Annotated in this window: 111 protein-coding genes, 1 pseudogene and 1 riboswitch (1 of these 113 only partly in view); of the genes and pseudogenes, 18 read left to right on the top strand and 94 right to left on the bottom strand. The window is 30.3% G+C overall.

Features of this window, described 5'->3' with window-relative positions:
- Positions 1-29: 29 nt before the first annotated feature.
- From H2684_RS01465 to H2684_RS01510, 10 genes are all read right to left on the bottom strand, one after another.
- Entirely contained in the window at positions 30-527 is a 498-nt protein-coding gene (locus H2684_RS01465; protein WP_182087575.1) for a pilus assembly PilX N-terminal domain-containing protein, read from the bottom strand.
- Positions 528-539: 12 nt separating this feature from the next.
- The gene (locus H2684_RS01470) at positions 540-941 is read right to left on the bottom strand and encodes a prepilin-type N-terminal cleavage/methylation domain-containing protein (RefSeq protein ID WP_182087576.1); all 402 of its coding nucleotides are present in this window, start codon (positions 939-941) and stop codon (positions 540-542) included.
- Between the two features lie 21 nt (positions 942-962).
- The gene (locus tag H2684_RS01475; protein WP_182087577.1) at positions 963-1310 is read right to left on the bottom strand and encodes a prepilin-type N-terminal cleavage/methylation domain-containing protein; all 348 of its coding nucleotides are present in this window, start codon (positions 1308-1310) and stop codon (positions 963-965) included.
- Between the two features lie 27 nt (positions 1311-1337).
- Complete coding sequence (locus tag H2684_RS01480; RefSeq protein WP_182087578.1) at positions 1338-3188, bottom strand: prepilin-type N-terminal cleavage/methylation domain-containing protein; 1851 nt, start codon at positions 3186-3188, stop codon at positions 1338-1340.
- A gap of 23 nt (positions 3189-3211) precedes the next feature.
- Complete coding sequence (locus H2684_RS01485; RefSeq protein WP_182087579.1) at positions 3212-3943, bottom strand: hypothetical protein; 732 nt, start codon at positions 3941-3943, stop codon at positions 3212-3214.
- Complete coding sequence (locus H2684_RS01490) at positions 3930-5384, bottom strand: hypothetical protein (protein ID WP_182087580.1); 1455 nt, start codon at positions 5382-5384, stop codon at positions 3930-3932. The genes H2684_RS01485 and H2684_RS01490 overlap by 14 nt, the downstream gene beginning before the upstream one ends.
- 25 nt (positions 5385-5409) lie before the next feature.
- Positions 5410-6597, bottom strand: coding sequence for a type II secretion system F family protein (locus H2684_RS01495; protein WP_182087581.1), 1188 nt, complete (start codon positions 6595-6597; stop codon positions 5410-5412).
- Positions 6598-6607: 10 nt separating this feature from the next.
- Positions 6608-8290: a GspE/PulE family protein gene (locus H2684_RS01500; protein ID WP_182087582.1), complete on the bottom strand. Its 1683-nt coding sequence runs from the start codon at positions 8288-8290 to the stop codon at positions 6608-6610.
- A 75-nt stretch (positions 8291-8365) separates the two neighbouring features.
- Positions 8366-8878: a prepilin-type N-terminal cleavage/methylation domain-containing protein gene (locus H2684_RS01505; RefSeq protein ID WP_182087583.1), complete on the bottom strand. Its 513-nt coding sequence runs from the start codon at positions 8876-8878 to the stop codon at positions 8366-8368.
- Between the two features lie 52 nt (positions 8879-8930).
- The gene (locus H2684_RS01510; RefSeq protein ID WP_182087584.1) at positions 8931-9680 is read right to left on the bottom strand and encodes an A24 family peptidase; all 750 of its coding nucleotides are present in this window, start codon (positions 9678-9680) and stop codon (positions 8931-8933) included.
- A 59-nt stretch (positions 9681-9739) separates the two neighbouring features.
- A riboswitch (cyclic di-GMP riboswitch) is annotated at positions 9740-9823 on the bottom strand.
- Between the two features lie 133 nt (positions 9824-9956).
- On the opposite strand from H2684_RS01510, the gene H2684_RS01515 reads away from it, so the two are divergent.
- Positions 9957-10916: a hypothetical protein gene (locus H2684_RS01515; RefSeq protein ID WP_182087585.1), complete on the top strand. Its 960-nt coding sequence runs from the start codon at positions 9957-9959 to the stop codon at positions 10914-10916.
- Between the two features lie 41 nt (positions 10917-10957).
- On the opposite strand, the gene H2684_RS01520 is transcribed toward H2684_RS01515, so the two are convergent.
- Together H2684_RS01520 and H2684_RS01525 are read right to left on the bottom strand one after the other, a co-directional pair.
- Positions 10958-12235 (bottom strand): FAD-dependent oxidoreductase, encoded by a 1278-nt coding sequence (locus H2684_RS01520; protein WP_182087586.1) that lies wholly within the window; start codon positions 12233-12235, stop codon positions 10958-10960.
- Between the two features lie 16 nt (positions 12236-12251).
- Complete coding sequence (locus H2684_RS01525; protein ID WP_182087587.1) at positions 12252-13217, bottom strand: sulfide/dihydroorotate dehydrogenase-like FAD/NAD-binding protein; 966 nt, start codon at positions 13215-13217, stop codon at positions 12252-12254.
- Between the two features lie 257 nt (positions 13218-13474).
- Between H2684_RS01525 and dapD the strand changes: the two genes are divergently transcribed.
- A complete protein-coding gene (gene dapD, locus H2684_RS01530; RefSeq protein WP_182087588.1) occupies positions 13475-14191 on the top strand; it encodes a 2,3,4,5-tetrahydropyridine-2,6-dicarboxylate N-acetyltransferase in 717 nt (238 codons plus the stop codon).
- A gap of 41 nt (positions 14192-14232) precedes the next feature.
- Here dapD and H2684_RS01535 read toward each other — a convergent pair whose 3' ends face one another.
- On the bottom strand, positions 14233-15066 hold the full coding sequence (locus H2684_RS01535; protein WP_182087722.1) for an arginine deiminase family protein: 834 nt from the start codon (positions 15064-15066) through the stop codon (positions 14233-14235).
- Positions 15067-15228: 162 nt separating this feature from the next.
- Here H2684_RS01535 and H2684_RS01540 point away from each other — a divergent pair, with 162 nt between their 5' ends.
- Positions 15229-15645: a DUF1523 family protein gene (locus H2684_RS01540; protein WP_182087589.1), complete on the top strand. Its 417-nt coding sequence runs from the start codon at positions 15229-15231 to the stop codon at positions 15643-15645.
- A 334-nt stretch (positions 15646-15979) separates the two neighbouring features.
- A complete protein-coding gene (locus H2684_RS01545) occupies positions 15980-17260 on the top strand; it encodes an ammonium transporter (protein WP_182087590.1) in 1281 nt (426 codons plus the stop codon).
- 84 nt (positions 17261-17344) lie between these two features.
- Here the strand turns inward: H2684_RS01545 and H2684_RS01550 are convergent, their stop codons facing one another.
- From H2684_RS01550 to pduA, 19 genes are all read right to left on the bottom strand, one after another.
- On the bottom strand, positions 17345-19087 hold the full coding sequence (locus H2684_RS01550; protein ID WP_243159244.1) for an ABC transporter ATP-binding protein: 1743 nt from the start codon (positions 19085-19087) through the stop codon (positions 17345-17347).
- Between the two features lie 123 nt (positions 19088-19210).
- A complete protein-coding gene (locus H2684_RS01555; protein ID WP_182087592.1) occupies positions 19211-19681 on the bottom strand; it encodes a Fur family transcriptional regulator in 471 nt (156 codons plus the stop codon).
- Between the two features lie 27 nt (positions 19682-19708).
- Positions 19709-20254 carry a MarR family winged helix-turn-helix transcriptional regulator gene (locus H2684_RS01560; RefSeq protein ID WP_182087593.1) on the bottom strand — a complete coding sequence of 182 codons (546 nt, stop codon included), beginning with the start codon at positions 20252-20254 and terminating at the stop codon, positions 19709-19711.
- A gap of 210 nt (positions 20255-20464) precedes the next feature.
- The gene (locus H2684_RS01565) at positions 20465-21097 is read right to left on the bottom strand and encodes a BMC domain-containing protein (RefSeq protein WP_182087594.1); all 633 of its coding nucleotides are present in this window, start codon (positions 21095-21097) and stop codon (positions 20465-20467) included.
- Between the two features lie 43 nt (positions 21098-21140).
- Positions 21141-21689: a BMC domain-containing protein gene (locus tag H2684_RS01570; protein ID WP_182087595.1), complete on the bottom strand. Its 549-nt coding sequence runs from the start codon at positions 21687-21689 to the stop codon at positions 21141-21143.
- Position 21690: 1 nt separating this feature from the next.
- Positions 21691-23019 (bottom strand): 4Fe-4S dicluster domain-containing protein, encoded by a 1329-nt coding sequence (locus H2684_RS01575; protein ID WP_182087596.1) that lies wholly within the window; start codon positions 23017-23019, stop codon positions 21691-21693.
- A gap of 26 nt (positions 23020-23045) precedes the next feature.
- Positions 23046-24452 (bottom strand): aldehyde dehydrogenase family protein, encoded by a 1407-nt coding sequence (locus tag H2684_RS01580; protein WP_182087597.1) that lies wholly within the window; start codon positions 24450-24452, stop codon positions 23046-23048.
- Positions 24436-25437: a cob(I)yrinic acid a,c-diamide adenosyltransferase gene (locus H2684_RS01585; protein ID WP_182087598.1), complete on the bottom strand. Its 1002-nt coding sequence runs from the start codon at positions 25435-25437 to the stop codon at positions 24436-24438. Before H2684_RS01585 ends, H2684_RS01580 begins: the two co-directional genes overlap by 17 nt.
- A gap of 14 nt (positions 25438-25451) precedes the next feature.
- Positions 25452-25727 carry a EutN/CcmL family microcompartment protein gene (locus H2684_RS01590; RefSeq protein ID WP_182087599.1) on the bottom strand — a complete coding sequence of 92 codons (276 nt, stop codon included), beginning with the start codon at positions 25725-25727 and terminating at the stop codon, positions 25452-25454.
- A gap of 18 nt (positions 25728-25745) precedes the next feature.
- Entirely contained in the window at positions 25746-26474 is a 729-nt protein-coding gene (locus H2684_RS01595; RefSeq protein ID WP_182087600.1) for a flavoprotein, read from the bottom strand.
- A 13-nt stretch (positions 26475-26487) separates the two neighbouring features.
- Positions 26488-27342 carry an ethanolamine utilization protein EutJ gene (gene eutJ / locus H2684_RS01600; protein ID WP_243159245.1) on the bottom strand — a complete coding sequence of 285 codons (855 nt, stop codon included), beginning with the start codon at positions 27340-27342 and terminating at the stop codon, positions 26488-26490.
- Positions 27343-27347: 5 nt separating this feature from the next.
- Positions 27348-28001 carry a phosphate propanoyltransferase gene (locus H2684_RS01605; RefSeq protein WP_182087601.1) on the bottom strand — a complete coding sequence of 218 codons (654 nt, stop codon included), beginning with the start codon at positions 27999-28001 and terminating at the stop codon, positions 27348-27350.
- A 37-nt stretch (positions 28002-28038) separates the two neighbouring features.
- Positions 28039-28389, bottom strand: a complete 351-nt coding sequence (locus H2684_RS01610; protein WP_243159246.1) for a glycerol dehydratase reactivase beta/small subunit family protein — start codon at positions 28387-28389, stop codon at positions 28039-28041.
- On the bottom strand, positions 28389-30215 hold the full coding sequence (locus H2684_RS01615; RefSeq protein WP_182087602.1) for a diol dehydratase reactivase subunit alpha: 1827 nt from the start codon (positions 30213-30215) through the stop codon (positions 28389-28391). The genes H2684_RS01610 and H2684_RS01615 overlap by 1 nt, the downstream gene beginning before the upstream one ends.
- A 13-nt stretch (positions 30216-30228) precedes the next feature.
- A complete protein-coding gene (locus H2684_RS01620) occupies positions 30229-30762 on the bottom strand; it encodes a diol dehydratase small subunit (protein WP_182087603.1) in 534 nt (177 codons plus the stop codon).
- An 11-nt stretch (positions 30763-30773) separates the two neighbouring features.
- The gene (locus H2684_RS01625) at positions 30774-31448 is read right to left on the bottom strand and encodes a propanediol/glycerol family dehydratase medium subunit (RefSeq protein WP_182087604.1); all 675 of its coding nucleotides are present in this window, start codon (positions 31446-31448) and stop codon (positions 30774-30776) included.
- A gap of 16 nt (positions 31449-31464) precedes the next feature.
- A complete protein-coding gene (locus H2684_RS01630; protein ID WP_182087605.1) occupies positions 31465-33129 on the bottom strand; it encodes a propanediol/glycerol family dehydratase large subunit in 1665 nt (554 codons plus the stop codon).
- 18 nt (positions 33130-33147) lie between these two features.
- Positions 33148-34065: a propanediol utilization microcompartment protein PduB gene (gene pduB, locus H2684_RS01635; protein ID WP_182087606.1), complete on the bottom strand. Its 918-nt coding sequence runs from the start codon at positions 34063-34065 to the stop codon at positions 33148-33150.
- A gap of 22 nt (positions 34066-34087) precedes the next feature.
- On the bottom strand, positions 34088-34375 hold the full coding sequence (gene pduA, locus H2684_RS01640) for a propanediol utilization microcompartment protein PduA (RefSeq protein ID WP_182087607.1): 288 nt from the start codon (positions 34373-34375) through the stop codon (positions 34088-34090).
- A 300-nt stretch (positions 34376-34675) separates the two neighbouring features.
- Between pduA and H2684_RS01645 the strand changes: the two genes are divergently transcribed.
- From H2684_RS01645 to H2684_RS01650, 3 genes are read left to right on the top strand one after another with little or no spacing between them, the layout of a single operon-like run.
- Positions 34676-35656, top strand: a complete 981-nt coding sequence (locus H2684_RS01645) for a PocR ligand-binding domain-containing protein (protein ID WP_243159247.1) — start codon at positions 34676-34678, stop codon at positions 35654-35656.
- Positions 35646-35882, top strand: a complete 237-nt coding sequence (locus tag H2684_RS12300) for an ATP-binding protein (protein WP_243159248.1) — start codon at positions 35646-35648, stop codon at positions 35880-35882. The genes H2684_RS01645 and H2684_RS12300 overlap by 11 nt, the downstream gene beginning before the upstream one ends.
- A gap of 22 nt (positions 35883-35904) precedes the next feature.
- Positions 35905-36669 carry a response regulator gene (locus tag H2684_RS01650; RefSeq protein WP_182087608.1) on the top strand — a complete coding sequence of 255 codons (765 nt, stop codon included), beginning with the start codon at positions 35905-35907 and terminating at the stop codon, positions 36667-36669.
- A 151-nt stretch (positions 36670-36820) separates the two neighbouring features.
- On the opposite strand, the gene H2684_RS01655 is transcribed toward H2684_RS01650, so the two are convergent.
- The 24 genes and pseudogenes from H2684_RS01655 to H2684_RS01770 all read right to left on the bottom strand — a co-directional run bounded on the left by H2684_RS01655 (position 36821) and on the right by H2684_RS01770 (position 61233).
- Positions 36821-37870, bottom strand: coding sequence for an SDR family NAD(P)-dependent oxidoreductase (locus H2684_RS01655; RefSeq protein WP_182087609.1), 1050 nt, complete (start codon positions 37868-37870; stop codon positions 36821-36823).
- Positions 37871-37983: 113 nt separating this feature from the next.
- Complete coding sequence (locus tag H2684_RS01660; protein WP_182087610.1) at positions 37984-39150, bottom strand: Coenzyme F420 hydrogenase/dehydrogenase, beta subunit C-terminal domain; 1167 nt, start codon at positions 39148-39150, stop codon at positions 37984-37986.
- Between the two features lie 15 nt (positions 39151-39165).
- Positions 39166-40686, bottom strand: coding sequence for an oligosaccharide flippase family protein (locus H2684_RS01665; protein WP_182087611.1), 1521 nt, complete (start codon positions 40684-40686; stop codon positions 39166-39168).
- 67 nt (positions 40687-40753) lie between these two features.
- Positions 40754-41905: a polysaccharide pyruvyl transferase family protein gene (locus H2684_RS01670; RefSeq protein WP_182087612.1), complete on the bottom strand. Its 1152-nt coding sequence runs from the start codon at positions 41903-41905 to the stop codon at positions 40754-40756.
- A gap of 172 nt (positions 41906-42077) precedes the next feature.
- Positions 42078-43073, bottom strand: coding sequence for a glycosyltransferase (locus H2684_RS01675; protein WP_182087613.1), 996 nt, complete (start codon positions 43071-43073; stop codon positions 42078-42080).
- Positions 43074-43262: 189 nt separating this feature from the next.
- Positions 43263-44222 carry a Stealth CR1 domain-containing protein gene (locus tag H2684_RS01680; RefSeq protein ID WP_182087614.1) on the bottom strand — a complete coding sequence of 320 codons (960 nt, stop codon included), beginning with the start codon at positions 44220-44222 and terminating at the stop codon, positions 43263-43265.
- Between the two features lie 83 nt (positions 44223-44305).
- A complete protein-coding gene (locus H2684_RS01685) occupies positions 44306-45040 on the bottom strand; it encodes a glycosyltransferase (RefSeq protein ID WP_243159249.1) in 735 nt (244 codons plus the stop codon).
- A 448-nt stretch (positions 45041-45488) separates the two neighbouring features.
- On the bottom strand, positions 45489-46553 hold the full coding sequence (locus H2684_RS01690; protein ID WP_182087616.1) for a hypothetical protein: 1065 nt from the start codon (positions 46551-46553) through the stop codon (positions 45489-45491).
- Between the two features lie 1485 nt (positions 46554-48038).
- Complete coding sequence (locus tag H2684_RS01695) at positions 48039-48533, bottom strand: glycosyltransferase (RefSeq protein ID WP_182087617.1); 495 nt, start codon at positions 48531-48533, stop codon at positions 48039-48041.
- A gap of 11 nt (positions 48534-48544) precedes the next feature.
- Positions 48545-49012 (bottom strand): PssD/Cps14F family polysaccharide biosynthesis glycosyltransferase, encoded by a 468-nt coding sequence (gene pssD / locus H2684_RS01700; RefSeq protein ID WP_182087618.1) that lies wholly within the window; start codon positions 49010-49012, stop codon positions 48545-48547.
- Positions 49013-49256: 244 nt separating this feature from the next.
- Positions 49257-49328, bottom strand: a pseudogene (locus H2684_RS01705) (sugar phosphate nucleotidyltransferase); the annotation flags it as partial.
- A 77-nt stretch (positions 49329-49405) separates the two neighbouring features.
- Entirely contained in the window at positions 49406-50089 is a 684-nt protein-coding gene (locus H2684_RS01710; RefSeq protein WP_347707504.1) for a sugar transferase, read from the bottom strand.
- 128 nt (positions 50090-50217) lie between these two features.
- Positions 50218-50931 (bottom strand): CpsD/CapB family tyrosine-protein kinase, encoded by a 714-nt coding sequence (locus H2684_RS01715; protein WP_182087619.1) that lies wholly within the window; start codon positions 50929-50931, stop codon positions 50218-50220.
- A gap of 30 nt (positions 50932-50961) precedes the next feature.
- Entirely contained in the window at positions 50962-51729 is a 768-nt protein-coding gene (locus tag H2684_RS01720) for a CpsB/CapC family capsule biosynthesis tyrosine phosphatase (protein WP_182087620.1), read from the bottom strand.
- 26 nt (positions 51730-51755) lie between these two features.
- A complete protein-coding gene (locus tag H2684_RS01725) occupies positions 51756-52436 on the bottom strand; it encodes a Wzz/FepE/Etk N-terminal domain-containing protein (RefSeq protein WP_182087621.1) in 681 nt (226 codons plus the stop codon).
- Between the two features lie 42 nt (positions 52437-52478).
- Complete coding sequence (locus H2684_RS01730) at positions 52479-53474, bottom strand: hypothetical protein (RefSeq protein ID WP_182087622.1); 996 nt, start codon at positions 53472-53474, stop codon at positions 52479-52481.
- Positions 53475-53608: 134 nt separating this feature from the next.
- Positions 53609-54961, bottom strand: a complete 1353-nt coding sequence (locus H2684_RS01735; protein ID WP_182087623.1) for a cell wall-binding repeat-containing protein — start codon at positions 54959-54961, stop codon at positions 53609-53611.
- Positions 54962-55872: 911 nt separating this feature from the next.
- Positions 55873-56223 (bottom strand): four helix bundle protein, encoded by a 351-nt coding sequence (locus H2684_RS01740; RefSeq protein ID WP_182087624.1) that lies wholly within the window; start codon positions 56221-56223, stop codon positions 55873-55875.
- Between the two features lie 160 nt (positions 56224-56383).
- Positions 56384-56536, bottom strand: a complete 153-nt coding sequence (locus H2684_RS01745) for a hypothetical protein (protein ID WP_182087625.1) — start codon at positions 56534-56536, stop codon at positions 56384-56386.
- Positions 56537-57174: 638 nt separating this feature from the next.
- A complete protein-coding gene (locus tag H2684_RS01750) occupies positions 57175-59052 on the bottom strand; it encodes a cell wall-binding repeat-containing protein (RefSeq protein ID WP_182087626.1) in 1878 nt (625 codons plus the stop codon).
- A gap of 339 nt (positions 59053-59391) precedes the next feature.
- On the bottom strand, positions 59392-59979 hold the full coding sequence (locus tag H2684_RS01755; protein ID WP_182087627.1) for a sigma-70 family RNA polymerase sigma factor: 588 nt from the start codon (positions 59977-59979) through the stop codon (positions 59392-59394).
- Positions 59980-59998: 19 nt separating this feature from the next.
- Positions 59999-60592: a sigma-70 family RNA polymerase sigma factor gene (locus H2684_RS01760; RefSeq protein WP_182087628.1), complete on the bottom strand. Its 594-nt coding sequence runs from the start codon at positions 60590-60592 to the stop codon at positions 59999-60001.
- 180 nt (positions 60593-60772) lie between these two features.
- A complete protein-coding gene (locus H2684_RS01765) occupies positions 60773-60991 on the bottom strand; it encodes a DUF2922 domain-containing protein (protein ID WP_182087629.1) in 219 nt (72 codons plus the stop codon).
- A gap of 20 nt (positions 60992-61011) precedes the next feature.
- The gene (locus H2684_RS01770) at positions 61012-61233 is read right to left on the bottom strand and encodes a DUF1659 domain-containing protein (RefSeq protein WP_182087630.1); all 222 of its coding nucleotides are present in this window, start codon (positions 61231-61233) and stop codon (positions 61012-61014) included.
- A gap of 149 nt (positions 61234-61382) precedes the next feature.
- Between H2684_RS01770 and H2684_RS01775 the strand changes: the two genes are divergently transcribed.
- Positions 61383-62087: a GDSL-type esterase/lipase family protein gene (locus H2684_RS01775; RefSeq protein WP_182087631.1), complete on the top strand. Its 705-nt coding sequence runs from the start codon at positions 61383-61385 to the stop codon at positions 62085-62087.
- A 70-nt stretch (positions 62088-62157) separates the two neighbouring features.
- On the opposite strand, the gene H2684_RS01780 is transcribed toward H2684_RS01775, so the two are convergent.
- Positions 62158-63057, bottom strand: a complete 900-nt coding sequence (locus tag H2684_RS01780) for a fumarylacetoacetate hydrolase family protein (RefSeq protein ID WP_182087632.1) — start codon at positions 63055-63057, stop codon at positions 62158-62160.
- Positions 63058-63235: 178 nt separating this feature from the next.
- Between H2684_RS01780 and H2684_RS01785 the strand changes: the two genes are divergently transcribed.
- Positions 63236-65389 (top strand): YhgE/Pip domain-containing protein, encoded by a 2154-nt coding sequence (locus H2684_RS01785; protein WP_182087633.1) that lies wholly within the window; start codon positions 63236-63238, stop codon positions 65387-65389.
- Positions 65390-65403: 14 nt separating this feature from the next.
- Here the strand turns inward: H2684_RS01785 and H2684_RS01790 are convergent, their stop codons facing one another.
- Both H2684_RS01790 and H2684_RS01795 read right to left on the bottom strand, forming a co-directional pair.
- Positions 65404-65802, bottom strand: coding sequence for a spore germination protein GerW family protein (locus H2684_RS01790; protein ID WP_182087634.1), 399 nt, complete (start codon positions 65800-65802; stop codon positions 65404-65406).
- Complete coding sequence (locus tag H2684_RS01795; protein WP_182087635.1) at positions 65799-66365, bottom strand: DUF2953 domain-containing protein; 567 nt, start codon at positions 66363-66365, stop codon at positions 65799-65801. Before H2684_RS01795 ends, H2684_RS01790 begins: the two co-directional genes overlap by 4 nt.
- 144 nt (positions 66366-66509) lie before the next feature.
- Here H2684_RS01795 and H2684_RS01800 point away from each other — a divergent pair, with 144 nt between their 5' ends.
- Together H2684_RS01800 and H2684_RS01805 are read left to right on the top strand one after the other, a co-directional pair.
- On the top strand, positions 66510-67097 hold the full coding sequence (locus H2684_RS01800; RefSeq protein ID WP_182087636.1) for a hypothetical protein: 588 nt from the start codon (positions 66510-66512) through the stop codon (positions 67095-67097).
- 55 nt (positions 67098-67152) lie between these two features.
- A complete protein-coding gene (locus H2684_RS01805) occupies positions 67153-67428 on the top strand; it encodes a DUF4491 family protein (RefSeq protein WP_182087725.1) in 276 nt (91 codons plus the stop codon).
- A 93-nt stretch (positions 67429-67521) separates the two neighbouring features.
- Here the strand turns inward: H2684_RS01805 and H2684_RS01810 are convergent, their stop codons facing one another.
- Positions 67522-68019, bottom strand: a complete 498-nt coding sequence (locus tag H2684_RS01810; protein WP_182087637.1) for a spore coat protein — start codon at positions 68017-68019, stop codon at positions 67522-67524.
- 389 nt (positions 68020-68408) lie between these two features.
- Here H2684_RS01810 and H2684_RS01815 point away from each other — a divergent pair, with 389 nt between their 5' ends.
- Genes H2684_RS01815 through H2684_RS01825 form a run of 3 tightly spaced genes read left to right on the top strand, consistent with a single transcriptional unit; the run spans position 68409 to position 69615 of the window.
- On the top strand, positions 68409-68645 hold the full coding sequence (locus H2684_RS01815) for a spore coat associated protein CotJA (protein WP_243159250.1): 237 nt from the start codon (positions 68409-68411) through the stop codon (positions 68643-68645).
- Positions 68646-68659: 14 nt separating this feature from the next.
- On the top strand, positions 68660-68974 hold the full coding sequence (locus H2684_RS01820) for a spore coat protein CotJB (protein WP_347707497.1): 315 nt from the start codon (positions 68660-68662) through the stop codon (positions 68972-68974).
- Between the two features lie 11 nt (positions 68975-68985).
- A complete protein-coding gene (locus H2684_RS01825) occupies positions 68986-69615 on the top strand; it encodes a manganese catalase family protein (protein WP_182087638.1) in 630 nt (209 codons plus the stop codon).
- A 40-nt stretch (positions 69616-69655) separates the two neighbouring features.
- On the opposite strand, the gene surE is transcribed toward H2684_RS01825, so the two are convergent.
- The 18 genes from surE to H2684_RS01915 form a co-directional block, all read right to left on the bottom strand.
- Complete coding sequence (gene surE / locus H2684_RS01830; RefSeq protein ID WP_182087639.1) at positions 69656-70408, bottom strand: 5'/3'-nucleotidase SurE; 753 nt, start codon at positions 70406-70408, stop codon at positions 69656-69658.
- 43 nt (positions 70409-70451) lie between these two features.
- Positions 70452-71114, bottom strand: coding sequence for an MgtC/SapB family protein (locus H2684_RS01835; RefSeq protein WP_207719350.1), 663 nt, complete (start codon positions 71112-71114; stop codon positions 70452-70454).
- 29 nt (positions 71115-71143) lie between these two features.
- Positions 71144-74596 (bottom strand): helicase-exonuclease AddAB subunit AddB, encoded by a 3453-nt coding sequence (gene addB, locus H2684_RS01840; RefSeq protein ID WP_182087640.1) that lies wholly within the window; start codon positions 74594-74596, stop codon positions 71144-71146.
- A gap of 110 nt (positions 74597-74706) precedes the next feature.
- Complete coding sequence (locus H2684_RS01845; protein WP_182087641.1) at positions 74707-75660, bottom strand: 2-hydroxyacid dehydrogenase; 954 nt, start codon at positions 75658-75660, stop codon at positions 74707-74709.
- 34 nt (positions 75661-75694) lie between these two features.
- Complete coding sequence (locus H2684_RS01850) at positions 75695-76582, bottom strand: polysaccharide deacetylase family protein (RefSeq protein WP_182087642.1); 888 nt, start codon at positions 76580-76582, stop codon at positions 75695-75697.
- Positions 76583-76735: 153 nt separating this feature from the next.
- The gene (locus tag H2684_RS01855; protein ID WP_182087643.1) at positions 76736-77098 is read right to left on the bottom strand and encodes a P-II family nitrogen regulator; all 363 of its coding nucleotides are present in this window, start codon (positions 77096-77098) and stop codon (positions 76736-76738) included.
- Between the two features lie 99 nt (positions 77099-77197).
- Complete coding sequence (locus tag H2684_RS01860; RefSeq protein WP_182087644.1) at positions 77198-78424, bottom strand: ammonium transporter; 1227 nt, start codon at positions 78422-78424, stop codon at positions 77198-77200.
- Between the two features lie 285 nt (positions 78425-78709).
- A complete protein-coding gene (locus H2684_RS01865; protein WP_182087645.1) occupies positions 78710-80137 on the bottom strand; it encodes a hypothetical protein in 1428 nt (475 codons plus the stop codon).
- Between the two features lie 32 nt (positions 80138-80169).
- The gene (locus tag H2684_RS01870) at positions 80170-81564 is read right to left on the bottom strand and encodes a HAMP domain-containing sensor histidine kinase (protein WP_243159251.1); all 1395 of its coding nucleotides are present in this window, start codon (positions 81562-81564) and stop codon (positions 80170-80172) included.
- Between the two features lies 1 nt (position 81565).
- A complete protein-coding gene (locus H2684_RS01875) occupies positions 81566-82255 on the bottom strand; it encodes a response regulator transcription factor (protein WP_182087646.1) in 690 nt (229 codons plus the stop codon).
- 123 nt (positions 82256-82378) lie between these two features.
- Positions 82379-84175 carry an ABC transporter ATP-binding protein gene (locus H2684_RS01880; protein ID WP_243159260.1) on the bottom strand — a complete coding sequence of 599 codons (1797 nt, stop codon included), beginning with the start codon at positions 84173-84175 and terminating at the stop codon, positions 82379-82381.
- 35 nt (positions 84176-84210) lie between these two features.
- Entirely contained in the window at positions 84211-86361 is a 2151-nt protein-coding gene (locus H2684_RS01885; protein ID WP_182087648.1) for an ABC transporter ATP-binding protein, read from the bottom strand.
- 7 nt (positions 86362-86368) lie between these two features.
- Positions 86369-86818, bottom strand: coding sequence for a MarR family transcriptional regulator (locus H2684_RS01890; protein ID WP_182087649.1), 450 nt, complete (start codon positions 86816-86818; stop codon positions 86369-86371).
- 218 nt (positions 86819-87036) lie between these two features.
- Positions 87037-87999, bottom strand: a complete 963-nt coding sequence (locus H2684_RS01895) for an SPFH domain-containing protein (protein ID WP_182087650.1) — start codon at positions 87997-87999, stop codon at positions 87037-87039.
- Positions 87996-88466 (bottom strand): NfeD family protein, encoded by a 471-nt coding sequence (locus H2684_RS01900; protein WP_243159252.1) that lies wholly within the window; start codon positions 88464-88466, stop codon positions 87996-87998. Before H2684_RS01900 ends, H2684_RS01895 begins: the two co-directional genes overlap by 4 nt.
- Positions 88445-90370, bottom strand: coding sequence for an NAD(+) synthase (locus H2684_RS01905; protein WP_182087651.1), 1926 nt, complete (start codon positions 90368-90370; stop codon positions 88445-88447). Before H2684_RS01905 ends, H2684_RS01900 begins: the two co-directional genes overlap by 22 nt.
- An 89-nt stretch (positions 90371-90459) precedes the next feature.
- On the bottom strand, positions 90460-92052 hold the full coding sequence (locus H2684_RS01910; protein ID WP_182087652.1) for a ClC family H(+)/Cl(-) exchange transporter: 1593 nt from the start codon (positions 92050-92052) through the stop codon (positions 90460-90462).
- Between the two features lie 141 nt (positions 92053-92193).
- Positions 92194-93291, bottom strand: coding sequence for an endospore germination permease (locus H2684_RS01915; protein ID WP_182087653.1), 1098 nt, complete (start codon positions 93289-93291; stop codon positions 92194-92196).
- A 105-nt stretch (positions 93292-93396) separates the two neighbouring features.
- Between H2684_RS01915 and H2684_RS01920 the strand changes: the two genes are divergently transcribed.
- From H2684_RS01920 to H2684_RS01930, 3 genes are all read left to right on the top strand, one after another.
- Positions 93397-94803, top strand: coding sequence for a spore germination protein (locus H2684_RS01920; RefSeq protein ID WP_182087654.1), 1407 nt, complete (start codon positions 93397-93399; stop codon positions 94801-94803).
- A complete protein-coding gene (locus H2684_RS01925) occupies positions 94800-95912 on the top strand; it encodes a Ger(x)C family spore germination protein (protein ID WP_182087655.1) in 1113 nt (370 codons plus the stop codon). Before H2684_RS01920 ends, H2684_RS01925 begins: the two co-directional genes overlap by 4 nt.
- Before the next feature lie 73 nt (positions 95913-95985).
- Positions 95986-96867 (top strand): S1-like domain-containing RNA-binding protein, encoded by an 882-nt coding sequence (locus H2684_RS01930; protein WP_182087656.1) that lies wholly within the window; start codon positions 95986-95988, stop codon positions 96865-96867.
- 50 nt (positions 96868-96917) lie between these two features.
- Here the strand turns inward: H2684_RS01930 and H2684_RS01935 are convergent, their stop codons facing one another.
- On the bottom strand, positions 96918-99536 hold the full coding sequence (locus H2684_RS01935; RefSeq protein WP_182087657.1) for a calcium-transporting P-type ATPase, PMR1-type: 2619 nt from the start codon (positions 99534-99536) through the stop codon (positions 96918-96920).
- Between the two features lie 206 nt (positions 99537-99742).
- Between H2684_RS01935 and H2684_RS01940 the strand changes: the two genes are divergently transcribed.
- Positions 99743-100165 (top strand): YaaR family protein, encoded by a 423-nt coding sequence (locus tag H2684_RS01940; RefSeq protein ID WP_182087658.1) that lies wholly within the window; start codon positions 99743-99745, stop codon positions 100163-100165.
- Positions 100166-100242: 77 nt separating this feature from the next.
- Here the strand turns inward: H2684_RS01940 and H2684_RS01945 are convergent, their stop codons facing one another.
- From H2684_RS01945 to H2684_RS02015, 15 genes are all read right to left on the bottom strand, one after another.
- Entirely contained in the window at positions 100243-101514 is a 1272-nt protein-coding gene (locus H2684_RS01945; protein WP_182087731.1) for a M14 family metallopeptidase, read from the bottom strand.
- Positions 101515-101601: 87 nt separating this feature from the next.
- Positions 101602-102120 (bottom strand): gamma carbonic anhydrase family protein, encoded by a 519-nt coding sequence (locus H2684_RS01950; RefSeq protein ID WP_182087659.1) that lies wholly within the window; start codon positions 102118-102120, stop codon positions 101602-101604.
- A gap of 69 nt (positions 102121-102189) precedes the next feature.
- Positions 102190-102954 (bottom strand): MurR/RpiR family transcriptional regulator, encoded by a 765-nt coding sequence (locus H2684_RS01955; RefSeq protein WP_182087660.1) that lies wholly within the window; start codon positions 102952-102954, stop codon positions 102190-102192.
- 4 nt (positions 102955-102958) lie between these two features.
- Positions 102959-103723 (bottom strand): MurR/RpiR family transcriptional regulator, encoded by a 765-nt coding sequence (locus tag H2684_RS01960; protein WP_182087661.1) that lies wholly within the window; start codon positions 103721-103723, stop codon positions 102959-102961.
- Between the two features lie 165 nt (positions 103724-103888).
- Complete coding sequence (locus tag H2684_RS01965) at positions 103889-104374, bottom strand: PTS glucose transporter subunit IIA (protein WP_182087662.1); 486 nt, start codon at positions 104372-104374, stop codon at positions 103889-103891.
- A 23-nt stretch (positions 104375-104397) separates the two neighbouring features.
- A complete protein-coding gene (locus tag H2684_RS01970; protein ID WP_182087663.1) occupies positions 104398-105732 on the bottom strand; it encodes a 6-phospho-alpha-glucosidase in 1335 nt (444 codons plus the stop codon).
- 159 nt (positions 105733-105891) lie between these two features.
- Positions 105892-107475 carry an alpha-glucoside-specific PTS transporter subunit IIBC gene (locus tag H2684_RS01975; RefSeq protein WP_347707498.1) on the bottom strand — a complete coding sequence of 528 codons (1584 nt, stop codon included), beginning with the start codon at positions 107473-107475 and terminating at the stop codon, positions 105892-105894.
- 220 nt (positions 107476-107695) lie between these two features.
- The gene (gene manZ / locus H2684_RS01980; protein ID WP_182087665.1) at positions 107696-108562 is read right to left on the bottom strand and encodes a PTS mannose transporter subunit IID; all 867 of its coding nucleotides are present in this window, start codon (positions 108560-108562) and stop codon (positions 107696-107698) included.
- Positions 108555-109358 (bottom strand): PTS mannose/fructose/sorbose transporter subunit IIC, encoded by an 804-nt coding sequence (locus H2684_RS01985; RefSeq protein ID WP_347707505.1) that lies wholly within the window; start codon positions 109356-109358, stop codon positions 108555-108557. Before H2684_RS01985 ends, manZ begins: the two co-directional genes overlap by 8 nt.
- Positions 109359-109435: 77 nt before the next feature.
- Positions 109436-109909 carry a mannose/fructose/sorbose PTS transporter subunit IIB gene (locus H2684_RS01990; protein WP_279286860.1) on the bottom strand — a complete coding sequence of 158 codons (474 nt, stop codon included), beginning with the start codon at positions 109907-109909 and terminating at the stop codon, positions 109436-109438.
- A 46-nt stretch (positions 109910-109955) separates the two neighbouring features.
- The gene (locus tag H2684_RS01995) at positions 109956-112742 is read right to left on the bottom strand and encodes a sigma-54-dependent transcriptional regulator (protein ID WP_182087668.1); all 2787 of its coding nucleotides are present in this window, start codon (positions 112740-112742) and stop codon (positions 109956-109958) included.
- Between the two features lie 179 nt (positions 112743-112921).
- A complete protein-coding gene (locus H2684_RS02000; protein ID WP_182087669.1) occupies positions 112922-113296 on the bottom strand; it encodes a DUF956 family protein in 375 nt (124 codons plus the stop codon).
- Positions 113297-113437: 141 nt separating this feature from the next.
- Positions 113438-114349 (bottom strand): PTS system mannose/fructose/sorbose family transporter subunit IID, encoded by a 912-nt coding sequence (locus tag H2684_RS02005; RefSeq protein ID WP_182087670.1) that lies wholly within the window; start codon positions 114347-114349, stop codon positions 113438-113440.
- A gap of 17 nt (positions 114350-114366) precedes the next feature.
- Positions 114367-115173, bottom strand: coding sequence for a PTS mannose/fructose/sorbose transporter subunit IIC (locus H2684_RS02010; RefSeq protein ID WP_182087671.1), 807 nt, complete (start codon positions 115171-115173; stop codon positions 114367-114369).
- Positions 115174-115210: 37 nt separating this feature from the next.
- Positions 115211-115343, bottom strand: partial view of a mannose/fructose/sorbose PTS transporter subunit IIA gene (locus tag H2684_RS02015; RefSeq protein WP_182087672.1) — the final stretch only. 842 nt of this gene lie beyond the right edge of the window; only the last 133 of its 975 coding nucleotides appear in the window; its start codon lies off the right edge, out of view — the gene reads right to left on this strand; the stop codon is at positions 115211-115213.

Consider the following 115343-nt stretch of genomic DNA (forward strand, 5'->3'; position numbering starts at 1 on the left):
TAAAATTTTATCAGATACTTTTTCCTCTATTACTCATATTCCCCTTTATATATTATTTTATAATCAGAATAATCATATTCATTCTTACTTAAATCATAGGTGTATTTAATTTCCACTTTTGAAACTATATAAGAGCTTTGAGATGCATAATTTCCTGTAGAATTCATTACAAGTGTAAATAAAATATAGTCCTCTTTATGAATATCACGAGTTATACTACTTACATATGTTTTATGAACTTCCATTTCATTTTCATACATGCTTGAGTCTGCATCATCTACAGAAAGCTTTTCTATACTGTCAATATTTCCATCTTCATCTACTTTTAATTTGCTGTAATTTTTCTTGTACTTATTTATCAATTCATATATTCCTGACTCTGCACTGTAATAGGCATGTATCTTATCCAATGCATTAGAAGACAAGCTACGATTTTTTATGCTTGTATCTATCATAAATACAGCCATTGAAAACACAACCATCATAACAATAATAACAATTAAAAGAGCTACACCTTTCTTTTTCATAAAATCCCCACTTTACTTATCCACATTTATAGCAGTGTCACTTGTAAAACCATAAGAAGAAACAGTAACTTGTAAGACTCCAGCTTCATTTAAATCATTCTTTATAGTAACTTCATCTATACCGGTAGATTTTCTTCCGTATTTATCTGATAAAGTCTTAGTATTCTTATTATATATAAGTCCTAATGAATCCAAGCTCTCATAATCAAAACTATCTTTATAACTATTTTCCCGCAAACTTGCTGTAATCATAGTCATAGCTTTATTCAAATTATATTGAGTATTTATATTGTCTTTAAAATTAAAGGACTCCTTAACTTGGACAGAAAACATGTTGTATAAAAATATTGAAAACACAGAAAAAATAGATATAGCTATCATGAGCTCAATTAACGTAAATCCTTTCTCTTTCATAGAATCACCTAATTCCCAACTTTAAGATTGATCTAAAAAGTGTGTTACAAGTTTCACTTCATTTTCATCATCATTCTCTTTTATGCGTACATTAACCGTGAATTTAAATAACTTCCCACCCTCATCTTTTGCAACTTCACTTATATAATATCCATCTTTTTTCTTATAGCTACTACTAGTGTATTTCTCAGGATCATTTTTCATTTCCTCTACACACTTTTGAGCTTCCATCATCATGTCTTGCTTTTTAAGCTGCATATTTATATTACCGTTTGCTGCAATATTAAGCTTTATTACAATAACTGAAAATATAGCAAATATGGCTGTTGCCATCATAACTTCTATATAAGTAAAACCTCTTTTTTTCATTTTACTCTCCTAATTTAATTAGTACATTTAATTTTCAACGTACTTATAAAATGCTTTATTTATTTTATCCTTAACTTCATCTGTGTATTGATTACTATCTAGTGAAGTCATAGTTAAAGTAGATTTTAACTTAGTATTAATATCTTTTGCAATAATTGATGAATTGTTCAATGTTACATTATTAAAATTAGAACTGGTAGGAAAATCCATTTTTCCTGTACAATAAATTATGAATTTATCTAATATCAAATTATCATTATCACTAATATCCCCATTAATAGTACAATCTCCATTTATAATCACAAATTTATATTTATCTGGATCAATAGAATTATTAAGAACTTGTTTCAATGCACTAGTATCTGATCCTTTTATTACAGATACATCAATATCCGAGTCACTTTTATCATATGGATTGTCTGAAGTATTGTAGGTAATTCCTGTTTTCAAATTTTTAATACTCTTTAATTTATTTATATTTGATATTAAATTAGGTCTTACCGCTGGAGATGTAGGCTCATCTACTAGATTAGATGTAGTTATTGTTCTATATTTTTTAACTCCCTTCTTAGCTGACAGATATACATTTGCATCTATATTAACTTGTTTTCCATTGTTGTTGAAAATAATACTCCCATAATTTGAAATCATGCTTATAGGTGCATTAGTATTTATTTTATAGTCAAAAATTATATCTTCTCCTGCTTCAATATATGCTGAACTTTCATCATCAACACTCAATTCTTTATCAACATTATCAAATGTAATCTTTCCACCTGCTATAGCTGAGAATCTAGTGTTTTGTGCTACTATATTATTTTGAAACTTAATGTCCCCTCTACTTTCTATCTGTGCAGTTCCTCCGTCAAATTTAGTATTTATACTGGATTTTGCAAAAGTTATATCACCTGTTCCATTAATATAGAAATCATTTGTACTTGAATTTTCATTTATATATACATTATTACCTTGTATATTGCAAGTACCTGAAACATTCAAGTTGTCATTTTTTCCATTTCCAAGATTTATATTGCTGCTAGAATTGACTCCAACTATATTTAAGTCCTGTGAGATATCTGTACTATTTTGCATTATACTGACACTATTTCCTTGTAAATATACAGAACCAGCTATATCCATAGATCCACTTCCGCTATTTCCTAAACTAATATTACTACTTCCATCTCCAAATATACTCAAGCAGTTTTCATCAAAAATATCTGCAATATCGCTATCACTATCATCATTACCCTGTTCATCATCATTTCCCTGTTCATCATCATTACCCTGATTGTCATCACTTAATTCCATATCAGCAAGAGATGGAGGAAATTTAATTATATAAGGACTTATTATATTTCCATAATTGTCAACACCATATAGTGCATATCCACCTTTATTTCCATACACTACTACAACTGTACTTCCTTTAATATCTTCACCCTTTGGGAATGAATTGCTTTTGGTTATGCTATTGCTTGTAGGAAGATCCCCTGTAGAATAATATATTAAAACAGATGCGTTTTTAGATGGTGCATTTTCTTTAATTTCCCCTTGAGATAAAATCTTTTCACTGCCATTAAAGGGATTTTTAAGAGCATTACTTTCGGAAAAATTTGAATTCATATCACTTAAAATATCTTCTGCTATACTTGAAAGCGTAGTTGCATCATTTTTATCTCCAATTTTTATACTATCTTTTCCTGATCTATTATCAAGATAAGTTCTAACTAAAAGCACATTTGTAGACACTTTATTATTCTTAGATTCAACTCTTACTGCTCCTACTTTAGGTACTAAAATTATTGACAGAAGGCTTATAATAGATATCACTATCATAATCTCTATTAATGTAAATCCCTTTTTCCTATAAATCACCTTAATCACCTCCTATTTAATATTTATTTGAACATGTCAGAAATGCTGCCAAAACCTTCCTTTTCACTGTTATAAAACACATAATTTTTTGGATATATAGTTTTGTAATCTCCTTTTATGTACTCATTAAAAATAATTTCTGCTCCAAGTAAATCGCTATCTTCAAAATAACTGTCTTCTAAATCACTATCTTCAAATAAATCTGTACTCTCGGAATCATCAACTTCTGAAGATCCATTTTCTCCTTTAGAAGTACCTTCATAACTTGGTAAATACATCTTTATTTCTTTTACATTTAACCTTCTACTTGTGATACTATTTAAATTTTCAATAAATTTTTCTACATCTTGTTTATTAGCCTCTATTTTTAAATCAACCTCAAGTCTATGAAAATTACTATTTCCCACTTCAGTTGAATCCAATAGTTCAAAGTTAATTCTGCTATCTGTAATATTATATAGACTACACTGATTATAAAAGTCATATATAAGCTGAGGTGTGTCAACAATTTTAGGGACCATAACATCATAACTTACTACTTGTTTTTTTAAATCTTCTATTTCTTTCTTTTTAATATCAATAGATTTCTTTTCATTTTCTAAATCATTTAATTTTTTCTGCTTTAAAGCATAATTTTGCTTAGTTTCATTAACATAATCAAGCTGACTTTTTATAAAATATGTGTATATTATGTAATTTACTCCTATAAATATTATAGCTATAAGAATCATTAAATCCCTTTTATTTTTCTCCACTTATATCCACACCCTTGTAGGAATCTAGTATTTTTAAATTTAAGTCTATCTCTCCAACCTTGTCATTTAAATTTACATTTGGAAGTTCAACAAATTCAAATATCTTCATCTTATTTATTGCTGCAATTATACTTGCTGTATCAACAGTTTGTCCATTTGAACCTAACACTACATATACATCATTTTTATCAAAATCAATATATTTTATATGCGCATAGTCTGGAAGTCCCATTCTAAATGTATTTAATATCCCTAAATAGTCAAATTCATCATCTTTCATCTTTTTTATATTTGTAATCATATTTTCATATTGCTTTTTCTCACTTTCAAGCTTATCTGAAGTTTCCTCTACATAGCTTAAGGAGTTTATCTTTTCTTCAATATCTCCTGTATCATACTTATTTGTAACTATATTTCTATATACAACAGTCCATGCAACAACTATACATGTTATAATAAAAAGCACTGCAACTTCAATTTTAATAATTCTATTGTCATCTTTTTTATTATCTTTTTTTATTTTCAATATATCTACAAAGTCTATATTCTTATTATATATACTCTTTACAGATGTATAACTTCCAAATATATCTATATATAAATTTGGATTAATAAAATTTTTCCCAATAGATCTCTTAAATCTTTTTTTATAAAATCCAGTTACTATTTTAATGTCATTGTGACTTTCTATTAGATTATACAAATTTTTATTGTTATAAAATTCTCCAACAAGGTACATACTATCAATTCTATCTCCAAAATGTCTACTAGAATAGAAATTAAGAAAATAGTCTATATTTTCAATTACTTCATCAAATTTTTCTTCATTTTCATCGTAATTTTCATTTGAAATGCCAGAATAAAGAAATATCTTATCTCCATCCAATATTGTAATTGTACTTTTCCCACTATTTACATCAACAATAATTTTGCTAGTATCTAATTTATCTAAGAATAGATTTGATATACAATCAGGATATATTGCTATAGAATATGGGGAAAATCCACAGTAGGTTACAAATTCAACTGCCTGCTTTAGCTTTCCTCTTGGAACAACAGCTATCATTATTGACATTTTTTTGTCTTTTCCTCTTTTATCAATAGAGATAACTTCATAATCATAATAATAGTCTTCCATATTTACAGCAAAATACTCATTTATATTGTTTTTTACAAAACTTTTCAAGTTTCTCTTGCTCATTATAGGAATATCTATAATTCGAGTTATAATATTTTCAAAATTAAGTATAATCTCAGTTTTTTTACTTTTAATCTTATATTTTTCTCTAATATTTTTAACTTGATTTAAACCGTATTCACTAGCATAAGGCTGTCCTTCTATTTTAACTGCATCTTTTATCTTTACCTTATTAAATAACTTAGATACAACAGCAGCATCTACATAATTGTCTTTAAAACTAAATACCATTTGGAAAGACATAACACTAAACCTCCAACCAATATAATTATTTCATACTCTGAGTCAACTGCATCATAGGAAGTGCCATGCCTAGTATAACAGCGCCTACTACAATACCAATAATCAATGTTAACATTGGCTCCACAAGTGCCATAAGTCTTCCTATACTAGCATCTACTCTTTCATCATATATATCAGCTAACTTAGTCATAATCTCATCCATAGTTCCTGTTTCCTCTCCTATCCTTATCATTTCAGTTACAATAGGACCAAAAATATGTTGTTGTTCAATAGACTCTGCAAACTTTTCTCCTTTAATCAACTGATCTCTTGCTTTTTCTATTTTCTTAGATATGAATTCATTATCAACAATAAATTTTATATTTTCCATTACAGTTACAATTGGAACTGCAGCTTTTAAAAATATACCCATACTTCGAGTAAATCTTGCAGTTATAACATCAATTTTTACCTGTCCAAGTACCGGAATTTTAAGTATCAATTTATCAAATAAAAAGGCTATTTTAGGAAATGACCTTATATTCTTTATAAAAATTACAATTCCAATTATAAATACAATCAGGTAGACATAGTAATTATTGAAGAAATTCATAAGTGAAATTACAATAATTGTTACAAGAGATAGTTTCATTCCTACAAACAAAGTCTTTATTTCAGGAAATATAACAAAATTAAAAAATAACATCATTAAAAAAGCCACAACTAAAATAATCATAGGATACATAGATGCATTTTTAACCTTATTTTTTATATTAAGCTCTTTTTTATAAAAATCCTCCATGCTGTATAGTATTGTGTCCACATTTCCGCTTATCTCTCCTGTTGTGACCATATCTGTAAGCAATTTTGGAAACTGTCCAGAAGACCTCATGGATTCTGCAAGACTATCTCCCTTTCTTATACCTTCAGATATATTTAAAAGTATCTTTTTCATATTCTTATTTTTAGTCTGCTTTCCCATTATTTCAAGTCCCTTTATAAGGCTTACACCAGAACTTAAGATTAGTGCAGTTTGACCACAAAAGTTGGCTAGCTCCTTATTACTCAGTTTTTTTCTAAAATTCTTTAAAAAGTCATATTTTTCCTTTATATATATGATTTTAAGGCCTCTACCCTTTAACCTGCTCATTGCAATATCAATATTATTTTCTTCAATTTCAGATTTTATCACTTGAAATTTATCATTCCAGGCTTTATATACAAATTTTTTCATAATTAATTCCTCATACTATATCTCCATAAGTTACTCTCAGCATTTCATCAATTGTGGTTGTACCATTTAATACCTTTTCTACACAGGATTCTCTCAAATTAGTCATTCCCTTTTCCTCAGCTACCTTTTTAAGATCCGATTCATTATAGCCAGAGTCTATCATATTTTTCATTTCAGCATCTATTTCAAGAACTTCAAATATGCCTACTCTTCCTTTATATCCAGTTCCATTGCACATACTACATCCTCTGCCTCTTCTAAGTTTTACTGGATGTTGAAGCCCCAAAATTCTAGTTTCTCTTTGAGAGCTTTCATATTCCTCAGCACAATTTGGACATATCTTTCTAACAAGTCTTTGAGCTATTATTCCATCTACAGTAGATGATATTAAAAATGGCTTTATGCCCATATCAATTAGTCTTCCAATAGTTGATACCGCATTGTTTGTGTGTATAGTAGATAGTACAAGATGTCCTGTAAGTGCAGCTCTTATTGATATTTCAGCAGTTTCACTATCTCTTATTTCACCTACAAGAATTATATCAGGATCCTGTCTTAATATACTCCTCAGTCCATTTGCAAATCCAAATCCTATTTTATTATTCACCTGCATTTGGTTAATGCCACTTAAATTATATTCTACCGGATCTTCAATAGTTAGTATATTTTTTGAAACATCATTTAATTCATTTAATATAGAGTAAAGTGTAGTTGTCTTTCCACTTCCTGTAGGTCCTGATACTAATATTATACCGTAGGGTCTTGACATCATATTCTTCAATTTTGATAGTTGATCGCTTTTAAGTCCTGCATTTTCAAGTCCAATTAAAAGATTCTTCTTGTCAAGAAGCCTCATAACAATTTTTTCTCCAAGCACAGTAGGAACTATGGAAATCCTAATATCTATAGATCTGTCCTTTAATTTAAAATCTATTTTCCCATCTTGAGGAATTCTATTTTCAGCTATATTTAAATCAGCCATTATTTTTATTCTACTTATTACAGGAGCAAGCATATCTATATCAGTTCTCATAATTTCCCTTAGAGCTCCATCTACCCTAAACCTTACCCTCATATCTGACTCACCAGGTTCTATGTGAATATCAGATGCATTGTATAAAACTGCATTTTCAATTATTGTATTTAAAAACTTTACAATAGGTGCAGACGCTTCATCTACATTTTGCTCCTCATTTATTTCTATATTGGTTCTTCTTACATTATTTCTCCTATAAACCATAGCTGCTTCTTGAGCTTTGCTCTTTCCATAGTATTTTTCTATATTTTGAAGAATTTTATCTCTAAGTGATATGGCAGTTTTTACATTATACCCTGTTGATATTTTTATATCTTCTATGGCAAAATAATTCAAAGGGTCACTCATAGTTACAAGAAGTGAACCATTTATTATATCTATTGGAATTGACTCGCATTTTTTTGCAATATTTGCAGGCATTATATCTATAATATTCTGAGCTACATTTATGTTGTCTAAATCTATAAATGGTATGTCCATTTGTTTTCTAACAGCAGCTACTATTTGCTCATTTGTAGTAAATCCTTTACTTATAAGAATTTCTCCAAACCTTTGTCCTGTGATTTGTTGAATTTTAAGTACCTTATCTACTACATCTTCGGATATAATTCCTGCATCTATTAAAATCTCTCCAAGACGTTTTTTTACCTTTGCCATAAAATCACCTCTCACTTAATATTTTATTAGATATCATAAAGAACATGGATAATCCCCATGTTCTTTAATTTAAAACTATTTTACAGTAAAGCTTGTCATTTTATTTCCGCCATCATCTACTCCGTAAACTGTATAACCATTAGTTGAGCTTATAAAAATAACTACAGAACCTGGTACTAAATTTTTTGTACTTAGATTTTTATTAGTTATTACTACTGAATAAGCACTATTGTCAATAGGATTCATTATAGTTTCATCAGCTTTAGCACTAGTATCTCCTTTTAAATTCCATATTGATGAGTTTCCACTAGATTTTAATTTAAAAGAATTTACAAAAGCATCTTTTAAGTCACTAGTACTCAAATACTCAATGTTTCCATTTTCATTAGTAACTTTTGTCTGCAGATATGCTCTTACAGCATTTACATTTGTAGTTACTCCTGAATCCTTAGCTTGATTTTTAAATATTGATGCTTTAGGTACCAATATTATTGCAAGTATTGCTATAATTGCAAGTACTATCATAAGTTCTATAAGAGTAAATCCCTTTTTCTTTCTTGTAGCTTTTAAATTTTCTGTAAGTTCCATAACATCATCCCTCCCATTTAATTTATAATATATAAATTGAACCATAGCTTGTTTATAAGTAAAGGTTCAAAATATTTTGCCCACAAAGCATTGTAAAAATAGCAGCTATTGCAACAAAAGGTCCAAAAGGTATATAGTCCTTTGCAGATTTCTTTTTTGATAGAATGAGAAGTACTCCTATAAGTGCTCCTATTATAAATGAAAAAAACAACATTACAAAAGTAAGCTTAAATCCTAAAAACAATCCACATATAAGGCAAATTTCCATGTCACCCCAGCCCATGCCACCTTTTGTAACAACTATGATAAAGGCTAAAAGTCCCCCACCAAGTGCTCCTCCATATATATAATTAATTATAGAAAGTCCATTATAATGATATACAGCTAAAAATATTACGGCTAAAAATACTCCTATAACACTAATCTTGAAATATACATCAGTTGTATCCAAATCTATCATTCCTATAACAATCATAATACTTGTAAATACTATATACTTTGCAAATTCAATTCCAAATCCAAACTTTATATAAATCATTACATATAATAGTCCTGTAACAAGTTCCACAATTGGATACCTAATTGGTATATGTTTATTGCAGTATCTACATTTTCCTCTAAGAAAAATGTAACTTATTATAGGAATAAGATCATACCATTTAATACTATTATTACAGTTTGTACAATGTGACGGTGGATAAACTATTGACTCTCCTCTAGGAACCCTATATATACATACATTCAAAAAACTTCCAATAATAGTACCAAATATAAAAGTAACAATTCCAAAATAAACAGACATAGTATTCCCCACATTTATTATAAAATAAAACCTTATATTCATGACATTATAAAATATCATAAATATAAGGTCGGTTGCATCATTAACTCCATACACGAAAGATGCCCAAATAAAACGTGCACTTCAAAGTTCCCTTTATATTATAATTTAATTTTATCATCATCTTTATTTAAATTCAATAGATTTTACATATAAATACAACTTTTTTGTTAGTGACATTTAGTGATATAATACATACTATATTATGGGTTATTATAAATATAATGGAGGTTAATAATGAACAAAAAAATTATATTTGCAATTATAGCAGTTTCATTTCTTACTGCAGGTTGCGGAAAAATTAATTCAACAAATAATGTACAGCAAAATGTAAATTCTGACACTACACAATCTACAAGTAAAAGCGAAACTACAAAGTCAACTACTACATCGGATAGTACATCAGATAGTACTAGTACAATTGACTATACCCAGTATATAAAGAAAAACTGGGTTAGAAATGGAGATATTAATTCCAGCAGTAATGGTAACTTATCAATATTAATTTCAAAAATTGAAAATGGAAAAATCTATGGAAACATTACTGCAGTTGGTAGTAGTCCTGCCTACAATATGGACAGCTCTAAATTTGAGGGAAATATAAATAATGATACTGCAAAGTGCACACTTTTAGATGATTCAAGAGGAAACGAAGGAAACATAGAACTTCTATTTAAATCCAAAAATTCTCTCCAGGCAAAAATTACAATAACAAAAAAATCTAATGACAATATTATGCGTATTCCTGAAGGAACATTTGAATTCACTCCATATAATCTTAAAGATATAAACGGTCTTAAAATTATTGAAAATCAAACTTTCACCGTTAATTTAAATTCATGGGGAAATGTAAAATTCGTATCAGGAAAATTAACATCAGGAAGCCATATACCTTTAGTATTTTATTTAACTGATGAAGATGGAAACATTCTTTATACTTTTGATGTAAACCTTCCATACAGCATAGATATTGAGGCTGTTTCATTTAAAGATTTGAACAAGGATGGTTTAAAAGACATAATTATTATTGCATCAGACACTTATGATGGAGCTCCTAAGACAGAAATAGCTACTGTTTATTTTCAAAATACTGATGGATCATTTAAAAATGACTCCAACCTTGATAAAGAGATCAATAGTTCTGGAAATAATAAAACTGTTACTGATGTAACAAACTATGTTTCAAATAAGTTCTAAAGAGGGTATCTTTTCAATTTGATACCCCTTTTTCTGTTATACTAACCAATTTTCTTATTAAATATATTTAAAAGGCCAAGTCTTTTCACTCTTGTCCTTATCTCTTCTCTATCTATAGAATAAAGTCCTCTTTCCTTCATCCTGTTAAAGTACTCTGCGCCTGCAAATGTATATCTGTTTTTCCTTCCTTCTTCTGTGGCTATTCTAGTATTGGCATAATTTATAATATCACCTATAACTGTTTCTGTTGGAAGTATTACTGTAGGCTTCTTTAGAGCATATCTTGCAGCATTGTGTCCTGCAAGTGAACCTGTACATATTGCCTCTGTATGTCCAACAAATAGTCCGCTTTTCTCACCTCCACAGAATAGATTGTAAACTCCCTTTACCCTCAAATCATTATAAACAGGAGCAACAGATAAATATCTTACTGAATTTCCCTTACCACCAGAATAAGGATCTACAAATTTAACATTTTCAAGTCCTGGTATTTTTCTCAACTTTTCAAGTGGATAGTAAGGTGTCATAAGTTTAACGTGGCCAGTATCTAGGAGCACCACATTTTCCGCAAATTCTTTAAGTGCGTACTGTTGGCAAACCTTCGCCTTTAATTTATCCATATTTATATCTTCCTTTGGAACTTTAAGAACTACTACTCCCTTATCTTCAATCTCATCTAAAATATCCTTACTAATAGTTTCCTTTGCAAGCTTACAAGATCCACTAAATGCACCGTAATTTCCATCTTCTCTTTCACCATGAAGATCTGGAATTCCTGCACATCTACTTATGCTTATTCTAGGACCAAAAGATGGACATCTAAGTACACACATTGAGCATCCATTCCCATACTTTATGCAATTTCCCATAGGTCCTGTGGAACCAGTGGCCTCAACAAAAGCATCTGCCTCTTCATAATCTCCATCTGAGGTGTATATTCCCTTTATTTTATTTTCCTCCATTTTAACGTCAACAACTCTTGATATTAAATTTAACTTTATCCCTTTATCTATTAGGTATTTTCTAACTACAGGTTCTATTTTATTAACATCATAGAGCCATGCGTGTTTATGCCCTGGAAAATCAATATTCTTATGCCTTGTAAGACTATCTGTAATCTTTATTAAATCCCCTGCTCCAAGAGCAGTTATCTCTTCTGCTCCAGTGTATCTTCCATTGTTTCTCATTATGCCTCCTACATTTCCAAGTCCGAGAACCATATCTGTCTTTTCATATACTACAACATCAGCACCTGCTTTTTTTGCAGTAAGAGCAGCTGCACATCCAGACCAACCAGAACCTATTACTATTATTTTCATAAGATAAAACTCCTCCTTAAAATAATCTTCTATCTTTAAATAAATCTCTTGGATCTATTTGAACTTTGCACAACCTTTTAACTACATCATTTTCATAGTGCTTAGTACAGCTGGCACATATTCCTTCCCCACAACTCATTTTGGTATTATTGCAGCAGGAAATCTTTATTGACTCATCTAAAAAATCAATAATTCTATAAGTTAATATATCAGCACCTCCAACATGAACTATATTTACGTCATTGTCTTTTAATATCTTTTTTAAAGTTAACTTTAACTTTTCTGTAATATATCCATTTTCAATGGTGTTTAAATTTATTATTTTAGAACTATACTTTTTAAAGTACTCTTCTCCAAAATTAGTTTTAAACTGAGGATCTACAATAGATATAATTTTATTGTTATTCTCATGTAACTTTCTCATGACATGAACAGAAGGTGCTATTCCTATTCCCCTTGCTATGATTACTGCAGTACCATCTTTTACCCTGTCCACATTTTTTAATCCCATTATTCCATTTGAAAAAGGTCCCCGCACAAGTATTTCTTCTCCTTTATTTAGTTTTAACAAGCTCTTTGTCTTAGTTCCAACTGCCTTAATTACAACCTTCACTGTATTTTTTTTCCTATTTTCATCCATTATGGATATTGGTGTGTCATAGTATATTGGATCTGAGGGACTTCTCAAAAACACAAAACTCCCTGGATATACAAGCTCCCGTACAAGTTCATTAGGAAGCTTTAGAATAAAGCTATACAGATCTTTTTCAAAAATATCCTTTTTTTCTATAGTACAGTTGTAAGTTTTTCTTAAATTCTGAAATTTTTTCCCATTTGATATATACTTTTCATATATGCAAACTCCACACCAATTTTGACATTGACAAAAATCATCACCATAGAGCTGAGAACACAATATGCAGTCATTTGTTTCTGCAAGATGGCATGGACAATATCTACTTCCAGCATCAATACAATACATGTAAACAACCTCCGCTTATTTTTATAATTGCTATCTTTGTAACACTATACATTATTAGAATATTTTTTAATGATAAATTTGTTACTTAAAAGCAATACTAATAAAATAAACACACTGAAAGTGGATAGATTTTTAATATTTTATATGTTATAATTTGTTTCAACAAGTACTATATGAATTTATTTTGTATGATATAGTCAATATTTAATTAAGATTTCATAATATATTTATAAATGAATTAAGAAAGGATGTTTGAGATGAAAGAAAATTATGACTTAACTAATCCTTATGAAATTGCAAGGTACATAAAAGAATCTAAAAAATCTACTCCTGTAAAAGTATATGTAAAAGGCGACTTATCTCAATGTGAATTTGGAAATATAGAAGACTATGGCTCATCAGATTTTCACATTCTATTTGGTGAAAGCTCAGAGGTTACAGATTTTCTAAAGGAAAATAGTTCCAAAATAAAACAATTTAAAATTGAGTACGACAGACGTAACTCAGCTATTCCACTTATAGACTTAAGAAATATAGACGCAAGAATTGAACCTGGTGCAATAATAAGAGATAAAGTAAAAATAGAAAAAGGTGCCGTAATTATGATGGGTGCTGTAGTAAACATAGGAGCTGAAATTGGTGAAGGTACTATGGTAGATATGAATGCCGTTGTAGGTGCAAGGGGAAAATTAGGTAAAAATGTTCACCTTGGTGCAGGTTCTGTAATTGCAGGTGTCCTTGAACCACCAAGTAAATCACCATGCATAATAGGGGACAATGTACTTATAGGTGCTAATTCAGTTATACTTGAAGGTGTAAAAATTGGAAATGGTTCTGTTATTGCTGCAGGTTCTGTTGTAGTTAAAGATGTTCCAGAAAATGTAGTTGTAGCTGGATCACCTGCAAAAGTTGTAAAAGTTGTTGATGACAAGACAAAAGACAAAACTCAACTTCTTGCAGACTTAAGAGAGTAAATAAAAATGTTCCCGAATTTATATTTTGGGAACATTTTTATTTACTCTCTTTTTAATGGGAAAGTCATGCAGTGTATTCCTCCATTGTGCTTAAAAATCTCATTTAAATCAATTTCTATAACTTCAATCCCATAAGATCTCAGCTTTTTATTTACAACACTGTTATTTTTAAAGGACATAACTCTATGCCTTCCAAGTGATTGAATGTTGCAAAAGCAACTCATAATATCCTTTCTATCTACATCTATAATATTAAATCCTCTATCATTTAATACATCTAAAAAACTCTGAGGAAGTACTTCCCGGCAGGCAACAGCAAGCTTTTCATCTACAATATTAAAACACATGTCAAGATGTATACACTTTTCCATACTTGAAACTCCTATTACTTCATATCCGTACTGTTTAAGGCCATTAGTTATTTCCCTAACTCCAGCTTCATCTGTCCTCTCAAGCATTCCTATAGCTAGAGTATTCTCGTCTAACATAAAGAAATCTCCACCTTCAAAAAATCCCTTAGTGCACTTTAAAATACATGGAACTTTAAGCTCTTTCATCTTCTCTTCATATAGTTTAGTTTCCCCTACTCTATCCTTATTTTTAAAATTTCCAAGTATGTATCCTTCTTTTACACATGCGCCAAAATCTCTTGAAAAAACTTCATCAAAAAATCTAGTATCAGGATCCATAAAAGAAACTTCAACTCCATTTTCCCTATAAGCATTTACAAGCTCATTGTGCTCCTTTATACAAGTTTCAGTATTCACTTTAATTTTCTCTCCATTTACAATTTTTTCAGAAAGAGCAAAAGTTGGAGGACACATTAATACTTTTTTTAACACTCCAATAGAATTTTTAACAAAATAATCTTTAATTTCTCTCATCTCCAATCACCATATTCTAAAATCATATATATATATATTTTATCTAGTTAAACAGTAAATATTCTAAATTACTTCTTCTTAATTTTTATACTAATATAAATAAAAAAAGAATAATAATAACTAGAACAATATTTATAAAATCGAGGGGATCATGTGAAACATAATATTTTTTATAGGTCAATCAAAAAGTTAAAATCCAGTTTAAAATTCATATTACCCTTTATAATTTTGGCAGCCATAATAATTACTCTATTTCCACACTTCTTCAGAAATACCTACACTGTAACTATATCAAATAGACAGATAAAAACTCACGGCAACAAAAAAACATATATAATATACGCTCAACTTGAAGATGGAAGCATAAAGGCATTTAAAGATAAAAACAGTCTAGTTGAATTCAAATTCAATTCAGAAGATATATATAGGGGACTTCAGATATATAGAAAGTATGAAATAAAAACCTATGGATTTAGGATTACCTTCCTATCTTGCTACGAAAATATTGTAAATGTTAAAAAATTAAAAGATAACTTCATATACCCATACATCGATCCAAATTCTCACTAAAATTTTTTGCAAAAAGAAACAGGCTCTGTGTCTGTTTCTTTTTATTATATTATATTAATTTATCATTTTTTAATTAATATTTTAACATTTTATTATAAATATAGTATAAAATATGATAAATCGTTATATTTTGAGTATTTAATAATTATAATAAGATATTACCCTGTTTATTCGATTACAAAGGATTGCTTGGCCATATATCACATTAGCTTTTTTATTTTGATTTTATTATAATATTGTCATCATATAAATTGATTTTTTATTATTTTATCAATTTATCACTCTTAAATTTATTATTATATTATTTTATTATTTAAAATAGGGAGGTATTATTATGGATAGTAAAGAACTTGTTATTGCGATAGACACTGTTTGGACACTTATCGCTGCGGTTTTAGTCTTTTTCATGCAAACTGGTTTTGCCATGGTTGAAACTGGTTTTACCAGGGCAAAAAATGCAGGAAATATAATGATGAAAAACTTAATGGACTTTGTAATAGGTACTTTAATTTTCTGGATAGTTGGTTTTAGTATAATGTTTGGTGTTGATAAAGGCGGACTAATTGGAGCATCTGGATTATTTACATCTGGAAGCTATGATCATCTAGGTCTTGGTATACCAAAAGAAGCATTTTTAATGTTTCAAACTGTATTTTGTGCTACTGCTGCTACAATTGTTTCTGGTGCAATGGCTGAAAGGACTAAATTTAAATCATATTTAATTTATAGCTTTTTTATAAGTGCTATTATATATCCTATATCAGGTCACTGGATATGGGGTGGTGGATGGCTTTCAAATCTAGGTTTCCACGATTTTGCAGGATCTACTGCAGTTCACTCAGTAGGTGGTTGGGCAGCACTAATGGGTGCTCTGATACTTGGGCCTAGAATTGGAAAGTACACAAAGGATGGTAAATCTAACACTATACCTGGCCATAGTTTAACTTTAGCAACTCTTGGAATGTTTATTTTATGGGTTGGTTGGTTTGGATTTAACCCTGGTTCAACTTTATCTGGGACAGACTATAACTCAATATCTCACATATTTATAACAACTAACCTAGCAACAGCAGCTGGTGCATTAGCTGCAATGACAGTTGTATGGATAAAGAATAAAAAACCAGATGTAGGAATGACTTTAAACGGAGTTTTAGCTGGTCTTGTAGGTATTACTGCTGGAACAGATGCAGTTAGTGCAGGTGGTGCAGTTATTATAGGCGCTGTATGTGGAGTAGTTGTAGTATATGGATCTGAATTTATAGATAAAGTATTAAAGGTAGATGATCCTGTAGGTGCAGTTGCAGCTCATGGATTATGTGGTGCTGCTGGAACTATATTAGTTGGTGTATTCTCTCTTGAAGAGGGTTTATTTTACGGAAAAGGTGCTCATCTTTTAGGAGTTCAGGTACTTGGAGTAATAGCTGTTGCAGCTTGGACATTACTTACAACTTTCATACTGTTTAAAGCAATAAAAGCTACTGTTGGATTGAGAGTATCTCGCGATGAAGAATTAGCTGGTCTTGATATGCAGGAACATGGAATAAGTTGTTATCCAGACTTTAAGTTAGTTTCAGAAGATAAATCAGAAGATGAAAATGATACAATTGCAAGTTAATTTCAATTTCCTTTATTCCATAAAAACATCTATCACAAATATCACAAAAAATCTGCTGTAAAATAAATTTTACAGCAGATTTTTTTAATCTTCCAATCCTTCAAACTGCATATTGTAGTAGTAAGAATAAAGTCCACCTTTTTTAAGGAGTTCTCTGTGATTTCCTCTCTCCTTTATCCTTCCACCTTCTATAACTATTATTTCATCAGCATTTTTTATAGTGCTCAATCTATGTGCAATAACTATAGTAGTTCTATTTTTTGCAAGCTTATCAAGGGAATTTTGGATAAATCTCTCGCTTTCATTGTCAAGTGCCGAAGTGGCCTCATCTAGTATAAGTATAGGAGGATTTTCAAGGAATACCCTGGCAATTGAAATTCTCTGCTTCTGACCACCAGATAGTTTTACTCCCCTTTCTCCTACATAGGTATCATATCCATTTTCCAGTGACATTATAAAGTCATGGATATTTGCCTCTTTGGCTGCTTTTATAACTTCTTCATCTGAAGCTGTAGGTTTTCCATATCTTATATTCTCTTTTAAAGTTCCAGAGAATAAATACACATCTTGCTGCACTATTCCAATAGAATTTCTAAGTGATTCAAGGGTTACATCTCTAATATCTTTTCCGTCTATCATTATAGAACCTGAAGAAACATCATAAAACCTTGGAAGAAGTGAACAAAGAGTTGTCTTTCCTCCTCCTGAAGGCCCTACAAAGGCAATTTTCTTTCCTGATTCTATAGTTAAATTTATATTGTTTATAATCTGTTTCTTTTCGTTATATCTAAATGATACATTTCTATACTCTATATTTCCCTTTACATCTTTAATATCCACTGCATCTTTTTTATTTACTATTTCAGGTTCTGCCTCTACAATATTTAAAAATCTCTTAAATCCTGCAAATCCCTTTTGGAACTGTTCTGCAAAATTTATAAGTATATCTATTGGATTTATAAATATATTAATGTAGAGAGCATAAACTGCAAGGTCTGATACTTTAAGAGATCCTTCTGCTATAAAAAATGCTCCTGTAGCAAGTATAACAACGTACAAAAGTCCTTCAAAAAAAGCATTACCAGCAATGAATTTTCCCATTTGTTTATAACTTGTTTCCCTTGAAATACGATATGCATTGTTATTTTCATCAAACTTTTTCTTTTCTATATGCTCATTTGCAAATGACTTTACAACTCTTACACCTAAAAGACTGTCTTGAACAGATGAGTTTATATTACCCATTTTCTTTCTATTGTCGAAAAATATTCTCTGCATTTTTTTATTTTGATAAAATGAAAATACAACCATTACCAAAGTAACTGCAAGGAGTATTAAAGTCATTTTTACATTTATAAGCATAAGTATTACAAAAGATCCTATGATCTTTATACCAGAAATGAACACATTCTCAGGTCCGTGATGTGCAAGTTCAGATATATCAAACAAATCAGATACCATTATGGACATCATCTGGCCCGTATTGTTTTCATCATAATATGAAAAAGACATCTTTTGAAGATGATAAAACAGATCCTTTCTCATATTATTTTCCATTCTCGTACCCATAATATGTCCCCAAGAAGAAATAAAATACTGACAAAAGTACTTTACTATATACATAATAATCATGAGTACAACAATATAGCTTATTGAATTGAGTATAACTTGTCTATCCTTTATAAATATATTATTTGAAAGATACCCTAAAATCAAAGGAAATGATAGATCTATAAGTGACACCACAAGAGCACAAAATATATCTGCATAAAAAAGAAACAAGTAAGGTCTATAATACTGTAAAAATCTTTTTAATATTTTTTTCAAATTTTCTGTCATTCCTTTCCATACTTTATATAGTTAATAAAAAATTACTAACTAAAAATAATTATCATTATAACATCCACTACAATCTGTGTAAAGTATTGGATTTATAGACCTATAAATATCCTATTTCTGCTCATTCATACATTCTTTACATATACCATAAAAATCAATTTTTATATCTTCTACTTTAAAATTATATTTTTTAGAAATCTCATTTATAAGATCCTTTATTAGAGCTTCCTCATAAATTCCTACAATTTTACCACATTTTCTACAAATCAGATGAGGTCGTTTATAAAATTCATTATCTGTGTTTATTTCATACAGCTCACATTTATTAGCTCCATCATCTTTCATAACACTTGTAACTGCATTAAATTTTTCCATAATCATAAGCGTTCTATAAATAGTTGCAATTCCCATAGAATATCCCTTTTCTTTGGATATGTCATATATATCTTTCATACTCAAATATTTTCCAATGTTTTCATACAGTATGGAAATTATGAGTCTTCGCTGTTTTGTAAACTTATGGCCATTTTTCTCAAAAACTTCTTTAAATCTTGCAATGGAGTCATCTTTTACATTAATCATATAATCAATCACTTCTAATTCATATTATTAAATAAAGTATTCTGAATTATTTCCATGACCACGACGCATGCCATGACAACATCTATGAGAATGATAAAATTTTTCATTTGCTCCACTACAAACTTGTACATTAGATTTATCTAGCTTTTCAAGATTTTTACATAATTTTTCTGTAATTGTAAACATCTGCTCTCTTTCAGTTTCCGTAAGTACTCCAAAAATAGAATCCATAAAGGAATTGATATCTTTATCTATATTACAAGCATAATTTTTACCTTCTTCAGTAAGATATACACGCATTACTCTCTGATCATTTTCATCTTGTCTTCTAGTTACCAATCCTTCACTTTCCATTTTAACAATCATTTCCGTTACAGATGATGGACGCATATCTAATCTCTGTGCTAAATCTCTTTGACTTATTCCATCATTTTCAAGAATTAAAGCTAATAAATTAGTTCTTCCATGCTTAAATCCACCTTTACTGTGTATTCCCCTATGAGCAGTACGATGCATTTGACGATTTAATCTATTTAGCAATCTGTATAAATCTTTTAAATTTACATTTGACATACTCAATCCCTCCAAACAAATTTAATTAGGTACCTAACTTATTTTTAGTATACTATTACGCTTATCAATTGTCAATTCACAATTCACAATGCACAGTTCAGTTCACAATTCACAATGCACAAAAAAATTACCATGGCAAATTAATCCATAGCAATTTTTTCAACTATTTTTCTCCATATATTCATCATTTATATAAACGTCTACAATTAATTATTTATATCCATAATATTTCTTGAATTCTTTAATCAACAACTTCTTATCTGCATTAGAAATAAGTCTTCCTTTAATGCCAAAGTCTTTATATTTACGAGCAAGATTTCTAAGTTCTACAACCTTAACCTTACTCAAAATTTCAATAGACTTTTCTAAACCATAATTAGTTACCATCTTATCCACAAAATTCTTATTTAATTTAGTGGAATCAATTTTCAAAGGTTCAGTATTTTTCTTTTCAATTACTTCAAGTTTTGTTCCAACTTTTGTTTCAACTTTTGTTTCAACTTTTGTTTTATTTTCTATCTTATCTCTCTTTGGAGCTACAATTGGAATATTTTTATGTTTTAATAATATTTTTGATTCAATCATATTATTTAATTCTTCATGTGGGCGAGGAATTACATGTTGTGAAAGCAGGGCTGTATCATCTATATTTTTAACTGCTGCTACACCAGCATCTACAGCTGCCTGAACTGCGGCAACATCACCAGTTATAGCAACGGAAACAAGTCCTCCTCCTATACATGTCTTTCCCAAAAGACTCACATTTGCCACTTTTAGCATGGCATCTGCGCTCTCAATAGCTACAACAAGTCCAATTGTCTCAATTAACCCAAGTGCCTCCATTGTTTAACCCTCCTAAACTTTAACAAGGTAAAGTTCTTATATATCATAATAATGATGACAATAACCTGTCTGATGGCGAAGGTATAACCTCTGAATTTACTAATAAGCCCTTTTCTTTTGCAATAGTGTTTCCTACTTCAACTCCAGTTTCAACTGCGCCCACATTACCAGTAAAAGTAAAGAATGACTTGCCCCCCAATCCACTTCCCAAACGAAGCTCAATAGGCTCTAATTCCGCAGATTTCAAAATCGCATCAGCTGCAATAACCATTGTTGACAGGGAAAAAGACTCAATTATTCCCAAAGCCTTGATTTTATCTGGCATAGTTGCACCTGTAATTGCAGGAAATACTGCTGGATCAACATTTGGTATAACAATAGAATCCACCAAAAAACCTTCTGCACATCTTTCACCAGTACTTACTGAATCTTGAACTGCTGAAACATCACCATTAACAATGGCAATATACTTACCAGGACAAGTAGATCCTGCCGTAACTATTTCAACATTAGACACCTTTACCATCTGATCTGCTGCATATATACCACGGGCAATGCTTGTAAATTCAACCATTCCTATTGCTTGGGACATATTATCCCCTCCTTATTACAATAAAATCTTTTCCACTTTCTTCAACTGTTCCCGAAATACTTGCATGAATAGTGGCACCTAAACTACCTTCAGGAATCTTTCCAATTAGTTGTCCAAGTTCTACATGATCACCAACATTAACTATTGGAATTGCAGGTGCTCCTACATGCTGTCTTGTTGCAATAGAAACAACTTCAGGTTCTATATGAACTTTACTCATAGGAGCTTTCCTATCAAAATCATTCAAACCTAGTCTAGCAATAATACGATTACTTGGAACTAATCTATAGTCCCGATTTTTACGAACAGTAAATTCAGATTTTACTGGTTTATATTTTATATTTTGTTCTGCCAATTTTCCTTTAAAATAGAGATTTGCAGATCTTGGATAAAGTCCCGCTTGACATGAAAACAATTCACATAAATTACACTGACAACAAAGCTGTGCAATTTCTTGCTGTCTAATATCTTTAAATGAATAATTTAAAGTTCTCATTATCTTGTGAGGCTGCATATTATGCCCTAGAAGATAACGTGGACACATATCTGTGCACATACGACATTGCTCACAAGAAGATCTATTTATCCTTTTTGCCTGTTCTATACTAACAGACTTTTTACGAATTAAAGGATGATCTTTTTTTAATATTATAAATCCCTTATTTTTCTTTGTAACATATCCACTTACATCGTCCTTTACAGATCCCATCATAGGACCACCATCAATAACTCTATAATCATCAAAGTTTTCTATACCACTAAGTTTCAACACATCTATAATAGGTGTACCTACTTTTACCTTTACAGTCATTGGTTTAGGTATATCTCCTGCAATTGTAATGTACTTTTCTGTAACAGGCATTTCCTTAGATGCATTATATATATTTAATGCAGTTTCTACATTAACTACTACACATCCAACATTAATTGGAATACCCATTTCAGGAACAACTCTTCCAGTGAGTTCATAAACCAAAACTTGTTCATCACCTGCAGGATAAATATCTGGAATCTCCTTAACTTCAATAAAATGTCCTAAATGCAATGCAGCAATTCTCTTATTAAGCACCGAAATTGCTTCTTTATGCTTTCCTTTAATCCCTATAATTGCTTTTTTTGCACCTACTATTTCTCCCGCTGCCTTAAATCCTTTAATTATCTCATCTGGAAACAACACCATCAATTGTTGATCTACACGCAACAGCGGTTCACATTCAGCTCCATTAAGAAGTATATATTCCGCTTTTGATGCTAGCTTTACATGAGTAGGAAAACCTGCCCCTCCTGCACCAATAACTCCCGCTTCACGCACCATATCAAGAATACTCATTCTTTTACCTCCCGAATTTTAACCGCTTACACTATTCTAAGAGAGTCAACCATAGTACATCTTCTCTGTCTTGTAAATGTAGCTGCATTTGTAAGACCTTCTCCAGTTGGTCCTGCTATTGTAAATGTAGTATAGCCCTCTCCTCCAAATCCAATTCCGGCATAAGAAGGTGCATTTTTTACAAATATTGTAGTATCTATATTTCTTGCCATTTTAGTTAAGTTGTCTATATTTTTTGAGTGCATTATAGCTGTATGTCTATTGCCATGCTCATCTTCAATTGCAAGATCTAATGCTTCATCAAAGTCCTTAACTTTTACTATACCTAAAATTGGCATCATAAGTTCTACCTGTACAAAAGGATGAGAATTTTTCGCTCTATATATAAGGCACTCTACACCATCTACATTCTTACCTATCTGCTGCAAAATATATTTTGCATCTTTTCCTACAAATTTTTTATTAGGAGAATATTTTTTAGTTTTCTCATCGTAGTTTAAAACAAGATTTACAATTTTGCTTGCCTCTTCATCTGTAAGCTCATATACTGCCCTATTACTTTTCATTTTTTCTATTAATTTTTCATATATGCAGTCAACTGCTAATACTTCCTTTTCTGCTATACATGGAAGATTATTGTCAAAACTGCATCCTGCAATTATATCTCTTGCAGCTTTATCTATATCCGCAGTTTCATCAACTACAACAGGTGGATTTCCAGCTCCTGCACCTATTGCCTTCTTTCCTGATGAAAGAACTAATTTAACAATACCAGGTCCTCCAGTTGCAACAAGCATTCTTATTTTAGGATGTTTAAGCATTACATTAGTACTTTCTATTGAAGGATTCTTTACAGATGTAATAAGATTATTAGGACCACCTGCTCCTTTTATTGCCTTGTTTAACTCCCTAATCATAGCTAGTGATGAATTACAAGCTCCAGGATGAGGTGAAAATACAACAGTATTTCCAGCTGCAAGCATTCCTATACTATTGCAAGCAACGGTAGCTGCTGGATTTGTAGATGGAGTAATTGCGCCTATTACACCAAAAGCTCCCTGCTCTACAAGAGTAAGCCCCTTGTCACCTGTGCATGCAGTACTTTTTAAAACTTCAGTGCCTGGAGTTTTCTCAGCTGTAAGTTTAAGCTTTAAATATTTGTGATCAACTCTACCCATTTTAGATTCATTAACGCACAAAGTTGCTATATTCATTGCACTATCGAGTATGGCCTTTCTCATTGCTGCAATTAGCTTTTCCCTCTCTTCAAGAGAATAGTTAGAAAACTCCTTTTGTGCCTTATAGGCAGCATCTATAGCTTCTTCCATAGTATCAAATACTCCATCACTTACTTCTTCTTTTAAAACTTCATTGTTCATAGTTTTTAAAACTTTTTCTATTATACTTGACAATTCATTAGTTCCAAGTTCCATTTAAAACTACCTCCTCAAAATATTCTACTCCAAATTTCGAAACTTCCATATCCTGCTTTGAAGTACCACCGCTTACTCCTATTGCACCAACTAGCTTGCCATTATATTCAAGTGGAAATCCTCCACCAAAAGTAATTATCCTATTTAAGTTGCTAATTCCATAAAGATCTCCTTTTGGCAAAGCTAATTTATTGAGTTCATGAGTTGGAGTCCTAAGTACTGCAGCTGTATATGCTTTATTTTGTGCTATTTCTATACTTGCTAAAAGTGAATTATCCATTCTCTCAAGTAATATAACATTGCCAGAAAAATCAGTTACACAAATAACCATAGGTATTTTCATTTCTTCTGATTTATTGATACAGGCTTTAACTATACACTCTGCTATTTTTCTATTAATAGTTCCTAAACTATTTGAATTTTCAACTTTCAAAGCTTCATTATTATTATTTACTTTATTCTCTATTTGCCTCATTATATCTTTATAATCAAAATATCTTGCCAAAGCATAAAGTCCATCAGACAATCTATTTACATATTTAATAAGATTACTATCTATATTATAGGAACTTTGAAGACTTGATATATATCTTTCTGCTCTTCTTGCATCTGTTCTTGCAAGGTCAAGATAAGCAGACTCCTTCGTGCCTCCTGGAACCATAAATCCAGTTTCTACAGGCTTAAATCCTTCAAGTTCATCTATCATATTTTCAATAAATTCTATATCAGAATCCTTTATTCTAGGCTTGTACTTATCTGTTCCTAAGGATGCAAGTTCTGCTCCAACTTCAAATAAAACTTTCTGTATTTTTAAAAGCTTTTCACATATATCTGTATCAGAAATATATGCTCTTGCAATTCCAATAGATGAATTTGTTTCATCTATACTTCCATAGGCCCAAACCCTTAAATCACACTTTTTTACTCTACTTCCTCCAACAAGGCTGGTACTTCCGCTGTCACCAGTTTTAGTATATATCTTCATTTAATCACCACCTGTTAATTCTCATTCCATTCAACAGAATCAACAATTCCTATAATAGAAGCATCTGATGGTATTATATTTTCACCACTATCTACATATCTTGCACCACTTCCTGTAACTACAATTACAGTTTCATTAGCTCCAGCTCCTACTGTGTCTATTGCAACTATAGAATCACCTGTTGTATTTCCATTTTGATCTATAGGCTTAACTATAAGCAGCTTGGTGCCAACAAATTTTGGATCCTTCTGAGTTGAAACTACATTTCCAACTACTTTTGCCAAAAACATATACATCCTCCTCTATTTTCAACAATACCTGACATCTATACCTTCATTGAGTATATACTCTTCTGCTAAAGGAGTTATTATAGCATTTTTTCTTATAAAAACCTGGCCATTTTCACATGACTTTATAATATCTTTCTTTGTCAATACCCCTGTAAGTATATTGTCACTTGATAAATTATCCTCTAGAAAATTTTGAAAAGATCTATTTTTACCTATAACATTTCCAATCTCATCTGAATTTATAAACTTCATTCCCATGTTTACAAGGGTTTTTTCATATTTTAATATCATATCATTATACACTGAGTTTTTAGTTAGCCCTAGTGACATATTTATAGGGTTTTTAGGATCAAAACTGTCCTTTATTGCCACTACATTTTTATTCATCATAAGAGCCTGAGCAATTGCTGTAGTTACTAAGTTGTCTTCAATACCAAGTGCACATTTTACTAAGGTATTTCTTGTCATAATAGGAATAAATATTAAATCGTCCTCTTTTATTGCTTTAAACAACTTTTTTCCAGAATCTAATACATTACAGTTCATATCCAAAATATACTTCTCTGGCACGGCTTTCTTTCCAGCTTCAGTACATGCTATATCATATTTAATTAACTTTTCAGAAGATAAAGCTCCAAATATTTGACTTACATTTACAGCCCCACCTGATACAAGCAGTAGTATTTTGAGATTCATCATATCTAAAACCTTTTTAACTACAATTTTTACTAGAGCCTCATTATTCATATGCACACCTCTCTTACCTAATACTGCTCATTGCTATTCCTATAGGAGTTACAAGCATTGGATTGTATGGCTTTACAGTTTTAATTCCGGTGTACCTTTGAATTATATTCTCTATCCCTTGAATTGAACTTGTTCCTCCTACAATATAAATCTCCTGTACATCATATTCTTTAATATTGTGTGCAATTATATTGCCAATCTTTTCGATTACAGGTTCTATAAGCGGCACAACTGTTTTCACATTCTTAGGATCTATTTTAAACTTCTCAGCCTCTTCATATTCCATATCCAAGCTTCCAGATATAACAAGACTTAAATGGTATCCTCCTGTAGCTTCATCTGCCGAATAAATAACTTCTCCATCTTTCAATATAGATATTCCAGTAGTTCCACCACCTATATCAACTACTGCACCATCTTTTACTTTCAAAACCCTTGCAGCAGCAGTTGGTTCATCAACTATGGCAGTTACATTGAAATCAGAGGCTTCAAGAACGTTTTCAATTATTCTAACACTTCCTTGAATTACTCCAGGAGGTATTGCAGCTGCTGCATAATCAAGATTTCTATTTAACTTTTTTTCAAGTTTCTCTTTCAACTCCCTAACTATTTTAACTGCTTTAAGATAATCAACTACAATTCCATCTCTAACAACGTTTGCCCTTTTAATTTCACCTGCTACTGGATTATTATCCTTATCAAGCACTGTTAGAACTATATTACAAGTTCCTAAGTCTACACCTACTTTAAGTTCTCCATCTTTATAATCTTTTACAGGATTATAAATGGCATTTTCCATTCTTTTAATAAATTCATTTGCTTCATGGAACATATTTTCAGATTGTACTGTAAAGCCTTTACCATCCATAAATATCACCTACTTTTACCAATTATCCGAACAAATTCATTGTTTTTAAGCTCTGCTGCATTTGCCTCATCTGTATCAAGATGAATTTCAAGAGCTGACTTAATACTTACTCTAATTAATACATTCTTTAATATAATCCCCTTTTCTCCTGAAGTTTCCACATCTACAAGATCCCCATCTTTTACTCCATATGCCTTTGCTTGACTTGGAATCATATGAATATGTCTTTTTGCACAAATAACCTTGTTTTTTAAAAGAATCATTCCCTTAGGTCCTATAACAGCAAGACTTTCAGAATTATCCAATTCTCCCGAAGTTCTAACTGGAGGCTTTATTCCAAGCTTAAATGAATCACTTCTAGATATTTCAATTTGACTTGACTTCCTTACAGGGCCTAGAATTCTTACATTTTCAAAAGAACCTTTGGGACCTGCAATAGTTACCGTTTCATTAGCAGCAAATTGTCCCGGCTGTTTTACAGCATTTTTTACAGTAAGTTTGTATCCTTCACCAAATAGCTTTTCCAAATCCTCTTGAGTAACATGAATATGCTTGTTTGATATACCAATAGGTATAGAAAATTCCCTGTTTTTTATTTGAGATTTTGTTACAATGTCAGCTACTATATCCTTTATAAGGACTTCATTTACATCTATCATCTATATCACCTTTCAAGATATTTAAGACTTAATTAGTTCAATTTTTAAATGGCATTACCTTATAGAGTCTGGCAGCATTGCATCCAATTTTCCTTGCCTTTTCTTTATCGTAGGAATTAATTGTTTCAAATATAAATGGTTCTTCCTCTGGAAGCTTACCATAGTGGATCACTAATCTATTATCCATAACTCCAACAGCTATATTCATTCTTGAATTTTGAGACTCTGTATATATTTTATGGAGAAAAGTATCTTCACTTAACTCAACTTCTTTAATATCGTAGGGAATTCCCTCTTCTTCTATTCCTGCAAGAACTTCTCTTAAAATATATTTATCTGGACTGTCCACGCAAACAAAAATACTTGGCCTTTGAAGATTTGATGCCATTATAGCTCACTACCTTTCAAACTATTGTAGTAAGAAATTACAAGTCCTGTAGCTACAGCATTTCTAGGGCCTTTCTCCCCTCTTATGTTTCCACTTCCACAAACTACTCCATAGTGTGAAAGTTCATCGGATATCATTTCAGGAATTTCAAAATCCAGTGCCGATCCACCTACTAAAACTACAAAATCAATATTTCTCAAATCATGGTTAGGAGCAATATCTCTTAAAGCTCTTACAGCATTTACAACAAATACTTTCCGTTTTGCCTCTCTTCTTACAAGCCTTATCTTTTCAACACTGTTTTTACCAGGAATAGGAACCATCTCATCTTCCTTCACTATTATGTTCCTTGCAAACAAGCTTGAGTCAAGTGAATTTTCAAAGAATCGTGTACTTCCATCTTCATATCTCAGATTAAAAAGGCTCTCAACTTTAGCAAGTGGATACTTTTTTATATCTTCTGCCAAATTATAATCATCAAGTCCAAGTTCCGATTTTATAAGCATAGTAACCATTTCACCTGCACCTGCATGATGAATTGATTTAGTCTTACCTGATTTATCTATATATGCAGAATCCGTTGATCCACCTCCCATGTCAAGTATTACAAGAGGTCTATCTGTTCCAGGTGTTGTAAGAGCTCCAAGTACGGCCATATCCGCTTCAACTCCACCTATAATTACATTAACTCCAGTTTCCTTTTGAAGACTTGAAGCTATACTTTCCATAGGAAGTTTACTTGTCTTTACCATAGCTGCAAGAGCTACGGAATTTTCAAGAGCAAATTCTTCTGCAAGGCCTCCTTGAACCTTTTGAGGTACAAATGTATCAACAGCCAAAATATCCTGTATTTTTATATTATTTATCTCCTGAGATGTAAGATTTGCCATAACTTGCCTTACACGTTCAATCATTCCACCTACATTTGTCCCTGCATCTCCTGTAACATCTTTAAGCGGCCAAACTTTGCTAAGTTCACTCATTATTTTTTCAGCACCTTCTTCAATTCCAACCTTTTTTTGGCCAGAACCAATAAGTGTAAGTTTTCCTGCAGGTATTACCTTCTCTTTTACATCCCCTTCAGGAGTTCTTATTACAACAGCTGACCTATTTCCTATAAGGGCTCTTGATATTGGAATAATGTGCTTTGTTTCTTCAGGAGATAAATTAAACACTGTGGCAATTCCATAGGGATTTGACAGTACTTTTATTGTTTTCCCAAAATCTGCAACTTCTACAGCTGCAAGCATGCCCATAGGAACTTTTTCAATGTACTTTACCTCATCTACAATAGGTATTTTTTTAATCAATCTATTTGATATTATTACCCCATCATCTGCCTGCACTATAGCTCCTGTAATTTTAACATCCCTTTTAAATGCATAATTTATCTTTTCTGCAGCAGTCATAAAGTCCACAGACTTTGGTATAACACAAATAACATTTTCATTGCTATGAATATTTTCAAGCTCATCTAAAAATACAGTCCTACCTGTACCTATTCCAATTCCTCCAGGAGTGTCAGGATTATGACCTATCATAGTTGACTCTGTAATTACAGTTTCAGTTATAGTTTCCATTGCAACATCTCCAATAACTGGAGTTGCCTCATTTAAACATATAACATTTAGGTCTTTAACTGAAACATTTATCTTACTACAAGCATCTTTTAGTGCTTTTAATATTCCTGCTATATTGTCATAAGTACCTTTAATGCCTGTAGTTTTAACCATACTACTTGAAACAAAATTTAAACCAGCATCAAAATCGGCAATGGCAACTTCTGTAGTGGAATTTCCTATATCTACTCCTGCTGTAAGTTTCATATATACCACCTACCTAAGCTTTTAATCTGCCTCTCTTTTCATATACCTCACATGCCTCTCTTACAAGAGAAGCATTTATTTTTGCATTGTACTTCTCTTCTAATTCCTTAGCTATATCCAAAAGCTGCTGTTTTGTAGATCTATATGGTCTAAGGGCATTATATATTTCCATTACCCTGTCATCTGGAACTCTAGTTAGCTCAGCTGCCCTTTTTAAGTTCTGTGCAAATTGATTTCTTCCAACAGATTCAGCTACTTGAGCCTGATATAGTAAAACCTCTGGAGTTATTTTTATATCATCTGGCACAACTTTCCCATTAATAACATTTTCCATATTTATATCATCTAAATTTTTACCAGTTTTAGTCTTTATAAGATCACTTCTCTTTTTTGCAAGAGGATAGTCCTTTGAAGTAATTTTTACTTTACTAACCTGTTCAGTATTATTTTTTTCTTGTGCATCTTTACTATTTTGTGTATCTTTAGAATCTCCCATTGATTTCATAACTTCGCTAACTATTTTATTTATTAAATCCATATTTTCCATAAAATTCACCCCTATTCAAAAACTACTTTTAGTTCTATAGGATCTGCACCTTTAACTACATGTTCCGTTTCTTTTATATGGAGCACTGCAGCTTTTGCCTGATATTTAGGTCTTGCCATCTGATCATTTTTAACAGGTACAGGATTTGGTGATTCACCTTTAGCATATTTTGCAGCATTTTTACCTATAGCCCTATAAGTTTCTCTATCTATTAGTGGAGCCTGTGGAAATAATTCTAGATTATTTAAAGGTTGCAAATCCTTTTGATGTATTAAACTAGTTCCTTTAGACTGTACCCCTATTCCTATTCCAGAACCGCTTAACTCAGCAGCATCATGACCCATAAATGCTACATCTGAACTTCTGATAACTCTTATAACTCTTGGAGTAATTCCCTCTTCTTCAATACCTGCCATAATTTCTTTTAAAACTTCATCATGTGGAATTCCAACTATTGTTTTAGTCTGATAAATTCCAAATGCAGGTCCTAGAGCTATAACTACCTCATCACTTTTTTTACCTGCTTTTGCTTTTCCAACTTCTATAAGCTTCATTCTCCCTGACTTTGACTGATTGTTCTCAGGCTTTTTAGAATCTAAATTATCTTCAGATTTTGACTTCAATTCCTTTATAACCTGTTTAGTTATAAGTTCAACTAATTCTTGATTTGAAACTGAATTTACCATAAAGCTGCCTCCTTTTTTAAATCTTATTAGGATCTAACGCATAGGATATATCTTTTATCTTGTTCCATTTTTCTCCATCAAGTCTATATCCTGTGCCTGGTCCCATATAGTCATTACAATCATTTACACCACTTATAACATTGAAATTTTCATCAAATATTGCAGAAGCATGTAGATAATCACCTGCTACTCTCTGTTTAAGCATATTTAAAATTCTCTGAGCAATATCTTTATATCCACCTTTGTAAATTGCCTTTACAACATCAATTCCAGTAACACCTTGCTCTACCAATTCTTGAGCTGCCTTTAAATCCTCCACTACATTTCTCTCAGGCATGTCCTTACTTCCATGAGCATAAGTTGCAGCTTCTACTTCCTCATCTGTAATAGCTGGAAGTCCTAGTTCTCTAAACATAACTTGCATTACTTTTGCAGCTTTATTCCTTATAGCAACTACATCTTCTTCATTTACAGGGACAAGTCCGCCATCTACTTTTAAATCCCTTTCTAGTACTACCCAATCATCATAATCCTCTGCATCCCAATTTGAACCTGCAAACATATTGTCGTAATTTGGAGTAGAACTATATCCTGAGCATATGAAATCAGTACCTGGCAAAAATTGCATCATAGTTCTTGCAGTTCTTCTTATATCAGAATGTGTAAATGTCTGGTCATTACTTGATGCACATTCTAGATCAAGCATTGTAGCTACAAGATTTTCTGCAAGTACTTCTCTTATACCTTCTGGAATTGCTGCTGGAACACCTATACAACTAACAGAACCATTTTGAAGTCCTTGAGCTCCAGCTCCTTTTGTTATCATTATGCATCTTGTTTCAAGATAGAGCATTGACTTTCCTTCTGCATATCCCATTTGTACTTCCGATCCACTACCTGATGTAAATCTCATTTTAAGTCCTCTAGATGCGTAGGCAGATGCTAGAAAAGCTTTTGACCATGGAGTGTCATCACCATCTACGAATACGTCTTCAGTTCCATATACAGATATTGTTTCTGCATAGGAAGTATAGCCTAACATTCCAAGTTTAAGCTCTGTAGCTTCTTCAAGAGAACACTGAGTTAAAACTCCACCTCTACCTGTTTGTGATCCAATTAAAATACTTAAAGCATTAAAAGGTGCATACCTTACTATTCCAACTGTAGTTTCCATTTCATCAAAGCCTCTAAGTGCTGCCTCTGCAGCATCTGCTGCTATTTGAACTGGGTTATCTCGTACATTTGTAACATGACATTGATTTGAAGGAGTCCTTCTTACTCTCATCTTTTGAAGAGCCATCATCATTTCAACTACATTTAATTTATTAACTACTTCAGCAAGTTTTGCAGGAGTAAGTGCTGTTGTTATTTTTATAATCTCATCTCTTCCCACATTTATATCAACAAGCATTCTTGCTATTTTAATTGAATCAATTTTCATTGCCTCTTCAGTATTTTCTATATTTATAGCATGATTTGCAATAAACATGTCAATAAAGTCAAAATCCTCTCTCTTTTTACCATCCATTTCAACTATTTTGCCATCTTTAACTTTTACACTTGGCTTTGGATCATTTGGACTTTCAACAGCTATGAGTCCTACTTCAGGCCATTCTTTTACAAATCCATCATTATGAACAGGTCTTTTTCCCAATATCTCAAATCTTTTAGACTTTTTCAAAATAACACCTTCCTTCTACTAAATATAAGGTTTTGTATCAGTCTTAGGATCTTGTCCCATAGACCTTAAAATAGATAAACCAATTTCCCTTGCAGCTATAACAGATTGTCTAACAGCTCCTGAATCACCAGTTATTGTAATTATAACCTCGTTTGAATGAGCAGTTCCCCCATTTCCTGGGCTTGCATAACTTACTAATTCAACATTTGCAGTTTTCATAGCCTTATCTGCCATTACAACTCCAATTCCAGCTGGAGCTCCAACTATAACTCCAAAAGCTTTTCCAATTGGTGCACCAAAAGCTTTCTCAAGTGCAAAACTTGCTCTTGCAGTATATTGAAGTTCAATATGACCTGCATCACAGCCATATACATCACCAAAAGTTCTATCAAGTTGACCTAGTGCAACTTCAACAGCACGTCTAGTATCAGATACATCTTCGGCAGCAAGTAAAACCAGTGAACCATGCCCTGCTCCTCCCTTTGTATCTCTTGCAAGTTCAACTGTTACAACTTCAGTATTTGTTGCCTTTACAGCTTCATCTGCAGCCATAATCTGAGGACCGGCACCTGTTCTAGAACTAATTATTCCTATAGATCTGTATTTTTTATCAATTTTTAATTTTTCATGTAGAAAATAATCAACATTTGCAATTACAAGGCCTACGGTGTCGCCTCTTGCTGATCCTACAAATTCTGTAACTGCTGATTTTCCCATACTAGTTACCTCCTTCTTTTTATATTCTTTATCAATATCTTCTTTAGAAATATCCTGAGAAGTATCCTGCTTTTCTTTTGAATCATTATCCTGTTCAGATACCTGGAATTCTTCTAAAATAGATTCAACAATGCTTGTTATAGTGTCTTCATCTAAATTTTTTACATCAACTCTTTTATTTAGTTCAGACATTACATTTTGAATCAAATCACCATTCATAATAAATTACCTCACATTCGATTTATTGCTGAACATCTAGCTTTGGCAATATCTTTTCAACATCTGTATGTGGTCTTGGAATTACATGAATAGAAACAACCTCACCTACCCTTTTTGCAGAAGCGGCACCTGCATCAGTGGCTGCCTTTACAGCTCCAACATCTCCTCTAACCATAACAGTTACAAGTCCCGATCCAATTTTTTCATATCCTATAAGTGAAACGTTTGCAGCTTTTACCATTGAATCCGCAGCTTCAATTGCAGGAATTAAACCTCTAGTTTCTACCATTCCCAATGCTTCTTGTCCCATAACTATACCTCCAAAATAAGTTTTTTATTTCTCACTTATTATTTTACATTAAGTATGTTGATTACGTTTACAATATTTTGTCTTATTTAAAGATTATATAGATAAATTTTAATTGTATTTTTTAGACTTATTTTTGCACTTTTTAGACATATTTTTAATAAGCTTAATTTGAAAGGTATTTTAGTTGATTTTGTGACTACTGACTAGTATACTGATAATATAGGTATTATTTATATTAGAGTTAATTTTTTACATACACATCCTCTTTAACTCTTAAAACAATATGCTATGGGGGATTTTATGGATAACTTAGGAAATTATAAATTGAATGAAATCATAGAACTATCCTCTCTTCAAACTATACAAGATAAATTTGCCAAAATCACTAATCTTTCAGTAATATCAGTTGATAGGTCAGGAAAACCTATAACAAAACCAAGTAATTTTTCAAAATTCTGTAGTCTTATAAGAAGTTCTAAAGTAGGCAGAATGAAATGCAACGGCTGTGATGCAAAAGGAAGCCTAAACTCAATGATTGCAAAAAAATCAGTAATTTACACATGTCATGCAGGTTTAACAGATATGTCTGCACCAATTATTGTAGGAAATACATATCTTGGAGGAATGTTATGCGGTCAAGTAAATATAAAAGGTAGAAAATGTCATGTTAATTGTGAAAAACTTTCTAAAGAACTTGATATCCCTGCTGAAAAAATTAAATCAGCACTATCTAAAGTTAAAACTGTGAAATATGATAGAATAGTGGATTCTGCAGACTTTCTCTATTTGTTTACCAATTTTATTGCAAAAATGGGTATTTCAAATATAACACATAAAAAACTATTAGCTGAAACAAATGAAAAAATGAAATTTGAACACATGGCAAGGGAAAGCCAAATAAAATCAATTCAATCTAAAGTAAACCCACACTTTTTATTTAACACTTTAAATACAATTGCAGGTATGGCATTTATAGAAGAAGCAGAAAAAACCGCTAAATTAATTTACTCTCTATCCGACATACTGAGATACAGCATTAAAAATTCACAGGATACAGTTAAAATAAAAACTGAAATAGAAAATATAAAAAAGTATATGTACATTCAAAAAATACGATACAGTGATAGGCTAAATTATAATATAAATATTTCAAAAGATATACTGGATCATAAAATTCCAGTAATGACTTTACAGCCTATTATAGAAAACGGTATCCATTCACGGATTAGAACCACAAGCCAACATAGTAGAAATAGATATAGACGGAAAAATGCTAGATGATAAATCTGCCTTAATTAAAATAAGTGATACTGGAATTGGAATGACACCTGAAAAGCTAAATAAGGTAATTTATAATATGAATTATTCAAATAATAGCAATGTAAGCGGATTAAAAATTGTAAAGGAAAGATTAAACTATCACTTTGGAGAAAAATCTGATATCAAAATAGAAAGCAGAAAAAATATAGGTACAGTGGTATATATAAAGATACCATTTACATATTAATATTAAGATAGGGAGGTATTTTATGTACAAAATAATGATTGCCGATGACGAATCTTTTGAACGTAGCTCTATACGATTTATGCTAAACAAATTTTTCAACAACATAGAAATAATAGAAGACGCCAAAACCGGAAATGAAGCTATATTATTGTCTAAAAAATATAAGCCAAATATAATCATTATGGATATAAAAATGCCTGAAAAAAATGGTTTAGAAGCTCATGAATCTATTATGAAATTTCTTCCTAATATAAAGACAATTATTCTAACAGCCTATGATGATTTTAAATTTGCACAAACTGCTATTAAACTAAATATAGTTGACTACATTCTAAAACCTACAAAACCCTATGAATTAAAAGATTCCATAGAGAAAATAATTTCATCTCTTGACAGTGAAAGTAATAAAATGATTCATAATAATCAAATTAATCCCTATAATGAACCTCCTTTAAAGAAAGCTATAGAGTATATAAATAAAAATTTCAACAAGAGCATTAATTTAAATTTAGTAGCAAAACACATACATTTTAATCCACAGTATTTTAGCAAGTATTTTAAAAACAATACAGGTATTAATTTCATAGAATACCTATCCAAAGTTAGGATAAACAATGCAAAAAAGTTATTGGAATACACAGATAAAAGTATACATATGATATCAATGGATGTAGGCTATACAGATCCATCGTATTTTACAAAGGTGTTTATGAAATATGAGGGAATTTCCCCTCGCAATTACAGACAGAGGGTCAATTCAGAGTTCACAATTCACAATGCACGATGAGCAATGCACAGATAACAATGAACAATTCACAGTTCACAATGCACGATGAACAATGCACGATGAGCAAGGCACGATGAACAATGAGCAATGCACAGTTCTCAATGCACAGTTCACAATTTGTAGTGGGCTGTGCAGGATTTTGTATATGGATTTATTCTACTCCATAATACTCTACATACCATTTTGCAAATCTTTCAAGTCCTTCCTCAATAGACGTTGATGGTTTAAAGTCTACAGCCTCCTGAAGTTTATCTGTTGATGCATAAGTTTTAGGTACATCTCCTGGCTTTAATGGTTCGAATATCTTTTTAAATTCTACTTTTCTATCTAATGCTTTACTTAAAGCTTTTTCTAAAGCTCCTATAAATGTCATAAGCTTTTCTGGGCTGTTATTTCCTATGTTAAATACTCTATGAGGAGCAGTCTTTTGTCCAGATTCTTCTACATCTATAGCTGGTGGATTGTTAAGAAGTCTTTGAATTCCTTCTACTATATCATCTATATATGTAAAGTCTCTATATAAGTCATGTTCAAAGTCACCATTGTTAAATATCTTAATAGGTTCTCCTTTAAAATATTTATCTGTAAAGCCAAAGTATGCCATGTCTGGTCTTCCCATAGGTCCATATACTGTGAAAAATCTAAGACCTGTAGCTGGTATCTTATACAAATGACTATAAGTATGTGCCATTAATTCATTTGATTTTTTAGTAGCTGCATATAAAGATACTGGGTTATCTACAAAGTCTGATTCTTCAAAAGGTACTTTTTTGTTAGAACCGTATACTGAACTTGAGGATGCATATACAAGATGGTCTACTGGATTATATCTGCAAGCTTCAAGTATATTAAAAAAGCCTATTATATTACTTTGTATATATACATCTGGGTTTTCTATGGAATATCTTACGCCTGCTTGAGCAGCTAAGTTTACTACAACATTGGGCTTGTACTTTTTAAATGTATCCATAACCATAGATTTATCTGATATATCACCTTTAATAAATATAAATTTATCAAAAAGTTTAAGTTTTTCTAGTCTTGCATATTTAAGATTCACATCATAATAATTATTTATATTATCTATACCTATTATCCTGCAGCCTTCTTCTAAAAGTTTTTTGGATAAATAAAATCCAATAAAACCTGCTGCTCCTGTAATTAAATATATTTTAGTTGTGTCTAATATTTTATAACTCATTTTTATTTCTCTTTAAAATATATAGATATCATTCCAACATTATGGATTTTACCTTCCCTTTATTATTTGATTTACATTAAATATTTTAGAATCTATATTTTTGACATTTATATTTAATTAATTATTTTTCTTTTCATCTTTGATAATACATTTCTTGTTTTTCTATATACTTTTTTACTAAAACTTATTTTTGTATAACTATTTATCAGTTTACTAATATCATCAGAATACGAATCTAACTTGTTGAAAAACATATAACGTTTAGGATTAATAGGCACAGATTTTATTGCAGATGGGTTATATTTAATAGCTTCATCACAATCTACTTGCTTAACTATCATTTTATCCTGTAATTGATCAAATATCTTTTTACCTTTATTAGAATTAATTAAAACCAATGATGTTCCTCTATCATCATCTAATTCAGGTACAATATTCTCAATACCCCAAAAGTCTGCAATAGTTATATCGCTTAATCTATTTAATGTTTTAGATTTACAATCATAACAGGAAGGGCGAAGATATAAATTCTGTAAAAAGCCTCGCATAAATATATCTTCTCTAAGATTCTTTCTATACTCCGTATTGTTATCAAATGATAGCAATACGGAGTATAGCTTCCAGCCGTAATCCTTACGCCTGAAAGCTATTCTCCGTGTAGTAGATCCATACTTTTTTTCAAGTTCAGCTCTATACATTTTAAATACCTTAGGCGATGGTACTCCATGACATATTATATCTACACATATTAAATTATCATAATCTCTTCCTAAGTAAGATATAAGTCCATCTATTTGACATGGTGTTCCTGAAAATAATACCTTAGTACCTTTTTTTAGAAATTCCTTAGTTTGCTTATATGTATCACCAATTTTGCTCTGCAAATATTTTGAACCTCTAAATTTTGATAAATCTTCAATAGTATCCACATAACTATGAACTAAATCTAATTTGTCATTAAAGCAAGCTCCAAATACTACTCCCCCATCATTTATTATATTTTCAGCTAAAAGTGTAAATATACCTCCAGATGAACTTTCATTTCTTATATTTTCATTCTTATTTATAGAAGCATAGGCTATTGTATTATTTACTCTTTGTTTCTTATTAATTATAGGACATACCTTTTCACATAAACCACAATTTATGCATTTAGTATCATCAACATTTGGATATAAAAAACCTTCTTTGTCATCTATCATTGTAATACAATTAACAGGACAAGCATTGTAGCATGCATGACATCCAGAACAATCTTGTTTTTTAGTTATTTTTATCATATTTTAAATCTCTCCTTAAGCTATTCTTTCTTTTATCTTCTTTATAGGAGAAATAAATAAACTTTTTTCATATTTATTCATTCCTATAAACCACATTAATGGAATATAAATTATAGTAAATAACACACCTTTAATTAATATACAACGATATCCACTTCCAATAATAAAACCATTTATAAAGAAACTACATATAAAAGCGATTATAACCGGAATAGTCATTAAAGATATATTTTTCCAAAACCTAGGGATGTTTATATGTATTTGTTTATAATAATAAATATTCATTATAATAATGTTACCTAATGTTAAACCAAGTGAAGTACCTATAGCACATCCAATGCCTCCATACATTTTCCCAAGAGGTATACTTATTGCAATATTAAACATCGATATTATAGTATAAAGAATAGAGCGAAATCTTTGTCTATTTTGTGCTTGTAATATAGTTATCCCTAAATTTTGTATTAACGGTATTGTTACGGGTATTATCAATATTGCAGCTATGTAAAATGCACTATTATAATTTCTTCCTGCCCAAGTATTAACAAAGTCTTGTCCAACTAATAAGAAACCACATAATATATATGCCATAATGATATACTGAATTCTACCAATCTTAATAAACATATCTGATATTTCTTTATCAGATGCTTTTTTTGTGACCATTGCAGTTAACTTTGGTAAAAATACTCCTGAAATTGCAGTTGAAAATGATAAATAATATTTATTAATTTGAGCTGCAACTGAATAAATTGCAACGGCAACTGTACCCGATACAGCTCCTAAAATAAATTGATCAGCACTCCAATTTACTTTATCAACAATCATATTTAGAAATATATAAAATGAATAACCCGTTATTTCCTTCAATAAGCTAAAATCAAATTTTTTAAGATATATTTTAATTTTTAATTTGTATAAACAAAAGAACATATTTATTAATAAACATGTAATGTTTAAAATAGTTGTAACCACTACCATTGCAATTGCTTTATATCCTGACATTAGTAATGGTATCATAATACATGGATTAATAATAATCCTAATTATATTAACAATTTTAGAAAAAACAAATTCTTCATAAGCAGTAACTATAGAACTGAAAATACCAAGAGGAAATGATATTGATAAATTGAATATAAGCAAACCCATTAAAACTTTTGCTTTATCAACTTCCGCTATTGTCATCTTAGCCGAAAAAATATTTCCAATATTTAAATATAAAGAAAAACCTAAAAACAATGTAACTATTCCAATTAAAATATAAATAATTAAAAACATACCATACAAATTATATTCTTTTTCTTTTTTATTCAATGCTCTATATTTTGCAGTATATCTTACAACAGCATTTCCAAATCCAAAATCAAGTATAGTTAAATATCCAACTACAGAAGCTGTTAAAGAATATAATCCATATTCTGATTGTCCCATTTTTCGAAGCATAAATGGTGTATAACCTAAACTTATAGTTGTACTTAAAATAAGAGATATGTATGATAATATTGCTCCTACTTTACGCTGATTTTTTTTCAAGATGAGTTTCCCTACTTTCAATATTTTTTTGTATAATGATATTTCTTTAATCTTTTCATGTTTTTAATTAATCATTTTTTATATTTAGTGCTTCTTTTAAATAATCTAAAGACTTTTTACGTTCCACTTCTAAAATTGAAGTAATATGATCATAATTTGCCTCAAATATTTGTTCATCGCTTAAAATATTGTTTGATTTGCGGTTTTGTAGTTTAAAAGTTTTTAGTAAAGTATCTATTCTTGAGTTCATATTTGATAATTTTCCTTCTCTCTCAAACACAACAAATGCTGTACCTAAGAGTATAGAAAATACACACCCATGAAATGAATCTGTAAATAAAACACTAGCTGAATTAATATAATCTATAAACTCACTAGGTCCTGCTTGATATCTCTTTAAATCTCTTATTGAAGCTAAATTTACAATCAAAAGATTATTTCTTTTTGCTATTTTTTTTATTTTTTTCTTTATTTCTTGGCTTACATCTCCAAGAAAATATGTAAGTAAATATTTATATTTAGGCTTAAATTTATCTTTTTTTGATATTGATAACCATTTTTCTTTTGACAACATCAAAGTTGGATCTATTAATACTTGTGCTTCTCTATTTGTTAAATCTTTTATTATTCTTGCACCACTTTCTTCTCTTACAGATAATCTGTGCATTTGTGATAACCATTTTGCATAATCATTTATATATTTAGATGGTATTTTATCTATTCCAAAACTAGGAGCATAAGCTATCCTTTTACATGGCGGTGCAAATGTAAGAAAATCTATAGAAGAACCATATCTAAATGTTGGATTCCAAACTTGGTCGCTTCCTACTACAAAATAATCAAATTCATCTTTTAACGTTTTAGGTATATTTGATTGTGAAATATAGTATTTTGTTTCACATATATTATCGTTAGTAAATTTTTTAAATCTTTCTAATCGCTTTTGTTTTGATACTTGTATATTGTTCTTATATATAATATTGAATGCTTTATTTTTTATTTTTTCATATACCAGTTTAGGTGGCATATTTTTCAATTTATACATTTTATGTAAAATATCACTCTTATTGTAGTCATTCTTTTTTTCGCATTCAACATTAGTTACAATTGTTTTAACTGATAATTCTAAATCCTTTAAGACTTCTTGAGTTGCATAGTTTTGCAATCTATTTCCATAATTATTGTAGTCATTTATTGTTAAAATTGCAACTCTGTTCATAATTTCACTCCTCATCATTTTTTTAACACACTATTTAATGTTTCTTATTAATTATATTATTTGTTATTATGTAATTATCCAAATATTCTAATTATTTAACAATTATTTCATAATACAATCTTATAATTTATTTGAAAAATACTACATAACTATTGTTAAAAAGGTTAAATACTTATTTTAATCTAAACTTATCTTCAAAATAATATATAACCTCATTTTTGATTTTTAGCTTTTTTAGAAACAAAATAAAATAAATCTTCATAAATGCCAATAAATCTCTCTTCTTTTTATATGGAAATTGTTTCATAACTATATATAATTTCTTTTCCATATTTCTTGAAATATTTAAATTTTTACAATTATCTGCAGTAAACATTATTTCTCTTATCGTCGAAAAATATCTTCTCAACGCAATATAATATAAATCAACAGATAAATTTTTATACATTTTTGTTATTTGAGCCAAAGCATCTATCTCTGTAAGCGATTTTGGTGTTAATTTTCTTCTTCCACCCCCAGTGGCACTATCACTTCTTCGATACCAATAATAAAAACTTTCTTTAACACATATAATTTTATTGCAATTTTGTAAAACTTTTGCCAACCACAAAAAGTCCTCTCCTACATGTATTTTTTCTGGAAAAGTAATAAAATTTTTTTTATCATCTAACAAAACAGCTTTTTTAAAAATTTTATTCCAAACAGCAGACATATAAGATTGATTAAATATAGACTTAAATATTGCATCTCCTAATAAAATTGAGTTTTCTGGAGCTCTTTCCATTATCTTATCATTAAATATATTTTTATATCCACACCAAACAGCATCAATATCATCATCCTTAAATTCATTCATCATAGTTTTAAACATCTCTGGATCAATTTCATCATCTGGATCAATAAAAATCACATATCCTCCTGTTATATGCAAAAATCCTTGATTTCTCGCAGCTGAAACTCCTGAATTGTTTTGATGAATAACTCGAATTCTCTTATCAACTTTCATCCATTCATCGCAGATCAAACCACTTCTATCTGTAGATCCATCGTCCACTAATATTACTTCAAAATTTAAATATGTTTGTTTTTTTATACTTGATAAACACCTATCTATATATTTTTCCACATTATACACTGGTATAATTACAGATAATTTTTTTTCTATCATATCCTAATTATCCTTTCTATCCAGATTACTTCTGAGCCTTATTTTAAAAAATATTATTTTAAATTTTAAAATTTAATAAAGTGCTTTAAAATTCTATTGTTGAACTTTTATTCTAAAATTTCTTTTTTGAGCAATAGCATTTAGTAATCTTATAAAAGAAACATTGTCCCAATTTTAATTTATCTAATACTATAACTCAAATTTAGATTTTGTTGGATAAATTTTTTCAAAACACTCTATCAATTTTTTTTGAATTTCATTAAAATGATTAGTTTTTTCACTATCATTTAAACAAATTAGTTTATGTTTATGGTTCTTAATTTCATCCACTATATTTTTAATATTTTTCAATTCTATTTCATAATATTTAGTAATTGAGTGATCTCTTTCAATATAATTATTTGACATAATTTGCCAAAATTGAAAAATCCACTGACTTACATCATTTGATGTTCTAAATCTATGACTAGATACTTTATCCAATAAATTATACTCCTTTTCCCAAACTATAGAATATGTAGACTTTAAATAAGAAGTTGGAACATGATCTGGTATTAATGCTACAATTGGCTTTTCATGTGGATATAAAAATTTTTTTATACTATTCTTTAATTTATTATATTTAACTTCATATTTATTATAATTGAGTTTAAAGTATTTTTGCACAATTTTTGCACAATTATAATTAATTTTCGTGGATTCCTTTCCTATCTTCCAAATTAATCCCAGATTTTTATTATCACAAGGTAAATCATTAATAAAAAAATCACTTTCTAAAGTTTCTGCATTAACGAACATATCATCATTAAAATATATAAATTTTTCTGATAAACCAGAAATCCTATGTAAATTCATTTCTATTGCACAGGAATTAAAAGTTGGCAGATACTCTTGTTTTATAATCTGATTATGATTAACAACCTCTAATTTTTCATATTTTGTATTTAACCATGTCGGTATATGTCCATATGTAACAAAATAAACTTTATGAAACCATGGTGCATTTCTTTCAATACATCTAAACCAATATTTCAATAAATTCCAATCCCTATACCGACATTCATTAATTGTATTTAATTCGTATTTTTTTCTATCTGCAAGCCATTTTTTATCACTTCCATCTACCCATGTAATAACCAAATCAACCATAATATTTTACACTCTCCTAAATCATTTGACTTTTTTCTCCATCATAACTAATAAATTACCACATACATATATCAATCTTTTTATTATTTTCTAATATTACAAATTAATCGCTTTATTTTTTGTCTGTTCCTTTCTCCAATAATTCTAGTTATCAAAGCCTCAATTTGATTCTTAATTTTACTTCTTGAAGTTTTCCAAGTTCCCGCATAGTAATGAATAGAATAAGTATTAGGAGATATTTTTATTTTCATTGTATAACAATTAATAGGAGAAAAAAACTCCGTTGGATATATAACATAATCTTTTGCTGTAAATATTTTAGTATCAAATTGGTAGTTGTCTTCTTTAATTAACATATTATATATCAATTGTGAATTTGGTGTTTCATCTATTCTTCCATTTTGATGAACAAAATGTTTTCCTTTATATAAATCCAAAATTCTACCAATGAGTTTAGAATTTTTTGTAGCACCAATTGTTGCAGTACATATAGAAAATTGACTTTCAGCACACATAAATGCTTTATTTGTTAATAATGGATTAAATGATTTAATTACCATAACATCCGTATCCAAATATATTCCACCATATTTATATAGGACAAACAAACGAACATAATCAGTAACAAAAGCCCACTTTTTTCTTTGATATGCCTCTTTCACATAGTCACAACTTGTACTAATATCAAAATTTTCTTCATTCCATTCTTTTATTTCATAATCCGGTAATATCTTTTGCCATGAGCTAATACATTTGCGAACATCTTTATTCTTTTCAGCCCCACCAAACCAGCAATAGTGTATTATTTTTGGAATCATTGCCAACTCTCCTTATCAAAAATTTCAATAGTCGCTTGCTGAATTTCACAAACTTTCATTTGTTTAATTTCTTATGTTATACTTTTATATAAATAATCAATTAATATGATTACAAAATGTTAGAAATTAAAATTTCAAATATTCTAGAATCAATATAATCATCTCCACTACAGATCATATGTATTTATAAGTAACCTTTTCATCTTTTATTATATGTAATAGATATACTATAATTGGAATCATCATCTCAGCCTTATTCAACTATCTTTTTCAGCTTTTTAAGCCTATTTATTGATTATTTTTAAACCATTGTCTTAAAAAATATCACTTATTAATAGGATTTCGATATTTTCATATGTTTGTTTACATATATAACTAATACATCTATCAAATATTTCTGAATTATAAATTAATACAATTATTGTAATTTTATTATTATTTATCATTTTTATATACTACCTTGATCTATTTTTAAATCTAAACAAAGTGTTAAAATCATTACTGTTAATAATTCAAAACGAAAAAATGATGTTTCCATTAATCCCATTATGCAATAAGCGCTAATAACTAACACATTCCTATAAGTCATATTAGTTTTGCTAATTATTAAATAAAAAAACAGTATAGCAAATAAACATGAATAAATTATACCTTTTGACAATAATATTTGAAGATATGCATTATCAAACATCATGTTCTCAATTAATGAATTACCAAATAATGAAATTTTATATTGCGTAATCGCATTATGGAAAATTAATAACCGACCAGACAATAATCTATTTAAAGAACTATTATAAAATTTTTCAGTTATTAATAACGATAATATTGTGAATACTACAGGAAATATTGATAATATAATTTGTATGATAAAAGGTACTCTTTTATCTATTTTTTTTTGCAATATTAATACTGCAAAACATAAGGCTATGATTAATATTGTAGATGTACGTGAGTATGTCAAACTATAAATAATATATGTAAATACTAATATAGCTAAAACTTTTCTAAATATTTTTTGGGGCTTAATTATTAATATTATCCCCATAATAATGGCCAACCACTTAGTCGCAGCAATATTAGGATGTAAATAACCTAAAGAATGTCTATAATATGCAATTCCATTCCTCCATATTACTGTATCATAATTAATATTGAATTTTAAAGCAAAATACAGTATTATGACAAACAAATAAAATATTACCATTAAATTAATAAATAATTTTATAGTATCTTTACTTATATAATCTTTAAATGAATAATATATAAAAATAATTAATATAATATTTATAAAATTAAATCTTAATGTAATAATTATTAAAATCATAGTTGCTACACTTATCCAAGTTAAATATATATTCCCTTTAAATTTTTGTTTAATAATGCTTATAGTAAGTATGCTATAAGTTAAAATATAATTAGAATACTTTTCTCCAACTATACATGTTAAAAAAAACACACATAAAACTACTATAAATACAATTAAATCAGAATATCTAATTTTAATTCGCATAATATAATTCACCCTATACTTAAATTTATATATTTTTTAATTATTATTTTTATTTACTAATAAAAACCTATCACATATTTTAATAAATATTTGAAACATTTGAGTTAATGATATATTTATAATCTATTTTTCATGAAATTTATTTGTAAAAAGTTAATATGCTAAATTTAAGGCTAATCTTAAATTTATTTTCAATTATACAAGTTATCAACAAAATATATACTTTTGATACTTCTTAACTTATTTATTGATCATATTTCTGTAAATAAAATTTTTTCATATTTTTAACTTGTTCTTTAATACCAAATACAGATTTAATAATATATTTTTTTACATATTTATTTTTAATAACTTGAACAGCTTACTCTTTTGGTACTTTTTTAGTGGTTACTTCTCTATTAAAGTACTTATCTCTGCCAAAATAGACACTTTATCAGGACATACGGTTGAAACTCCCGTTCAAAAAATTACACTATCATTTAATAGCAACTGATTTATTTTATTTCGGATATCATTTTCTAAATCTCATGAGCTTACTAATAGTAAACCTGTATCTTATCTAATTTTTTACTCCATAAAAAATATCAATTAAAAAATCATGGCTTTTTTGTTTGTGAAATCATATAACATGTCCAAGAACAAACTTACCTTGTATTCCCAATTTATCTCTAATAGTTTTTGTCTTATTAATATCAGCTACAAATTTATATAAATCTATTGCATTATTAACTACCTTAAGATTCTTATTTTTTTAACAGATATTTTCAATTTTCTCGAAGTAAGCGAATATATAAGTATAATTTAGAAAATATAATTTCTACATTATTATGATAATATATAAAATTTTCACTTTTACATTATACTATTGGCTATTTTTAGATAAAACCAGCCAATAGTTATGCATAAACATGGACAAATTGGTATCCTGCATGTGAATCTCGTTTAAGATTCAATATTTAGATTTTTCTTAAAATTATAATATTTAGATAGTTCAACAAACTTTAGTTTGCCTAACTTTTTAAACATTAAGATTTTTATTATCATCCATTGTAGCATAATAGAATTATAAACAAACAAAACAACAAACTACAGTGTGATTTCAACATGTTTTACCTTAAAAAATCAAAACAACTCAATATTTTTGAACAATTATCTGATTCAAATATTTTATATACCAACCATTGTGTTATTAACACTTTTTTCTTTTCTAAAAAATTAAGAGAACTCTACGTTTTCTATTCACTATACTTTATAAATCATTTTCAATAGATTTAAAACTATGTTTGAAATTAATATTACTGATTTGTTTAATGCTATACTTCCTAAAGAAAATAATTCCAAAACTCTTGTAAGTTGTATTTCACTAAAAATACTCTATATGAGAAATACTAGTGATGATTTCAACATCATTTAAACAGAGATAATACCAATATTGTTTCACATTCCAAATATCTATAGAATTTTGTATATTATAATTATTGATATCTATAATATTTTCATTACAATGTCTTCTAGTTTCTCATTAAATTCTTCATTATTACTCCAAATATTTTCTGAAATGTGTGAAACAATCCTATTATAATTCTGAATAATATTTTTTAATTCAGAAACATCATTTGCTACAATGATATTTTTATATTTTTCAGCTACAACCTTGGCAAATTCAACTTGATGATCATTCACATGTTCACCAAATTTATGCTGTCTAGGAATAACGATTGGAATTTTACCTATTTGCAATGGCATAATGAAACTAGCAGGTCCACCATGAGTAATAATAATTCTAGCTTTTTTTATATTATCCCACATCTCATCATATGGAATTAATTTTTTCCATGAGCAAAACTTAGGACAATATGTGCTATAACCAATTTGCATAATTATGTCATCTTTAATAATATTTTTTTCTTTCATCTTATCAACATACTCCAACAACCTATTAAATGGTTGTTCATGTGTTCCTACTGTGACGAATATCATTTTCTTCTCTCCTAAAATATACTTCCAAGATTAATTGCTTTTTTATATACTTTTTTCATTTCTTCCCATTGAACTATAAATTTATCTGTTATTGGATAAACTATCTTTCCAGTCATGGTTGGTTTATCTATTCGATCAAATACTTCTATGTATATCAACTTTGAACCAAATAATTTTCCAAGATAAAAAAAAGGAACTGCAACTGCTGCACCTGATGAAATAATCAAATCTGGCTTTTCTTTTCTTAATACTTTCCATGCTATTCTTGTATTTTTTATTAAAGCTTTAATACTTCGATTTGTTGGATAATAGCACGGATACATTCTTTCATATTTTAAAAGGCTCTTAGCATCCTCTTTATCAAAAGTTACCCAAAATCGATCTTTTGTACTCCAAAATGGTTTTAACATATATAAATGTGCTAAATGTCCTCCTGAAGATCCAACCAAACAAACTTTTATTTTTTTTCCTTTTGCCATAACTAATGAACACTCCTATTTGCCACAATTATTCTACTTATATAAAGAACCTTAAAGCCAAAGATTTGCATTTATCTTAACTTAAGTAAAGAAAAATGCACATTACAATAAATTTTCACTCTCTTAGATTATATATAATATCCTAATTATCTTATATATAATTTATGTCTTCCTTATAATTCCTACTCAAATACTTACTTCCACTATTTATTACAAAATTTTAACTATCTATTTATAAAAAATTTGGTTTTTCATCTGTAGAAAGTGGCCAAAACCTCTCTCCTTTGCCTCCTGCCATTATAAGTCCGCATAACATACAAAACACCCCTCAAACTAACTCTCAACTCTAAATTGTCAACTATTAACTATTAATTATTAACTCATAATTAACTCCTACATGGCCCCCTCATCTCCGAAAAATACTGAGAAAGTTTTAAATATCAACTTTAAATCAAGTAAAGTATTTCTCTCTTTTATGTACTTTATATCAAGTTTTATCCAATCATCAAAGTCAATATTGTTTCTCCCCATCACTTGCCAATAGCAAGTAAGTCCAGGCTTTACAATAAGTTTTGTCCTCTGATATTCATTAAATTTCAAAACTTCTCTTGGAAGATTAGGCCTTGGACCAACAAGTGACATTTCACCTTTTAACACATTAAAAAGCTGAGGCAGTTCATCAAGGCTTGTTTTTCGTATGAATTTTCCGACCCTTGTGATTCTTGGATCATCTTTCATTTTAAACATTGGACCTGTCATTTCATTTTTATCTTTTAGCTTGTCCAGAAGTTTTTCTGCATCAGTTACCATTGACCTAAACTTATACATTTTAAACACTTTTCCATTAAGGCCAACTCTTTCTTGTGAAAAAATTACTTTTCCCTTTGAATCCAATTTTATGGCAATAGCAATTAAAATCATAATTGGTAATAAAATAACAATCCCCAAAAAAGAGCAGACTATATCTATAGTTCTTTTTATAAATGAATAGAAGAAACTTTTTCTATATTCATCTTTAATTGACACATATGTATATTTCTGTGTATATTCCTGGATTTCAATATCTTTTGAGCTTATATCATACAGACCTAGACTATTCTCTTGGATTTGATTACCTTTGAATTCAGTCAAAATAATTCCCCCTATTTTAACTTTCTTTTACCATTATAATACCAATTATAACAATAATCAACCATAAATATATTTTATCTTCTTTTCTTCCTTTTTCTGTGTTTAGTTCCATCTTCATCGTAATAGGAGTAGTAATATCCGTAATATCCTTTTTCCTTAACTTCAAGCTTGTTTAAAACCGTTCCTAAAATATTTGCATTTACCTTTTCAAGAAGCCCCTTTGCCTTAATAGCTGCCTCCCTCTCTACTTGAGAAGATGCAATTACAAGCAAACATCCATCTGCATATCTTGATAGAAGCTGAGCATCTGTAACTGCAATTACAGGAGGTGTATCTATTATTATGTACTCATATCTATTTTTAAGTTCATCTATAAATTTCTTCATCTTTCTAGAAGCCATAAGCTCTGAGGGATTTGGAGGTCTTGTACCAGAAGTAAGTAGAGTAAGATTTTCTACTCCCACATCTTTTATTGCATCTTCAAATACAACTTTTCCTGCCAGTATATCTGAAAGGCCTGTCTGATTTGAAGTTAAGAATATTTTGTGCAATCTTGGTTTTCTCTGGTCACAATCTATAAGGATAGTACTTGATCCAGACTCTGCCATAACTACTGCAAGATTTGATGCTGTAGTTGACTTGCCTTCTCCAGGACCTGAACTTGTAATCATTATTGTCTGTATTTTTTTATCAAAAGATGAAAACTGTATATTTGTCCTAAGAGTCCTAAAAGCTTCTGAAATAGGTGACTTAGGATTTTTTATAGTAACAAGATCTGCTTTCTGCATAAAATTCACTCCATTTTTATACTATTATTTTTATTTTTTAAAAAAGCTGAAAAATCCTCTTTTTTTCTTTACTCTAGCTTGGCTAACTTCAATATTCTCATTTTCAAATAGACTGTAACTATTTTTCAAAACTAAATCTGCCGTAGTCTTATCAATTTTCTGTAAAACACTTAATGCATCCCTAAGCCCTGGTCGTCTTCTAACACTTGAATGGGCATCAGAGCCTAAAAAGCTGCATACCCCACTCTTTATAAGAGTTTCTGCAGTTTTTTTCACTTCGCTTCCAAATCTTCCTCTTATACTTCCTGAATTTATCTGAATAAGGCATCCTTCATCTAAAAATTTGTTTATGTTTTCCGGTTTCTCAATTATGTATCTATATCTTTCAGGATGAGCTAAAATTGGCTTCACTCCTTTTATATTAAATTCATACACAATATCAAGTCCATTTTTAGACATTCTATTCATTGGAAACTCCACAAGCATGTAGTCAGTATTTGCAAGATTTCCTATAATACCTGCATCATATTCATAAAGACTATTGTTATCTAAAAAGACTTCTTGGCCAGGGTATACTGATACATTTATCCCTTTCTCTTTTGAAAAATTATTTACCTTTTCTGTAAGATTATTTACCTCGTCACGTTTCTTTTCATAGTACCCTCTGTAAAAATGAGGAGTAACTATTACCTTATTGATTCCATCTTCTTCAATCATTCTAAGCATTTTTTCCGTTTCTTCCATAGATTTTGAACCATCATCTATTCCGGGAAGCAGATGAATATGCATATCAATCATATAATTCACCTCCTATTTTAGAAAACCTAGTTCTTATCCATTTTAGGTATTATGCCTATAACAGGAAGTTCAAGGTATCTTGATACATCATCTTCTGTCTTTATTGTATTGTCTGAATACTCAAGTAAAAAAGCAAGACCTACAGATACTAAAATTCCAAGGAAAAATGCAATTGCAATATTTAAAAGTTTCTTTGGCTTAACAGGATCTTTTGGAAACTGTGCTCTATCCATGATTTGTATATCTCCTCCTGTTGGAAATACCCTTTTGCTTTCCTCTATAAAAGAAGCAGCTGCAGCATTTACAACTTTTACTGCTTGAGAAGGATCCTTACTGTCAACCTTTATTTTAAGTATTTGAGTTCCCTGTTCAGATTCAACTGAAACCATATCTTTAAACTCATCAAGTGTAATGCTTCCATTTAGTTTTTTAAGAGTTTTATTTGCCACTGAATTTGACTCTGCAATTTGAGTATAGGTCTTTACAAGATTCTGATACATCATTACATCACTGTTATCTGTCTTTTCATTTGCCTTAGGTTTACCAACTATTATAGTTGAACTTGCCTCATAAGTTGGCTTTATTACAAAAAAACTTAAAATTCCAGCTATAGCTGCAAATCCTATTGTTATACAAAGTATCATTTTCAATCTCTTTTTAAGTATGTAAAAAAAATCTCTTAAATCTAAAGTAATCTCATCATCCATTGTTTTCCTCCTAGCTTTTTATCTTACTTTTTACTTTATCTTTTATTTTCCCAACTTTTCCTTTATTTTTGCTATAGTAGCTGGGCTAAGTTGCGATTTTACAGACGATTGGACACGGGCTTTACCTTCAGGAGATAGATTATTGTACTCTGACTGAGCTGAAATAAGTGCAGCTTTGTCTTTATTATTTATTGCAGACACAATTTTAGAAGCTACAGCCTGTTCTTGTGCTGTGCTATTTGAGCTGCTATTACTTACACTATTTTCTGCAACTGAATTTTCTGAGTTATCACTTGTGCTTTCACTTTCATTACTTTCTTCTGAGCTTTTTTCTTTACTCTGTTCAGTTGTAGAATCTGAAACAGCTCCATTTATATATTCCTCTATCTTTTTTAAATTTTCAGGTGACTTAATTATATTTTCAATCCACTTAAGTTTATCTGTACTGCTCATTCCATTTTTGCTCACATTTATCACAAGTTTGCTATTTTTTACATAAATGCTATCCATATTTGCTGGAATTATATCTTCAGATATTCTAAAAGTATTTCCCTGAATTTTTATATCATCATTATTTAGTTTACTTGACAATTTATCCATTACATAACTTTTAGGAAAAGATATTTTTCCAATTTTAAAGTAGTTAACATCATATACCACTTGTTTATCTTTAAGATATACACTTCCTTCAGTTGTAGCAAGCAAATTGAAATTCTTGTACTTTAAAGGAATATAAAATTTTATTGTACTGTCCTTTATCTCTGCATTTATCCCCTTTACAGTAATATTTCCAGAGGTTCTCGTGCCTCCTATAATAGGATATATAACTCCATTTAATTCATCTTGATTTATATAAACTACGCTGCCAGCTTTTTGCATCTCTATTATTTTATCGAAGATAGTTTGGGAAAATTTATACTCTTTCACACTATATGAAGAATTAGAGAATAAAAGTGAAAAAAATGCCGCAATAGCAGCTACAATTAATATAATAATTAAAACTATTACCTTCTTTACATTAAATTTAATATTTGCCATATCTTCTCTCCTAACATATATTTTATTTATTTATTATAACATTTTTATAAGTATAGTTAAATTTACAATTTAAAAAACTTCTGTAAATATAAAAAAGCCACCTGTCAAAAGACAGATGGAGCTTTTTAAACAATCTATAATCCAAATTGATTTTTTAACGTAAGCAAATCAGAAATACCTATACCAGAATCTACAATAGCAGTTTGAAGAGTGTCCTGTTCAGCATCTGAAAGTGACTCATACTTTGACTTTATAGATGATACATCTTCACTGTAATCATAACTTGTATCTGAAGTGTAATTATCTATTGCTGTAATTGCACTTGAAATTATTGCCTTCTGGTTTGTGTCAAGTTTTGATGTATCTATAGATTTAAGTTTAGTAGATATTGATTTTAATTTAGAAACATCACTGGAACTTGAAGAAGAACTTCCACCTCCGCCACCGCCTGCAGATGGCTGAGTAGTACTTGTATCTGTAGCTTCTTCAACTATACTTTTAATAGTGAAAATAAGTGAATCTGGTACCGATGCTGTACCTCCTACTGCAATTATATCTGTATCTTTTTCTATATTTGATTTTATAAAGTTCTCTGTAGTTTCTGACAATGTGTTATAGGTTAGTATAACTGGTGAAGAAGTTTTGGCAGCCAGTGACGATACTGAAAGTGCATCTGCAAACTCATTTCCCTTTGGTCCATTTCCTCTAACTACATATAGCTTGTCAAATTTCATACTTGATTTAAAATGATTAATTACACTTACATTTGTAGCATATCTATCATTTCCCATTAATCTAATTGGAGAAGGAAGTCCTGAAACTGAGCTATCTGATATAACTCCATCTCCACCTATCACATAGGAATTTTTTATTAAAGACTTGTTACTTGATATATAGTCTTTTACAGACTCAGGAATAGAATTTTTAGAAGTTAAAAGTATTGGATATCCTTGACTTGCAGCTATTGGAGCAATAGATAGTGCATCTGCATAGCCTTCTCCTGAAGCTAGAACTATATCATTAAAACTTCCAAGTTCCTTTGCTGCCAAAACAGAAGTTTCATATCTGTCCTTACCGCCTATTCTAGTTACATTAAGTGACATATCAGTCTTTAGTTCATTTTCTATAGCAGTTGAAATTACACCTGTGCCACCCATTTCTATTACATTTGATGCATTTAGCCTCTCAATTTCAGACTTCACACTGTCGCTTAGCTTGTCTTTAGATGTCAAAAGTATAGGTGCACCATACTTTTTTGCAATAGGTGCCGCACATAGAGCATCTGCATAACTTTGTCCATTTGCAAGTACTACATAATCAGAGCTTGTCCACCCTTCTTTAGACACAGCAGTAGAAGTTTCATACCTATCAGCTCCTCCAAGACGCAGCTCTGACGCAATAGCCTTTTGTGGAAGTGAAACTACCGCAGAAGACACGATAAACATACCTGCAATAAGCTTAGAAATTATTTTCCTCTTCTTTTTCATTAAAACACCCCTCTTTTTTAGTTCACAATTCACAGTGCACAATGCACAGTCTTAGTCAGTTCACAATTCACAATTCTCAGTTCACAATGATTGTTGGTTTTTTCAGTTTCACTTCAAAAACCTAAATTTTAGATTTTTCCTAAGAAAAATCATCCTCCATTGTGCATTGTGAATTCTTAATTGTGAATTGTCTTATCCAGTTCACAATTCTCAATTCACGATTCACAGTGATGGTTGGTTTTCTTCAGCATTGCTTCAGAAAAACCTATAATTTAGATTTTTCCCAAGAAAAATCATCCTCCTTATTCAGTTCACAATTCACAATTCTCAGTTCACAGTGGTGGTTGTTTTCTTCGTTTTACTTCAGAAAACTATATTTTAGATTTTTCCCAAGAAAAATCATCATTCATTGTGCATTGTGAATTCTTAATTGTGCATTGTGAGTTGTAAATTGTGAATTGACCTATTCAGTTCACAGTGCACAGTGCATAATTCACAATGATGGTAGTTTTCCTCCACTTTGTTTTGAAAAACTATATTTTAGATTTTTCCCAAGAAAAATCATCATTCATTGTGCATTGTGAATTCTTAATTGTGCATTGTCTTATCCAGTTCACAGTGCACAGTGCATAATTCACAATGATGGTAGTTTTTCTCCACTTTGTTTTGAAAAACTATATTTTAGATTTTTCCCTAAGAAAAATCATCATTCATTGTGCATTGTGAGTTGTGAATTCTTAATTGTCATAGTGCATTGTAAATTGTGAATTGACCTATTCAGTTCACAGTGCACGATTCTCAATTCACAGTGGTGGTTGTTTTCTTCGTTTTACTTCAGAAAACTATATTTTAGATTTTTCCCAAGAAAAATCATCATTCATTGTGCATTGTGAGTTGTGAATTCTTAATTGCTATAAGTTCTGCTTTGTTGTTTTAACTATAGCATTAAGTATTTTACATAGTTCTTTACATCTACACAATATATTATTGCCATCTTTACCAATATACCCTGTTTTCATTAAAAGTTCAATCCAATATTCTGTTTCATTTGCTTCTTTTAATGCTATATTCATCTTAGAAAGAAAATCCTTTTTAGATTGACCTCTTACCCCTTCTTTAACATTTGCACCAACACTCGTACCTGAACGAAGAAGTTGTTTTGACATAATATACTCACAATTATTTTCACTCAATCTTTTATACATATCAACTATATCAACCGCAAAATCAAATGACTTCTTCTCTACTAAATTTAAACCCATATAGAACTCCTTAATTGAATATTTATCTTAAATATTACCAATTCTGAAATAAATATTCAAATCAATTCACAGTGCACAGTGCATAATTCACAATGTCGGTTGTTTTCTTCAGCTCTGCTTCAGAAAACCTATATTTTAGATTTTTCTCTAAGAAAAATCATCATTCATTGTGCATTGTGAGTTGTGAATTCTTAATTGTCATAGTGCATTGTAAATTGTGCATTGCTCTAAGTTGTGCATTGTGAATTCTTAATTGTGAATTGAAACAAAGTCCAGGATTTCTCCCAGACCTTGAGTATTTTTTATTCTTCATTAATATATATTCATATAATAGCCTGTATTCTCATAGTCATTAATTTAGTTTATAATTAAAAATTAATAGTTAATACTTGATGTTGCTTTTTTCAGTTTCGCTTCAGAAAAACCTATAATTTTAGATTTTTCCCAAAGAAAAATCATCCTCCTTATTCAGTTCACAGTGAACAGTGCATAATTCACAATGATGGTAGTTTTTCTCCACTTTGTTTTGAAAAACTATATTTTAGATTTTTCCCAAAGAAAAATCATCATTCATTGTGATTTGTGCATTGTAAATTGTGAATTTCTCTAAGTTGTGATTTGTGCATTGTAAATTGTGAATTGTCTTATCCAGTTCACAGTTCTCAATTCTCAATTCTCAATGGATGTTGGTTTTTTCAGTTTCACTTCAAAAAACCTAAATTTTAGATTTTTCCCAAAGAAAAATCATCATTCATTGTGCATCGTGAATTGTAAATTGTGAATTGTCTTATCCAGTTCACAGTGATTGTTGCTTTTTTCAGCTTCACTTCAAAAACCTAAATTTTAGATTTTTCCTATGAAAAATCATCATTCATTGTGAACTGTGCATTCTTAATTGTGAATTAAAAAAAAGTCCAGGATTTCTCCCAGACTTTGTTTCTTAGGGTTATGTTAATTTGCTTTATTAACATTTATATACACATAATCTCCGTTGCTTAAAGTTACTTTATATCTTCCTGTGAAGTTAGTGGTGCTATTATCTGAATTATCAGGGAAAATAAAGTCATATATATCATTTACTGCATTCTCAACTTTTTCGCCAGATTTTATATTAAGAGATTCTCCAGTAACGCTAGCTATTTCTAATGTAAGTTTAGATTCATCATTATCTCCATAATAAATAGTATAAGTCAACTTTGCTGGATCATCTGCTATATCTTTTCCTTCAGTATTATGTTCAAAATAAGCATCTATCTGACCTTTTAATTCAGTTTTAAATGTATTATATCCATCTGCAATATCTTTATCTTCTATTAAAGTTTTAATAGCCTCTGGGTTTAAGTTTCCTTTTAAAGTCCCACTTTGATAAAAATATTGTGATCCTAAACTTCCCAAAAATGTTTTTACTGACATTCCGTTAATCTTAAGATTTTTAAAGCTATTATCCAACTTATTATTAATTCTCTTAACATCAGATTTTAATTTAGCTTCACCTTTATCAGATAAGGTTTCCTTATCAGTTGATCCACTATTAGTTAATCCATATCTACTTTTAGCATTACTAAATATTCCTGCTATGGTAGTTACTTTACTTCCTTGATCTTTAAGATCTATATTTATAGCATTAGAATCATCATTATATTTTCCACCTAAGTCTATTCCAAAGAAACTATTATACAAATCTCCACTAGTATCATTTACTCTAGTTAAATAATCCTCATATATACTATTTAGTAATCCACCTGCTCTAAACTCATTCATCAAATTCTCACCGCTTGTGCTTGAACTGCTTGAGCTGCTTGAGCTACTTCCACCGCCGCCGCTTGTGCTTGATTTTGTTATTGCACTTTCAAGGTCGGATATGATTGAGTCTGGAAGAACTGCGGATCCTCCAAGGGCTTCTATTGTAACTCCACTGTCTACAAGGTCTTCAAATAATTCTTTAGTGTATGGGCTTACGCTGCCTGATGTTGCTGTTATTACAAGTGCACTTTTTTCTTTAGCTGCAAGTGCTGCACCTGTGAGGGAATCGGAGAATTCATCTCCACGTGCTACAAATACTTTATTGAAGTTTAAGCTGCTCTCAAATGCTTCAACTATAGCTTCGTTTGTTTCATATCTATCAGCTCCGCCAAGTCTTTCTGGATTTGGCAATTTATTTAGAATTGAATCACTTATTACTCCACTTCCACCAACTACATAACTCTTTGTTATGTTTGAATTTGATTCTATGTAATCAGCTGAAACTTGTGGCAATTCTGTAGATCTTGTTAATATTATAGGATCTCCTTCAATTGCTGCAATTGGTGCTGCAGAAAGTGCATCTGGGAAGTTTAATCCATTTGCAACAAATACTTCGCTTGGAGAGCCCAGTGCTTTTGCAATTTTAACTGAAGTTTCAAATCTGTCAGCTCCGCCGTATCTTTCAACGTCAGATGTAACTTGTGATTTTATAGCGTTTTGCACACCTTCTGTAACTACTCCATCTCCACCAACAATAATAACGTGTTTTGCATTTAATCTTTTCATTTCAGCAAGTGTTTCTGAATTTAATGAATTAGTTTCTGTTAAAAGTATAGGTGCATCTTTAGCCTTTGCAAGTGGTACTGCACAAAGTGCATCTGCATAGCTTTCTCCATTTGCAAGTACTACATAATCAGAGCTTGTCCATCCTTCCTCTGAAACTTCTACTGCTGTTTCATATCTGTCAGATCCAGCTAGTCTTTCTGTACTTGCTGCTTTTACGCCAGTTGTTGGAACAACAGCAGTTGAAACAACTAGAGTTGCAATACCACAAGCTGACAAAAACTTTTTATTATTTTTTTGCATATTCATACCTCCAATTATTTTATAAATCCAATATACATTTTATTATATATGATGACATATGGTACATGTCATTGTATATGTCATCATATATATAAATATCTTTATTTAAACACATTCCAAAGTACTAATTGTTAAAATATTTTTCAATATACATTTCTCCATATATTATATAGTTTGTATTATTATCGTTGTCTATTAAAATATCTTTATATATAGTTTATTAGATTGTTTTAATCATAGTTAATTTTAGAATTAATTTTAGATAGATATTATGGTAACAGTATTACTATATTCTACAAAACTATAAAATATCCTCCTAAAATATATAATAAAAACATTTTATTTATAAAATTTGTTAAAAAATTCTTTAAGCTTTTTAAGTGCTTTTCTCTTTATATACACTGCATTTCTATAACTCATATCATTTTCAATAGCGTATTTCTTAAGTGATATGCCTTCAAAAAAGTATTTTTCTATTAAATCCCTCTCTTTTTCAGAAAGCATTCCAATTGCCTTTTTCAAAAATTTAATTTTCTCCTTATGCAAAAAGTTTTTTTCACCTTCGTAATCTTCATTTTCAGATACAAATGTATTTACTAGTTCATCTCCATTTTCATTTTTACTGTATATACTGCAATAACTTGGTTTATTTAGACTTTGTCTTATTCTGTAAAATAATTCTCGCTTCATAGCAGTTTTTACATAAGCTGGAAAGCTTGTACCACATTTTTTATACAATTGAACACTTCTCATAAGAGCCATATTTGTCACCTGCATAAGGTCATCTAAATCCCAACCCTTTATATATGTCCTATTACAGAGTTTTAGTGCCAACCACTTAAATCTTTTCAATATTTCCTCCATAGCTTCTCTATCTCCGGATTTTGCCATATCAACTAAATCCTCAAGTAAATAATCATTATACATATCTATTCTCCTTTAAATATCAAATTGCATCAAAATACTCATAGTAGCTAATATCACTTTTTTTCTTTACTTTCTTCTTTATTCTGTAGAACATCTGTTTTGCAGCATTGTAGTTTTCTCCCTTTATTTTACAGTAATCCTTTACTGTGCCGTATATTCTAAGTCCATACATAAGTTTCTTCTCTCTTTCTGAAAACTCAATACTATTTATAAGATCTTCAAAAAGTATCTTATTTATCATCTTGTTTTCAATTTTAGACATCCCATTACACTTGTTATTTAAGTACTCTACTGCATTTTCATCTTCACAATCAACAAATGTTGCTTTATCCAGTTTTATAACATTTCTTATATAATTTGAAATCACACTAATTATAATTTTTTTGCTATATGCTTTAAATTGTATAAATGTAGATCCTTTAAATTTTTCTTTATATAGCACAATCTTTTCTATAGATTCAATTATAATGTCCTCTTTATACATATATCCGCAGTGTTTATATATATATTCCCTATATATTTTATTCACTAAAGACAAAATGTAATTTCCCATTTCTTCAACTTCTTCTCCATTGCAATCAAGCAGTTCTGTTATTAACACTTTAATATTCAAAATAATTTCCCCCTATAAACATTTTTATACCTCCCTTTTTTATGTAATAAAATACATATAATTACATTTATAACGTATAAGACTATATATTTCACTTTTTAGTAACGCTTTTTTTATAATTTTTTTATATTTTTTACAAAAATTCAAAAGGGGATGCAAAAATGCACCCCCCTTTTACTACTATTTTACATTTAGTTCAGTAGTTTGATTTTCTATAATATGTGCAGAATCTATAGTTTTAAAATCAAATCCATTGTATTGAAATATATTATTAGTAAGTATGACCTGCATTGAAGCTTTTACTTCCTCCTCTGTCAATCCATCTTTTGCATTTGAAATTCTAATTGAACCTTTTTTACCTTCCTCATTTAAAAAACTCATTACAAGTGTCCTTGTCATTTAACATTCCCCCTTTAAATTTAAGCAGTTATATCATTTTCATCTACTTTTATTATTTCACCTAAAGGCTTTCCTATAAGCTTTTCTACCTCTAGTGCAGTATTGTAGATTTCTTCATCAGATGCAGTAAGTTTTATTTTTGAGAATCTCTGTGATTTTATTATGTCATTTCCACTATCATCCACCCCATCTTGATATTTTAATACTAATGAACTCTGCAATTTTGTTGATTTAGCAGCCATTTTATCACTCCTTTCACTCAATATATATGCACCACATTCCAATATAGGAAATGATTATTTTACTTGTACTATTTTTAATGTTAATGTACACTATATCCATGGAAATAATAAATCCAAAAATACTTAAACAGATACAGGTGATGGTATAAATGAAGAAAAAAAATATTTTATTCTGGATATCTATAATTTTGAACATAGCTTTTATTTCTTATGGAATACACATGATTTACACAAATAAATCAAATAAATATTCTAAAAATCCTCCTTCAAAGGTAACTGGAAAATCAATTATAAAAAATCCATATTACCTTGCAAAGGAAAGTCAGTTTGAAACACTTTCAATAGGTAAAAATGATATAGTTTTCCTAGGGGACAGTATAACAAACAGATCTCAATGGGAAGAGCTTTTTAAAAAGCAAAACATAAAGAACAGGGGAATTGATGGAGATACTACAGATGGTATTTTAAATAGGCTAGACACTATAACAAAGGGTCAGCCAAAAAAAATATTTCTAATGATAGGAATAAACGATCTTCTACACGGAGAAAGCACCTCTCATGTACTATCAAATTATAATAAAATATTAGACAAAATAAGGTCTTCATCTCCAAACACAATTATATATGTACAAAGTATACTACCAAATAATAGATTAAAATCAGACGATGACATAGAATTTATAAATGAAAATCTTGAAAAGTCAGCCAATGGTAAAAATATTGTGTATATAGACCTTTTCCAGAAATTTGTACAAAACAACAGACTGCCTCTTGAATATACCTATGACGGTACCCATTTAAATGGAACTGCCTATTTAATATGGAAAAGTGAAATAGCTAAATACATAGAGTAAAATATAATTTATAAATACAAAAGGTAACTACATCACTCTGTAGTTACCTTTTTATCACTTTCCGCTATTTTTATTTTACTTTATTTACCAATACACCTATATTCTCAATTTCACATTCTACAATATCACCTTTTTTTAGGAATCTTGGTGGTTTAAATCCCATTCCCACTCCAGATGGAGTTCCAGTTGCTATAATATCTCCAGGTACAAGTGTCATTCCAGATGAAATTTCATGAATTATAGTTGGAATATCAAATATAAAATTTCTAGTATTTGAATTTTGCCTTAGCTCTCCATTTACTCTACTGCATAAATTCAACTCTACAGGAAATTTAATTTCATCTTTATAAACTACCCATGGTCCAAATGAAGTAAATGTATCAAGACTTTTTCCCCTGTACCATTGAACGTGCCTCTGTTGAACATCCCTTGCACTTATATCATTCATTATAGTGTATCCAAATATATATTCTTCTGCACTTTCCTTTGGTATATTTATTCCCTGTTTTCCTATTATTACAGCAAGTTCAACTTCATAATCAAGTTTATCTGTAACATCACTATGACTGTCTATAAAATCATTAGGTCCTATTGGACTCAATGCTCTCTTTGAAAAATACACAGGATGCTCTGGTATATTTACGGAATCGTCTTTAAAACTTCTTGCAGTTTCTTCAACATGATCTCTGTAGTTAAGCCCAAGACAGATTATATCGTTTTCTGTTTTTTCAATTGGTGCACTTATTGTTACATCATCTATATTGTAGCCATTTTTTTCAAAGTAATCTGAATCCTTGTACACTTTTTTCAATGTTTTAAGATCATCACAGTCTATGTTCCCTACAAGTTCAAGAATACTTTTATAGTGCCCCTTCAAATTCATATTATCAAAATCAATTATTTTACCAAAAACTTCATTGTACATTCCAAGTTTCTTAGAACCCTCATTCATAAAAACTACAAACTTCATAATATCACCTTTCTCCTATACATAGCATTAAAAGTATTAAACTTGTCTAAATTATATACTAAATATACTAAAACTTGCAAAAAAATCAACATTAATAAAATTATTTTTTTATCATAAATAATTTTCTCTAAAAATAGGAAAACTAAGGTCATGAAGGTACAAGAAGGGAATGAGAAATGTGACAAATATTTTTACAATATTCAAAAGAGATATAAAAAATATATTTACAAACTGGGTAGCACTTGTAGTTGTAATAGCACTAATTGTACTGCCTGCACTGTATGCCTGGTTTAATATAAAGGCAATGTGGGACCCCTATGGAAATACTAGCGAAATACTAGTTGCTGTAGTAAATGAAGATAAAGGATCCTCTATAGATGACACTAAAGTGAATATTGGATCTGAACTTGTGACACAGCTAAAAGCAAACGACAAAATAGGCTGGAGGTTTGTAAATTATAAGGATGCAGATACTGGAGTAAAAAATGGAAAGTACTATGCAAGTATAGTAATACCCCAAAACTTTTCTTCAAGAATACTATCTCTTTTGGAATCGAACCCTAAAAAGGCTGAACTAATATATTCAGTAAATGAAAAACTAAATCCAGTAGCTCCTAAAATAACTCAAAGTGGTATTGATAAAGTTCAGCAGGAAATAAATACTTCTTTTGTAAAAATAGTAGATGGAATCATATTTAAGTTATTTAACAAACTAGGTGAGGAGCTTACACGAGGAAAGCCATTTTTACAGCAATTTGCAGATGTAATAATAGATGTAGATAACAAAATACCTGAAATAAATAGAGCTGTGGATGAAGTATATACCCAAACTCAAAATTTAAATAACTTTATATCAAGTGTAAATAGCCAAATTCCTCTTATAGAAGATACAATGACATCAGCTTCTGATATGGCAAGAAGCGGTTCAAGTTTTCTTTCAAAGGCAAAAAATGCAATTAAAGAACTTTCACCATTTATAAAATCCGAAATTGTAACACTTTCCGATGTATCAGAAGGATCAGAGGACTTCATAAACAACATAATATCAATTATAGACAAAAATCCATCAGAGGCAAGAAACCTTCTTGGAAGTTTAAGAGATAGGTACAGTGATGTGTCTGAAAGATTAAGCAGCTTAATTGACCTTTTAAATTCCTTTAACAAAAGTGGAAATACTATAATATCAAATTTTTCAGGACAGCTAAATGAACTTAGAACTAGAGTAAATTCTCAAATAGATTATACAAACTCACTTATAGATTCAATAGATGCGGGAAAAGCTATATCTTCAACTATGCTTAACACTCTAAAGGAAAACAACTTGCCTATAACTTCTTCTTTTAAATCCATTTTAGAAACTTATGACAGTTTAATTGCTCCATCTATAGAAGGGATAATGCAAAATTCAATAGATGCTGCAAATAGTACTTTAGAACTTTTAAATAGCGTTAAAGAAAGTATACCTGTATCCCAGGATTTACTAAAAAGTGCCCAAAGTGGAAGTGAAGTTGCACTTAATGATATAAAAAACGTAAAAGATGCTCTCCCTGAAATTGAAAGTACAATACATGATATTGCAACAAAATTAAAATCTCTAAACGAAAACGACCAAGTTGCAGAACTAGTAAGGCTTATGTCTTTAAATGCTCAAAAGGAAAGTGATTTTATAGCAAATCCTGTAAATGTAAAGATGAACAGAATATATCCAATACCCAATTATGGCTCTGCTATGAATCCTTTTTTCACTACACTATCTCTCTGGGTTGGAGGACTTATACTTGCATCTCTTTTATCTACAGAAGTTCTTCCAATAAGAAGAGTAAAAATAAAACTGTATCAGGCATTTTTAGGAAGATACTTAACTTTCCTTACAATAGCTATATTACAAGCTATTGTAGTAACTTTAGGGGATATATTTATGCTCCATGTATATGTTCTAAATCCAATTATGTTTGTGGCATTTTCAGCATTTATAAGCACAGTATTTTCAATGATTATATATACCTTAGTATCAGTTTTTGGAAATGTGGGAAAGGCAATTGCAATGGTACTACTTGTGCTCCAAATTTCAGCATCTGGAGGAACATTTCCTGTTCAAGTAACTCCTGAATTTTTTCAAATAATAAATCCTATTTTACCTTTTACTTATGCAGTCAGTGGAGTTAGAGAAATTGTTTCTGGAATCCTTTGGAATGTTCTTTTAAAGGATGTAATAGTTCTTTTAATATACTTTACATTTTTCCTTATAATGGGTCTTATCTGGAAAAGGCTTTTTAGAAATTTAACAGGAAAGTTTACAAAAAAATTCAAAGAAAGTGGATTGGAAGGTTAATCCCTCCAATCTTTCTAATCAGTATAATCTGTATCTTCTTTTTTATATTGAGATTTTTTTGCTTTTTTATCTTTTCTCTTTCTATCTAACTTTTGAATTATTCCAGGTACAAGATCTACAAGTTTATCCATATTACCTTTATTTTTTATTGGAATCATCTGTATTAGATCTCCTCTTAATACCAAAACTGCATCAGGGGTTATCTTTGCACCAGCTCCAAGACCTGCACCTTGGCCTGATTTCTTGCCTCCATCTCCTCCATCTCCAACTCCTGTGCCACATCCAAAAGTAACTGTTATAAATGGTATAATTGTTGTATCATCTATTTTTATTGGCTCACCTACAACAGTTTTGGTCTTAAAAAAGTTCTCTAATCTTGAAAAAAGTTCCTCAGAATTTTCTTTGATATTCATAAAATACCTCCTTGTATTGATTTAACTTTCATCTTTTTCTTTATAAGCGCAAAGTACATTTCTAAAGCTGTTTTTAGTAGAAACCCCGGTATTATTTTACCATAAATTTCTAATCTAATATATAACTCACTGCTAAGGAAATCTGGTTTTAATGACACCTCTGCTCTTTTTAAAAAAGGCAACACAGTATATATAATTCCTGTAATCATTCCTGTATAGGAAGGATCCAAAAATCCATACTCTCCTTCTATTTTAAGTTGTCTTGGAGTAAGTTTGTCTACTAATTTCTTTATAACAAACACCAGATCTGAAACACTGGACTTTTTAGATAAGTTGTCTTCTAAGTTTTCAATTGAATTTTCAAATTTGTTAAAATCAATATTTAAAGCAGAGGATTTTGTAAATTGAAAACTAAAAGTAAAAAGTGAAATTTTAATATTGTACTTTATCTCTCCTTCTTTTAAAAAAGAAGATATATTGTACTTCACAGGTATAAACAGTAGTGCAAAAATTAAAAATATAAGGACAAATAATGTCCAAATCAATATATGTAAAACTTCCATAGTTATCCTCCTATACTAACTAAATTATATCCTTATACATTACTTACGCCAATATATTTGTGTAAATTTTATAATTCATATTCATTTTAATTGATTTTTTGGTAAAATTTAGGTAATATATACATAATAGTGGAGGAGATATTTATGGTTTTTTTCTTATACATATCTGGAATTACATCGGCTTTACTTGGAATAAGATTATTTCACATACAGAGCAAAAAAGTAAAGCGTAAAAATCTAAATGAAATAGATAGTGCAAAATACTATTTAACAGCTATGTTTGTAAATTTATTTGTTATGTGTACAAGCATTATTTTAATACTTTTTATAGTTCCACTTCTAATATGGGAAATAGGACCAAAGGAAAATGGAATAGTTGACAGAGTAGTTGAATCAAAGCCTATATCTTATTTATCTTCAAATGTAAAAGATAAATACATTAATAAGATTCCCTCAAAAGACAGTAATGTATTTGTAATAAACACTGGAACTGCAAAGGACCCCATTTTTCAAAGTATTTCAGCTAACTCAGTACAGATATCAAAATCCAATATAGAAAGTCCAAAGTATCAAAAGATATATGAATACAAAATGAAAAAGTTAAAAGGTAACAACTTAATTATAAATGCAGTAAACGACATCTATGCTAATGGATATATACAATACGACCAGGGAAATTTTGTTGGAACTAGAATAAAATTAATTATTCCGTCAAGTACTTCCATAAAATGATATAATACTATATATAAATAACAAACATAAATAACAAGGAGAAGGTATATTCATGATAAATTATTATGGAATTATAATGGGTATAACAACCTTGGTACTTACAGGCCTTGGTCATATTGTTGTAATAAAAGGAGAGTATCATTTTGGCGTAAAAATATGGATTGTCTTTTTAATCATAGGCATTATATCAATAGCTCTATCCTTTTATGTAAAAAGTAAACTTCTATCTGGATGTCTTGGAATACTTTCCTTTACATTTTTATGGGGAATACTTGAGGTGTTTAAACAAAGAGAGAGAGTTGAAAAAGGTTGGTTCCCTAAAAAAAATTGAAAGACAAAAATGCGTAATTCTATCTTATATATACAGGATAGAATTACGCATTTTTAAGTTAAATTCGATTCAGGTAAATTACTCTACATTTATTTACTGTACATTATACATTCCCTTACTATTCATATACTTAAATATTGCCTCTCCATGTTTTTGCTCTTCTTTTTGTATGTGATTTAAAACATCTCTTGCACCTGTATCTGTAAATTCAAATATACTAGTATCATATGCTCCAGATACATACTTTTCAGTCATTAACATATCTGTACAAAGTTCCTTATCACATCCCTTATTTAGTCCAGTCTGCTGAGAGGCTTGAGATGAAATTGCATTGTTTACAGTTTGAGATGCCTGAACAGCTTCTGCAGACTGTTGACTCTTATTGTTAAGATCAGGAACTTCACCATTTAAAAGTGAATTTATACTGTTTAAATGTTCAACTTCCTCAATTGCATTTTGCTGAAATATTTGTCTAAGTTGACTGTCCTGTGCTTGATTTGCATAATTTGTGTACTTTTCTATACACACTTGTTCATGATTTTTTTGATCCTCTAACAAAGTTCTTTCTTTATTACTAAGAGTAATTGACATAAAAACACCTCCGAAATTATTATTTACGGAAGCTAATTTATTTATTCAAATTAAGAATGCTTCAAACAAAATATTTGAAGCATCTTAATTCATTTCAATCATAATCTCAATCATATATAAGAAAGATTTATGTAAACTCCCTGAAATATAATTTAAAGTATATAATTGGAGGGTACACAAATTATATAAAATTCATATGGGAGTTTACATAAATTTAACCGCAAAATCATTAAATTCATTAATTGTAACTTTAATATGATTATACCATTAAATTCTTATATATTAAACCCTTTTTACACTATTGCAAATTGCTAATTTCAAATTTATATTAACACTTTTATATACTATGAATATATTATCATTGTAAACAAATATTAGAGGTGAAAACATTGTATCCAAAATTTATTCCTTATATGGGTGCCGGCATGAGAGGTCATAATCCAAATATGATGCCTAATATGATGCCGAACATGATGCCTTCTCCAAACATGTTTCCCAAATTACAGCTTGCAAGAGCTTATATAGTACCTCAACCTTACGTTGGACTTCTTCCTTTAGATGAAGCCTTAAGGGAAGGAAGTATATTTCCAAATCTTGTTATGCCGTATAAACGTAAAAAAAGATAATTAGGAGGGAAAACATGAAGGATATGAAAAACAATAAAAACAACAGTGACATGAAATGTAAAAAAGATGGCAAAAAAGAGAGCCAGAAAACCTTACTTCAAAATATAAGGCAACTTGAATTTGCATCACTTGACTTAAATCTTTATCTAGACAATTTTCCAGATAATAAGGAGGCGCTTACTGCATTTAACAATTGCTATAAAGAGCTAAATTCTTCAATAAAGAAATATGAAAAGTACTATGGCCCACTTTTAAACTTTGGTTTCAGTCAGGGAAATTATCCCTGGAACTGGATTAATAGTCCATGGCCTTGGGAATCTCAGAAATAGGAGGATAAGTTATGTGGATATATGAAAAAAAATTACAGTATCCAGTGAATATTAAAAAGACTGATATTAAATTTGCAAAGTGCATGATAGCTCAATTCGGTGGGCCTGATGGAGAATTAAGTGCTTCCATGAGATATTTGAGTCAACGTTATACCATGCCTACTGGTAAAACAAAAGCCTTACTTACAGATATAGGCACTGAAGAGCTGGCACATGTGGAAATAATAGGAGCAATATTTTATCAACTTATACAAAATGCATCTCCAAAAGAGCTTGAAGATGCCGGTATGGGTGGACACTATACTCAACACGATCACTCACCATTTCTAGTAGATGCAAATGGAGTCCCATGGTCATCTGCTTATATTCAATCTATAGGAGATCCTATAACTGATCTCCATGATGATCTTGCAGCAGAACAAAAGGCAAGAACAACTTATGAACATCTAATGAATCTTACAGATGATCAGGATGTATTAGATGTACTCAGATTTTTAAGACAGAGAGAAGTAACTCATTTTCAGCGTTTTGGGGAAGCCCTTGACAATATACATGACGGAGTTGGAATGAGCAAAGATTTCTATATGTCATGTCCAAAATACATGGATTGTGATGACGATGATGATGACTGGGATTGCTAAATTTACACGAAAAGATGTTCCTTAAAAAAGGAACATCTTTTTATTTAAATATCTTTTCTACTTCATCTAATATTTTGTAGTTTGTAAGATCATAGTGAAGAGGTGTAAGTGTTGCATATCCCCTCTTTACATAGTATAAATCTGTACCTTCAACATCATATCCAGTAGGTTTTGCTTCCTGGTAAAATCCAATATTATTATTTTCATCACTTTTTTCAACATAAAAACCATGATACATTTTAAATCCCGTTTTGCATACTTTTATACCTTTTAATTCTTCACTTTTTACATCAGGCACATTTAAGTTTAGCACAACATCATCTTTCATATATTTGCTCTTTGCAGTTTCAAACACCTTTTTTGCACATTCTACAGCCACATTGAAGTCAAATCCTTTGTTTTCAGCTTGCATAGATACTGCAATAGATGGAACTTTACATATAGCCGCCTCAATTGCTGCAGAAACAGTTCCAGAATATACAACATCAATTCCAACATTATAACCTCTATTTACACCTGATATTACCATATCTACTTTATCAACTAACTTATCTAGTGCAATTCTCACACAATCTGCTGGTGTCCCATTTATACTATATGCTTTAGACTTTATTCCTTCAATTTTTCTCTCTTTAACATCAATTACCTTAGACATAGTTATGGAATGGCTACTTGCACTTCTCTGTTCCATTGGTGCTGCAATTATAACTTCATTATCTATTTCAAAATGTCTTGCAAGGGCATGAAGTCCTTCTGAATCTATTCCATCATCATTTGTTAAAAGTAATCTCATATATAAATCACACTCCAATACTATAAATTAAAAATCTAAAAGACTACTTTATATCAACATTTTTCACATATTCAACTTTTAAAAGATCCATCATTATTCTGTTTATGTCATTTTGATTTTTGCTGTAAAGTCTAAATGTAAGTCTTACTTCCATGTCCTTGTTAGTTTTGTTGTGATGCCTGTTTATCTGGATCTTTGATATTTTCAGTCTTGAATTTTTAAGTACATCAAGTGCTGGGTTAACTCCCTCTGATGACATATCTGCCTTTCCAATTGAATACAGTGTATTTAACTGGAGTTTGTTAAATATTTCAAGTCCTATAAGTATCAAAACTGTAGCACTTATACCAGGTATATACATTCCAGCTCCAATTGCTATACCTATTCCTGCTGTAGCCCATAATCCAGCTGCTGTAGTAAGTCCTTTTACAGACTGATGTTCCACAATTATAGTTCCTGCTCCAAGAAATCCAATTCCACTTACAACCTGTGCAGCTACCCTGCTTGGATCAAGTGAAATAGACGATATTCCCTGAAGGTCAAAAAATCCATATTTAGATACAAGCATTATAAGTGCACTTCCAAGTGAAACTACAAAATGTGTCCTCATTCCGGCTTCTTTAAAGTGGCTTCTTCTTTCAAAACCAATTGTAGCTCCAAGTATTCCTGCAAGGAAGAGCCTAAACATCATCTCCCATTGATTCATAATATCTCCTCCCATCTCATATCTTTATTCTATTCATCAGATACTGTACTTTCTATATCCCGCCAAACTTCCTCTATATTTTTCTTTTTAAATATATTATAACTATTTCCCTTAATAAGTGTATCAAACTGACATATAGGGGAGTATATACAAAAGTCACATCCACTCCTTGACTTATACATATATGGAGAAATTTCTATATCTCCCTCCAGTATTCTCTCGCAAAGTCTTTCCATTGTAACTCTTACATACTTCCTAAGCATTTGGAACTGTTCTTCTTTAGCAACAGAGGATCTAGAGTAGGAAACTTCGCCATTTTTTTTCACAGATACAGGAATTATTTCAGAAGATCCGCTAATTGAAGAATCCATATCTTTTATTACATCAATGTCATCCAATATAAGTCCATTCATTTTAAGACTTTTCTTTATCCTTGTTTCTATTTCTTCATAACTCATGTCCTCTGTTCCCATTACTATAGGATCATCTAGTTTAAAATAAAGTATTCCTGCTGGCAAAGCATCACCATCAAATTTTTCTTCAAGCTCTGAAAGTATTACATCTAAATAAACAAGAAGCTGTATTTGAAGTCCATAGTAAACATCTGAAATATCAAACTCCTTACTTCCGGATTTATAATCTATAACTCTAATATATTCTTTCCCATCTTTTTCCATTATATCTATTCTGTCCACTCTTCCAGAAAGATTTACCTCTTCTCCAGAATGAAGTTCTACAGATATAGGCGGATAGTAGCCGTCTTTTCCAAAGGACACCTCATAACCTTTAGGCGTAAACTTTCCCTTTTTAATATGCTCACTTATAAGATATGATGCCCTAGTTAAAACCCTCTCAATTCTTGATGTAATATGTTTATACCTCTTTGAGCTATTTAATATTGAATTAGGTCTTTCAGATAGTATTTCTCTTACTATTTCCTCTGTATTTTCTTTACACCACTTTTTATCCACGTCACTCCATGTAAGATTTTGCTCTTTTAACTTTACAGAAAAATTCTGAAGTATATTGTGCATAAAGCTTCCAATGTCTGGAGGAGTCAAATTGTATATCTTTCTCTCCTTTGCCTTTAAGCCATATTGAACAAAATATGCAAAAGGACATTGGGCAAATTTCTCAAGCCTTGAAACACTGACATTTAAGTGCTTTCCATAGAGTTTTCTAACTTTTTTTGTATCTGCAATTTCCATTTCGTTTGTATAGTAAGCTCCTTGAAGAACCTTTTCCAATTTACTATTCCATTTTTTATCTTTGCAATACCAACTATAAACATCTATCCATAAAGGATCTATATTGTTTTTTGCAGAATTAACTGTTATATTTTCTATTAACTTATTAAATGTAGAACTTGGCACACTTACTAAGTCAATTTCATTACTTGATTGTTTTGAAACAACATCACTTTCCTCTTCAATTTTTAAAAATAGCTTTTTCAGCCTTGATACTATAATTGAAGGACGCATTGTTTTTCCGCTATCATCTCCCATTGGGTAGCTTATTCTTAAATACCTATCTGCAAGTGTAAGAGCTTTATAAATTATAAATTGTTCTTCAAATGCCCTATATCTGCTGCTACTTCTCAATTCAATTCCTCTATTTAAAAGTTCCTCCCTATCACCATCTGTAAATATTCCATCTGAAGTTATAGATGGTGGAAATACTCCATCACTTGCACCTACAATGTAAAGTGCCTTTATATCATGGCTTCTTATTCTTAAAATATCTCCTACAAGCACCTGGTCAAGAGATGGTGGTATAACCCCTATTTTGTATTGCTTAAATCCTGAAACTAATACTTTACCAAAGGTATCTATGCTAAATACATCATCACCTATAGTGTCTACCACCTGGTCCATGGTATCTACTACTATATTCCATATTTGGTTGTATTCATTTGCCTTATCAAGTCTTGACTCTTCCCTAAAATTTCTTATAATTTCCTCTACTTTTTCCGGTATATTTATATCACACAAAAAATTATATAATCCTTCGCACTTTTCCCTTCCGCTTTTTCTTCCTTTAATTGATGATGCAAGCTTAATCAAAGGAGTACGAACTCTATCTCTTATAGTATTTATCCTATCTAAAAGTTGATTTTTTATATCTTCATAAGCCTTATCTTCCATGGCACTATAACTTGTGTTAAATTCCCACTTGTCTTCCATAAGCCACTTGTTTCCCTTTATTCCGTTTTCCAAAACATAATTTTCAAGCACATCTATATCTTCATTTTCAATATCTAAAAGTCCAGTTTTAAGATACCTAAATACAGACTCATAGGACCAATTTTTAGATATTATTTCCACAGCAGAAATTATCAAAACTATTATTGGATTGTCATCAATATCTCTCTTTTTATCAATAAAACAAGGTATATTATATTCATTAAAAACTGCTTTTATTATACTTTGATATCCATCTAAATCTCCAGTTACAACTGCAATATCTTTAAATCTAAATCCTTTATCTCTACATATTCTTACTATATCACTTGCTACATTTTCAATCTCACTGTATTTGTTTAGTGCCTTAAATAACTTTATATTTTGAGGCTTATAATTATATTGACTATATGGATAAGAAAAAAGATTATGTTCCATATGCTGAAGTTCACTTCTCCCTTTGAACTTGCGACATGGATTAGAGTTTAACACAACTGGTTTTTCATAGGATATATTGTTATTTTTAGCTATTTCAAGAAGCTTTTGTTCTGTAACTTTAATTGGAAAAAACAGATCTGTACTTTCTGTTTTTATTTTATCACCTACAAAATCCATACAAAGGGTAAAATTAACTTTTTTTGCTCTTTTCATTATCTTCTCTAAAATTTTGTATTCTTGAGGAGTAAAGGAGGAAAATTCATCAACCCAAACTTCTGCACCATCAAATATAGAGGACTTTTCTAAGTTGTTAATTAGTATAGTCAGTTCATCTTCATCATCTATATAGTTCTTACTTAGCCTATTTTGAAATTCTGAAAATATGAGCATAATGTCTTCTAATTTGCTTTTAAAAGTTGGATTTTCTATTCTATCAATACTTTCCTTTAGGTCTTCTTCTTTTATATTAAATTTTTTCAGCTCTTTTATGGTACTTCCCATATTTGAAACAAAGCCCTGTTTTGACCATCCCTTTTTAAATACTTTTAATTTTTCCCTATTCTCTGAAATTATCTTGTATAGGAGTATATTTTTACCAGAGTCATTTATATGTTTTCTAACTCCTCCTCCAACTTCATTTAACACAGCATTTGCCAACCTTTTAAAACTAAACACCTTGCATTTTAAAAGACCATGGTGTCCAATACTTTCTATCATATTTTTTTCCGTTTGAAATGAAAACTGCTCTGGAACTATGAGTATATTGGAATTTAAATTTCCCTTTTCAATTTTCCTCTTTATGCTGTTTAAGCAGTAATAGCTTTTTCCGCTTCCAGATCTACCATATATAAATTTTATGCTCAAAGAATATTCCTCCTAATTTAAAACTTTATAAACATCAATAGACTAAGAAATATATATGTATATTATATTAAATAAAGCCTTGCATATTTGCAAGGCCTATTCACTATATTTTAAAATTTTACCAGATTTTGAGGTTTTCCATCCATCCATTTTATTATATTTTCAAAAGTTATATGTGCTCTTCTCACCATTGCTTCTTTTGTAGCAAAGCCTATGTGAGGTGTAAGTACAGTGTTTGGTGCATGTAAAAGAGAATATGAAGATTGAAGAGGTGGTTCACTGTCAAATACATCTATTCCTGCTCCTGCAATTTTACCAGATTCAAGTGCCTTTGCTAAAGCATCATTGTCTACAATAGGACCCCTTGCTGCATTTACAAGTATAGCTGTATCTTTCATAAGTGCAATCTTTTCAGCACTTATAAGTCCTTTCGTATTTTCATTTTGTGGAAGATGAATTGATACAACATCACTTTCTGAAAGTAGCTTATCCAAAGTTACATATTTTACGCCTATTTTTTTCAATTCCTCTTTTTCACTTCTATTATATGCAATTACTTTACAACCGAAAGCTGTTGCTAACTTGCAAACTGCAGATCCTATATTTCCTGTTCCTACAACTCCGAAAGTTTTTCCACTTAAATCTCTTTGACTGTATCCTTCTTTTGTCTTTCCATCTCTTGTACACTTATCAAGTGGAACTATATTTCTAAGAAGAGATAGTACAAGTCCAATTGAAAGTTCAGCAACAGAATCTGTACTATATCCAGCAGCATTTGATACAACAACATCTTTTCTACATGATTTTAAGTCAACATGGTCAACTCCAGTAAATGCTATAGATATCATTTTAAGTTTTTCTGCAGCCTTTATGACCTCTCCTTTAAGTGGCATATTTGCAAGGACAATTACATCAGAATCTTTTACCCTATCTTTAAGTACAGCTGGATCTGAAACTTTTTTATTGTAAATTACAAGTTCATGCCCCTTATCTGTAATTGGCCTTGCAATGTTTCTAAGTTCCTCCTCAGAAAGTCCAAGAGGTTCAATAACAGAAATTTTCATAAATACATCCCTCCACATGAAATATCTAAATTTATTACTTCAAAATATTATAACTATCACTTGTAATAGGTCTAAACTCATACCCATCTTGTTTTAAAATATTAATTATAGTAGGGAGTGCCTCTGCTGTTGTTTCCTTAGTTGCTGCATCATGCATAAGCACAACAATTTTCTTCTGTCCTAAAAATGTTTGCTTAAATCTACTTATAAGCCTGTCTGCTGAGGAATGAGAAACTTCAGCATCACCATTTAATACATTCCAATCTATATAATGATATCCTGCATTTTCAGCTGCTCTTTGATAGGCTGTCCTTCCAAAAGAGCCTCCTGGAAATCTTATAAGTGTCTTGTCATGATGGTCTATTACTGAATCTATAACTTTCTCATTTCTATGAAGGTCATTTAAAAAATTATCTATATTAGAATACAAATAGTTATAATCATGGGTATATGTGTGATTTCCAATGGTATGTCCATCTTTTTCTTCCCTTTTTAACAGATCAGGGTTTGCCTTTACGCTACTTCCTATTACAAAAAAAGTTGCTTTAATATTATTTTCCTTTAATATGTCAAGTATCTTTGGTGTAACATTTCGGCTTGGACCATCATCAAAAGTCAAATAGGCAACTTTTGCATCTTCTGGCAAGGGTTCTTCACTTTCATTTTGCTGTGACTTGTCCTCTTTTTCCTCATTTGTTTTCTTATCCTGTGCAGTTTTATCTGAATTTGTACTATCATCTGCACTATCTTTACTGACAACAGAAGCATTAGTTGACGCTATCTTCTTTTGCTGAATTTTGCTACTCTGCTCTGCAATCTTAAACCCTGCCATAGATGATAGAAAAAATGAGATAATTACAAGTAACAAAAAACTTATCCTTTTAATTACCCTATTTCTTTTATTTCTTTTTCTTTTTACCATATTTAAGTCTGATCCTCCTGTATTATGTACAATTACTATCTTACAATCAGTTTATCACAATAAAATCCATTAATTTGTACAAATTTACAACAAAAGGTTACAAAATAGTTACAGTAGGATCAATCCAAAGATGTCATAAATGTAAGATTTAACCTATTTTTTGTATTGAAGTGCGTCCTTGCCTTCATCTCCTGTACTTATGCGTATTACATTTTCCACATCATATACGAATATCTTTCCATCTCCCATTTCTCCTGTATGAAGAACTTTTTTTGCAGTTTCAACTACAGTTTCTACAGGTATTTCACAAACTACAACTTCTACTTTTATCTTTGGAAGCAAATTAATGTCCATAGTAACTCCACGATAGTATTCCTTATGACCCTTTTGCATTCCGCATCCAAGAACATTTGTAACTGTCATTCCGGATATTCCAATATCTCCTAAAGCATTTTTTAGTTCCTCAAATTTACCTTGGGAAGTTATAATATCTATCTTAGTAAGTTTATTAGCCATATTTTCCTCCTTTTAATACATATCCCTATTTAAAATACCTCCAACAATATAATTTTATGCTATTTTATTTAAAATAGTCAATTATTTTACATCAAAATTTTAACTATTTAATCCACCATATGCTTCTTCACCATGTTCTGTAACATCAAGTCCTGTTTCTTCAGATCTTATATTTACTCTTATTTCAGTTACGGATTTAATTACTTTTACTATTATAAATGTAACTACAACAGAATAAATTATAGTGGCTAAAATAGCTATAAGTTGAATTAAAACCAATTTGGGATTTCCATGTATTAATCCATTTGCTCCACCAGAATTTACAGCTTTCCATGCAAATATTCCTGTTGCAATTCCGCCCCAAATTCCGCCTACTCCGTGACATCCAAAAGCATCAAGAGCATCATCATATCCAAATTTTATCTTTGCAAATGTAACCATTGTATAGCATATAACTCCGCCTATAAGTCCAATGAAAATAGAGGCAAGAGGGGTTACAAATCCACAACCTGGTGTTATTGATACAAGTCCTGCAACTATACCACTTGCAACTCCAAGAGAAGTTACTTTTTTTCTAAAGAAAAGCTCGCAAGCGCTCCAACTTATAGCAGAAGCTGCTGCAGCTATATTTGTAGTTATAAAAGCATTTACAGCAACTCCATCTACTGAAAGGGCACTTCCTGCATTAAAACCGTACCAACCAAACCAAAGTATTGCAGCTCCAAGACATGTCATAGGGAGATTGTTAGGTTTCCCTATATTTTTTCTCTTTCCAAGCATAATTGCAAGTACAAGTGCCGATACTCCTGAACTTATATGAACTACATCGCCACCTGCAAAATCAAGTGCTCCAAGATTTTTAAGCCATCCACCTGCTCCCCATACCCAATGAGCAATAGGATCGTAGACAAATGTTGTCCATAATAATAGAAAAGCTACCCAAGGTAAAAATTTCATTCTCTCTGCAATAGATCCTGATATAAGTGCAGGGGTTATTATTGCAAACATCATCTGAAAAGCCATAAATACCTGTTGTGGTATTGTTGTTGAGTAATCTGGATTTACACTAAATCCAACACCCTTAAGTCCTGCAAAATTAAAACTTCCTATGAATCCACCAATATCTTTTCCAAAACTCAATGTATATCCTATAAGTATCCATTGAATAGAAACTATAGCTAGTGCTGAATAACTGTGAAGGGTACTGTTTAAACTATTTTTTCCCCTAACCATTCCTGAATAAAAAAGTGCTAGACCCGGGGTCATTATCATTACTAGTATAGTACACATAATTACAAATGTAGTATCTACTCCACTTATTCCCATTGTAAAAAATCCTCCTTAAAATTATTATAATAACTCCATTGATAAATTAATAATGATTTTTTAAAGTTTGAAACATTTTCATCTTTAAAAAATTCATTTATATAATACTAATTTTCAGCATAATTATCAATAGTAATGCAATAAAATTATCAATTTATTATCGAAATATGTTTAAATAAGTACTTTTATTTAATTTTCTGAATTTTATTCTAGATTATATGACTAAAATAAAATATACTGGTATAAAATCATTAATTTATACCAGTATACTATAATACTTTTATATTATTTAGCCTTATTTTTAAATAATTTTCCCCAACTATCTATGTAATTTCCTGTAGCCCATTGCGCCATTACTGCTTTTTCACCTTGTTTTATGGAAAATTTTCGCTGCAAACTTCCTATACCCCTGCTATTTAAGCTGTATATCATAAGTTCTTTATCTGTAAGAACGACTATAAAATCCCTATTAGGTGATGTATATGCATCTACAGCATCTGGAATAGCTTTTTTAATTACATCAAAAGATGGGTACAAATCATCATAAGAAGTTAGTATCTTATTTTGAGCAGGATAGCTTATATCAAAATCTCCAGATGCAATTCTCCCTCTAAGTATCCACCTTCCACTTCTTCTAGTTATTGCCCAATTAGTACTTAAATTTTTTAAACTGCTATCTTTTTCTCTTTTATTTATCTTACTTAAGTAATTATTTGCACTTGAATTCAATATATTTGATGCATCATGAATAAATATCCTTGAAAATTCAACATTCTTACCATTTAACTTATCAAGTGGAAGAACGCTAAAATAAGATCCTTTTGGCTTTTGGTTATCAAGGGATATAAATTCTGTACCAACAAATAGTATCTGAGTATATGTGTCTTTTACATCTCTGATTACAGGTGCATAATTTTGCAGATTAGATTTATTTATCATAATAGGGGAATCCCAGATTATATCCCTTTCCCCACTTTCCTCATACTTTTTAATTACTCCCACTTCCCAAAATCCACTTTTCCTTGGCACAATTAAATTATTTCTCTCAAGAATTGGCTGGGACTTTCCATAATAAGAACTTATCCACAAAGTTCTATAACTATATCCTCCATTATACTCGTCCTTAGTTTTAAGTCCAAGTAGTAGTCCTGATTTTGATGTAATATCTACCTGACTCTTTGGCAGTAGAATTCTAGAATGTTTTTTATCTATGTTGTTTAATACTATTTCATTAGATGTCTTTCCATATTTTACATAGAAAAGAAGCAATCCATCATTGTATTTCATCAATAAATTATCATTTATCTGAATAAAATCGTCAAAAAAATTATTATTAGAAGATACTGTAATTACCTTTACCTGTTTTTCTTTTATACCTATATTTTCAGGCTTAATTTTTAGAGTGCTTTCAAAGTAACTTTCACTGTCTACAACTTTTACTTTAAATGTAGGCTTATTGCAAATAGATCCATTTACTTTTACTAAATCTCCATCAAATATTGCCTTTTTATTTATCATTTTTTTCGCTTCTGAAGTTGATATACTTGATTTACCTATAAAGACATATCTATTTGCAACCCATGTACCTTTAACAGGAAGATTTATAGTCTTTCTAAGACTTATGTGTGGATTGATTGTAGAATTTATATTTCTATATACCACAGCTATAAGTATTACTACAAGTACTACTACTAAAATATTTATCTTTTTCAACAAAACCACCTTTTCCTAATAGTCAAATAGTATCAATCATTACTTATGGGTATAGAAACTAGAACTTCTGTACCTTCTCCATACTTGCTTTTTATATTTAACTTACCACCATGGAGATTTGCTATTTCTTTACATATTGAAAGTCCTATTCCATTACTTGATTTATCACTTTTACCTTTAAAAAATTTTTCTGTAACTCTTGGAAGTTCAGACTCAGGTATACCAATACCATTATCTTTAACTATAAGTATAAGATTATTTCCTACAGCTTTTGCTGTAAGTTCTACCGTATCGCCCTCTTCAGTAAACTTAAAAGAATTATCAAGTAAATTAGTCAAAAGTTGCTTTATTCTGTTTTCATCTAAAAGCATAAGTGGTATATTATCATCTACATTTACATTGAATTTTAACTTTTGACGTGCAGCACGGAGTGACATTTGCTTCTTCATATAGTGAATTGTATTTTTAATATCTACATAATCTCTCTTTAAAGTAATTTTACCAGATATGAATTTAGAAAAGTCTAAAAGTTCTTCTACCATAGATGTTAGCCTATCACTTTCCTTTTCTATTATATCAAGACCATCCATTATATCTTTTTTATCTTCAAGATCACCTGTCCTCATAGTTGAAGCCCATCCTTTTATAGAAGTTAGAGGAGTTCTCAGTTCATGGGATATTGATGCAACAAACTCGTTTTTAAGTTGATCATTTTTTAATATTTCATCAGCCATAAAGTTAAGTGTATCTTGAAGTTCTCCTATCTCATCATTTCTTTTCTTTCTTATCCTCTCCTTAAACCTTCCTCTTGCCATTTTTCTTGCCATATCTGTAACTTCATTTAATGGTTTTATTATTGTATTTGACATAGATACACTTATAAGTCCAGCTATTAATATTACAATAAATCCTATAAATATAAGCATAATTGCTATTTTCCCTATTACATAATCCACATGTGAAAGGGAAGTTACAAATCTTAAAACTCCCTCTATTTTTCCTTTTGATTTAAGAGGACTTGATATACAAAGAAGCTTTTCATTTGTATTTTTGTCAACATATATATATGATCCTATATCTCCTTTAAGTGCCTGCTCTATATCCTCTCCTTCAATTTTTCCCGGAATATAATTTCCTATAGAATCCATAAGCATATATCCAGATGTATCTATTACTTGCACTTCTGCCGATGTATTTTTCCAGAATATATCTGCATTGTCCCTTATATTCTTCTCAAGAGTTGAGGAAGATAGGTAGCTGTTGTAAAAATCTACAGAAACCTTAATTTGATTTGTAACAACGTTTTCCATATTTTTGTAATAATATCTTTTTATTGATAGTATTAAAAATGTTTCTAATACAAATACAGTTGTAATAATTATAATTAGATAACTGCTTATCATTCTACACTTTATTCCACTTGTCATTTTAATCTTCTCTCCATCTATAACCTACACCCCAAACAGTTTGAATAACTTTTGGTTTTGAGGAATCTTTCTCTATTTTCTCCCTAAGTCTTCTTATGTTTACATCTACAATTTTAGTATCCCCAACATAATCATAACCCCATACAAGGTTTAAAAGTTCATTTCGACTGAGAGCCTTTCCCTTATTGTTCATAAAAATCTTCATTAGCATGTATTCCTTTGGAGTAAGGTCTAGCTCTTCATCTCCTCTGTACACCTTCATAGCAATAGTATCTATTTTATACTGTCCTGAAACAATTATCTCACCTTTTTTATTATTTTCATCTGTTCCAATTCTTCTAAGAAGAGAATTCACTCTTGCAATGAGTTCAAGTGGATTAAATGGCTTTATCATATAGTCATCTGCTCCAAACTCAAGCCCCATTATCTTGTCCATATCTTGACTCCTTGCAGTAAGCATTATTATCCCCATTTGTGGAAATTCTTTTCTAAGAATTTCACAGGTTTTAAATCCATCAATACCTGGAAGCATTATATCCAAAATTGTAACTATAGGATTTTCTATTCTAGCTTTTTTTATAGCTATTTCACCAGTTTCAGCTTCAATTACTGTAAAATTATTTCTCTTGAAATTTATTTTAAGAAAACCCCTAATGGAGCTTTCATCTTCAACTATAAGAACTTTTTTCATATAAAATACCTCCCTATAGACAGTCCTTTTGTAATTATAACACAGCCTAAATAATATTAAAATTAAGGATCAAAACCAGAATTAAACTGTATTTTGATCCCTTTTTAAATCTATTAAATTTTTTTATGCAACTTCAAATTGGCTGTTATATAAGTTTGCATAGCTTCCACCTTTTTCTATAAGTTCTTCGTGAGTTCCCTGTTCAACTATATCTCCATTTTCCATAACTAGTATTAAATCCGCATCACGAATTGTGGACAGTCTATGTGCAATTATAAAACTTGTTCTATTTTTCATAAGATTATCCATTGCCTTTTGAATTTGAACTTCTGTACGGGTGTCTACAGAACTTGTAGCCTCGTCAAATATAAGTATTTTAGGATCTGCAAGTATTGCTCTTGCAATAGTTATAAGCTGTTTCTGTCCTTGTGATACATTTGATGACTCTTCGTTTAAAATCATATTGTATCCATCTGGAAGAGTGTGAACAAAACTGTCAACATGAGCAGCTTTTGCAGCCTTAATTACATCCTCATCTGATGCGTCAAGCTTTCCATATCTTATGTTCTCCATTATACTTCCATTGTAAAGCCATGTGTCTTGAAGCACCATTCCAAACATAGATCTTAAATCATTTCTTGTAAAGTCCCTTATATCATGACCATCTATAGAAATCTTACCGCTATTTATATCATAAAATCTCATTAGAAGCTTTATCATAGTTGTCTTTCCTGCACCAGTTGGACCTACAATTGCAACTCTTTGGCCAGGTTTTATATTAGCTGAAAAGTCATTTATTACTATTTTTTCAGGATCATAGCCAAAATGTACATTTTTAAATTCAACGCTTCCTTTTATATTGTCAGGTCTTACAGGATTAACAGCTTCTTTAGATTCCTCTTCTTCTTCAAGAAATTCAAATATACGTTCTGCAGAAGCTGCAGTTTGCTGAAGTATATTTGAAATATTAGCTATCTGGGAAATTGGCTGAGTAAATGAGTTCACATATTGGATAAAAGCCTGAATATCTCCTACTTCTATAGCCTTTTTTGCTGCAAGCCATCCACCAAGAATACATATTCCAACATAGCCAAGATTTCCTACAAATTTCATCATTGGCATCATTATTCCTGATAAAAACTGTGATTTCCATGCAGATGAAAATAATCTTTCATTTAACTTGTTAAATGTATTAACACTTCTCTCTTCACCATTGAAAGCCTTCATCACAACGTGTCCACCATACATTTCCTCTACATGTCCATTCAAATTTCCAAGATAGTCCTGTTGCTGTTTAAAATATTTTTGAGAATACTTTACAATTGTTGATATGAGCAGTGCTGATATTGGAATTATACAAAGTGCCACAAGAGTCATTTTCCAGCTTATAGTAAACATCATTATAAGTACACCAATTACAGTTGTTACAGATGTAATAATCTGACCAAGACTCTGATTAAGTGTCTGACTCAATGTATCTACATCATTTGTAACACGAGACAATACTTCTCCATGATTTGTCTTGTCAAAGTATCCTAAAGGCATACGGTTTATCTTTTCAGAAATATCACGTCTAAAATTGTAACTTACTTTCATAGATACTCCAGACATAATCCATCCCTGTAAGTATGAAAATATTGAACTTATTACATACAAAACTGCAAGTGTAACAATTATTTTTCCTATATAGTCAAAATCTATACTGCCGGTTCCTGCAATTTTTTCCATAACTCCTTCAAATAACTTAGTAGTTGCCTTTCCAAGGATTTTTGGACCTACTATTGAAAATATAGTGCTTACTATAGCAAATACAAATACAACTAACATAGATAGTTTATAATCCCTTAGAGAATGAATAAGCTTTTTCATAGTACCTTTAAAGTTATTTGCCTTTTCTGTGCTCTGTGCCATGCCACCCATATGTGGTCCTCTGCTTCTACCTTTTCTCTGCTCCCTCATGCTAATTCCTCCTTAGACAACTGTGATAGTGCAATTTCCCTATAAGCTTGGCAGTTTTTCATAAGTTCATAATGAGTACCTTTTCCAGCTATTCTTCCTTGATCTAAGACTATTATCTGCTCTGCATTTTTAATTGTTGAAACTCTTTGAGCAACTATAAGTACAGTACTTTCTTTTGTTTCTGGTTTAAGTGCATTTCTAAGTGCCGAGTCAGTTTTAAAGTCAAGAGCTGAAAAACTATCATCAAACACATATATCTTAGGCTTTTTCACAAGTGCCCTTGCAATAGACAACCTCTGTTTTTGTCCTCCTGATACATTTGACCCATCTTGGGAAATTTCCATTTGAAATTTTTCTGGTTTTGCATCTATAAATTCCTTAGCTTGTGCAATGCGGACTGCCTTTTCCATATCCTCATTTGAAATATTTTCATTTGCATATTTAAGATTGTATTCAATGCTTCCTTTAAAAAGCAGTCCCTTTTGAGGTACATAACCTATTAAATTTCTAAGTTCATGCTGAGTTACATCTCTTATATCTATTCCGTCAATTGTTATTTTTCCCTCTGTAACGTCATAAAAACGTGGCAGAAGATTTATAAGGGTTGACTTTCCTGAACCTGTAGAACCAATAAATGCTGTTGTCTGTCCTGGTAGAGCTTGAAAATTTATATCTTTAAGCGCATACTCTTCTGCACCTTCATATTTAAATGAAACATTTTCAAACTTAACTATCCCTTTTATTTCTTCTTCAAAATGTTTAGGACTATCTGAGTCCACAATTGCTGGTTCTATTTTTAAAACTTCATTTATTCTATTTGCTGAAACAGATGCTCTTGGTATCATAATAAACATAAAGGACATCATTAGAAAAGCAAATATAATCTGCATAGCATATTGCATAAATGCCATCATATCTCCAACTTGCATACTTGAAGTGGCAATTTGGTGTGCTCCTACCCAAACTACAAGTATTGTAATTCCATTCATTACAAGCATCATTACTGGAAACATTGCAGACATTACACGATTTACAAATAAGTTTGTCTTTGTTAAATTTTTATTTTCTCTGTCAAATCTTTTTTCTTCAAATTTTTCAGTGTTAAATGCCCTTATTACCATCATTCCAGATAAATTTTCTCTAGTTATAAGGTTCAATTTATCAACAAGTTTTTGTATAATTTTAAACTTTGGAAATGCGACTAAAAATATTCCTCCAATTAATCCTATTAACACCACAACTGCCAGCACAATTATCCATGACATAGATACGCTCTTGTTTACAGCTCTTATAATTCCTCCTATTCCAAGTATAGGCGCATATATTACCATTCTTATGGCAAGAAAGACAACTAGCTGTATTTGTGTTATGTCATTTGTTGTTCTAGTTATTAAAGATGCAGTAGAAAATTTGTCAAATTCATTTCTTGAGAAATTTTCCACATGGGTAAACAAATCTCTTCTCAAATTCTTGGAAAGTCCTGCAGCAATCCTTGCAGCTAAAAGTCCAACTGAAATAGTAGCTGCTGCACCTATAAGTGAAATTAAAAGCATAATTATACCTGTATGAATAATATAATCTCTTTGAATTTTAACTGTATCCATTCCAAGAGCTTCATATTCTTCCTTTACAGATGAGGCTGCAGCTTGTGTTACCATGTCCTTTCCAAGTGAAGTGAATTTCTTATTTATTTCACTGCTTATTTTAGGAAGCTGGGAGTTTGGAATTTCTAATTTCATCTTTTCAATACTAGACACTGCGAGAAATGCCTTTCCCATAGGAGTGTTCATGCTATCTATTTCATCTTGATCAATATCTTTTAGAACATACACAGATGTATTTTCTAAAGCTGGATATTTTTCTAGATATTCATCATAGTCCTTGCTTGATTTATCTACTAATTCATAATTTTCTAAAATATTTTCCCTATCACCTTCATCCATAAATACAGTAAGTTTATCCATTTTACTTTTTCTTACTGCTTCTGGAACACTGCTTTCAATACCATCTTGCTGTATTCCTATATTTACTATGTTAGACATATAATCTGGAAGTGCAAGATCAGACATTGCCTGCACAAAAAGCAACACTACAGCCGTTATTAATAAAACAGTAAATGGCTTAAGATATTTCATTAATTTCACCACTACACATTCACTCCCCACTTAATTTTTTTCTATCCATAATTTTCTCTAAAGTATCCAATCCTTTAGTAACTGTGTCCAATTCCTCTGGAGTTGCACTATCAACTATAGATTTAACAATTGTATCAACTTGTTCATGTTTTTCTTTAATAATTTTTCTAAATTCCGGAGTAACATTTACATAAACCACTCTTCTATCCTTTTTTCCTCTTATTCTTTCTACTGTATTTTGCTTTTCAAGTCTATCTACAATTCCGGATACTGTACTATTTGACAAACTTATTTTCTTACTTAAATCACTGATTTTCATCTTTCCATGACTTATAAGTGTCATAACTACCATCATCTGTGGAACAGTTAAATTCAGATCTTTAAAACTTTTTTCCATATTTTTATGGATACCATTCATGAATCTCTTAAGTATCTTTATAAGCCTTATTCCCTCTTTTACATCATCCATATTTCCTCTCTCTTTTCTTAAGATATTTTCCCATTAAATACAAATTTAAAATATTTCGTATACATACATTTTGTATACATATATTTTGTATGAGAAATATATTGTAAATCTTTATAGAAAAATAGTCAAATTTATTTTTCCCATTTAAACGAGTACATACAAAAATAAATAAAAAAAATAAGCCAACTATACAAGTTGACTTATCTATAAAAATATTTCTATTTTTTAATAACTGTTTCTTGAGGATTCCCTTTAAGCATATCTGCAATAGCTGCCATATTTCCAAGGGAAGATATTGCTTCATTTGGGAGTATGAGTTTGTTTGCAGGATTATTTGCCATTTCCTTAAGTGCATCTATCTGTTTCATTGCTATTACTCTTTCATCTGTACCGGATTCTATTATAGCTTTATTTATAAGTTCAATAGCTTTTCCCTGTGCTTTAGCTACTTCTTCTATGGCATGCGCCTTACCTTCTGCCTCTAAAAGCTGTGACTCTCTCAATCCTTCAGCTCTTCTTATATTGGCTTCCTTTTCAGCTTCTGCTTGAAGTATTTTTGCCTGTTTTTCACCTTCTGCCCTTGCTATTTCACTTTGCTTTTGACCTTCTGCCTGAAGTATTACTGCTCTTTTATCTCTTTCAGCTCTCATTTGTTTTTCCATTGCCTGTTGTATTTCAGCTGGTGGAATTATATTTTTTATTTCAACAGAAAGTATTTTTATACCATAGGCATCAGTTATATCATCTACAACTTTTAAAAGCTCGCCGTTTATCTTATCTCTTCCTGACAATACCTCATCAAGTGTCATATCTCCTACTATGTTTCTCATATTCGTTATTGTTGAAAAAACTATACCTGCTTTATAATCCTCTATATTATATACTGCATCTTTAGGATTCAATATCTTGTAAAATATAACATTATCTATTGATATCTTTACATTGTCCTTTGTTATAACTGCCTGTGGCTCAATATCCAAAATTTGCTGTTTAGTAGATACCTTTCTTCTTACAAAATCAACAAATGGAATTATAAAGTGCCACCCTGGTTGAAGTATTTTCTGATACTGTCCAAACCTTTCAACTATACTTACATATCCAGTATTTACTATCTTTATAGAGGAAGCAATTGCTACAAGTATAAGCACAAGAATTACAAGCAAAATAATACCTTTTATCACTTAACATCATCTCCCTTTTTTATTAATACCTTCGTTCCCTTCATTCCAACTATTTTTATTATGTCACCTTTTTTAAGTATTATGTCATTATTTTCAATATTCCACAGTACTCCGTCTAACTTTACCGCATTATTTTTTTCCATTTCTTCATCTACAATTAATTTTTTACCTATATAAGTTTTTTCTCTAAGTGCTGTAGGATGAACACCTTTTTTCATATTCTTCCTTATAATAGGATAACAAATAGCTATAAGTAGTATACTTACAACTAAAAATACTGTAAATTGAACTATTTGTGAATATCCAAGTGAATTTGCAATAATTGCACAAATAGCTCCTATAGTAAACCATACAAACAAAAAAGCACTTGTAAGTATATCCACAACCAATGCTGCAACTCCAATTAAAATCCAAAAAATGAAACTAAACATAATACTCACTTCCTTTACTCCAAATCTTGAAGCCATAATTTCAAATTGGCATCCGATGGCATTCTCCAATCTCCACGGGGAGATAGACTTACTGTTCCCACTTTTGGTCCATCTGGAATAGCTGATCTTTTAAACTGCTGAGTAAAAAATCTTCTTATAAATATCTTAAGCCATTTTTTTATAGTATCTTTGTCATAAGAATCAGAAAAGGCGATATTTGCTAAAAATAATATTTTTTTAGGTTCAAAATTATTTCTTATAAAATAGTAGAGAAAAAAGTCATGGAGCTCATAAGGACCTACTATATCCTCTGTCTTTTGTGATATTTTTCCGCTACTGTCTTTTGGAAGGAGTTCAGGACTTACAGGAGTTTCAAGTATATCTATTAAAATATGTGATATCTCCTCTGATACCTCATTTTGCGCTACATATCCTACAAGATACCTTACAAGTGTTTTTGGTACTGAGCAATTTACACCATACATTGACATGTGATCTCCATTATATGTTGCCCATCCAAGAGCAAGCTCCGAGAGATCTCCAGTACCAACTACAAGTCCACCCTCTTTGTTTGCAATATCCATCAATATCTGTGTTCTTTCTCTTGCCTGAACATTTTCATAGGTTACATCGTGAATAGCTCTGTCATGTCCTATGTCTTTAAAATGTTGAAGACAGGCATCAACTATATTTATTTCCCTAAACTCAGTGTTCAAATTTTTGCACAAGTTAACTGCATTATTGTAAGTTCTATCTGTTGTTCCAAATCCAGGGAGAGTTATAGTTATAATATTTTTTCGTGGTATATTTAGCATATCAAAAGTCTTTACTGCAACTAAAAGTGCAAGTGTAGAATCAAGTCCTCCAGAAATTCCTATAACCGCTTTGTTAAGTCCTGTATGTTTTACTCTTTTTCCAAAAGCAGAAGACTGTATATTAAATATTTCTCTGCATCTTTCTTCCATTTGGCTTTTATCAGATGGCACAAATGGATATTTTAAAACTTCTCTATCGTAATCTCCAAAGTTCATGTCTTTAAATTGGAACTCAACATTTAACCCTTTCCATGGAACAATACTTCCAGCATCTCTGAAACTTATATTTTTTAATCTTTGGGTATTTAACTTTTCAACGTCTACAATAGATGTTATAACTTCATTTTCTCTCTGAAATCTATTGTTATTTTTAAGTATATTTCCATTTTCAGATATAATGAGATCTCCACCAAACACTATATCTGTAGAAGATTCAAAGACACCAGAGGAGGAATACACATAAGAGCAAATGCTCCTTGCACTTTGGGAATTTACAAGTCCTTTTCTATAGTTTGATTTACTTACAATGTCATTTGAAGCAGACAAATTTCCTATGATATTTGCACCTTTTAAAGCAAGGTAACTACTTGGAGGAACTACATTCCAAAGATCTTCGCAAATTTCAAATCCAAATTTAAACTCTTCACAGGAAAAAATAATATTTACTCCAAATGGTATATTCTTTTGAAAATACAGATCAACACTTTCATCAATTAAATTAAATCCTGGAGTAAACCATCTTTTCTCATAGAATTCTTCATAATTTGGTATGTAGCTCTTTGGAACTATTCCAAGAACATTTCCTTCGAATATTATATAGGCACAATTATACATACAATTATTATATTGTAGAGGTGCACCTAGTGCAATAAGTATATCTTTTTTCATAGAATACTTACATATTTCCTCTACTGCCATAGTTGATTTTTCAATAAGTATTCTTTGAAGAAAAAGATCTCCACAAGTGTATGAAGTTACACAAAGTTCTGGAAAAACCACAAGCTTTGCATGTTTAGATACTGCCTCATCTATACACTTTTTTATATTTTCTAAATTAAAATTTATATTTCCAACATCAGTTACTGGGCATGCAGCTGCTACCCTAATAAACCCCATTGAGCGCATAAAATTCCTCCTAAGTATTCCTTTTATTTAATTTATACATAATTATATAAAATTATTATAATAGTATATTAAATATTATAAATTAAAATCTAAATTTTTCTCTGACTTTGTGACATTTCATTTAATAAATCATTTAACCGACCTGCAGTACTCTCATCTGTAAGCACAGTTAAGTAATCTCCTGCATATATAATTGTTTCTCCATTTGGTATTATCTTATGACATCCTCTCTTTATCTCTACAATCAAACAATAACATGGCCAATCTATTTCCTTCAGTACTTTTCCATCAAGATATGATCCTAAACAAACTGGAACTTGAATTATAGTCTTTTCATCTTGTTCATTTTGACGAATTTCCATACCTGCATTGTTTATAAGGAACTTGTCAAGAAGTGACTCGTAAATTGGTCCTGTACCCAATTTATCTGCAACTAAATATGCAATTATTGATACAATACTTAGAGAAAGAAAATGATTAAATGATCCTGTCATTTCTGTAATTAGTATTATACCAGTAATTGGAGATCTTACAACAGCTGTAAAGTAACCTGTCATTCCCATAATTATGAAATTATTTACATAGTAACTATTTACATGCAAAAAAAGAGTAAAAAACTGTCCGTAAAAACTTCCTATTAAAGCTCCTATTGTAAGAAGTGGTAGAAATATTCCACCTGGAACTCCAGAACCGTAACATATCATTGTAAAAAAGAATTTACATATAAGCATAATGAAAATAAGTGTCATTGTAAAATGCACATTACTAAGATCTAATATAAGACTATTTCCTCCTCCAAGTACTTGTGGTAAGAACAGCCCAAATACTATTGATACAAGAAGAGGCACTACTGCCTTATACTTTTGAGGGATAATCTTCTGTTTTCCATATAAGTCTTGAGTTTTTAAAAGTACTATATTAAAAGCTGCACCTGTAACGCCTATTATAATACCAAATAATACTATATAAAAATAATACCTTAATGGAATTGAATATATATGACTGAAATTAAATATAGGTTGTGCCCCTAAAAGTTCACTTGTTATAAAATCCGCTGAAAGTGCGGATAAAAATGATGTAGCAAGAATTAAAGGGGAAAAGTTTTTATGCACTTCTTCAAGTGCAAATATAGTACCAGCAAGTGGTGCATTAAATGCAGCTGCAAGTCCAGCACTCGCTCCACTTGTAATTAAGTGTTTCTCTTCTATATTAACTCCTTTAAAAAGTCTACTAACCCCTTGTCCTATAGCAGCACCAAGTTGTACAGAAGGCCCCTCTCTTCCAAGGGAAAGTCCTGCTCCTATTGCAAGAACTCCACCAACAAATTTTTCAACAACTACCTTAAGCCAGTTCATCTTTAACTTGCTTAAAATTACTCCTTCAACTTGTGGAATTCCACTTCCACCTATCATTGGATGATTTTTGCTCATAATACCAATGATGCATCCTAAAATTATAAAAGCAACTACCATTATAGGTATAATCCACCATTTTAGTAAAGCAACTTTATAGATATTAAGTACTTTACCTCCAAGTAGCCCTATTAAAGATCTAAATGCTACTACTACAAAGCCAGTTAATACTCCTACAATTATACTCTCTACTATGAGATTAAATTTAGATCCATACCAACTGACTATAATGTCATCGTTACTCTTTTTAGATATATTCTTCACCAACATTCCTCCCAATTTTATGTCTGTTTTTTATGTATATGTAAACCCGATAAACAGGAAATTAAAGCACTATACTTTATTTTATATCAATTTGTGACTATTCTCAACAATCCAATGTTGATAGGAGAAAAACTTTTTAGATAATTTTTATTGCAAAGTATTTATATTTTTCTTATTTTTAATGTTAAATAAAGTAAATGTAACAATTGGCAATATAAAAAATACTACTACATTCATGTATATATATATATCTAGTATCTTAAAAAGGTAGATAACTTCCCTTCCTACAAAGCAAGATATTACATAAATTATAATACTCAATACAGCTTCAGTTTTTTTATTTAAAAATTTTTCATTCAAATTTAATTCCTTAAATAAAATAATAACTGCAAAAAATGCTGTTACATACTTTGCAAACCAAGAGGATATTAGCTGAAAAATTACATAAAATTCACCATCTGCAATAAATCCAAAAAATGATATGAGCTGTGTCTGTATAAGTTTTGGATATATAATGTTATTTCCCCTCTTTACATCAAATGTGGCAAGCAGTCCAATTGTAGATATAAGAATCATTTGTGCTATGAACAAATTTGAAATTAGTGCATACTTTCTTGCATTTTTATTCTTATTCAATTTAGATAAACATGGAATTACTATTGCAATAGATGAGTACATACCTATTATCTTTACTATAGATATAAAAAAATTTGCATATAGACCATTTTCAAATACTGGAAACAACCTTCTATAATCTTTAAATGGTGCTGTAAGCATAGCAAGGTTTATCCCATTAATTGTTGACATTGCCATACTTCCCATTAATACAACCATAATAGAGTAGGCTCCATTTTTCACAACATAAAATCCAGGAATAACTACAAAAAGAGCTACATACCATACAGGACTCTCCAAAAAGAAATTGGTATGTATAACATTTGACTCTACTGACATAGATTCAATAAGTGATACTATAACTTCAAATGTAAAAATAGATAAAAAAAACTTACCTAGATATTTTCCAAATGCAGTTTCAAATATTTGACCTATACTACAATAATCATTTTTAATATAAATCTGTATTATGTAATCAAAATATATAACTATTATTGCAAATGCTATTATAGAACATATCCAACTATCTCTACCTGACAGAGCCATAAATAATTGAGGATATGTTTTAAGAGATGCTATACTTACTGCACATATTAAAAAAAATATATGTCCAAAACTGAATTTACCCATAAAATTTCTCCATTCCAATGATATGTAATATTTACAATAATATTATTTACTAAAAAATGAATGTTATCCATATTAAATACAGACAATATACTTGGGTGATTATTTATGAATGATTATTTAGATTATATTGATAATAAATTACAGGGAAATTCAGATTTTAAAAAGAGAGTTATAAAATCAGTATCTGGAAATATATACATTCTATTCATTGACAATTTATGTGATTCAAAGTTTATAAGTCAGTACATTATAGCTCCTCTTACAAATATGAGTAGTAAAACAATAAATTCAAATACAATAAAAGAAAAAGTACTTTATGGAAATTCTCTAGGCAATGCAAAGTCAAAAGATGATGCTGTATTTCATATTCTATCCGGAGATGTAGTTATAATATTTGAAAATATGCAAAATGTAATATTTTGTGAAGCAAAGGGATTTTCAAAAAGAGGTATAGAGATGCCCATAACAGAGGCTTCAATAAAGGGTCCAAGAGAGGGATTTAACGAGTCAATTATGGACAATATTTCCCTTATAAGAAGGAGAATAAAATCTCCATCTTTAAAAGTTGAATATTTTACAGTAGGTAGTGATTCAAATACAACTACAGCTCTTATTTACATGGAAAACAAAGCCCCTAAAGATCTCGTAAAAAGATTGAAAAACACAATAAATGATATGAATACAAACTTCATACTAGGTACAAATTATGTAGAAGAAGAATTAAAAATTACTTCAAAAACAACTACTTTTAGTACTCTAAACTACAGTGAAAAAGCTGACATTGTAGCATCTAGAATTTTTCAAGGAAGAGTTGCAATACTTGTAGATGGATCTCCATTTTGTTCAACTGCACCTTACTTTTTCATAGAAAACTTCCAAGCTCCTGACGACTACTATTTAAACAAGGTCTATGCAAACATATTGAGAGTAGTAAGGTTACTTGCCTTTGGAATATCTTCTTTTCTTCCTGGACTTTATATAGCACTTACAACTTACCATTTTTCTTTTGTTCCCATTGAATTTATACTCAGGCTTACATCTTCAAGAGCTTATGTACCAATGCCTACAACACTTGAAGTAATGCTTATGCTATTTTTCTTTTTACTTTTAAGAGAAGCTGGAATACGTCTACCTCGACCTATAGGACAGTCAATGAGTATAGTTGGAGCACTAATTCTTGGACAGTCAGCAGTAAGTGCTGGTCTTGCATCACAATCTACAATAATAATAATTGCACTTACATCAATATGTTCATTTTTGATTCCAAATCTATATTCTACTCTTATAGTATGGAGCATAATAACATTTATAATGTCTTCTCTCATGGGTATAATTGGTTTTTTTATGGGAATATACACCATGTTATCAAATATAGCTTCAATTGACAGCTGCGGTTATCCATTTATATGGCCATTTGGAACAGGCAAAAATCTTGGATACAAAGATATATTCTACAGATCTAACTTGAATAAGATCTCTAAAAATAATTTAGAGAAGGATGATAAAAAATGAAACGAATTCTTTGTTCTTTTCTCATACTATCTTCTTGCCTTTTAAGTGGATGTTTCAACTATCATGATATAGACAAAGTAATATTTGCAACTGCTGTTATAGTTGATGTAAATGAAGTTGGAAATCCAGTAGTTTATGTAGAAGGTTTTAAATCTGATAGAAATGTGAGTTCAAATGGTGGCCAAAACCAAAGGGTTTTATTTAAAGGATCTAAAAAAACTTTATTTGAAACTTTAAGAGATATAGCTATGTCTTCAAGCTATAAGATAAACTATACAAATACAAGGGTAATACTTCTTACTGAAAAAGCTGCGGAAAAAAATATGGCTGACTTTATTGATTTTTTAGACAGGGATAAAGAATTTATAATTAGAAGTTATCTAGCTGTATTAAAAGGAGATCCAGAGAAATTTATAAATACTAGTTTTAACGAGCAGGAATTTATAGGAATGTATATATACAACCTAACACGTAATGTATCTCCATCTTCTAGAGCTATAATAACTACATTAAATGACTTCCTAAATTCAATATATTCGCCTAGTGGTACTTCTATAATCTCCATGGTACAATTGAAAAAAGATAGTCCAGAAGCAAAAATAGAATTGAGTAATGGAGCTATAATAAAGGACTTTAAAATGGTAGATATACTGGATAATCGTGAAGGATTGGGATATAATTTTTTCATAGATAACGTAAAAAGTGGATCTTTAGAAGTAACAAATCCAGATTCCACAGAAAAATTTCTATCTCTTGAAATAGTAAAAAATAGAACTAATACAAATATATACTATAATGGTAAGGACATAAAAATAAAAAAGACAATAAATACCTCTGTATCTGTAGCAGAAGCACAGAATCGAATAAATCTAAACACTATCACTATAGATAAAATTAAGAAAGCAGCTGAAGATAACATTAGAGAAAGTTGTTATGAAATTTTCAATAAATATAAAGGAAAAAATCTTGATATATTTAAGATAAATGACAACTTTTATAGAAAATATCCAAGGGCAAATGTTTCTAATCCTCTTGAAAAAAGTTATCTTGATTTAGAGGTAAATGTAGAGGTATCTGGGTCATCTAATAAACTTAACTTTAGAAAATAGTATATTATATAGTCTAGTTGTTATATAATTAATTTATAGAAAATGCAAAAACTATAAAAAAGGAGAAATATAATTGATAAAAATAGGTAAATTCAATAATTTAAAGATAGTTAGAAAAGCTGATTTTGGCTTTTATCTAGATGCAGGCACAGGAAATACAGATGATGACATACTTCTTCCAAATGGAAGTGTGATAAATCCTGAAATTAAAATTGGAGATGAAATTACATGTTTTATATACAGGGATTCAAAGGACAGAATGATTGCAACTATGAAAACTCCACTTGCCACAGTAGGTGATATAGCTTATTTAAAAGTAGTTTCCAACGCAAGTTTTGGAAGTTTCATAGATATAGGTCTTGAAAGAGATGTATTTGTACCTATGGCAGAACAAAAGTATAAATTAATTCCAGAGGCACACTATCTTTTCTACATATATGTTGATAAAACCAATAGATTAGCTGCTACAACAAATATTGACAAACATCTTAAAAACATAGATATAAATGAAAAAGAAAAACTAATTGAAAACAAATATAGAATTGGAGATGAAGTTCTAGGAATAGTATATGGATTTCAGACAAATGGTACAGTTATGGTAGCTATAGACAACAAATACAGAGGCATAATTCTTAAAAATGAGTACTTTTTTGATATAGTACCAGGACAGAAAATTAAGCTTAGAATAAAAAAATTCTACGAAGATGGTAAGCTTGTACTTACTCCAAGACAAAGACCAGCAAAAGAGAGGATCTCCCTTGAAGATACAATTGTTAAATACTTAAAAGACCACAATGGATTTATGAAATACAACGATAAAAGCTCTCCTGAAGAAATACGAAGTGTATTCCATGAAAGCAAAAACTATTTCAAAAATGCACTAGGCGGTCTTATGAAAAAGAAGATTATAACCCAAGATAAATCAGGTACAAGATTGATAAAACAACCTAAATAGCTTAAATATAAAATCCCGAAATAGACATCTATTCCGGGATTTTTAAACTACTACTCTTTTCTAAAGATCTTAAATATCTCATTTAAAACAAGTGGTACAAGTGACAACATAGTTACAAATATCCAATCTTGCAATGTAAGTCTGTATACCTTAAAAAGAGATGACAAAATAGGTGCAGTAATTACTATATTTTGAAGAAGAATTCCAATTATTATTGCTCCTATTAAATACTTGTTAGTAAAAATGCCCATACTTAATATTGATTTTTTGTGATGTCTTATACTAAGTGTGTAAAACAATTGGGATACACTTAAAACCACAAAGGTCATAGTCTGAGCATGCATAAGAGATGTAGGATATCTCTTCATTCCTATATAAAAAGCACAAAGTGCAGTAAGTCCTATTACAATTCCATTTGTGACTAAGAAAAATCCATTTTTCCCCGAAAAGAAACCTTCCTCTGGATCCCTTGGCTTTTCTTTCATAATATCTGGATCTCCAGGATCAACTCCAAGTGCTAATGCAGGCAAACTATCTGTTATAAGATTTATCCATAAAAGATGTATTGGCCTTAAAATAACAGGAAGTCCAATAACTATTGATATAAAAAGTGCTATTATCTCACCTATATTACAAGAAAGCAGGAAATTCACAGACTTCTTTATATTATTGTAGATATTTCTTCCCTCTTTTACTGCAGCTACAATAGTTGAAAAATTATCGTCAGTTAAAATCATATCCGATGCACCTTTTGCCACGTCTGTTCCAGTAATGCCCATAGCAACACCTATATCTGCTGCTTTTAAAGAAGGTGCATCATTTACTCCATCTCCTGTCATTGAAACTATATTGCCGCTTTTTTTCAAAGCTTTTACTATCTTTACCTTGTGTTCTGGAGATACTCTTGCAAATACTCTCAAATTGTCTATTCTTTCATTTACCTCTTCTTCTGTCATAGTGTCCAGTTCTGCACCTAATACTGCTTGAGATTCATCATCTGCTATGCCAAGCTCCTTTGCTATTGCAAAAGCAGTATTTTTATGATCGCCTGTAATCATAACAGTTCTTATGCCAGAAGATTTACATTCTTCAATTGACTTCTTTACATTTTCTCTTGGAGGATCTATCATTCCATATAGTCCTACAAATATTAAGTCGCTTTCCAGTAAATTTTTTTCACCATTTAAATCTTTATCACTGTCTATATCCTTAAAAGCTGTTGCAAGAACTCTAAGTGCATCATCAGACATTTCATTTGATGCAGAAAGTATATTTGACCTTATCTCATCATTCATTGGTATTATATTTCCATTTATCACTACTTTAGTGCAAATTTTGATTAAATTATCTACAGCACCTTTTGTAATTACACGAAATTTTTCTCCATACTTATTTACAGTTGTCATAAGCTTTCTATCAGAATCAAAAGGTATCTCCTCTATCCTTTTGTGCATATTTTCAGCTTTCTGTTTTGATATTCCAAGTTTATCTCCAATCTCTAAAAGTGCAATTTCAGTTGGATCACCTGTCTTAGAATCTTTAGAATAAGTGGCATCATTACAAAGTATCATATTATCTACAAGAATTTTTTCTTCATAATTTTCTATATTTAATTCTGATATATCAAGCAGCTTATTATTTGCATAAAATTTTGTTACAGTCATTTTATTTTGAGTAAGTGTTCCAGTTTTATCTGAACATATTATATTTACAGCACCTAAAGTTTCTACTGCAGGAAGTTTTCTAATTATTGCATTTTCCTTTATCATCCTCTGTACACCAAGTGCAAGTACTATTGTAACTATAGCTGGAAGCCCTTCAGGTATTGCAGCTACAGCTAAACTTATTGCAGTAAAGAACATTTCAAATAGATCTCTTCCTTGAATAAGCCCAATTACAAATATGAGAGCACATATACTTAAAGCCATAGCACCTAGAACTTTCCCAAGTTTTGCAAGTTTTTTTTGTAGAGGTGTTAAATTTTTTTCACCATCATCAAGCATTTTGGCTATTTTACCTATTTCAGTATTCATTCCTGTTCCTACAACAATTCCTGTTGCCCTTCCATGAGTTACAAGAGTGGACATGAATGCCATATTTCTCTGATCCCCAAGTGCTATATTTTCATTTTCAGATATAACCTCTGCAGATTTGTCTGAAGGTACCGATTCTCCAGTTAAAGCTGATTCTTCTATTTTTAAACTAACAGCTTCAACTATTCTCATGTCACAGGGAACATATCTACCTGCATCAAGCAACACCACATCTCCTTGAACTAAATTTTCGGAAGATATTTCTTGAATTTTCCCATCTCTTTTTACAAGAGCCTTTGGTGTTGAAAGTTCCTTTAATAATTCAAGAGCTCTTTCAGCTTTAGATTCTTGCATTAGTCCAACTACGGCATTTACAATTATAACAACTGCTATAATTATTGAATCACTTATCTCATTAAGTACTGCTGAAACTATGGCCGCTGCTAACAGTACATATATAAGAGGATCATTTATCTGTTCAAATAAAAGTTTCCATATAGACTTCTTTTCCTTATCAGCCAATTTATTAGGACCAAATTTGTCAAGTCTATTAGATGCTTCCTCTTGTGACAATCCATTGTCAATGTCGGACTTAAATTGCTGAAGTATTTCTTCAGAGCTCTTATTATACCACATATAATCACCTTACCTTATTTGATAATTTTCACTTGGAGAACTTAATTTATTAAAATATACATATAAGCTTATTTTTTGAATATAATTAATTCTTATACCTATATTTTTATGCAATTATATTTTATAATAATAGGTATAATTATAGTTTATATGAAAATTTTACGCTTGTAAATAGTATTATACTTTTTATAATATGGAGGTATTTCATGGAAATTTCTAGAATAGGTCCCTCTTCTACTACTTCATCTAAAAATAGAAATATCAAGGTAAAAAAGGACTTTTCTCAAAGTTTTAACTCACAAATGGAAAAAAGATCCCAAGAACAGTTAAAAAATATGTTCAACGATATAAAAAAGAAAGGCAACAGATTAGCCATAACAAAATGTTATTCAGACGTAAAGGCATATAAAAAAATGATAAAGGAATATCTTGAATCGGTACTAAGCTATATGTATAGTATCAAAAAAGACATAAGTTTTTGGCAAACTCAGTATTTTATAACTGTTGATACTATAGACAGCAAATTAGAAGAACTTACAAATATGCTTATGAATGATCAAAAAGAAAATTTAAATATTGCATCAACTATAGACGATATAACAGGACTTTTAGTAGATATATACAAGTGACTTTATTAAACATAAACACTACTCCAAATTTATTTATATATAGAGTAGTGTTTCTTATTGTTGTTTAGTAAACTAAATTATATAATTGAAGCCAAAATAAGAAGTTCCTCATTGTCATTATATATGCTATCAAATTGGCTTATTGGAAGTGGATTTTTACCATTCCCAACTTCTATTGTAAAACCAGGTTTTTCAAAATCTTGTATAAACCAGTCCTTGTATCCAGAATAAGAAGTTATACCTGTAGTTTCTGAAAGTTTATATCCGCTTACCTTTGCAAACTTTTCAGCTATGGATCTTGACTCAGTAGGAGTAAGGTCACTGTACTGCCAGTATATAACCTCACCTTGACTGTGATATGCAAGCACCAATCGAAAGTTATGATTTTCTGTAAAGTTTACCATGGACTTAGTTTCTGGCTCTGAAACAGGTGAAGGTCCTGAATACCTTGTAGGCCCAGGTCCATAAACTCCATAGGACTCCTCAGCTTTCTTTGAAAGTTCCCAACCTGCATTGTAATTGTGATTTAAATCAACTCCTCTATTATTTGCCTCCCAATCTTTAGAAAAATCCATACTTCCCTTATTCCACTTTATGAGATCACTATAATATGGATTATCCCGCTTGATCCCATTTAAAACTAGATCTACTCCATCAGGATTTACCATAGGTATTATATATATGCTACTTTTATCCCATATATCACCTATATTATATCCCTTTATATCCTTATTTTCTGTATATGCTTCTAAAAAATTTTCCGCAAATTTCATAAGTAAAGGAGTAGTTATCCATTCTAGTGCATGATGAGCTCCATTATATGAAACTTCATTATTTCCCCTTCCCAGTTTTATATAGTAAAGCTCCCGTCCAAGAACGCTTTTACCTGCAGTGCCTATAGTTAAAAAAGGATACCTTGCCTTTAAAGCATAAATATCACTTTCAAGAACGTCATAAGTATAATTTATATCAGTATCAACTATCTGAATGTCATAAGGCACCTTAATTGTAGTCCCTGGAATCAACCCAAATGGCTTAACTTGTGGATTTGCAATTACTATACTTTCAACTTTAGTTCCATATCTTTGCGCTATATTGTATAGTGTATCTCCAGGACTTATAGTATAGTAATCATAACCTTCTATGAATCTTTTAAGCACTCTATATGTGTTCTCACCTATTATTCCATCCGCCTCAAGTCCGTTCATCTTTTGAAATCTTTTTACTGCATTTTCAGTCTTCACTCCAAATATTCCATCTACTACTCCTGGATTATAACCTAATTTTTTAAGGACTGACTGAACCCTCATAACTTCATTTCCTCTATTACCTATTCTTAAAATCAGAATACAACATCTCCCACTATTAGTTGCCATATTATACTATGCAAAACCTTCAGACTATGTGACAGATAAATGTAAAATATTAAAATGAAACTATTTATTTATATTGTATTCATCATATTTTTTAGACTCCACAACGTATTCCTTTGCTGAGTTTTTAATGTCTTCTATTTCTTCTTCAGTTAGTTTTCTTATGACTTTTGCTGGGGAACCAAAACATAAAACTCCTGATGGTATATTTTTATTTTCAGTTACAATGCTACCTGCTCCAATTATAGTATTTTTGCCTATAACAGATCCATTCATAATTATAGATCCCATTCCTATAATACAATAGTCCCCAATTTCACAACCATGAATTATAGAATTATGTCCTACAGTTACAGATTTTCCTATATGTATAGGGCTATCCTCTTCAGTATGCAGAACACAATTGTCCTGTATGTTGGTTTTCTCTCCTATATATATACTTCCCGAATCTCCTCTTAAAACTGAATGAAACCATATACTTGCATCTTGTTTAATTTTAACTTTACCAATAACATCAGCATTATCTGCTATAAAGCATGTATCCTCTATTTCTGGAACATGAAATTCATATTTTCTTATCATATTCTACTACTCCTTTAAAATAATTTTTAAAATATTATATCATAAAAGATAAAAATAACTTTTAAAGTTTTATGTATTATTTTTTTTCCATTTAAATGCAAGATATTTTGTAAGCATAATCTGATTAATTAAATAAAATTGTGCCGTAGAATAATACTCAGATTGACTTTCATTTATAAACACAGAATGGGAGTAAAATTGAAGAGCAACATCACTTAAATACGCAAGTTCATTATTTCCAACTTTAGTTACAGATATAATTTTTACTCCTTTTTTCTTTAACTTTCTTGCAAAATTATTCATAAAAGCATTATTACCTGATAGAGAAAAGAGAAAAAATAGGTCCTTTGAAGATAGCATATCCATTATAATATCAGTTTCTGCCATTCCATCTAAAACATAAATTAACTTGCTGCCAAAAATCATATTTCGTTTTAAATCCTTTACTGCCTGTTTCTGAACACTTCCAGAACCATATGCATATATTCTTCTAGCACCTTCAAGCATTTCAAATACTTCAGAAAAATCCTTCTTTTTCATAATTTCAACAGTGTTCTCAATATCCTTAAAAACACGTTCAACTTCTTCATCATCAAACTTATTAGTACCTTTATCTTCCCACTTAAGATAAGTTTTCATTTCACTATAACCTTCAAATCCCAACTTTTTTGCAAATCTCAAAACTGTAGTATGGGAAACATTGCATTTTAAAGACAATTCCTGTATTGACATAGTCTTACACTCTTTTTTATGATGTAAAATATAATTCCACAGATATAAATCATTTTCATTTAATTTTTTATAATTTTTTTGAACTAAAGTTTCCAGTTTCATATTTTTATTCCTTCTTATCCTTTTGTGATTTATAATTCATATACTTTAAAAATAAAATTTCAATTAAAATAAAATATGATGTTAAAGATTGATAGGCTATTTCTCCTGAAATCTGAGGAAGTGCTGCTGTAAATATATACAAATTATAGTCACTTATCTTTGCAAGTGAGTTATCCTTCATTTTTGAAATAGATATAATAGGAACATTTTTAACTTTTAAATTTTCAGCTAGCTTTAAAATAGTTTCATTTTCACCAGACACAGAAATAATTATAAACAAATCTTCATCTGTAGCAAATTCCTTAGCAGCATTTACTTCTGTATCCCCTTCTAAATCATAAAATACTTTTTGTCCATTTATAAAAATACGTTTAATTTCATTTTTTATTGAAGACTGAAGCAATCCAATTCCATATAGATAAATATTTCTTGCTCTATCTATTGCTTTAAAAATTTGGGTACAATCTCTCTCCTTTATATTTTTAATTACCTCATTGTAAACATTACACACAATTTCTACATTATCAATACTTTCTTTATCTTTTTCATTTTCCAACTTTAAATAAAGCTTTAATTCTGAATATCCCTTCAATGACAACTTTTTAGCAAATCGCAAAATAGTAGTCCTTGATACATTACATTTGTTTGCCAATTCATTAATAGTAAACTTTTCACATTCTTTTCTATGATTTGAAATATATTTCCATATATACAAGTCATTTTCATTTAAAGATGAATAATACTTATTTACTAGTTCATCTAAATTCATAATATTCACCACACAATTTTATAATTACTTAAATTTTATCTTATATTATAAAAATTTATCAAGTATAATTGCAAAAAAATAATTGGACAAAGTAAATTATAACTTCATTCACTTTATCCAATTAATCTTATAAAAATATTTATTATTTTGAATTTATGTTTTTACTTAATTATATTGAATCAGCATACTTTCGCCAGCTTTTATATTTTCTCCTGTATTTCTGTTTATAATTTCATGTCCGTTTTGTTCTACTAGTATCATAATTACGGTATCAGAAATCTTCTCTTTTTTAAAAAGTTCCCTATCAATTTTGACTAATAATGTTCCAACTTCTACACGATCTCCTTCTTTGCAAAATATTTTAAAACCTTCACCATTTAGTTTAACACTATCTAATCCTATATGTATAAGAACTTGAACACCATCTTCATTTTCTATGGCCACTGCATGTTTTGTAGCAGCAACCATAGTTACTTCTCCACTGCATGGTGAAACAATATCATCTGAACTAGGAATAACAGCAATACCATCACCTAAAGTCTTCTTAGAGAACATTTCATCTTGAACTTCAGATAAATCTATACTCTTTCCATCTACTACAGAGTAAAATTCTTTTAAAGGTTTCTTTTTCTTTTTAAATAAGCCCAGCATAATTCTCCACCATCTTTCTCAGATTATTTCAATTCAGGCCAATAATCTTTATTTGCTTCAATTAAATCATCCAAAATTAATTTTGCTACTTTTGCACTTGGTACAACTTTTGATAAGGTAAGTGCCTGCCACAACTTTTGATAGCTTCCCTCTATCCAAGCCTCTACTACAAGTTTTTCTACACTTACTTGCTGTTCCATCAATCCTTTTTGAAATTGTGGAATAGCCCCTTGACATATTCTTTCGTATCCATTGCTTCCTACAATACATGGTATTTCAACCATAGCTGTTCTGTCAAAGTTCTCAATTGCACCTTCATTTGGCACAATAAGCAAAAATCTTTCTCTTGTATTTTCTGCTATAGCACAAGCAAGATCCACAATATAAGTTGCATGAGTATCTGCCTCAAATCCACCATTTTTACTTGTCCCACTTTCAATTATCTTTTTACATGCTCCAAATACTTTCTTTTCTCTTCCATCCATAACTTCATTTGCACGAGTATATTCAGGATTTGAAGTTTCAACTACATAATCCGGATATAGATAGTATTTCAAATAAGTATTAGGTATAGTTGTAGGATCTACTGCATATACATCTTTTGCTTTTTGAAAAGTATGAACCCAACTTTCATCTACATGCTGATTTGTCTTTGAAAGCGCATCTGCAAATCCATTTTGTGCCATATGTTTCTTAATTTCTGGCATAAGATCATTGCCTTCTTTATCATATATCTTATACCACCATCCAAAGTGATTCAAGCCATAATAGGAAGTAATCATTTCTTTTCTGGATTTAAGCCCACACATAGTAGCCATCTTCTCTTCCAAATCTATTGGCATATCACATATATTTAATATTTTAGAATTTGGTCTTAATCTTCTAGTCGCTTCAGCTACTATAGCAGCTGGATTTGAGTAATTAAGCATCCATGCATTTGGTGAATATTTTTCCATGTAATCTAATATTTCAATAACTCCACCAATTGATCGCATTCCATATGCAATTCCTCCTGGTCCGCAAGTTTCCTGTCCAAGTACATTATATTTTAATGGAATCTTCTCATCTTTTTCACGCATTGCATACTTTCCAACACGAATATGTGCAAGTACAAAATCAACATCAGTAAATGCTGTTTCAGGATCGGTTGTATATGCAAATTTAACTTGTGGTGCATTTTCTTTCAAATAAATTTCACATGCTTTTGCTACAATCTCCTGTCTTTCTGCATCGTTATCATAAAATTTAATAGAACGGATTGGAAATCTATCCATATTCTCTAGCAACATAAGTACAATTCCAGGTGTAAATGTACTTCCTCCACCTGCTATTACAATTGAATATTCTTTCTTTGCCATTTTTAATTCCTCCTATTTTTTAATTTATATGTAAATAATACATTCATGCAAAAATGATTACAATATAAAAGGTTCTTTTAGGAAATACATCATTTTAAATGTATTTATTCACACTTCTTGTGATTTTTCACAGTCAAGTTCTTTTCTACTACAAATAAATTATAATAGTTTTTCAAACTCTTCTCTTATACTTGGTACTTTCAATCCAACAATTACTTGATAGGATTTTCCATTTATTGAGCATCCATGAGCACCAATAGATTTAAAATATTGATCTCCCTTACAGATACTTTCATCTTTAACGTTAACTCTCAAACGAGTTGCACAGTTTGTTACATCTTGAATGTTATCTTTTCCACCAAGTCCTTCTAGGATGTCCATTGCGAATTTAGTCTTTTTATCCAATTTTGAATTACTTTTCTTTTCTAAATATTCTGCTTTGGAATTAAATTTAATTTCTTCAGAATCATCTTGTCTACCTGGAGTTTTAATGTCAAACTTCAGAATTAAGAATCTAAATACTACAAACCATACACCTGTAAAACAAATACCTATAATAAACTGAAGTAAATATTGACCCCAATGTGTTGCCATTAATGGAATCCAGTTTAATGCAGCCATTTCAATAGCTCCACCTGAAAATACACCTACAATTCCTACAAGATTCATGATAGTTGAAACTGTCGCAGCTAAAACAGCATGAACTAAAAACAAAAATGGTGAAATAAATAAAAACGTATACTCAATAGGTTCAGTTACTCCACATATAATTGCAGTCAACGTAATAGGAATAAGTAATCCAAGTAATTTTTTCTTATTCTTTGATTTTGCTGTAGCATAAAATGCCAGTGCAATACCTGGACATCCGAATATTTTGGAATATCCTGTAGCTGTAAATGAAGCTGCTGGTAATAAGGTTTTCAATGAAGCTGTAGAAGCTGCTATATGTGGTAAACTTTTAGCCCAATAAGCATATATTCCTCCTGGAACCACAACGTTATCATAATAGAAAGGAGCATACAACAGATGATGTAATCCAAATGGAATCAATGCACGTTCTAAAAATACAAACACCCATACTCCTAAAGCTCCTGCTACTTTTACAAAATGTTGAAAACTAAATATTCCAATTTGAACTTTAGGCCATATAAGAGCTACAATAAATGCCACTGGAATCATTACAAAAAAACCAATCATAAATACAAAGGTAGAACCACTAAAAATTCCTAACCATTCAGGTAATTCCGTATCAAAGAAACGATTATGTAGATAGATTACAATACCTGAAATTACTAATGCGCCCATCATTCCCATATCAAGTGTCTTAATATTTGCTACCATAGTAAGACCAGAACCTGCTACAGCTTTAGCAGAAAAGTCTACTCCAAAGAAACTTCCCCATTGTGAAAGAATAGTACTTAAAAAATAATTAAATGTTAAATAAAGTATAAGTGCTTCCATGCAACATCTTGCATTCTGCTTTTTTGCAAGGCCTATTGGAAGTCCAACAACAAATAATAATGGTAATTGATTGAATACAGTCCAACCACCTTGCAATATTATGTTCCAAAATTGATACCATAAGCTAGTTTCTGCAGCAAGTCCCCCCATAATTGCCGGTGTTGTAAAAAGTGTACCAAATCCAACTGCAACTCCAGCAAAAGCGAAAAACAGAACCGGCGTAAACATTGCACCGCCAAATCGTTGAATTGCTCCACCAAGTTTTTGAACTTTCTGTATCACTTTTATCATCCTCCCTTTTATCATATTAAGTGTTATAATTTGTTTTAATGTTAGCACGGCTATATTTCATTATCAATATTTAATGGTACTTTAGGATTTGCATACATTATTATGTATTTTTTCACATTTATCGTGATTTTTCACAACTATTATCAAATAAATAAAAAAAGACATGGTACCTCAAAATTTAAGATACCCTATCTTTTGTAAATAAATTTCTCTATTTTAATATTCCTAAACCATATCCAATTATTCCAATTGCAAATAATCCAAATATTATCCATATTGCATTTATTTTTCTCTTTAAAAGACTCATACATGCAAATGTCATTATAAGTGGAACTATTCCCGGCATAAGCTTATCAAGTATATCTTGAACAGTAGTAACTACAATTTTACCATCTTGCCTTGTTATTTTTGAAACTACAACTGGTATATCTACTTTAGTCCATTTAGATACTAATGCACCCATTACAAAAAGTCCAAGTATAGAAGCTCCTTCTGTAAGTTTCTGAAGTGTATTTCCATTCATATCTTTTACAATATTAGTACCTTTTTCATATCCATATTTTATACCATACCATTTTATTGTAAGACGAACTGCATTGAATATTAGGAAAAAAAGGATTGGCCCTGCTATATTTCCAGTAAGTGCCATAGATGCACCGAGTCCAGCTACAACTGGTCTAAGTGTACCCCAAAATATAGGATCTCCAACTCCTGCAAGTGGTCCCATAAGTCCAACTTTAATGCCATTTATTGCAGCATCATCTATATTTGCACCGTTTGCTCTCTGTTCTTCCATTGCTGTTGTAACACCTAGTATTGGGGTTATTGCAAAAGGATGCGTATTGAAAAACTCAAGATGTCTTTTCATTGCATCGCTTCTGTCTTTTCCTTTGTATAATCTTTTTATAATAGGCACCATTTCAAAACAGTATCCAAGTGCCTGCATTCTTTCATAATTCCATGAAGCCTGATGAAAATTTGAACGAATAAACATATTTATAAGATCTTTTTTAGTAATTTTTTTCTTTTCACTTATATTTTCCCTCACAATTGATTCCCCCTTTTTAATACTAGTCATCTAACTCATCATCTAACTCATCATCTGATAAACTATGATCTGAAACGGTTACAATTTTAGGCATATTATATTTAGGATTAAGTTGAACGTATATTATTGCAAATACTACCCCTATAATGCCAAATGCGATTAAGTTGAATTTAGTAAATGCTGCAACTACAAATCCTAAGAAAAAAAATCCCATTAAATATCTTGCTCCCATCATATTTATAACCATTGCATAACCAACTACAACTATAAAACCACCTGCAACTTGAAGTCCTCCAGTTATAACTTTAGGTATTGCATCTAAAAAGCTTTGAACAGCACTTGTTCCTATAAATACTGCAACAAGCATTGAAGGTATAGCCACACGAGCTGCTTGTATTAAAAGACAACTTAAATGCATAAAATCAATCCCTCTGAGATTCCCATTTTTTGCATAGGTATCTGCCTTATGTTGAAATCCAATTGTAATAGTTCTTGCAAATATAGTAAGCATCTGTCCTGCAGCTGCAAGTGGTATTGCTACAGCTATGCCAGTACCTATACTTTGCTTTGCACCTATAACTAGAATTGTGGATATTATACTTGCCATAGCTGTATCTGGTGCCACAGCAGCTCCTATGTTCATCCATCCTAAAGCCATCATTTCCAAAGTACCACCTATAATTATACCAGTTTTAATATCTCCAAGAATAAGTCCAATTAATGTACATGCAACTAATGGCCTATGTGTTTGGAATTCATCCAAAATACTGCCCATACCAGAAATACAAGCTACAATAAATATTAATACCATTTGAACAGAACTAATACTCATAAACCCTCCTCCTTTTAAATTGTACTTTATAAAACTTTTTAAATATTGCAAACAATTTTATTAAAAAAATGCTAAATCAAACTCATTAAATCAATTTTAGGGTCATTGCTTACTTTCCTTACTTCAAGTTCTATACCTTTTTCATGGAGTTTTTTAAATGCTTCTATATCCTTATCATCTACAGATATAGCAGCATTTATCTGTTTCTTTCCTTCTTTAAATGACATTCCCCCAATATTTACAGTAGTTATATTAACTCCACCTTCAACCATCCTCAGTACATCTGTAGGATTAGTAAATAGATAAAGCACTTTTACACCCTCATATTTTGGATTTTTATAAACTCTTATTGCTTTTTCTATACCTACTACACTCGATTTTATTCCTGGAGGTGCCACTTCTATTAAAAGTGTCTTTCTTATATTGTCTTTAGCTACATCATCATTACAAACTATTATTCTTTCACATTTTGTATCTTTAGCCCAAACTGTTGCTATTTGACCATGTATTAATCTGTCATCAATTCTTGCTAAAACTATGTTCATCATTTATAAATCACCTTCCTCTAAATTTTTAATATACTAACTATAATCAAGAAGATAGTATTTCACATATATAACAAATTTCATCATCTGATAAATTTATATTAAATGCATCTTTAAAAATTTTACTTGAATCTTTTATCATGGCAATTAAGTTTTTATCTAACTTTGATTTATCATATCTATATGCAATACCCTCATTTATCACAACTCTTTCAAGTGCACACCCTACATGAATTATTATTTTTATACGAAGAGAATTTTTAAATTTAGTATTCATCTTCTTTTCCAATATGTTAGTAAATTTTACTAATGATCCAATTATTTTAGACGGATTTAAAAAAGTAAGAAATTCATTCAAACTATCTTTACATAAATCTTCCACCACCGTATTCTTTTCTTTTTGAACTACTTTTATACTGTTATTTTTAACAATATCAATTATCTGATTTTCTCCACTTCCACTTATAAGGGACTCCAATGATACAAATGGTATTCCCATTTTAGGATCTGTAATTCCTACAATAGCTATTACATTGTAATCATTTTGAATTTCTCTTATATTTTCTTTCAAATTTCTTACTCCAACTGGGACTATATAAACATTCTCTTCTGTAATATTTGTTATTACATCTTGAACAAGATCCTTAAGTTTTACAGCAGTTCCCTCTCCACTTGAACAAACTGTTACTATTGCCTTATTTCCAGTAGGTATACTAATATTTTCTTTAGAGTACATACTATATCCTCTAAAATCTTTTAATGATTCATATATTTCTTCAAGATCCATATCAAAAATATTTGCTTTTCTCACAGCCTCAAGTACAAGTGGAGTTGATACCATTTCTATTGTCTTAACTTCTATATTAGTCTTTTCCATTATTATAGTATCAAAATTTGCAAGAGATCCCATGTCAACTAAAAGAAGTACTCCTTTTCCCATATTAAGCTTTTTTATCTCTTTTATCATTTTGTCAAGTATAGTCTGTGGATTTACTTCAAGGGGCATATCTATTGCTTCTATTACAGAATCTCCAAGAAGCTTTTTTGCTACATTTACCATACTTGTAGCTGTACTGTTTCCATGGGCAGCAACCATAATTGCTACATGTCCTTCGCTTTGATCATCTTGAATTGAACTCAAGAGAATTGTAAGATATATTACTTCCATTTTTGGTACTACTATACTGTATTTGTCCTCTATAAGACTTTTTATTTCAAGGGATACCTTATATTCTTTAGGATTGTCCTTTATAATACTTGATATATTAGTATATTTAAGTGGTCTTTTACTTTCAATTCTCTTAAAAAATGCACTCAAATGAAGACTAAGTGCATAGAGAAATCTATCAGAAAACTTTTTATCTAGCCTTTTTTCAACAAGTTCTTTTATACTTTCAGCAAATTCTAATATATCCTCGTCTACTATTTTTAATATTTTTTCTCTATCTTTATCATTATCTTTAAATTTATCATAGAATCCTCTTATATGAACATTTATATCAGTAGCTATAAACTCCTTTATAGCTTTATCATCAAGCCCTTCATCTTTTAGTATACCAGCTTTTCCCTCTATTATCTTATACAAATTAAAAGGAGGTTCATAGGGATCTTCATCTATAAGAACCTTATAGCCATTTGGCATTATCACAAGTTGAGAATCTATATATTTTGATATTTCCTCTGCTTCATCTCTTCTAGCTGCAAGAGAAAATAAACCGCTTTTTATATCAGATGGAAGAGATTTAAAGTCAATTTCCACAGATTCATCATTTTGTATACTATTTAGAAATCCCTTTGCACATATAAGTTGTATATTAGATTTCATCTGACCTATATTTCCATAAGATACTGAACCTATAATTGCCTTTACTGCATCAGCCTCAATCTTTATAGGCTTATTTATTCTGTGAGCTTCTTTGGCTAGAAGGTATTTTAGTATATTTATCTTATCTTCAGTTGGTCTTTCATTCAAACTTGGTATACTTATTATTATTGGAATTCTTCTTACAAATGTATTTAGAAGTGTTGAATCTGGATCCTCTGTTGTAGCTCCTACTATAAACACATTGGACTTTCTCTTTCTTTCCGTTTCACCTAATTTATTGTATGTCCCTGTATCCATAAAATAGAATATCATTTCCTGTCCTTCTGGAGGAAGTCTGTGAATTTCATCTAAAAATAACATACCTCCATTGGCCTTTTCAACTAATCCTTCTTTTTCAGTATCGGCACCTGTAAAAGCACCTTTTACATGTCCAAATATATGAGATATTAAAAGCTGAGGATTGTTATAGTAATCTGCACAATTAAATACTATAAAAGGTGAATTTTCATCAAATCGTTTAATATATCTTGCATAGTTATACATCATATTTGCAAATAGAGTTTTTCCAACTCCAGTCTGGCCTATAATAAGAGTATGAAGACCATTTGGGGGATATAATATTGCCGCCTTTGCCTGTTCAACTTGATTTTTAAGTCCTGTTTTTGAACCTATAAGATTATCAAAAGGAGATTTATCTTCATTAGATTCACCTTTGGAATCTACTATTTCATCTATACTTTTCACTTCTAAAGGACCTTTTTTTAAAGTGGTGCCTAATTTATTTTCAAGAGAAACCTTATCTATAAAAAGCACAGGTCTTCCTATAATTTTTATTACTTTATCTTGTTTTAAAAGTAAATTTAATTCCATGCTTACATTGTTTCTAAGTATTCCAAGTTCCTTGGATATTTCCTTGGCACTAAACCCCACTTTTCCTTTTAAATTTTCTACATTTAATTTGCTTGTTTTTTCTGCCAAGTAATTATATATTCTATCTATTCTCTTCATATTAGCCACCTTTCTATTATATTCCTTCAATACACTATTTTAATACACTATATCACATAATCACATTATACATCAAATACATAATAAAAAAAATAAGATAGATAAAGTTATATCCAATACATTTTATCTATCTTGCTTTGACTAATCTACATATTATAAAAGTCCTAATACTTTATTCATTAATTCTTCTTAAATTTGGATTTTATCGCTCGTTTAACCACATCAAAAAAGCTTAGGGAGTTAACCATGTGATTTGGATCAACATATTTTCTAATAGTTCGAAGTACTTTTTTTGCTTCCCTTGAAGCAAAAGTATAAGTACCATTTTTCTTAGTTTTAATAGCATATCTTGGAATCCACTTTCCTTTGAACAATACAGAGGCAATGACATAGTCCACCTCTTCCCAAGGAATTTGAATATATTTACGAGAATCACGAGAATTATAGAATTCAAAACCTTTGTCACCAATCATTATTTTTCCATAATCTGTAAGACCTGTAAAAGCCGTTGCATCAATTACTAAATCCACCTTTGTATTAAGCGATTGAATCACACAATCCACCTCTTTTTTTTACTTATACATACAATTGTTTTTATTATATCTTTTTTTTAAAGAATTATAAAGCCATTCTTGCTTTAAGGGATTTATGTTTTAACAAAACCCAGGCTAAAAGCCCAGGCTTTGTAAATAATATTACATTAAATGAATCAAGTGGAAAACAATACCTACTACAAATAGTCCAAGAATGATTACAATTGGAGATACTTTCTTTCTAAGTAACCACATACAGAAAAGTGTCAATAATAATCCTGCAAGTCCAGGAATCAATGAATCCAAGTTATTTTGAAGCGTTGTAACCTTAGTATCAGTTAATGACAAACCAGCAGCTTGCTGCAAAAGGGCTTCTTTAATACCTTGAGCTCCAGCAGGAAGTTTATCCCAGTTAATATATGCACCATCAGCTAATTTAACAGATGATACTATCGGTGTAAATTTAACAGAAACCCATCGATTAACTAATGATCCCAAGATGAACATACCAAGTATAGATGCTCCCTTTGTAATATCCTGCAGCAAAGTACCTGATAAATCATCAGTAATACGAGAACCTGTTTTATAACCAAATTCTTGTGTATACCATGTAAATGCCATACGAATAATATTCCAAGCTAAGAAAAATATAATTGGTCCAATAATATTACCAGCCATAGCAAGGGAAGCAGCTAATGCACCTAAAATTGGTCTAATAGTAAACCAGAAAACTGGATCTCCTACACCGGCTAAAGGTCCCATCATACCAACCTTAACACCTTGAATAGCTACGTCATCTACTGGTAGACCATTTGCACGGTCTTCTTCTAATGCCAATGTTACACCAATAACTGGTGAAGCTAAGTATGGATGAGTATTAAAAAACTCCAAATGACGTTTTAATGCAGCTGATTGATCTTCTTTACTCTTATATAATTTTTTAATTGCTGGAATCAATGAGTATGCCCAACCACCGTTTTGCATTCTTTCATAATTCCAAGAACCTTGAATAAATTGTGAACGCCACCAAACAGAAATACGATCTTTCTTTGTTAATTCTAATTTTTTTCCCATTTTATTTTCCTCCCTTCTTAGTAATTATCAATAATATCGCCTAATGGATCACCAGTATTGGAGCTACCACCATTACCTGATCCACCCTGTTTAACAAGTTTCAAGTAAATAAGAGCTAAACATACACCAATTATACCTAGTCCGATAAGTGTAATTTGTGAAATAGTTGCTAATACAAAACCAATTGCAAAGAATGGCCATACTTCTTTTGTAGCCATCATATTTATTACCATTGCATAACCAACAGCAACAACCATTCCACCACCAATTGCTAATCCATCTGTTAACCAAGCAGGCATAGCTTCAAGTAATGAACGAATAGGACCAGCACCAACTGCTAAGATCAAAGCTGCTGGAATTGCAATACGCACACCTTGCATACAAATAGCAATTATATGCCACATTTCAACTTTTCCTATGCTTCCTTGTCTAGCAGCGTTATCCATAAAATGTACAAAAGCTGTAGCAATTGTACGACAAATAATTGTTAATAATAGTCCGGCAACTGCTAGTGGAATAGCAATAGCAATAGCTGAAGAAACTCCATCTACACCTTGACCACCAAGAACTAGAATAATTGCAGATGCAATAGATGCTAATGCTGCATCTGGTGCTACAGCAGCACCGATATTAGCCCACCCTAGGGCAATCATTTGGAGAGTACCTCCTAATATTAGACATGGTAATAAATTACCTGTAACTAGACCGATTAACGTACAAGCAACTACTGGTTGATGAAATTGAAATTCATCCAAAATACCTTCCATACCAGCTAGGAATGCAACGATAACGACTAATATCATTTGAACAATATTTAGATCCATGATTATTAATCCTCCTTTTCCATTTAAAATAATTAAACTATTTTAGTTTATTTAATTCCTCTTGTGCCTTTTTAAGTATTTCGTCCATATTTTCTTTTGAGTCACCTGGAACTTTACGAACATCAAAAGTAAGTCCAGCTTCTTTAAGCTTATTAAATGTATCAATATCT

It is taken from the genome of Clostridium sp. cel8 (genome assembly GCF_014050525.1).
Lineage (GTDB): Bacteria > Bacillota > Clostridia > Clostridiales > Clostridiaceae > Clostridium_B.

Excerpts from the sequence above, each read along its gene's own strand:
- H2684_RS01465 (WP_182087575.1), bottom strand. The coding sequence starts at position 527 with ATGAAAAAGAAAGGTGTAGCTCTTTTAATTGTTATTATTGTTATGATG.
- H2684_RS01470 (WP_182087576.1), bottom strand. The coding sequence starts at position 941 with ATGAAAGAGAAAGGATTTACGTTAATTGAGCTCATGATAGCTATATCT.
- H2684_RS01475 (WP_182087577.1), bottom strand. The coding sequence starts at position 1,310 with ATGAAAAAAAGAGGTTTTACTTATATAGAAGTTATGATGGCAACAGCC.
- H2684_RS01490 (WP_182087580.1), bottom strand. The coding sequence starts at position 5,384 with ATGTCTTTCCAAATGGTATTTAGTTTTAAAGACAATTATGTAGATGCT.
- H2684_RS01495 (WP_182087581.1), bottom strand. The coding sequence starts at position 6,597 with ATGAAAAAATTTGTATATAAAGCCTGGAATGATAAATTTCAAGTGATA.
- H2684_RS01500 (WP_182087582.1), bottom strand. The coding sequence starts at position 8,290 with ATGGCAAAGGTAAAAAAACGTCTTGGAGAGATTTTAATAGATGCAGGA.
- H2684_RS01505 (WP_182087583.1), bottom strand. The coding sequence starts at position 8,878 with ATGGAACTTACAGAAAATTTAAAAGCTACAAGAAAGAAAAAGGGATTT.
- H2684_RS01510 (WP_182087584.1), bottom strand. The coding sequence starts at position 9,680 with ATGTCTGTTTATTTTGGAATTGTTACTTTTATATTTGGTACTATTATT.
- H2684_RS01515 (WP_182087585.1), top strand. The coding sequence starts at position 9,957 with ATGAACAAAAAAATTATATTTGCAATTATAGCAGTTTCATTTCTTACT.
- H2684_RS01520 (WP_182087586.1), bottom strand. The coding sequence starts at position 12,235 with ATGAAAATAATAGTAATAGGTTCTGGTTGGTCTGGATGTGCAGCTGCT.
- H2684_RS01525 (WP_182087587.1), bottom strand. The coding sequence starts at position 13,217 with ATGTATTGTATTGATGCTGGAAGTAGATATTGTCCATGCCATCTTGCA.
- dapD (WP_182087588.1), top strand. The coding sequence starts at position 13,475 with ATGAAAGAAAATTATGACTTAACTAATCCTTATGAAATTGCAAGGTAC.
- H2684_RS01545 (WP_182087590.1), top strand. The coding sequence starts at position 15,980 with ATGGATAGTAAAGAACTTGTTATTGCGATAGACACTGTTTGGACACTT.
- H2684_RS01555 (WP_182087592.1), bottom strand. The coding sequence starts at position 19,681 with ATGATTAATGTAAAAGATGACTCCATTGCAAGATTTAAAGAAGTTTTT.
- H2684_RS01560 (WP_182087593.1), bottom strand. The coding sequence starts at position 20,254 with ATGTCAAATGTAAATTTAAAAGATTTATACAGATTGCTAAATAGATTA.
- H2684_RS01565 (WP_182087594.1), bottom strand. The coding sequence starts at position 21,097 with ATGGAGGCACTTGGGTTAATTGAGACAATTGGACTTGTTGTAGCTATT.
- H2684_RS01570 (WP_182087595.1), bottom strand. The coding sequence starts at position 21,689 with ATGTCCCAAGCAATAGGAATGGTTGAATTTACAAGCATTGCCCGTGGT.
- H2684_RS01575 (WP_182087596.1), bottom strand. The coding sequence starts at position 23,019 with ATGAGTATTCTTGATATGGTGCGTGAAGCGGGAGTTATTGGTGCAGGA.
- H2684_RS01580 (WP_182087597.1), bottom strand. The coding sequence starts at position 24,452 with ATGGAACTTGGAACTAATGAATTGTCAAGTATAATAGAAAAAGTTTTA.
- H2684_RS01585 (WP_182087598.1), bottom strand. The coding sequence starts at position 25,437 with ATGAAGATATATACTAAAACTGGTGACAGCGGAAGTACCAGCCTTGTT.
- H2684_RS01590 (WP_182087599.1), bottom strand. The coding sequence starts at position 25,727 with ATGTTTTTGGCAAAAGTAGTTGGAAATGTAGTTTCAACTCAGAAGGAT.
- H2684_RS01595 (WP_182087600.1), bottom strand. The coding sequence starts at position 26,474 with ATGAATAATGAGGCTCTAGTAAAAATTGTAGTTAAAAAGGTTTTAGAT.
- eutJ (WP_243159245.1), bottom strand. The coding sequence starts at position 27,342 with ATGGATGGTAAAGGCTTTACAGTACAATCTGAAAATATGTTCCATGAA.
- H2684_RS01605 (WP_182087601.1), bottom strand. The coding sequence starts at position 28,001 with ATGATAGATGTAAATGAAGTCCTTATAAAGGATATAGTAGCTGACATT.
- H2684_RS01610 (WP_243159246.1), bottom strand. The coding sequence starts at position 28,389 with ATGGCATCAAATCTTCAAAGGCCAAGTATTTTTGTTTGCGTGGACAGT.
- H2684_RS01615 (WP_182087602.1), bottom strand. The coding sequence starts at position 30,215 with ATGAAACTTACAGCAGGAGTAGATATAGGAAATTCCACTACAGAAGTT.
- H2684_RS01620 (WP_182087603.1), bottom strand. The coding sequence starts at position 30,762 with ATGGAAAATATGGATTTAATAAATAAAATAGTTAGCGAAGTTATGAAA.
- H2684_RS01625 (WP_182087604.1), bottom strand. The coding sequence starts at position 31,448 with ATGGTAAATTCAGTTTCAAATCAAGAATTAGTTGAACTTATAACTAAA.
- pduB (WP_182087606.1), bottom strand. The coding sequence starts at position 34,065 with ATGAATGGTGATTTGATTCAAAATGTAATGTCTGAACTAAATAAAAGA.
- pduA (WP_182087607.1), bottom strand. The coding sequence starts at position 34,375 with ATGGGACAAGAAGCATTGGGAATGGTAGAAACTAGAGGTTTAATTCCT.
- H2684_RS01645 (WP_243159247.1), top strand. The coding sequence starts at position 34,676 with ATGGATAACTTAGGAAATTATAAATTGAATGAAATCATAGAACTATCC.
- H2684_RS12300 (WP_243159248.1), top strand. The coding sequence starts at position 35,646 with ATGCTAGATGATAAATCTGCCTTAATTAAAATAAGTGATACTGGAATT.
- H2684_RS01650 (WP_182087608.1), top strand. The coding sequence starts at position 35,905 with ATGTACAAAATAATGATTGCCGATGACGAATCTTTTGAACGTAGCTCT.
- H2684_RS01655 (WP_182087609.1), bottom strand. The coding sequence starts at position 37,870 with ATGAGTTATAAAATATTAGACACAACTAAAATATATTTAATTACAGGA.
- H2684_RS01660 (WP_182087610.1), bottom strand. The coding sequence starts at position 39,150 with ATGATAAAAATAACTAAAAAACAAGATTGTTCTGGATGTCATGCATGC.
- H2684_RS01670 (WP_182087612.1), bottom strand. The coding sequence starts at position 41,905 with ATGAACAGAGTTGCAATTTTAACAATAAATGACTACAATAATTATGGA.
- H2684_RS01675 (WP_182087613.1), bottom strand. The coding sequence starts at position 43,073 with ATGATAGAAAAAAAATTATCTGTAATTATACCAGTGTATAATGTGGAA.
- H2684_RS01680 (WP_182087614.1), bottom strand. The coding sequence starts at position 44,222 with ATGGTTGATTTGGTTATTACATGGGTAGATGGAAGTGATAAAAAATGG.
- H2684_RS01685 (WP_243159249.1), bottom strand. The coding sequence starts at position 45,040 with ATGATTCCAAAAATAATACACTATTGCTGGTTTGGTGGGGCTGAAAAG.
- H2684_RS01690 (WP_182087616.1), bottom strand. The coding sequence starts at position 46,553 with ATGCGAATTAAAATTAGATATTCTGATTTAATTGTATTTATAGTAGTT.
- H2684_RS01695 (WP_182087617.1), bottom strand. The coding sequence starts at position 48,533 with ATGATATTCGTCACAGTAGGAACACATGAACAACCATTTAATAGGTTG.
- pssD (WP_182087618.1), bottom strand. The coding sequence starts at position 49,012 with ATGGCAAAAGGAAAAAAAATAAAAGTTTGTTTGGTTGGATCTTCAGGA.
- H2684_RS01715 (WP_182087619.1), bottom strand. The coding sequence starts at position 50,931 with ATGCAGAAAGCAGATCTTGTTACTATAAAAAATCCTAAGTCACCTATT.
- H2684_RS01720 (WP_182087620.1), bottom strand. The coding sequence starts at position 51,729 with ATGATTGATATGCATATTCATCTGCTTCCCGGAATAGATGATGGTTCA.
- H2684_RS01725 (WP_182087621.1), bottom strand. The coding sequence starts at position 52,436 with ATGGATGATGAGATTACTTTAGATTTAAGAGATTTTTTTTACATACTT.
- H2684_RS01730 (WP_182087622.1), bottom strand. The coding sequence starts at position 53,474 with ATGGCAAATATTAAATTTAATGTAAAGAAGGTAATAGTTTTAATTATT.
- H2684_RS01735 (WP_182087623.1), bottom strand. The coding sequence starts at position 54,961 with ATGAAAAAGAAGAGGAAAATAATTTCTAAGCTTATTGCAGGTATGTTT.
- H2684_RS01740 (WP_182087624.1), bottom strand. The coding sequence starts at position 56,223 with ATGGGTTTAAATTTAGTAGAGAAGAAGTCATTTGATTTTGCGGTTGAT.
- H2684_RS01745 (WP_182087625.1), bottom strand. The coding sequence starts at position 56,536 with ATGAAGAATAAAAAATACTCAAGGTCTGGGAGAAATCCTGGACTTTGT.
- H2684_RS01750 (WP_182087626.1), bottom strand. The coding sequence starts at position 59,052 with ATGCAAAAAAATAATAAAAAGTTTTTGTCAGCTTGTGGTATTGCAACT.
- H2684_RS01755 (WP_182087627.1), bottom strand. The coding sequence starts at position 59,979 with ATGTATAATGATTATTTACTTGAGGATTTAGTTGATATGGCAAAATCC.
- H2684_RS01765 (WP_182087629.1), bottom strand. The coding sequence starts at position 60,991 with ATGACAAGGACACTTGTAATGAGTTTTTTAAATGAGGAAGGTAAAAAA.
- H2684_RS01770 (WP_182087630.1), bottom strand. The coding sequence starts at position 61,233 with ATGGCTGCTAAATCAACAAAATTGCAGAGTTCATTAGTATTAAAATAT.
- H2684_RS01775 (WP_182087631.1), top strand. The coding sequence starts at position 61,383 with ATGAAGAAAAAAAATATTTTATTCTGGATATCTATAATTTTGAACATA.
- H2684_RS01780 (WP_182087632.1), bottom strand. The coding sequence starts at position 63,057 with ATGAAGTTTGTAGTTTTTATGAATGAGGGTTCTAAGAAACTTGGAATG.
- H2684_RS01790 (WP_182087634.1), bottom strand. The coding sequence starts at position 65,802 with ATGAATATCAAAGAAAATTCTGAGGAACTTTTTTCAAGATTAGAGAAC.
- H2684_RS01795 (WP_182087635.1), bottom strand. The coding sequence starts at position 66,365 with ATGGAAGTTTTACATATATTGATTTGGACATTATTTGTCCTTATATTT.
- H2684_RS01800 (WP_182087636.1), top strand. The coding sequence starts at position 66,510 with ATGGTTTTTTTCTTATACATATCTGGAATTACATCGGCTTTACTTGGA.
- H2684_RS01810 (WP_182087637.1), bottom strand. The coding sequence starts at position 68,019 with ATGTCAATTACTCTTAGTAATAAAGAAAGAACTTTGTTAGAGGATCAA.
- H2684_RS01820 (WP_347707497.1), top strand. The coding sequence starts at position 68,660 with ATGAAGGATATGAAAAACAATAAAAACAACAGTGACATGAAATGTAAA.
- H2684_RS01825 (WP_182087638.1), top strand. The coding sequence starts at position 68,986 with ATGTGGATATATGAAAAAAAATTACAGTATCCAGTGAATATTAAAAAG.
- surE (WP_182087639.1), bottom strand. The coding sequence starts at position 70,408 with ATGAGATTACTTTTAACAAATGATGATGGAATAGATTCAGAAGGACTT.
- H2684_RS01835 (WP_207719350.1), bottom strand. The coding sequence starts at position 71,114 with ATGAATCAATGGGAGATGATGTTTAGGCTCTTCCTTGCAGGAATACTT.
- H2684_RS01845 (WP_182087641.1), bottom strand. The coding sequence starts at position 75,660 with ATGAAAATTTCTGTTATTGAACCTCTTGGACTTTCTGAGGAGGAACTT.
- H2684_RS01850 (WP_182087642.1), bottom strand. The coding sequence starts at position 76,582 with ATGGTAAAAAGAAAAAGAAATAAAAGAAATAGGGTAATTAAAAGGATA.
- H2684_RS01855 (WP_182087643.1), bottom strand. The coding sequence starts at position 77,098 with ATGGCTAATAAACTTACTAAGATAGATATTATAACTTCCCAAGGTAAA.
- H2684_RS01860 (WP_182087644.1), bottom strand. The coding sequence starts at position 78,424 with ATGGGAATAAGTGGAGTAGATACTACATTTGTAATTATGTGTACTATA.
- H2684_RS01870 (WP_243159251.1), bottom strand. The coding sequence starts at position 81,564 with ATGACAAGTGGAATAAAGTGTAGAATGATAAGCAGTTATCTAATTATA.
- H2684_RS01875 (WP_182087646.1), bottom strand. The coding sequence starts at position 82,255 with ATGAAAAAAGTTCTTATAGTTGAAGATGAAAGCTCCATTAGGGGTTTT.
- H2684_RS01880 (WP_243159260.1), bottom strand. The coding sequence starts at position 84,175 with ATGGGTGGCATGGCACAGAGCACAGAAAAGGCAAATAACTTTAAAGGT.
- H2684_RS01890 (WP_182087649.1), bottom strand. The coding sequence starts at position 86,818 with ATGGATGATGTAAAAGAGGGAATAAGGCTTATAAAGATACTTAAGAGA.
- H2684_RS01900 (WP_243159252.1), bottom strand. The coding sequence starts at position 88,466 with ATGGCTTCAAGATTTGGAGTAAAGGAAGTGAGTATTATGTTTAGTTTC.
- H2684_RS01905 (WP_182087651.1), bottom strand. The coding sequence starts at position 90,370 with ATGCGCTCAATGGGGTTTATTAGGGTAGCAGCTGCATGCCCAGTAACT.
- H2684_RS01910 (WP_182087652.1), bottom strand. The coding sequence starts at position 92,052 with ATGTTGGTGAAGAATATATCTAAAAAGAGTAACGATGACATTATAGTC.
- H2684_RS01915 (WP_182087653.1), bottom strand. The coding sequence starts at position 93,291 with ATGGGTAAATTCAGTTTTGGACATATATTTTTTTTAATATGTGCAGTA.
- H2684_RS01920 (WP_182087654.1), top strand. The coding sequence starts at position 93,397 with ATGAATGATTATTTAGATTATATTGATAATAAATTACAGGGAAATTCA.
- H2684_RS01925 (WP_182087655.1), top strand. The coding sequence starts at position 94,800 with ATGAAACGAATTCTTTGTTCTTTTCTCATACTATCTTCTTGCCTTTTA.
- H2684_RS01935 (WP_182087657.1), bottom strand. The coding sequence starts at position 99,536 with ATGTGGTATAATAAGAGCTCTGAAGAAATACTTCAGCAATTTAAGTCC.
- H2684_RS01940 (WP_182087658.1), top strand. The coding sequence starts at position 99,743 with ATGGAAATTTCTAGAATAGGTCCCTCTTCTACTACTTCATCTAAAAAT.
- H2684_RS01950 (WP_182087659.1), bottom strand. The coding sequence starts at position 102,120 with ATGATAAGAAAATATGAATTTCATGTTCCAGAAATAGAGGATACATGC.
- H2684_RS01955 (WP_182087660.1), bottom strand. The coding sequence starts at position 102,954 with ATGAAACTGGAAACTTTAGTTCAAAAAAATTATAAAAAATTAAATGAA.
- H2684_RS01960 (WP_182087661.1), bottom strand. The coding sequence starts at position 103,723 with ATGAATTTAGATGAACTAGTAAATAAGTATTATTCATCTTTAAATGAA.
- H2684_RS01965 (WP_182087662.1), bottom strand. The coding sequence starts at position 104,374 with ATGCTGGGCTTATTTAAAAAGAAAAAGAAACCTTTAAAAGAATTTTAC.
- H2684_RS01970 (WP_182087663.1), bottom strand. The coding sequence starts at position 105,732 with ATGGCAAAGAAAGAATATTCAATTGTAATAGCAGGTGGAGGAAGTACA.
- manZ (WP_182087665.1), bottom strand. The coding sequence starts at position 108,562 with ATGACTAGTATTAAAAAGGGGGAATCAATTGTGAGGGAAAATATAAGT.
- H2684_RS01990 (WP_279286860.1), bottom strand. The coding sequence starts at position 109,909 with ATGAACATAGTTTTAGCAAGAATTGATGACAGATTAATACATGGTCAA.
- H2684_RS01995 (WP_182087668.1), bottom strand. The coding sequence starts at position 112,742 with ATGAAGAGAATAGATAGAATATATAATTACTTGGCAGAAAAAACAAGC.
- H2684_RS02005 (WP_182087670.1), bottom strand. The coding sequence starts at position 114,349 with ATGGGAAAAAAATTAGAATTAACAAAGAAAGATCGTATTTCTGTTTGG.
- H2684_RS02010 (WP_182087671.1), bottom strand. The coding sequence starts at position 115,173 with ATGGATCTAAATATTGTTCAAATGATATTAGTCGTTATCGTTGCATTC.